The sequence below is a fragment of the Bacillus nitratireducens genome (genome assembly GCF_036320425.1).
Lineage (GTDB): Bacteria > Bacillota > Bacilli > Bacillales > Bacillaceae_G > Bacillus_A > Bacillus_A nitratireducens.
Map to the genome: position 1 here is coordinate 57,672 of NZ_JAUMJO010000005.1, position 115,343 is coordinate 173,014.

At 36.3% G+C, this 115,343-nt stretch carries 108 protein-coding genes, 1 pseudogene and 1 riboswitch (1 of these 110 only partly in view); of the genes and pseudogenes, 74 read left to right on the forward strand and 35 right to left on the reverse strand.

What is annotated here, in order from left to right; translation table 11 throughout:
- The first annotated feature begins 156 nt into the window (after positions 1-156).
- Positions 157-1,227: a nitric oxide synthase oxygenase gene (locus tag Q3V31_RS19180; protein WP_000047631.1), complete on the forward strand. Its 1,071-nt coding sequence runs from the start codon at positions 157-159 to the stop codon at positions 1,225-1,227.
- A 363-nt stretch (positions 1,228-1,590) separates the two neighbouring features.
- Positions 1,591-3,159: a BCCT family transporter gene (locus tag Q3V31_RS19185; RefSeq protein ID WP_001242483.1), complete on the forward strand. Its 1,569-nt coding sequence runs from the start codon at positions 1,591-1,593 to the stop codon at positions 3,157-3,159.
- Between the two features lie 136 nt (positions 3,160-3,295).
- Here Q3V31_RS19185 and Q3V31_RS19190 read toward each other — a convergent pair whose 3' ends face one another.
- On the reverse strand, positions 3,296-4,594 hold the full coding sequence (locus tag Q3V31_RS19190) for an MFS transporter (protein ID WP_090813664.1): 1,299 nt from the start codon (positions 4,592-4,594) through the stop codon (positions 3,296-3,298).
- Positions 4,595-4,922: 328 nt separating this feature from the next.
- Between Q3V31_RS19190 and lytS the strand changes: the two genes are divergently transcribed.
- The 6 genes from lytS (at position 4,923) to msrB (ending at position 11,137) form a co-directional block, all read left to right on the forward strand.
- Positions 4,923-6,692 (forward strand): two-component system sensor histidine kinase LytS, encoded by a 1,770-nt coding sequence (lytS, locus tag Q3V31_RS19195; protein WP_090813665.1) that lies wholly within the window; start codon positions 4,923-4,925, stop codon positions 6,690-6,692.
- Positions 6,670-7,410, forward strand: a complete 741-nt coding sequence (locus tag Q3V31_RS19200; RefSeq protein WP_000921822.1) for a LytR/AlgR family response regulator transcription factor — start codon at positions 6,670-6,672, stop codon at positions 7,408-7,410. Before lytS ends, Q3V31_RS19200 begins: the two co-directional genes overlap by 23 nt.
- A 133-nt stretch (positions 7,411-7,543) precedes the next feature.
- Positions 7,544-7,975: an antiholin-like murein hydrolase modulator LrgA gene (lrgA, locus tag Q3V31_RS19205; RefSeq protein WP_000104908.1), complete on the forward strand. Its 432-nt coding sequence runs from the start codon at positions 7,544-7,546 to the stop codon at positions 7,973-7,975.
- A 34-nt stretch (positions 7,976-8,009) separates the two neighbouring features.
- On the forward strand, positions 8,010-8,702 hold the full coding sequence (gene lrgB, locus Q3V31_RS19210; protein WP_000204777.1) for an antiholin-like protein LrgB: 693 nt from the start codon (positions 8,010-8,012) through the stop codon (positions 8,700-8,702).
- 334 nt (positions 8,703-9,036) lie between these two features.
- Positions 9,037-10,080 (forward strand): AI-2E family transporter, encoded by a 1,044-nt coding sequence (locus Q3V31_RS19215; protein ID WP_001166001.1) that lies wholly within the window; start codon positions 9,037-9,039, stop codon positions 10,078-10,080.
- Between the two features lie 91 nt (positions 10,081-10,171).
- On the forward strand, positions 10,172-11,137 hold the full coding sequence (gene msrB, locus Q3V31_RS19220) for a peptide-methionine (R)-S-oxide reductase MsrB (protein WP_088008290.1): 966 nt from the start codon (positions 10,172-10,174) through the stop codon (positions 11,135-11,137).
- A gap of 25 nt (positions 11,138-11,162) precedes the next feature.
- On the opposite strand, the gene Q3V31_RS19225 is transcribed toward msrB, so the two are convergent.
- Positions 11,163-14,279 carry an efflux RND transporter permease subunit gene (locus tag Q3V31_RS19225; RefSeq protein ID WP_329766200.1) on the reverse strand — a complete coding sequence of 1,039 codons (3,117 nt, stop codon included), beginning with the start codon at positions 14,277-14,279 and terminating at the stop codon, positions 11,163-11,165.
- Positions 14,280-14,576: 297 nt separating this feature from the next.
- On the opposite strand from Q3V31_RS19225, the gene Q3V31_RS19230 reads away from it, so the two are divergent.
- Positions 14,577-15,452 (forward strand): TetR/AcrR family transcriptional regulator, encoded by an 876-nt coding sequence (locus tag Q3V31_RS19230; RefSeq protein ID WP_090813666.1) that lies wholly within the window; start codon positions 14,577-14,579, stop codon positions 15,450-15,452.
- Positions 15,453-15,585: 133 nt separating this feature from the next.
- Here Q3V31_RS19230 and Q3V31_RS19235 read toward each other — a convergent pair whose 3' ends face one another.
- The 3 genes from Q3V31_RS19235 to Q3V31_RS19245 all read right to left on the reverse strand — a co-directional run bounded on the left by Q3V31_RS19235 (position 15,586) and on the right by Q3V31_RS19245 (position 19,914).
- Entirely contained in the window at positions 15,586-17,139 is a 1,554-nt protein-coding gene (locus Q3V31_RS19235; RefSeq protein WP_090813667.1) for an ABC-F family ATP-binding cassette domain-containing protein, read from the reverse strand.
- Between the two features lie 279 nt (positions 17,140-17,418).
- Positions 17,419-18,840 carry an oligosaccharide flippase family protein gene (locus Q3V31_RS19240; RefSeq protein WP_090813668.1) on the reverse strand — a complete coding sequence of 474 codons (1,422 nt, stop codon included), beginning with the start codon at positions 18,838-18,840 and terminating at the stop codon, positions 17,419-17,421.
- 93 nt (positions 18,841-18,933) lie between these two features.
- Positions 18,934-19,914 (reverse strand): glycosyltransferase family 2 protein, encoded by a 981-nt coding sequence (locus Q3V31_RS19245; protein WP_090813669.1) that lies wholly within the window; start codon positions 19,912-19,914, stop codon positions 18,934-18,936.
- A 234-nt stretch (positions 19,915-20,148) separates the two neighbouring features.
- Between Q3V31_RS19245 and Q3V31_RS19250 the strand changes: the two genes are divergently transcribed.
- Positions 20,149-21,420, forward strand: coding sequence for a glycosyltransferase family 39 protein (locus tag Q3V31_RS19250; RefSeq protein ID WP_090813670.1), 1,272 nt, complete (start codon positions 20,149-20,151; stop codon positions 21,418-21,420).
- 92 nt (positions 21,421-21,512) lie between these two features.
- Here Q3V31_RS19250 and Q3V31_RS19255 read toward each other — a convergent pair whose 3' ends face one another.
- From Q3V31_RS19255 to Q3V31_RS19265, 3 genes are all read right to left on the reverse strand, one after another.
- Complete coding sequence (locus Q3V31_RS19255) at positions 21,513-21,875, reverse strand: DUF2304 domain-containing protein (RefSeq protein WP_002089883.1); 363 nt, start codon at positions 21,873-21,875, stop codon at positions 21,513-21,515.
- 6 nt (positions 21,876-21,881) lie between these two features.
- On the reverse strand, positions 21,882-22,610 hold the full coding sequence (locus tag Q3V31_RS19260) for a glycosyltransferase family 2 protein (protein WP_090813671.1): 729 nt from the start codon (positions 22,608-22,610) through the stop codon (positions 21,882-21,884).
- 192 nt (positions 22,611-22,802) lie between these two features.
- Positions 22,803-23,315 carry an acyl-CoA thioesterase gene (locus Q3V31_RS19265; protein ID WP_000412118.1) on the reverse strand — a complete coding sequence of 171 codons (513 nt, stop codon included), beginning with the start codon at positions 23,313-23,315 and terminating at the stop codon, positions 22,803-22,805.
- Positions 23,316-23,679: 364 nt separating this feature from the next.
- Here Q3V31_RS19265 and Q3V31_RS19270 point away from each other — a divergent pair, with 364 nt between their 5' ends.
- Positions 23,680-24,993 carry an ArnT family glycosyltransferase gene (locus Q3V31_RS19270; protein WP_329766208.1) on the forward strand — a complete coding sequence of 438 codons (1,314 nt, stop codon included), beginning with the start codon at positions 23,680-23,682 and terminating at the stop codon, positions 24,991-24,993.
- 213 nt (positions 24,994-25,206) lie between these two features.
- Here the strand turns inward: Q3V31_RS19270 and Q3V31_RS19275 are convergent, their stop codons facing one another.
- Entirely contained in the window at positions 25,207-25,839 is a 633-nt protein-coding gene (locus Q3V31_RS19275) for a trimeric intracellular cation channel family protein (protein ID WP_000924380.1), read from the reverse strand.
- A 495-nt stretch (positions 25,840-26,334) separates the two neighbouring features.
- Here Q3V31_RS19275 and Q3V31_RS19280 point away from each other — a divergent pair, with 495 nt between their 5' ends.
- The 8 genes from Q3V31_RS19280 (at position 26,335) to Q3V31_RS19315 (ending at position 35,663) form a co-directional block, all read left to right on the forward strand.
- On the forward strand, positions 26,335-27,822 hold the full coding sequence (locus tag Q3V31_RS19280) for an O-antigen ligase family protein (RefSeq protein WP_329766211.1): 1,488 nt from the start codon (positions 26,335-26,337) through the stop codon (positions 27,820-27,822).
- 95 nt (positions 27,823-27,917) lie between these two features.
- On the forward strand, positions 27,918-29,027 hold the full coding sequence (locus Q3V31_RS19285; protein ID WP_071734760.1) for a glycosyltransferase family 4 protein: 1,110 nt from the start codon (positions 27,918-27,920) through the stop codon (positions 29,025-29,027).
- 21 nt (positions 29,028-29,048) lie between these two features.
- The gene (locus Q3V31_RS19290) at positions 29,049-29,789 is read left to right on the forward strand and encodes a WecB/TagA/CpsF family glycosyltransferase (RefSeq protein ID WP_000290742.1); all 741 of its coding nucleotides are present in this window, start codon (positions 29,049-29,051) and stop codon (positions 29,787-29,789) included.
- A gap of 154 nt (positions 29,790-29,943) precedes the next feature.
- Positions 29,944-31,143, forward strand: coding sequence for an MFS transporter (locus tag Q3V31_RS19295; RefSeq protein WP_000048800.1), 1,200 nt, complete (start codon positions 29,944-29,946; stop codon positions 31,141-31,143).
- 210 nt (positions 31,144-31,353) lie between these two features.
- Positions 31,354-32,070, forward strand: a complete 717-nt coding sequence (locus Q3V31_RS19300; RefSeq protein ID WP_071744002.1) for a LytR/AlgR family response regulator transcription factor — start codon at positions 31,354-31,356, stop codon at positions 32,068-32,070.
- A gap of 122 nt (positions 32,071-32,192) precedes the next feature.
- The gene (gene cstA, locus Q3V31_RS19305) at positions 32,193-34,268 is read left to right on the forward strand and encodes a carbon starvation protein CstA (protein WP_329766213.1); all 2,076 of its coding nucleotides are present in this window, start codon (positions 32,193-32,195) and stop codon (positions 34,266-34,268) included.
- Positions 34,261-34,464 (forward strand): YbdD/YjiX family protein, encoded by a 204-nt coding sequence (locus tag Q3V31_RS19310; RefSeq protein WP_000920270.1) that lies wholly within the window; start codon positions 34,261-34,263, stop codon positions 34,462-34,464. The genes cstA and Q3V31_RS19310 overlap by 8 nt, the downstream gene beginning before the upstream one ends.
- Positions 34,465-34,607: 143 nt before the next feature.
- Entirely contained in the window at positions 34,608-35,663 is a 1,056-nt protein-coding gene (locus Q3V31_RS19315; RefSeq protein ID WP_329766215.1) for a diguanylate cyclase, read from the forward strand.
- 97 nt (positions 35,664-35,760) lie between these two features.
- Here Q3V31_RS19315 and pdxK read toward each other — a convergent pair whose 3' ends face one another.
- Positions 35,761-36,585, reverse strand: coding sequence for a pyridoxine/pyridoxal/pyridoxamine kinase (gene pdxK / locus Q3V31_RS19320; RefSeq protein WP_000174236.1), 825 nt, complete (start codon positions 36,583-36,585; stop codon positions 35,761-35,763).
- 134 nt (positions 36,586-36,719) lie between these two features.
- Here pdxK and Q3V31_RS19325 point away from each other — a divergent pair, with 134 nt between their 5' ends.
- From Q3V31_RS19325 to Q3V31_RS19335, 3 genes are all read left to right on the forward strand, one after another.
- Positions 36,720-38,291: a GAF domain-containing sensor histidine kinase gene (locus Q3V31_RS19325; RefSeq protein ID WP_329766218.1), complete on the forward strand. Its 1,572-nt coding sequence runs from the start codon at positions 36,720-36,722 to the stop codon at positions 38,289-38,291.
- A 21-nt stretch (positions 38,292-38,312) separates the two neighbouring features.
- A complete protein-coding gene (locus Q3V31_RS19330; RefSeq protein ID WP_329766220.1) occupies positions 38,313-38,960 on the forward strand; it encodes a response regulator transcription factor in 648 nt (215 codons plus the stop codon).
- Between the two features lie 193 nt (positions 38,961-39,153).
- Positions 39,154-39,780 (forward strand): FMN-dependent NADH-azoreductase, encoded by a 627-nt coding sequence (locus Q3V31_RS19335; RefSeq protein WP_000246731.1) that lies wholly within the window; start codon positions 39,154-39,156, stop codon positions 39,778-39,780.
- A 57-nt stretch (positions 39,781-39,837) separates the two neighbouring features.
- Here the strand turns inward: Q3V31_RS19335 and Q3V31_RS19340 are convergent, their stop codons facing one another.
- Positions 39,838-40,509, reverse strand: coding sequence for a transcriptional regulator YeiL (locus Q3V31_RS19340; protein WP_000703330.1), 672 nt, complete (start codon positions 40,507-40,509; stop codon positions 39,838-39,840).
- Between the two features lie 107 nt (positions 40,510-40,616).
- On the opposite strand from Q3V31_RS19340, the gene Q3V31_RS19345 reads away from it, so the two are divergent.
- Complete coding sequence (locus Q3V31_RS19345; RefSeq protein ID WP_098271149.1) at positions 40,617-41,312, forward strand: YjjG family noncanonical pyrimidine nucleotidase; 696 nt, start codon at positions 40,617-40,619, stop codon at positions 41,310-41,312.
- Positions 41,313-41,352: 40 nt separating this feature from the next.
- Here the strand turns inward: Q3V31_RS19345 and Q3V31_RS19350 are convergent, their stop codons facing one another.
- Complete coding sequence (locus tag Q3V31_RS19350; protein ID WP_098403667.1) at positions 41,353-42,585, reverse strand: chloride channel protein; 1,233 nt, start codon at positions 42,583-42,585, stop codon at positions 41,353-41,355.
- Positions 42,586-42,904: 319 nt separating this feature from the next.
- Positions 42,905-43,009, forward strand: a riboswitch (SAM riboswitch).
- 92 nt (positions 43,010-43,101) lie between these two features.
- Between Q3V31_RS19350 and Q3V31_RS19355 the strand changes: the two genes are divergently transcribed.
- The 3 genes from Q3V31_RS19355 (at position 43,102) to Q3V31_RS19365 (ending at position 46,724) form a co-directional block, all read left to right on the forward strand.
- On the forward strand, positions 43,102-44,400 hold the full coding sequence (locus Q3V31_RS19355; RefSeq protein WP_000504775.1) for a bifunctional O-acetylhomoserine aminocarboxypropyltransferase/cysteine synthase: 1,299 nt from the start codon (positions 43,102-43,104) through the stop codon (positions 44,398-44,400).
- Positions 44,384-45,289 (forward strand): homoserine O-acetyltransferase MetA, encoded by a 906-nt coding sequence (gene metA / locus Q3V31_RS19360; RefSeq protein WP_098403668.1) that lies wholly within the window; start codon positions 44,384-44,386, stop codon positions 45,287-45,289. The genes Q3V31_RS19355 and metA overlap by 17 nt, the downstream gene beginning before the upstream one ends.
- Positions 45,290-45,428: 139 nt before the next feature.
- Positions 45,429-46,724, forward strand: a complete 1,296-nt coding sequence (locus Q3V31_RS19365; RefSeq protein ID WP_016131004.1) for a homoserine dehydrogenase — start codon at positions 45,429-45,431, stop codon at positions 46,722-46,724.
- Positions 46,725-46,753: 29 nt separating this feature from the next.
- On the opposite strand, the gene Q3V31_RS19370 is transcribed toward Q3V31_RS19365, so the two are convergent.
- Positions 46,754-47,380: a YczE/YyaS/YitT family protein gene (locus Q3V31_RS19370; RefSeq protein ID WP_016131003.1), complete on the reverse strand. Its 627-nt coding sequence runs from the start codon at positions 47,378-47,380 to the stop codon at positions 46,754-46,756.
- A 97-nt stretch (positions 47,381-47,477) separates the two neighbouring features.
- On the opposite strand from Q3V31_RS19370, the gene Q3V31_RS19375 reads away from it, so the two are divergent.
- From Q3V31_RS19375 to Q3V31_RS19395, 5 genes are read left to right on the forward strand one after another with little or no spacing between them, the layout of a single operon-like run.
- On the forward strand, positions 47,478-48,455 hold the full coding sequence (locus Q3V31_RS19375) for a LacI family DNA-binding transcriptional regulator (protein WP_097881752.1): 978 nt from the start codon (positions 47,478-47,480) through the stop codon (positions 48,453-48,455).
- 10 nt (positions 48,456-48,465) lie between these two features.
- Entirely contained in the window at positions 48,466-49,347 is an 882-nt protein-coding gene (locus Q3V31_RS19380; RefSeq protein WP_016131001.1) for an SGNH/GDSL hydrolase family protein, read from the forward strand.
- Positions 49,344-50,261 carry an ABC transporter ATP-binding protein gene (locus Q3V31_RS19385; RefSeq protein ID WP_097881754.1) on the forward strand — a complete coding sequence of 306 codons (918 nt, stop codon included), beginning with the start codon at positions 49,344-49,346 and terminating at the stop codon, positions 50,259-50,261. Before Q3V31_RS19380 ends, Q3V31_RS19385 begins: the two co-directional genes overlap by 4 nt.
- Positions 50,254-51,246 (forward strand): ABC transporter permease subunit, encoded by a 993-nt coding sequence (locus Q3V31_RS19390; protein WP_001206485.1) that lies wholly within the window; start codon positions 50,254-50,256, stop codon positions 51,244-51,246. The genes Q3V31_RS19385 and Q3V31_RS19390 overlap by 8 nt, the downstream gene beginning before the upstream one ends.
- 19 nt (positions 51,247-51,265) lie before the next feature.
- Positions 51,266-51,943 (forward strand): uracil-DNA glycosylase, encoded by a 678-nt coding sequence (locus tag Q3V31_RS19395; protein WP_016130999.1) that lies wholly within the window; start codon positions 51,266-51,268, stop codon positions 51,941-51,943.
- Between the two features lie 38 nt (positions 51,944-51,981).
- Here the strand turns inward: Q3V31_RS19395 and Q3V31_RS19400 are convergent, their stop codons facing one another.
- The 3 genes from Q3V31_RS19400 to Q3V31_RS19410 form a co-directional block, all read right to left on the reverse strand.
- A complete protein-coding gene (locus tag Q3V31_RS19400) occupies positions 51,982-52,275 on the reverse strand; it encodes a DUF3817 domain-containing protein (RefSeq protein WP_000953396.1) in 294 nt (97 codons plus the stop codon).
- A gap of 211 nt (positions 52,276-52,486) precedes the next feature.
- Complete coding sequence (locus tag Q3V31_RS19405; RefSeq protein ID WP_329766318.1) at positions 52,487-53,308, reverse strand: Cof-type HAD-IIB family hydrolase; 822 nt, start codon at positions 53,306-53,308, stop codon at positions 52,487-52,489.
- Positions 53,309-53,515: 207 nt separating this feature from the next.
- Complete coding sequence (locus tag Q3V31_RS19410) at positions 53,516-54,799, reverse strand: purine/pyrimidine permease (protein ID WP_016130997.1); 1,284 nt, start codon at positions 54,797-54,799, stop codon at positions 53,516-53,518.
- A gap of 95 nt (positions 54,800-54,894) precedes the next feature.
- Here Q3V31_RS19410 and Q3V31_RS19415 point away from each other — a divergent pair, with 95 nt between their 5' ends.
- From Q3V31_RS19415 to Q3V31_RS19425, 3 genes are all read left to right on the forward strand, one after another.
- On the forward strand, positions 54,895-55,884 hold the full coding sequence (locus Q3V31_RS19415) for a potassium channel family protein (protein WP_016130996.1): 990 nt from the start codon (positions 54,895-54,897) through the stop codon (positions 55,882-55,884).
- A gap of 6 nt (positions 55,885-55,890) precedes the next feature.
- On the forward strand, positions 55,891-56,178 hold the full coding sequence (locus Q3V31_RS19420; RefSeq protein WP_001198367.1) for a YwdI family protein: 288 nt from the start codon (positions 55,891-55,893) through the stop codon (positions 56,176-56,178).
- A 63-nt stretch (positions 56,179-56,241) separates the two neighbouring features.
- Positions 56,242-56,610, forward strand: coding sequence for a DUF423 domain-containing protein (locus tag Q3V31_RS19425; protein ID WP_000688314.1), 369 nt, complete (start codon positions 56,242-56,244; stop codon positions 56,608-56,610).
- 31 nt (positions 56,611-56,641) lie between these two features.
- Here Q3V31_RS19425 and gerQ read toward each other — a convergent pair whose 3' ends face one another.
- From gerQ to hemQ, 4 genes are all read right to left on the reverse strand, one after another.
- On the reverse strand, positions 56,642-57,070 hold the full coding sequence (gene gerQ, locus Q3V31_RS19430; RefSeq protein WP_000068640.1) for a spore coat protein GerQ: 429 nt from the start codon (positions 57,068-57,070) through the stop codon (positions 56,642-56,644).
- A gap of 27 nt (positions 57,071-57,097) precedes the next feature.
- Positions 57,098-57,520, reverse strand: a complete 423-nt coding sequence (gene cwlJ, locus Q3V31_RS19435; RefSeq protein ID WP_000538152.1) for a cell wall hydrolase CwlJ — start codon at positions 57,518-57,520, stop codon at positions 57,098-57,100.
- 188 nt (positions 57,521-57,708) lie between these two features.
- The gene (locus Q3V31_RS19440; protein WP_329766323.1) at positions 57,709-58,971 is read right to left on the reverse strand and encodes a serine hydrolase; all 1,263 of its coding nucleotides are present in this window, start codon (positions 58,969-58,971) and stop codon (positions 57,709-57,711) included.
- A gap of 195 nt (positions 58,972-59,166) precedes the next feature.
- On the reverse strand, positions 59,167-59,910 hold the full coding sequence (gene hemQ, locus Q3V31_RS19445) for a hydrogen peroxide-dependent heme synthase (protein ID WP_001287592.1): 744 nt from the start codon (positions 59,908-59,910) through the stop codon (positions 59,167-59,169).
- A gap of 278 nt (positions 59,911-60,188) precedes the next feature.
- On the opposite strand from hemQ, the gene pta reads away from it, so the two are divergent.
- Positions 60,189-61,160 carry a phosphate acetyltransferase gene (gene pta, locus Q3V31_RS19450; protein WP_000067219.1) on the forward strand — a complete coding sequence of 324 codons (972 nt, stop codon included), beginning with the start codon at positions 60,189-60,191 and terminating at the stop codon, positions 61,158-61,160.
- A 48-nt stretch (positions 61,161-61,208) separates the two neighbouring features.
- On the opposite strand, the gene lipL is transcribed toward pta, so the two are convergent.
- On the reverse strand, positions 61,209-62,054 hold the full coding sequence (gene lipL, locus Q3V31_RS19455; RefSeq protein WP_000099309.1) for an octanoyl-[GcvH]:protein N-octanoyltransferase: 846 nt from the start codon (positions 62,052-62,054) through the stop codon (positions 61,209-61,211).
- Positions 62,055-62,168: 114 nt separating this feature from the next.
- Positions 62,169-62,861 carry an RsfA family transcriptional regulator gene (locus Q3V31_RS19460; protein ID WP_016130993.1) on the reverse strand — a complete coding sequence of 231 codons (693 nt, stop codon included), beginning with the start codon at positions 62,859-62,861 and terminating at the stop codon, positions 62,169-62,171.
- Between the two features lie 287 nt (positions 62,862-63,148).
- Here Q3V31_RS19460 and Q3V31_RS19465 point away from each other — a divergent pair, with 287 nt between their 5' ends.
- From Q3V31_RS19465 to Q3V31_RS19490, 6 genes are all read left to right on the forward strand, one after another.
- Positions 63,149-63,373 (forward strand): YuzB family protein, encoded by a 225-nt coding sequence (locus Q3V31_RS19465; protein WP_000526075.1) that lies wholly within the window; start codon positions 63,149-63,151, stop codon positions 63,371-63,373.
- A gap of 236 nt (positions 63,374-63,609) precedes the next feature.
- Complete coding sequence (locus tag Q3V31_RS19470) at positions 63,610-64,665, forward strand: FecCD family ABC transporter permease (RefSeq protein ID WP_000388282.1); 1,056 nt, start codon at positions 63,610-63,612, stop codon at positions 64,663-64,665.
- Complete coding sequence (locus Q3V31_RS19475) at positions 64,662-65,678, forward strand: FecCD family ABC transporter permease (protein ID WP_001260763.1); 1,017 nt, start codon at positions 64,662-64,664, stop codon at positions 65,676-65,678. Before Q3V31_RS19470 ends, Q3V31_RS19475 begins: the two co-directional genes overlap by 4 nt.
- Before the next feature lie 15 nt (positions 65,679-65,693).
- Positions 65,694-66,506, forward strand: coding sequence for an ABC transporter ATP-binding protein (locus Q3V31_RS19480; RefSeq protein ID WP_000212073.1), 813 nt, complete (start codon positions 65,694-65,696; stop codon positions 66,504-66,506).
- Positions 66,507-66,697: 191 nt separating this feature from the next.
- The gene (locus tag Q3V31_RS19485; protein WP_016130992.1) at positions 66,698-67,636 is read left to right on the forward strand and encodes an ABC transporter substrate-binding protein; all 939 of its coding nucleotides are present in this window, start codon (positions 66,698-66,700) and stop codon (positions 67,634-67,636) included.
- A 145-nt stretch (positions 67,637-67,781) separates the two neighbouring features.
- Positions 67,782-69,086, forward strand: coding sequence for an HD domain-containing protein (locus tag Q3V31_RS19490; protein WP_000262736.1), 1,305 nt, complete (start codon positions 67,782-67,784; stop codon positions 69,084-69,086).
- Between the two features lie 39 nt (positions 69,087-69,125).
- Here Q3V31_RS19490 and Q3V31_RS19495 read toward each other — a convergent pair whose 3' ends face one another.
- The gene (locus Q3V31_RS19495; RefSeq protein WP_001147171.1) at positions 69,126-69,311 is read right to left on the reverse strand and encodes a 2-hydroxymuconate tautomerase; all 186 of its coding nucleotides are present in this window, start codon (positions 69,309-69,311) and stop codon (positions 69,126-69,128) included.
- Between the two features lie 112 nt (positions 69,312-69,423).
- On the opposite strand from Q3V31_RS19495, the gene Q3V31_RS19500 reads away from it, so the two are divergent.
- Both Q3V31_RS19500 and Q3V31_RS19505 read left to right on the forward strand, forming a co-directional pair.
- Positions 69,424-70,098 carry a site-2 protease family protein gene (locus Q3V31_RS19500; RefSeq protein ID WP_000372467.1) on the forward strand — a complete coding sequence of 225 codons (675 nt, stop codon included), beginning with the start codon at positions 69,424-69,426 and terminating at the stop codon, positions 70,096-70,098.
- 25 nt (positions 70,099-70,123) lie between these two features.
- A complete protein-coding gene (locus Q3V31_RS19505; protein WP_000136685.1) occupies positions 70,124-70,633 on the forward strand; it encodes a YwhD family protein in 510 nt (169 codons plus the stop codon).
- A gap of 34 nt (positions 70,634-70,667) precedes the next feature.
- On the opposite strand, the gene Q3V31_RS19510 is transcribed toward Q3V31_RS19505, so the two are convergent.
- Positions 70,668-72,719: a transglycosylase domain-containing protein gene (locus Q3V31_RS19510; protein ID WP_016130991.1), complete on the reverse strand. Its 2,052-nt coding sequence runs from the start codon at positions 72,717-72,719 to the stop codon at positions 70,668-70,670.
- A 100-nt stretch (positions 72,720-72,819) separates the two neighbouring features.
- Entirely contained in the window at positions 72,820-73,545 is a 726-nt protein-coding gene (locus Q3V31_RS19515) for a glycerophosphodiester phosphodiesterase (protein ID WP_001039757.1), read from the reverse strand.
- Positions 73,546-73,702: 157 nt separating this feature from the next.
- On the opposite strand from Q3V31_RS19515, the gene Q3V31_RS19520 reads away from it, so the two are divergent.
- The 5 genes from Q3V31_RS19520 to Q3V31_RS19540 all read left to right on the forward strand — a co-directional run bounded on the left by Q3V31_RS19520 (position 73,703) and on the right by Q3V31_RS19540 (position 77,519).
- Positions 73,703-74,110: a MerR family transcriptional regulator gene (locus tag Q3V31_RS19520; protein ID WP_016130989.1), complete on the forward strand. Its 408-nt coding sequence runs from the start codon at positions 73,703-73,705 to the stop codon at positions 74,108-74,110.
- 5 nt (positions 74,111-74,115) lie between these two features.
- Entirely contained in the window at positions 74,116-75,279 is a 1,164-nt protein-coding gene (locus tag Q3V31_RS19525; protein WP_097881765.1) for an MFS transporter, read from the forward strand.
- A gap of 186 nt (positions 75,280-75,465) precedes the next feature.
- On the forward strand, positions 75,466-76,293 hold the full coding sequence (speE, locus tag Q3V31_RS19530) for a polyamine aminopropyltransferase (protein WP_000424696.1): 828 nt from the start codon (positions 75,466-75,468) through the stop codon (positions 76,291-76,293).
- 219 nt (positions 76,294-76,512) lie between these two features.
- Positions 76,513-77,385, forward strand: a complete 873-nt coding sequence (speB, locus tag Q3V31_RS19535) for an agmatinase (protein WP_001209821.1) — start codon at positions 76,513-76,515, stop codon at positions 77,383-77,385.
- 2 nt (positions 77,386-77,387) lie between these two features.
- Positions 77,388-77,519, forward strand: a complete 132-nt coding sequence (locus tag Q3V31_RS19540) for a hypothetical protein (protein ID WP_329766429.1) — start codon at positions 77,388-77,390, stop codon at positions 77,517-77,519.
- Between the two features lie 135 nt (positions 77,520-77,654).
- Here the strand turns inward: Q3V31_RS19540 and Q3V31_RS19545 are convergent, their stop codons facing one another.
- On the reverse strand, positions 77,655-78,692 hold the full coding sequence (locus Q3V31_RS19545) for a PTS sugar transporter subunit IIC (protein ID WP_016130987.1): 1,038 nt from the start codon (positions 78,690-78,692) through the stop codon (positions 77,655-77,657).
- 234 nt (positions 78,693-78,926) lie between these two features.
- Between Q3V31_RS19545 and Q3V31_RS19550 the strand changes: the two genes are divergently transcribed.
- Positions 78,927-79,289 (forward strand): YxeA family protein, encoded by a 363-nt coding sequence (locus Q3V31_RS19550; RefSeq protein WP_002130097.1) that lies wholly within the window; start codon positions 78,927-78,929, stop codon positions 79,287-79,289.
- A 25-nt stretch (positions 79,290-79,314) separates the two neighbouring features.
- Here the strand turns inward: Q3V31_RS19550 and Q3V31_RS19555 are convergent, their stop codons facing one another.
- On the reverse strand, positions 79,315-80,355 hold the full coding sequence (locus Q3V31_RS19555; RefSeq protein WP_142309779.1) for a S66 family peptidase: 1,041 nt from the start codon (positions 80,353-80,355) through the stop codon (positions 79,315-79,317).
- A 148-nt stretch (positions 80,356-80,503) separates the two neighbouring features.
- Between Q3V31_RS19555 and Q3V31_RS19560 the strand changes: the two genes are divergently transcribed.
- From Q3V31_RS19560 to Q3V31_RS19570, 3 genes and pseudogenes are all read left to right on the forward strand, one after another.
- The gene (locus Q3V31_RS19560; RefSeq protein ID WP_000744340.1) at positions 80,504-80,941 is read left to right on the forward strand and encodes a YwiB family protein; all 438 of its coding nucleotides are present in this window, start codon (positions 80,504-80,506) and stop codon (positions 80,939-80,941) included.
- On the forward strand, positions 80,941-82,611 hold the full coding sequence (gene argS, locus Q3V31_RS19565; RefSeq protein ID WP_016130985.1) for an arginine--tRNA ligase: 1,671 nt from the start codon (positions 80,941-80,943) through the stop codon (positions 82,609-82,611). Before Q3V31_RS19560 ends, argS begins: the two co-directional genes overlap by 1 nt.
- 103 nt (positions 82,612-82,714) lie before the next feature.
- Positions 82,715-82,966 (forward strand): annotated as a pseudogene (locus tag Q3V31_RS19570) (anti-sigma factor); the annotation flags it as partial.
- 42 nt (positions 82,967-83,008) lie between these two features.
- Here the strand turns inward: Q3V31_RS19570 and Q3V31_RS19575 are convergent.
- Together Q3V31_RS19575 and map are read right to left on the reverse strand one after the other, a co-directional pair.
- The gene (locus tag Q3V31_RS19575) at positions 83,009-84,409 is read right to left on the reverse strand and encodes a M28 family metallopeptidase (protein ID WP_329766435.1); all 1,401 of its coding nucleotides are present in this window, start codon (positions 84,407-84,409) and stop codon (positions 83,009-83,011) included.
- A 527-nt stretch (positions 84,410-84,936) separates the two neighbouring features.
- Complete coding sequence (gene map, locus Q3V31_RS19580) at positions 84,937-85,731, reverse strand: type I methionyl aminopeptidase (protein WP_329766436.1); 795 nt, start codon at positions 85,729-85,731, stop codon at positions 84,937-84,939.
- A gap of 157 nt (positions 85,732-85,888) precedes the next feature.
- Between map and Q3V31_RS19585 the strand changes: the two genes are divergently transcribed.
- From Q3V31_RS19585 to Q3V31_RS19600, 4 genes are read left to right on the forward strand one after another with little or no spacing between them, the layout of a single operon-like run.
- Positions 85,889-86,791, forward strand: coding sequence for an ABC transporter ATP-binding protein (locus Q3V31_RS19585; RefSeq protein WP_329766437.1), 903 nt, complete (start codon positions 85,889-85,891; stop codon positions 86,789-86,791).
- Positions 86,788-87,522: an ABC transporter permease gene (locus tag Q3V31_RS19590; RefSeq protein ID WP_001202437.1), complete on the forward strand. Its 735-nt coding sequence runs from the start codon at positions 86,788-86,790 to the stop codon at positions 87,520-87,522. Before Q3V31_RS19585 ends, Q3V31_RS19590 begins: the two co-directional genes overlap by 4 nt.
- A complete protein-coding gene (locus Q3V31_RS19595) occupies positions 87,523-88,653 on the forward strand; it encodes a sensor histidine kinase (protein WP_329766439.1) in 1,131 nt (376 codons plus the stop codon).
- Positions 88,650-89,252: a response regulator transcription factor gene (locus tag Q3V31_RS19600; protein WP_329766441.1), complete on the forward strand. Its 603-nt coding sequence runs from the start codon at positions 88,650-88,652 to the stop codon at positions 89,250-89,252. Before Q3V31_RS19595 ends, Q3V31_RS19600 begins: the two co-directional genes overlap by 4 nt.
- Before the next feature lie 12 nt (positions 89,253-89,264).
- Here the strand turns inward: Q3V31_RS19600 and Q3V31_RS19605 are convergent, their stop codons facing one another.
- Positions 89,265-89,588, reverse strand: coding sequence for a hypothetical protein (locus Q3V31_RS19605; protein ID WP_016130977.1), 324 nt, complete (start codon positions 89,586-89,588; stop codon positions 89,265-89,267).
- A gap of 103 nt (positions 89,589-89,691) precedes the next feature.
- The gene (locus Q3V31_RS19610) at positions 89,692-89,829 is read right to left on the reverse strand and encodes a bacillolysin (RefSeq protein ID WP_071744074.1); all 138 of its coding nucleotides are present in this window, start codon (positions 89,827-89,829) and stop codon (positions 89,692-89,694) included.
- A gap of 169 nt (positions 89,830-89,998) precedes the next feature.
- On the opposite strand from Q3V31_RS19610, the gene Q3V31_RS19615 reads away from it, so the two are divergent.
- Positions 89,999-90,862 (forward strand): helix-turn-helix domain-containing protein, encoded by an 864-nt coding sequence (locus tag Q3V31_RS19615; protein WP_000542918.1) that lies wholly within the window; start codon positions 89,999-90,001, stop codon positions 90,860-90,862.
- A gap of 147 nt (positions 90,863-91,009) precedes the next feature.
- Positions 91,010-91,156 (forward strand): quorum-sensing peptide PapR, encoded by a 147-nt coding sequence (gene papR, locus Q3V31_RS19620; RefSeq protein ID WP_000734740.1) that lies wholly within the window; start codon positions 91,010-91,012, stop codon positions 91,154-91,156.
- Between the two features lie 17 nt (positions 91,157-91,173).
- Here papR and Q3V31_RS19625 read toward each other — a convergent pair whose 3' ends face one another.
- From Q3V31_RS19625 to cls, 3 genes are all read right to left on the reverse strand, one after another.
- Positions 91,174-93,852 (reverse strand): DUF4084 domain-containing protein, encoded by a 2,679-nt coding sequence (locus Q3V31_RS19625; RefSeq protein ID WP_329766451.1) that lies wholly within the window; start codon positions 93,850-93,852, stop codon positions 91,174-91,176.
- Between the two features lie 128 nt (positions 93,853-93,980).
- Positions 93,981-94,934 (reverse strand): UV DNA damage repair endonuclease UvsE, encoded by a 954-nt coding sequence (gene uvsE, locus Q3V31_RS19630; protein WP_000586779.1) that lies wholly within the window; start codon positions 94,932-94,934, stop codon positions 93,981-93,983.
- Between the two features lie 32 nt (positions 94,935-94,966).
- Positions 94,967-96,160, reverse strand: a complete 1,194-nt coding sequence (cls, locus tag Q3V31_RS19635) for a cardiolipin synthase (RefSeq protein ID WP_071734734.1) — start codon at positions 96,158-96,160, stop codon at positions 94,967-94,969.
- Positions 96,161-96,467: 307 nt separating this feature from the next.
- Here cls and Q3V31_RS19640 point away from each other — a divergent pair, with 307 nt between their 5' ends.
- The 8 genes from Q3V31_RS19640 (at position 96,468) to pyrG (ending at position 106,400) form a co-directional block, all read left to right on the forward strand.
- Positions 96,468-98,579, forward strand: coding sequence for a (Fe-S)-binding protein (locus tag Q3V31_RS19640; RefSeq protein ID WP_098216109.1), 2,112 nt, complete (start codon positions 96,468-96,470; stop codon positions 98,577-98,579).
- A gap of 9 nt (positions 98,580-98,588) precedes the next feature.
- The gene (locus Q3V31_RS19645; RefSeq protein WP_329767186.1) at positions 98,589-99,872 is read left to right on the forward strand and encodes an acetyl-CoA C-acetyltransferase; all 1,284 of its coding nucleotides are present in this window, start codon (positions 98,589-98,591) and stop codon (positions 99,870-99,872) included.
- Between the two features lie 55 nt (positions 99,873-99,927).
- Positions 99,928-100,779, forward strand: coding sequence for a 3-hydroxybutyryl-CoA dehydrogenase (locus Q3V31_RS19650; protein ID WP_002094337.1), 852 nt, complete (start codon positions 99,928-99,930; stop codon positions 100,777-100,779).
- 72 nt (positions 100,780-100,851) lie between these two features.
- Entirely contained in the window at positions 100,852-101,982 is a 1,131-nt protein-coding gene (locus tag Q3V31_RS19655) for an acyl-CoA dehydrogenase (RefSeq protein ID WP_329766456.1), read from the forward strand.
- A gap of 21 nt (positions 101,983-102,003) precedes the next feature.
- Complete coding sequence (acdA, locus tag Q3V31_RS19660; RefSeq protein WP_329766457.1) at positions 102,004-103,143, forward strand: acyl-CoA dehydrogenase AcdA; 1,140 nt, start codon at positions 102,004-102,006, stop codon at positions 103,141-103,143.
- 65 nt (positions 103,144-103,208) lie between these two features.
- Positions 103,209-103,838: a TetR/AcrR family transcriptional regulator gene (locus tag Q3V31_RS19665; RefSeq protein ID WP_000238596.1), complete on the forward strand. Its 630-nt coding sequence runs from the start codon at positions 103,209-103,211 to the stop codon at positions 103,836-103,838.
- A gap of 154 nt (positions 103,839-103,992) precedes the next feature.
- A complete protein-coding gene (gene rpoE, locus Q3V31_RS19670) occupies positions 103,993-104,535 on the forward strand; it encodes a DNA-directed RNA polymerase subunit delta (RefSeq protein ID WP_098452276.1) in 543 nt (180 codons plus the stop codon).
- Between the two features lie 257 nt (positions 104,536-104,792).
- On the forward strand, positions 104,793-106,400 hold the full coding sequence (pyrG, locus tag Q3V31_RS19675) for a CTP synthase (RefSeq protein WP_000170445.1): 1,608 nt from the start codon (positions 104,793-104,795) through the stop codon (positions 106,398-106,400).
- Positions 106,401-106,434: 34 nt separating this feature from the next.
- On the opposite strand, the gene Q3V31_RS19680 is transcribed toward pyrG, so the two are convergent.
- Positions 106,435-106,956 (reverse strand): DUF2529 domain-containing protein, encoded by a 522-nt coding sequence (locus Q3V31_RS19680; protein ID WP_329766460.1) that lies wholly within the window; start codon positions 106,954-106,956, stop codon positions 106,435-106,437.
- Between the two features lie 200 nt (positions 106,957-107,156).
- Here Q3V31_RS19680 and spo0F point away from each other — a divergent pair, with 200 nt between their 5' ends.
- The 8 genes from spo0F to prfA all read left to right on the forward strand — a co-directional run.
- Positions 107,157-107,525 carry a sporulation initiation phosphotransferase Spo0F gene (gene spo0F, locus Q3V31_RS19685; protein WP_000398592.1) on the forward strand — a complete coding sequence of 123 codons (369 nt, stop codon included), beginning with the start codon at positions 107,157-107,159 and terminating at the stop codon, positions 107,523-107,525.
- Between the two features lie 211 nt (positions 107,526-107,736).
- The gene (locus Q3V31_RS19690; protein WP_001131858.1) at positions 107,737-108,594 is read left to right on the forward strand and encodes a class II fructose-bisphosphate aldolase; all 858 of its coding nucleotides are present in this window, start codon (positions 107,737-107,739) and stop codon (positions 108,592-108,594) included.
- A gap of 349 nt (positions 108,595-108,943) precedes the next feature.
- Positions 108,944-110,233: a UDP-N-acetylglucosamine 1-carboxyvinyltransferase gene (gene murA, locus Q3V31_RS19695; RefSeq protein ID WP_090813709.1), complete on the forward strand. Its 1,290-nt coding sequence runs from the start codon at positions 108,944-108,946 to the stop codon at positions 110,231-110,233.
- 121 nt (positions 110,234-110,354) lie between these two features.
- Positions 110,355-111,320, forward strand: a complete 966-nt coding sequence (gene glpX / locus Q3V31_RS19700; RefSeq protein ID WP_000442343.1) for a class II fructose-bisphosphatase — start codon at positions 110,355-110,357, stop codon at positions 111,318-111,320.
- Positions 111,321-111,785: 465 nt separating this feature from the next.
- The gene (rho, locus tag Q3V31_RS19705) at positions 111,786-113,057 is read left to right on the forward strand and encodes a transcription termination factor Rho (protein WP_002123767.1); all 1,272 of its coding nucleotides are present in this window, start codon (positions 111,786-111,788) and stop codon (positions 113,055-113,057) included.
- A gap of 426 nt (positions 113,058-113,483) precedes the next feature.
- A complete protein-coding gene (locus Q3V31_RS19710; protein WP_000643447.1) occupies positions 113,484-113,729 on the forward strand; it encodes a type B 50S ribosomal protein L31 in 246 nt (81 codons plus the stop codon).
- A gap of 110 nt (positions 113,730-113,839) precedes the next feature.
- Positions 113,840-114,424: a thymidine kinase gene (locus tag Q3V31_RS19715; protein ID WP_329766478.1), complete on the forward strand. Its 585-nt coding sequence runs from the start codon at positions 113,840-113,842 to the stop codon at positions 114,422-114,424.
- 315 nt (positions 114,425-114,739) lie between these two features.
- Positions 114,740-115,343: the 5' portion of a peptide chain release factor 1 gene (prfA, locus tag Q3V31_RS19720; protein WP_002094338.1), read on the forward strand. The gene runs 464 nt beyond the window's last position; the window shows 604 of its 1,068 coding nt (coding positions 1-604); its start codon is at positions 114,740-114,742; the stop codon falls past the right edge of the window.

The window sequence follows — 115,343 nt, forward strand, 5'->3', positions numbered from 1 at the left end:
AATACACTTGTTTTTTTCGGAAGTCAACAATAATTCTAGAAATCTTCTGATAAATATTACGATAAAAGTAACACTTCGACTTTCGTTTGTGACTCTTATTCTTTTTGCTTATACTGTAAAGTAGTAACGTTTTGTTGAAATAGAAGGAGATTGTTTATGAGTAAAACGAAACAATTAATAGAGGAAGCGAGTAACTTTATTACTATTTGCTATAAGGAACTTAATAAAGAGCAATTAATAAAAGAGCGTATGGAAGAAATTTTAATAGAGATAGAAAAGACGGGTACATATGAGCATACATTTGAAGAGCTTGTTCATGGATCACGGATGGCATGGCGTAATAGTAATAGATGCATTGGGAGATTGTTTTGGAGTAAGATGCACATATTAGATGCGCGTGAAGTAAATGATGAAGAAGGTGTATATAATGCATTAATTCATCATATTAAATACGCGACGAATGATGGGAAAGTTAAACCGACAATTACGATTTTTAAGCAATATCAAGGTGAAGAGAATAATATACGACTTTATAATCATCAATTAATTCGATATGCAGGATACAAAACGGAAATGGGAGTAATCGGTGACTCCCACTCTGTCGCATTTACTGATTTATGCCAAGGTCTTGGGTGGCAAGGAGAAGGCACAAACTTTGATGTATTACCGCTTGTATTTTCTGTTGATGGAAAAGAACCTGTATATAAAGAAATTCCTAAAAAAGAAGTGAAAGAGGTACCAATTGAACATCCAGAATACCCAATTTCATCACTAGAAGTAAAATGGTATGGGGTACCAATGATTTCAGATATGCGTTTAGAGATTGGCGGTATTTCCTATACGGCAGCTCCGTTCAATGGATGGTATATGGGAACGGAGATTGGGGCTCGTAACTTAGCGGATCATGATCGTTATAATTTACTTCCGGCTGTTGCGGAGATGATGGAGTTAGATACATCGAGAAACGGTACGTTATGGAAAGATAAGGCGTTAATTGAATTAAACGTGGCTGTTTTACATTCCTTTAAAAAACAAGGAGTTAGTATTGTGGATCACCATACAGCTGCACAACAGTTTCAACAATTTGAGAAGCAAGAAGTAGCTTGTGGACGGGTTGTAACAGGGAATTGGGTGTGGCTCATTCCACCGTTGTCGCCAGCTACCACTCATATTTATCATAAACCGTATCCGAATGAAATTTTGAAGCCGAATTTCTTCCATAAATGATATTTAGTATAGGGTTTTTTTCTGCAAAATATAATTTTTTTTAATTACTGTTACGTAGCAAATGGAAGCCTTTACTCTCGGTTATTTTTGGAAGGGGATTTTTGAACCAAGGAGTTCCTTATGTTATAATCAAATTTCTGTTTCGAAGACCTTATGGAAATATAAGGTCTTTTGTTTTGCTTTTTTATGTGATAGGAATAGAAATTTTCTTTTAAATAAAGGATTTAGCATATTTTTAGGGACAACATAAGTGTGTAGAAAATCGATGAATTATTATGCTTATATAATCATTGTGTTTTGGGTGTAAACAATAAAACATAATAAAGTTGTTTTTTTAGATTGCTGAGGAAGGAGGAAGTGTAAATGAGAATGAAGAGTCGAAAAACGGATTGGCCTGTATTTCTTATTAGTGGTGGCTCACTTTTATTATTTGTAATTGCAGTTATTTTAAATAAAAGTTACGTAGAGGGAGTCATTAATAGCAGTTTTGCAGCTTCAATTAAATATTTTGGTGCCTTTTGGCAAGTTTTATTAATTGGTACATTTGTTGTGGCTATGTGTATGGCGTTTTCGAAATATGGGAGAGTTAAACTTGGGGGATTAGACAAACCTGAGATTAGTACGACAAAATGGCTCGCTATTATTATGTCTACATTACTTGCCGGAGGTGGTGTTTTTTGGGCAGCCGCAGAGCCAATGTACCACTTGATGACGGTACCACCAATACATGAAGGGATATCTGCTGGAACGCAAGAAGCAGTCATGCCTGCTTTAGCACAAAGTTATATGCATTGGGGTTTCCTGGCGTGGACGATTTTAGGTACAATTAGTGCGGTAGTTATGATGTATGGGCATTATCATAAAGGGATGCCATTAAAACCTCGAACGCTTTTATATCCTATTTTTGGAGAGAAATTGCGAAAGAGTTGGCTTGGAACAATGATCGATGTGTTTGCAATTATTGCGGTAGCTGCAGGGACAATTGGTCCAATCGGATTTTTAGGACTACAAGCAAGCTATGGGTTACAAGCATTGTTTAACATTCCTGATGTGTTTACTACTCAATTAGCCATTATTGTTTGTGTAGTAGCTGTTTCTACTATATCTGCGGTAACGGGAATTGATAAAGGGATTCAAATTATAAGTAATTTAAATGTTAGGTTAGCAGTTTTATTAATGGTATTCGTATTACTGTTTGGACCAGGTGGATTTATTATTGATTCATTTGTTTCTTCGTTTGGATTTTATATAAATGAATTTATTCCAATGAGCACATATCGTGGTGATACAGGTTGGTTAGGGTCGTGGACAATCTTTTTCTGGGGATGGTTTATTGGATATGGACCGATGATGGCAATTTTAGTGAGCCGTATTTCAAGAGGAAGAACAATCCGAGAAATCATCGTTGCAATTGGAATTATTGCACCTATTATTACAACGTTTTGGTTTACTATACTAGGGGGATCAGGTGTGTTTTATGAGTTAATGAATCCTGGTTCTATCTCGAACGCATTAAGTGAATCTGGTATGCCAGCGGCTATGATTGCAATTACACAACAATTGCCGCTCTCTAATATTATCGGACCAGCATTTCTTTTATTAACAATTTTATTTGTAGTGACAACAGGAGATTCAATGGCCTATTCAATTTCAATGGCAGTGACTGGAGATGGAGATCCTAGAATTAGTTTGCGAGTTTTTTGGTCGCTTATTATGGGCGCAGTTGCAGCGATTCTTTTATACATGGGTGAGGGAAGTATTAACGCCTTACAATCCTTCATTGTAGTGACAGCTGTTCCGGTATCACTTCTATTATTCCCAATGCTATGGTTAGCGCCTAAAGTTGCAGGGGAATTAGCGTTAAAACAAGGTATTGTAAAAGAAGAAGATAAAACCTCCTTCTTGTTCCAAAAAGCTAGTAAATCAAAATAAATAATAAACAAATTGTATGTTTTATTTTATATAAAAAGGGGAAGCATTTCATTTGAGATGCTTCCTCTTTTCTATTTATCCAACTACTTTTCCTGAAGGGAATAGTACTCGAACAAACATTTCGTATAGTTTTAATCTATTCTAATACTTTATCTTTCGTCTCTGGGACACATAGTAGCATTGTAACTAAACCGATTGGATAGATAATGAAGATGAGAGATAATGCTCCCATTAAGTTACCACCTGTAGCAAGTAAGCCGATAATAACAGGTCCAAATCCAGCTAAACCTCGTCCTGTGCCGAAAATAAAGTTTTCGGCTGTCGAGCGAGCTTCAGCAGGATAGTTTTCCGCTAAAACTGCTCCGAATCCTCCCATCATGCCATTGGCAAAGAATCCAAGCAATGCACTTCCCCATAATAATAATGTTGAGTCTGTGAATAAGAAGAAGTAAATGAGACAGTATATAGTACCACCGACATAATAGATTGTAAAAGTTTTACGGCGACCAATTTTATCGGCTAGAATACCAAAAGTTGCAATTCCAATTAGCATGCCGATTGTAGAGATGAACATCCAACCGCTCGCTTTTGCTAATGTGTAGTTATATTTATTCGCTAAAATAGTTGGCATCCATGTGAAAATTCCATAATATCCGAAGTTCTGGATGAATGACATAATAATAAGACCAATTGTTGTTATCGTTACTTTTTTATTGGCAAATAACTTTCGAAGTGGGAACTTTTTCATTTGCTTTAGTTGTTCTGCCTCAGTAGTTGTTAAATTATCTTCAGCTTCTTTTTGTAACAATTCTTTTTTGTATCGTTGTTTTTGTTCCCATATTTTCGGTTCACTTAAACTTTTGCGGACGTAAACAGCTAGTAGAGCGGGAATGAGTCCAAATAAGAAAACCGCTCTCCATCCGAAATGCGGGACGATAAATGCCGGAAGGAGTGAAGCGACTAGTACGCCAAATTGCCATCCAAGTGCAACAACGGATGTCGCCTTAGCACGCATTTCTTTAGACCATGTTTCAGTTACGATGGCCATCCCAATCCCGAATTCACCACCAACTCCCATTCCAACTAAAAAGCGAAGAATTAATAATTGCCAATAATCTGTTGCGAAATAAATAAGTGCTGTTGCTAGTGAGAATAGTAAAATTGTGAAGGCCATCGTACGGATACGCCCAAATAAATCAGCAATAAACCCAAATAAATAAGACCCGATTAGCATTCCTATTGTGGTAGCTAATGTTAAGTTTCCGCCTTCAACAGGGCTTAAATGAAATTCTTTTAAAATGTAGACGAGTACGAAAGATAAGAGCAACATGTCTAAACCTTCTGCTGCATATCCTAGCGCAGAACCAAACAATGTTTTATATCTTTTCTCTTTCGTCTCCTCTGTTGATGATTGTACATTAGTAGTGACGTTCATCATTACTCCTCCTTATTTTCTTCTACAGTCGCTATGGAAGAATAACAAAAGGCCTTCTCACCTGATATGATGAGAAGGCCAAAAAAGCATACGTATCCCTAAAAAAGATCATACGTATAGTATATTCCGACTTCCTTCTCAACCTCACGGGGTTGGGTTAAAGGACTGTATTATATTACTTTATTTTTAGCACTCTTCTGTTAGATTGTCAAATAAAGAGGGGGTAGTTATGTGTAAAATATTTCAAAAGTTATTTCATTCTTCTTGACGCCTACTTCATTATTTTCCCATAATAAAACTAACTCATATAAAAAGGAATGAATCACAGATGCTAAATTTAGTACTTATGATGATTGAACGTGTCGGACTTATTGTTATTTTAGGATTTTTACTTTCTCATATTAAAACGTTCAGGCGCCTTCTTCATAGACAAGATGGGTATGTAGATAAGCTTAAGCTTATTTGTATTTTTTCGGTGTTTACAATTGTTAGCAATTACACGGGAATTGAAATTGCAGGGAATACAATTATGAATGAAAATTGGCTACAAGGTGTTTCGTCATCTAGTACAATTGCGAACACACGTATTATGGGTGTTGGAATTAGTGGATTACTTGGTGGTCCTATCGTCGGAATTGGAGTAGGATCGATTGCTGGTATTCACCGTTATATGCTTGGCGGGACGACAGCGCTAAGTTGTGCAATTTCGTCAATTTTAGCAGGTGTTATAACGGGTTATATTGGATACATTTTTAAAAAATATAATCGTACAATTACACCTAAATTTTCAGCGATTTTAAGTGTTTTTATCGTTTCTTTAGAAATGGTTATGATTCTATTAATTGTAGAGGATGGAATTAGTATTGTGAAAACAATTGCGATACCGATGATCCTTGTGAATAGTTTCGGGAGTTTCATTTTACTTTCTATGATACAAGCCATTTTACGTCAGGAAGAGAATGCAAAAGCTCTGCAAACACATAAAGTATTACGAATTGCCGATAAGACATTACCATATTTTCGCCAAGGCTTAACAGAAGAATCGTGTAAGCATGTGGCACAAATTATTCACCGCTTTACAGGAACAGATGCGGTATCCTTAACAGATACGGAGAAAATATTAGCTCATGTTGGATTAGCATCAGATCACCATATTCCTTCACATAGTTTAATAACTGGTTTATCGAAAGAAGTGTTGAACACAGGAAAAATAATGAAAGCGAAATCGCGTGAGGTTATTAATTGCCAACATGAAGGCTGCCCTTTGCAAGCGGCAGTTGTTATTCCATTAACTTCACATGGGAATACGATAGGAACATTAAAGCTTTATTTTAAAAACTCTAATCAATTAAGTCGTGTTGAAGAAGAGCTAGCGGAAGGGCTGGCGAAAATCTTCTCTACACAGCTTGAGTTAGGTGAAGCTGAGTTACAAAGTAAGTTATTGCAAGATGCTGAGATAAAAGCGCTGCAAGCACAAATCAATCCGCATTTTTTATTTAATGCAATTAATACAGTATCAGCTCTATGCCGAACGGATGTAGAGAAAGCGAGAAAATTATTATTGCAGCTTAGCGTTTATTTTCGCTGTAATTTGCAAGGGGCACGCCAATTACTTATTCCAGTAGAACAAGAATTGAATCATGTACATGCATATTTATCGTTAGAACAAGCGAGATTTCCGAACAAGTATGAAGTGAAGATGTACATTGAAGAAGCACTAAAGGTAACTTTAGTTCCACCATTTGTGCTTCAGCTATTAGTTGAAAATGCACTACGCCATGCTTTTCCGAAAAAGCAGCCAGTGTGCCAGGTTGAGGTACATGTGTTTGAAAAGGAGGGGATGGTTCACTTTGAAGTGAAGGATAATGGACAAGGGATTGAGAGTGAACGTCTAGAGAAATTAGGAAAAATGGTAGTTCCATCAAAGAAAGGGACTGGAACAGCTTTATACAATATTAATGAGCGACTTATCGGGTTATTTGGGAAAGAGACAATGCTTCAAATTGAAAGTGAATTAGAGCAAGGAACAAAGATCCTCTTTGTAATCCCGAAAAAAGTAGGGGAGGAACAACGGAGTGTTAAAAGTATTAGTAGTTGATGATGAAATGTTAGCGCGCGATGAATTGAAATATTTATTAGAGCAAACGAAAGAAGTAGAGATAATAGGTGAGGCGGATTGTGTAGAGGATGCATTAGAAGAATTAATGAAAAACAAACCAGATATTGTTTTTCTAGATATTCAATTATCTGATGATAACGGATTTGAAATCGCAAATATATTAAAGAAGATGAAAAATCCCCCTGCAATTGTATTTGCTACTGCCTATGATCAATATGCGTTGCAAGCATTTGAAGTAGATGCGTTAGACTACATTTTAAAGCCATTTGATGAAGAACGCATCGTACAGACATTAAAGAAATATAAAAAACAAAAGCAAATAAAATTAGAAACAAAGCAAGATGTAAAGAGTGTAGATGTAACGACCGAGATGCATAAATTAGCATTACCAATTGAGGAATCAATTGTACTTATTAATATTGAAGATATTGTTTATGTAGGGCTTGTAGATGGGAAAGTAGCTGTAAAAACAATGAAAGAAACATATGTAACACATGATACACTTGTGATTTTGGAAAAGAAATTACCGCAAACCATTTTTATGCGTGTTCACCGTAGTTTTATTACTAATATTAATCATATTTCTGAGATACAGCCGTGGTTTAATTCCACTTATAACTTAATTATGAAAGAGGGGTCTAAAGTCCCAGTTAGTCGTACATATGCAAAAGAACTCAAAAAGCTGCTTCGTATTTAAGAAGCAGCTTTTTGTATTTCATCTGCCTATATTTGTAACTAATTTTGTATATTTGACGTTCTGTTGTGTAAACGCTTACAGTTTTGTTTGTATCTTATACAATAAAGGTACCAAATCGAAAGAGGTGGCCAAAATGAGTACGAAAAAAGTATATAGTTTCTTATCACAAGCATTCATATTTTCAGCTATTATGTTAGTTTCTAATATTATTGCAACACATTTACCAATTCCGATGCCTTCATCGGTAATCGGATTAGTCATTTTATTTAGCCTATTATGTTTAAAAGTTATTAAATTGGAACAAGTTGAATCACTTGGAACAGCTTTAACAGGTATTATCGGATTCCTTTTCGTTCCATCAGGTATTTCGGTTATTAATTCTCTCGGTGTAATGGGACAATATTTTGTACAAATTTTAACTGTAATTGTTGTTGCAACAATTATTTTACTCGCTGTAACAGGTTTATTTGCACAATTTATTTTAGGAAAAGACGACAAAGAAATAGAAGATACGAAAGAATTGAAAGTAGTAAATAAAGGACGCAAGCACGGAAAAGTTGCGTAACCAATTTAGTATATATTGTTAGGAGGGAATGAACATGACAAGCACAATGACTCCATATTTCGGAATCGTCGTTTCATTAATAGCATACGGAATCGGAACATTATTATTTAAGCATTCAAAAGGATTCTTCTTATTCACACCATTATTCGTAGCGATGGTATTAGGGATTGTCTTTCTAAAAGTAGGTAACTTTACTTTTGAAGAATATAATACTGGCGGAAAAATGATTAGCTTCTTCTTAGAACCAGCAACAATCGCGTTTGCAATTCCATTATATAAACAAGTTGATAAGTTAAAAAAATATTGGTGGCAAATTTTATCGGCTATCGTGGTTGGATCTATTTGTTCAGTTGTTGTCGTGTTCATTGTCGCAAAAGCAATTGGTTTAGATACAGCTGTTATGAACTCAATGTTACCGCAGGCAGCAACAACAGCAATTGCATTACCAATATCTGAAAGTATAGGTGGTATTCCAGCAATTACATCATTTGCAGTTATTTTTAACGCAGTTATTGTATATGCATTAGGAGCTTTATTCTTAAAAACGTTTAGAGTTAAACATCCGATTGCTAAAGGTTTAGCGCTTGGAACAGCAGGGCATGCGTTAGGGGTTGCAGTAGGTATCGAAATGGGTGAAGTAGAAGCAGCTATGGCAAGTATCGCCGTGACAGTAGTTGGTGTCGTAACAGTAGTTGTCATTCCGATGTTTATGCCATTCATTGGGTAATATAACTTACTTAAAAAATTATAAAAGCAAGCTATTTGTAGGACAGATTTCTACTGATAGCTTGCTTTTTATGTTACAGTAGTGGTAAGACCTATTGAAGAATAAAAGTTTCTTTAAATCTTCATTAATACTGTGCATAATGCGTTTTGAAATAGGTCATTGTATTGTAAAATAAGAAGTAACATAATATATAGCACAATTAACGGGTGGTTAGGCTGGAAGATAAATTGCTCGCAATGGCTTTAATATTAAAGGATAATTATAAGTAGAGAATAGAGAGAGATCTACTTGTTAACGTTTTACTTTATAGGACAGGAGAGAGTACTCGTCGATTATGCAAATAAAAAACCTGTTTCAAAGCAAAGGATTTCAGAGATTAATCGTATTAGTATTACTTGCTCTCATATTGTATGGGATGCAAAGTATGTTAAATTTAATTTTAATTACGTTTATGTTGACGTATTTAATGGATCGATTCCAAAAGTTTATTTCTCGTAAATTAGATCATTTCATGCCAATTAATCGGAAAATTATTATAGCGCTTTTATATGTAATGTTAGTGGCGGGAATTGCCATTACGCTATTTAAATATTTACCGGTATTAACAATACAAATTTCACAATTGATTTATCAATTTAATGTATTTTTAAGAAATCCACCTGATAGTGAATTAATTAAGTATGCAGTTAATGCTGTTAATCATATGGAGCTTTCTAAATATGTGGGGCAAGGCGTAGACATTTTGTATAAATCTATTACGAATGTTGGGAAATTTGGCCTTCAAGTTTTACTTTCTGTAATTTTAAGCTTATTTTTCTTACTTGAAAAAGCACGTATCGTTGCTTTTACTTCGAAATTTAAAGAAAGTCGACTTGCAATTTTTTATAACGAAATAGAGTATTTCGGAAAGAAATTTGCACGTTCATTCGGAAAAGTAATCGAAGCACAATTTTTAATCGCAATTGTTAACTGTGTTTTATCTGTTATCGCATTATGGATATTAGGATTCCCGCAATTACTAGGTTTAGCGTTAATGATTTTCTTGCTCGGTTTAATTCCAGTAGCTGGGGTTATTATTTCGTTATTCCCGCTTTGTATGATTGCTTACAATATCGGCGGTATTATGTACGTTGTTTATATCTTAGTTATCGTAACAGTGATTCACGCGCTTGAAAGTTACGTGTTAAATCCGAAGTTTATGTCACAAAAAACAAATTTACCGATTTTCTATACATTTATGATATTAATCTTCTCAGAACACTTCTTAGGTGTATGGGGATTAATTATCGGTATTCCAATCTTCATTTTCTTATTAGATGTCTTGGATGTGACAAGTGATGAAATGGAGAAGGACGTTGAAAAAAATAAAGTGAAGTAAAGAAAAAGCATCGATATTCGATGCTTTTTCTTTTATAACATCATGTTCCTTATGCCATACTGTAAGAAGAACATAGAATAGGGGTGAAAGAATGGCTGTAAATGAAAAGGTAGAGTTAGCTACATTTGCTGGAGGGTGCTTCTGGTGTATGGTTTCGCCATTTGAAGAAATGGAAGGGATTATAAAGGTTGTTTCTGGCTATACAGGTGGTCATAAAGAGGATCCAACGTATAAAGAAGTATGTTCGGAAACGACAGGACATTATGAGGCAGTACAAATTGCATTTGACGCAAATAAACTGCCGTATGAAGAGTTATTAAATATATATTGGAGACAAATTGATCCGACTGATATCGGTGGACAATTTCACGATCGTGGACAGTCTTACGAAACGGTGATTTTTTATCATAATGAAGAACAACATAAAAAAGCAGAGATTTCAAAAGAAGAGCTTGCAAAGAGTGGACGCTTTTCAAAGCCGATTGCGACAAAAATATTACCGGCTACTACGTTTTATCCGGCGGAGGAATATCACCAAGGATATCATAAGAAAAACACATTCCGTTATGAGTTATACCGTAAAGGATCGGGACGAGATGCTTTTATTAAACAACATTGGCCAAAAAATAATGCTCATTTAAAAGAAAAACTAAATGAGATGCAATTTTATGTAACACAGGAAAATGGAACTGAGCCACCCTTTCAAAATGAATATTGGAATCATAAAGAAGAAGGACTTTATGTAGATATCGTCTCAGGTGAACCGCTATTTACTTCTTTAGATAAATTTGATAGTGGATGTGGATGGCCTAGTTTTACAAAGCCAGTTATGTCAGCTAGTGTGAAAGAAAAAATGGATGTTAGTCATAATATGACGCGTACGGAAGTGAGAAGTAAAGAAGGAGATTCACATCTTGGGCATGTATTTCCAGACGGTCCAGGATCAAATGGTCTTCGATACTGTATTAATTCAGCGGCGCTACGCTTTATTCAAAAAGAAGAGTTAGAAAAAGAAGGATATGGTGATTTTCTAATCCTTTTCGGAAATAAAAAATAACCTCGCAGTTAGCGAGGTTATTTTTTTATTTTACTTTTTTCTTTTTAAATTTGCCTAGTGCTTCATAAACGATTGGAACAATAAGAAGTGTTAATAACGTTGAACTTGTTAATCCACCAATTACTGTTACACCAAGTCCTTTAGAAATTAAGCCGCTACCTTCAAATCCTAATGCAAGCGGGATAAGAGCCCCGATTGTTGCAATTGCAGTCATTAAAATAGGGCGAAGGCGTGTAGCACCCGCTTCTAATAAAGCTTCACGCGTTGATAGACCTTCATTTTCCTTATGAATAACGCGGTCGATAAGTACGATTGCGTTCGTTACAACGATACCAATTAGCATAAGAGCCCCAATCATCGCGGATACACTTAACGTTTCGCCAGAGATCAATAAGGCAACGAGTGCACCAATGATTGTGAATGGTAGCGAGAATAAAATTGCGAATGGTGCAAGGGCACCGCCAAATGTAACGACAAGAACGAAGTATACAATGGCAATCGCAGCTAACATCGCTAAGCCAAGTTGCTTGAATGATTCTTCAATATCTTTTGAAACGCCGCCCATAGAAACATCTACGCCAGAAGGAAGATCCATTTTATCTACTTCTTTTTGAACAGAGGCAGATGCTTTTGAAACGTCATCAGATGTTAATTTCGCACTTACTTCTGCATAAACACGACCGTCGCGGTGTTTTACTGTATTCGAAGTTTCCCCTTCTTTTACAGTCATCACATCTTTCACAGCCACTTCATTACCAAGTGGTGTTGTAAGTTTTCGGTTTGTTAAGTCATCGATTGTTTCATAATTTTGTTTTTCAGCTTCTACATATACATTGACATCTTTACCGTCTTTTTTAATTGTTGTCAGAACAGGGCGATCATGTTGATTAGAAAGTCCCATTCCAATTTGCGCAGCCGTTAGACCCATTTTACTTAGTTTTTCCTGGTCTGCGACTAAAGTGTATTCTGCATATGTTTTTGCAATACTAGAGTCTACATCTTTTAAGTCTTTATTTTTCTTCATGATATTTTGAATATCTTTTACGACAGGTTTAATGTCTTCCGAGTTATCTCCGTAAACGTATAGTTTAATTTCATTACTACCGCCACTCGCTCCGAAATCTTGGTTTTTCCATTCACCTTTTCCAGACATCTTTTGTAAATCTTTTACGACTTGTTCTTTCTCTTTTTCGAAGTTTTTCGTGTCGTTATCATATTGCACGAAGAACATTGCTTGATTTGATTGACCAGGACTCATTGGGTTTTCGCCACCTAATGAGAACTGAATTGTTTTCACGTCTTTATTATCTTGGAAGTGCTTCTCAGCTTTCGTTGCAATTTTTTCAACGTCTTCTAACGTTTGCCCTGGTTCAGGATTGTACGTTGTAATGATCATTTTTTCTTCTTCAGATGGTAAGAAACTTACACCGATAATCGGCACAAGTGCAAGGCTACCTACTAATAGAAGGACAGCAATACTTGATGTGATGATTTTATGATTTAAAGCCCATTCAAGTATACGTTTATAACCGTTTGCTAATTTACTTGGTTTTTCTTTGTGATGTACTTCTTTTTCCCTCATGCTCTCTTTTTTAAATAAAGAGTGAGCTAGCATCGGTACGATTGTAACTGCTACTAGTAACGATGCTAATAATGCGAAGACGATAGTTAAGGCGAATGGTAAGAACATTTCACCAATCATACCTTTTACTAGTCCAAGCGGTAAGAATACAGCAATTGTTACAATGGTAGAAGACATAATTGGGATAAACATTTCTTTCGTAGCTTCACGAATTAAATCTTTCCCGCGCAGTTTCTCTTCTGATAACGACATACGTCGGTAAATATTTTCAATAACAACAATGGAATCATCGACGACGCGTCCGATAGCGACTGTCATTGCTCCGAGTGTCATAATGTTAAGCGTAATATCCATTTGTTTTATGACTAATACAGCAATCAATAAAGAAAGTGGGATGGAAACGACAGAGATTAATGTTGTTCGGATATTTCGTAAGAACAGCATAATAATAACAATCGCAAAGATAGCACCAAAAATGGCTTTGCTCAGCATTGTTTCTACTGATTTCTCAATCGGTGCACCTTGGTCGAATGTTGAAATAATCTCTAAGTCTTTATATTTTTTCTCAAGGTCTGTTACTTTATCTTTCACTGCATTTACAACATCAACTGTATTCGCGTCAGCAGCTTTCACAATTTGAATTCCAATGGCTTCTTTTCCATTTGTTCGAGAAATAGATTCTGCTTTTCCGACTTCTTTAATGTCAGCAATTTCGTCTAATGTAACTGTCGGAATCCCGTTCATAGCGGCTGGATTCATTTGCGGCGTTTGTGCACCGGCTCCAGCATTTTGATTACCTTGAGCGCTAGGTGCTGACGGTACAGCTGGGATTTTTAGCTCTTTTAATGCTTTAATTGTTGTAATATTTCCATCTACAATAACTGATTTTTCCGTGTCTTTAAATGTATATAAGCCAAGTGGTAACGATACATCCGATCCTTTAATCACATTTTTTACAGTATCTTCACTTAAACCTAATTCTTTCATCTTATCTTTCTTGAAAACAAGTTGTACTTCATCTACTTGTTGACCTGAAATTTGAACAGATGCAACACCATCAAGTCCTTTTAATCCTGGAACAACATTTTTTTCTACATTTTCTGTTAACGTAGCTAAAGATTCATTTTTACTTGCTACACTTAACGAAATAACAGGAAAAGCATTAAAGTTTACTCGTGAAACTTTCGGATCTTTTACGCCTTCAGGAAGTTTCACATTCGCGAGAGATTCTTTAATTTCTGTTTCGGCCTTTTCCATATTTTTATCAAAATCATACTCTACTTGAATAGAAGATGCGTTTTGAAAAGATGATGAACTAACAACGTTTACACCGCTTAAATTTTGCAGTTGCTCTTCCATCGGTTTTGAAACTTTGTCAGCTACTTCTTCTGGTGTAGCACCAGGATAAACCGTAGTTACTGTTACAACAGGTGTTGTAATATCAGGAATTGTTTCCAGCTTCATATTGAGTCCAGAATAAATCCCAGCAATCGTAACAATAATGGTTAGTAGCCAAACCGCGAACTTGTTTTTTAACGAAAAATTGATGATTTTGTTCATGTTTGCGCTCCCTTTTTATTGTATTGACCAACTGGTCAGTCTAATACATAATATAACTGACTGATTGGTCAGTCGTCAATGAAAAGAGATGGTATAATAAAATCAAACTGTAAGTAGTCGGTTGCCTATTCTTTCTGATCATTGGCTTTTACCAACCAGGTTTTACAGATGGAAAGGCTTCTATATAAATCATTTACTCCATTAAATTTTAGATGAGAAGTTTTATTTTCAGTTAATGTGGAATAAAATCAAGTTTGAATTTACATAAGATGCGAGATTAAATTTAGGAGAGAAAATATGAAAGAAAAAGAGCGCTTAATTATAGAGATGGCTATGAAGTTATTTGCGACTAAGGGTGTAAGTGCAACATCAGTACAAGAAATTGTAACCGCATGTGGTATATCAAAAGGAGCTTTTTATTTATATTTCAAGTCAAAAGATGAGCTATTATTGGCCACACTTCGATATTATTATGACAAAATCCAAAAGAAAATGCTGGATATTGAAAAAGAATCTTTATTACCACGTGAAAAATTTGAAAAACAATTATATTGTCAGTTTACTGATGTGCAAAAACATAAAGAATTTATTATTATGCATGCAAGAGAAAATGCAATTCCGTTTAATAAAGAAGTAGAAGAGTTCATGATGAGAATGAAGTTAGAGTCCCATGCATTTTATCGGAATAGCCTACTGTCTATTTATGGAGAAAAGGTTCTTCCATACTTGTTAGATTTAGTAATTATGGTGGAAGGGATATGCCGTGGATATTTAGAATTGATTATTTTAAATGCACCGGAAATTGATTTATCCTATGTTTCGACCTTTATTTTACAGAGGATAGATAATTTAGTAGAGGGGCTTCTAGAATCTTCGGAGGAACCTGTTTTAAATGAAGAAAAGATTGGGGAGCTTTTTTGTAGCTCAGAGCTTATTAAAGAACAGGTGAAAGAGCACTTTTTAAATGAAATTATTATATTAAAACGAGCATTAGCAGACCAACTGGAAAATGATGAGGTTTTAGTCACTTTAGATGTTTTAGAATCAGAAATGAGAGTTCAAAATCCTAGGATTCCAGTGATTCGAGGGATGTTAGCGAATTTGGAAGCATATAATGATTTGAAGGATTTTAGAGTAAGGTTAGCTCGATATTATAATATCGAGTTGAAATAATGAAATGTTAGTTGAATCTTTTCCTCGTACTGGCCTGAAGCTAGTGAAAGTTCCATTATTATAAAAAAATCCGTTCCTAAGTACTTTCTAGGAACGGATTTTATTTTACAATTATAATGAAATAATTTAAGGCTTAATTATTTTGTTCTGCCCACTCTTCAACATTCCAAGTTTTTGTGATCCAGCCTTCATAAAATTCTGGTTCGTGACATACAAGAAGGATTGTCCCTTTATATGCTTTCAGAGCTTTTTGAAGTTCTTCCTTTGCTGTAACATCAAGATGGTTTGTTGGCTCATCGAATAGGATCCAGTTACTTTCTTCACCCATTAGCTTACATAAACGAACTTTTGCTTGTTCGCCACCACTTAATTGATTTAACGGGCGAGAGATATGCTCATTTTTTAATCCGCATTTCGCTAACATTGCACGAATTTGATGTTGGTCCATGCTAGGGAATGTGTTCCAAACATCATCAATTGGTGTTATATTATCAGCTTTAACTTCTTGCTCGAAGTATGCAGGCTCTAAGAAGTCACCAAGGCTCGTTTTACCGCTTAAAGGTTTAATTTTTCCTAAAATTGTTTTTAGTAATGTTGATTTACCAACACCATTACATCCAACGATGGCAATTTTTTCACCGCGTTCAATTGTCATTGTTAGTTTTGGTAGTAATGGGTGTGTATATCCGATTTCTACATTTTCACCTTCAAAGACGAAACGGCTACTTGCACGACATTCTTTAAATGAGAATTCTGGCTTAATTGCTGTTTCAGGACGATCGATAAGCTCCATGCGATCAAGCTGTTTTTGACGACTCTTTGCACGACCTGTAGTTGAATAACGAGCTTTGTTCTTTGCGATGAAGTCCTCTTGCTTTTTAATAAACTCGCGCTGTTTTTCATAAGCGTTTATATGTTGATTTTTATTGATTTCTGCTAGTTCTAGGAATTTTTCGTATGTCGCAGTATAGCGCGTCATTTTTGTAAATTCTAGATGGAAAATAACATCAACGCATTTATTCATAAATTCCGTATCATGAGAAATTAATAAGAATGCATGTGGATATTCTTTTAAATAATTCGTTAACCAATGAATATGTTCAACGTCTAAATAGTTAGTAGGCTCATCGAGTAATAACACTTCTGGTTGCTCAAGTAATAGTTTTGCAAGTAATACTTTTGTACGTTGCCCACCACTTAGTGCTGAAACATCACGATCTAAACCGATTGCATCAATTCCAAGACCTCTTGCTGCTTCTTCAATTTTCATATCTAGTAAATAGAAACCACCTGCTTCGAGAGCATCTTGTATTTCCGCCATCTCCTCAAGAAGTGCCTCTAATTCTTCTGGTGTTGCAGTTCCCATTTTTTCTGCAACTTCATTTAAAGCTTTTTCTTTTTCAAATAAAGGTAAAAACGCGTCAGCTAAAACATCACGAATTGTGCGACCGGGTGTTAAAATTGTATGCTGGTCTAAGTAACTGTAATTTGTACCAGGCGTCCATTCTACACGGCCTTCATCATGGATAAGTTGACCAGTAATAATATTCATAAATGTTGATTTACCAACACCGTTTGCACCGACTAATCCAACATGTTCTCCTGCTAGTAAACGCATGGATACATCTTTAAATAATGTGCGATCACCAAATGTGTGTCCTAATTTTTCGACTGTTAATAAGCTCATAGTGTCCCCCGTCCATTTCAAAATAGTGTCTTGAATCATGATACTAAATTCTTGAGTATAATGCTATCCTTTCAAAATGTATATTTTTTCAAGATTAACATTGCATTGTTTCTGGGAAAATATAGAGTGTAATTGAAAGGTGTTTAATTATATTGTGAGATATGAAAAATATCGTCGAGAAGAGCTGGTGCTATGAAGGATCAAAAGAAACTATTTTATATGTCGAGGGTAATAAAAAAGCCAAGTTCTTTTTCATAAAGATGAAAAAGAACTTGGCTTTTATGCTATTTTCTTACCTAGCTTTTTATTTATAAATCCTAAAATCAATCCGCGTATTTGAGGGTCAATGGCAAGACCGATAATACCGTACAATATACCAGTAAGTGTTAAAGCTATTAGTGGCGGTAAGTTAATTAATGCTGTGCGGTATATTGCGTAACTGATTATAAACGCTAGTGCATTGAATATTATTCCTTTGAATAGTAATGAAAAACCTTTACGAACGAATAAAGTAAATCCGATTAATAATGTAATCTCGGTAATGATCGCAGCTGCCGCAGCGCCCATCATTCCAAATTGGCTGCCTAATGCGATGTAACTTATGATAGCGACAGCTAATCCAATTCCCATCGTTGTCGCACGCTTCCACTGTTGACCAATAGTTGTTAAATTATCAGCAAGTGGATAGTTGATAGATTGTAAAATAACCATAAAGGCTAAGATTGCAAGAGCATCACCAGCTGGTGCATATTCTTCGCCTAATAAAGTAACAATCCAAAAGCTTGGATCAGCGATAAATGGGATAGAAATTCCCATTCCTAAGAAAGACATAAGCTTTAATTCAAACAGAGATAGTTTTCTATGTTCATCAATATTCTTTTCATTTCCAAAAGCAAATAACTTTGGATAAAAGGCTGCTGCAATTACACCTGGTATTTGATAAAGTACAGCGGGTATTTTCGATGCAGCGCCAAAGAATCCAACTTGCTCATACGTTGAAACTTTTTCTAATATAATAGGCCCTAACTGTGGTAAGAGCATAATGATAATGCCATTGATTGTGAAAATCAGCAATTGATTTAAAATACCTTTGTCCCAGCCTTTATGAACTGTTGTATGGCGGAGTACCATTATAAAGGCGATGACTCCTGTTACAAGACTAGATATTCCGTACATGGCAGCGACCATCATAAGTGACCATTTAAATGACATTCCTAGTAGAAGTGCAGCTGCGGCTGTGACACCTTGTATTACAGAAATAATCGCTGTAAATTGCATACGCTCTGTTACTTGGAAATAAGCCATCCCAACACCTTGTAAAGTGGCTCCAAACATGGTTGGTAGTACGACCCAATATACCATAGCACGTAAGTAAGCATCAGTGTAGAAGAACTGAGCGAAAATAGCGAAGAGCACAGAAATTACGATAGCTAATACTAAACGAATACGTAAATAACTACTTATTAATACGCTAATGTTAGCGTCGCTTCTCGTTCCTTCACGCATAAACGTATGTGTTAAACCTGCATCTGTAAAATAACAAATAACAGCGGAAACTGCTAATGCAGTTGTAAACATCCCATACTCACCTGGTGAAACATATCTTGCAAAGAAAATCGTCGCAATAGCAAGTACAAATCGAACAGTAATATTTCCTACAAAGAGGTAGGAGGCGTTTTTAAGGATTTTATTTGTTTTCATGGAAAAAGACCTTTCTATTCTTCAGGACGCGCTTCGTCCTATTTGTAAATTTGATTTGTTTACGGAAAGAATGTTTAGAAGCGTATTTTTTATTTAAGAAAACATAAACTTGATTCGTACAAACCAAAGCATCGCGTATAACTTCTTGCTTCGCTTTCCATTTTTTGAATAAATTTTGCGACAATATTTATTTATATCGCTTTTGATTAGTTGGACTTGTGATTTATCTAATTTAGAGCTGCCCTTAATGTATATACAAGCGTTATTAATGACTGTATATGGGAATAGGTAGGTTTCAAGAATTTCAAGAAGATCTGTAGAATCATTCACGATTAAGTCTCTTGATTTATTGTGAACCCAATCCTTCATTCGATTAAATACTTCTAATTCTTTTGCTGTTTTTAATTCATAATCTTTATACTTTGAAGAAAGATTTCCTTCTGATAAGATTCGATAATACGTTAAATATTCATCTACATAACATACATTTGTTACACTCATTAATTTAAATAGAAATTCTAAATCTTCTCCCCAGCTACATCCCGGTGTGAAACGAATGTTATGATCCATCACGATAGATCTTTTGAAAATCCAAGTACTCGTTTGAGCAACAACTTGATGCGTTAAGAAAGCTTTCGTCATATCACCTTTAATAAAGTTTGTTGTGTGCTCAACTTTTTCACCAGTTTCTTCATAAAAGTTCATATAACCACAATAACAAGCATTCATGTTGTTTTTATGCATGCTTTCAACTTGTTTTTCGATTTTTGTTGGATGCCATAAATCATCGCTATCAAGAAAAGCAACATATTCTCCGCTAGCATTTTCAATTCCAGTATTACGAGCAACAGAAACACCTTGATTTTCTTGAGGGATGTATTTTATTTGTCCTGGATATTTTTTCTCAAGATTTTTTACGATAGAAGCTGATTGGTCTTTACTTCCATCATCTACAATGACAATTTCAATATGTTTATATGTTTGATCTAGTATCGATTGCATCGTCTCTTCAATATATTTCTCTGCATTGTATAAAGGAATAACAACTGAGACGAGTTGGTTTTGTTCCATCATAGAATTTTAACTCCTCAAATTTTTATTATATAAATCTTTTTGTAAAAAGAAGGTTATAAGAACATCTGTATAAGTTTACCGCATATAAAGTTTGTAAATCAACTTTATGTATATAATAATTATCATTGAAAATATAGAAGTCAGATACTAAAATTGGTTATAATGGAAAGATGTATATGTATATTTTTATCTGAGGAGATAAAAATATTGTAGATAAAAGGGAGGAACTTTAGCATGTTACGCAAGTATATTCGAAGACCGGAGTTAATTATATTGGGTATTATTTTAGTTATCGGCCTAATATTCCGATTCATGACCTTAATAACATATGGCAGTGATTTAACAATGGCTAATGATGATTTAATGTATCAAAAAAATGCTGTCAATTTCTTAGAAACGGGTATGTTAACGTATCATGATCCAACAAAACCAACCGTCCATATTATGCCAGGACAAGTGCTTTTATTAGCGAGCATATTCTTTATATTTGGACACGGAAGCTTAGGAGTTTTATGTGCGAAATTAGTTATGATAACTTTTGGTATTTTAAGTATTTATATGACGTATAAGATTGGTACATATATCTTAAATCCAGCTGTAGGATTAATTGCAGCGTTGTTATTAGCACTATACCCTCCTGAGGTGGTAGTAGAGAATTTGACTTTGACAGAGAGTCCGTATTTATTTCTCTCATTAGGGCTGTTATATTGGAGTTTAAAATTAGCAGATACACATTCAATGAAAGATTTTTATATTGTTTTATTATTCTACTTTGTAGCACTATATTTCAGGGTACAAATCGCGTTATATCCGATTCTGTTATTTGTATATCTTGTAGCAAAACGTTATCCAGCGCGTCTAATGATAAAGCAAGCTCTAATTAGTGTACTGGTACTATGTGTTGTACTTGGTCCTTGGTGGGCGCGTAATTATATTCAATTCCATAAATTTATTCCACTTACAGCAGGTTCAGGGAATCCGTTATTACTTGGCACATATCAAGGTGAAGGTTATCCACCTGGAAAAGGTATGGAAGAGATTGATGCGGACATCCGCGCAGAATATCCGAATATAGAAGCGCATGAATTAATGGCGAAGCAACAAGAAGTAGCGATGGACCGTATTAAGGAATGGTGGCATACAGATAAGAGGTCAATGCTAAAAAGTTATTTAATTTTAAAACCACAAATTTTCTGGGAAAAAGCATATTATTATCCAGGCACCCCGATTAGTATTTTTGATATATCTGGAGAAGATATGAAGAAAATTTATGAACCAATTAAAATAGGTTTCATAATTTGCTCCATCTTAGCATTTGTATTTTGTTGGAGAAGATGGAGGGAGTATTCATTCTTATGGATAAATGTTTTATTCCAAACATACTTTAATAGCTTATACTTTGCGTATGATCGTTATGCACTTCCATTAATGCCAATGTTATTTATAATGATAGGCGTAGGGATTGTCGCAACTGTCATGAGAGTTAGCAGACCATTTCTAAAGTAGGTAAATGATTTCATTAAAACTATCAAAAAATTATATTTAAATGGTATATAAAAATGACCTACTTTCTAAAATAGAAAGTAGGTCATTTTTAATTATGCATCGTGTAAAGAATCATTTTGTTCTTTATTATTTAATTTTTGTTTTAGCAGCGCATAATCTTGTGTCAATGTTACAAGTTGGTGATGCTGTTTAGAAACCTTACGAGTTAAATCAAAAATTAAAATAAAGCAGAATAAAAGTCCGAACAGGAATAAAACAGATGGTGGGTATTCTACGTGTAATAGTTTCCCAATCCAATTTATAATCTTATCTGTAGAGCTTAAAATCGCCATTGCGATACAAACAAAAATCCAAAGGATAGAATATTTTGTTTCTAAAGTTCCTTTACGTATCGAGTTAATAATCAGGAAAAATAATAATAGGATAAAGATAAATGAAAAGGTAATTATAGGCATGGATTATCAACCTTTCACAATTTTTTGCATCAATATAGCTAAACTTACTTTAATCATGTAATATGCAGATTTCAATGGTGTAATAGACGATTGTCCACCTTGTCTTTCTTGCATATTAACTGATATTTCATTAATGCGAAGATTTTTCTTTTTTAAGTGGATAAGTACTTCTGGTTCTGGATAATCTTTTGGATAATTGTGTGCGAAAATCTGAATTACTTCGCGATTAATAGCACGGTATCCAGATGTTGGATCCATAAATGTTTGTTTCGTTAGTAATTTTAATAAGGCGGTAAAGTAAAATATTCCAATTCGTCTTGAAAGACTTCCCTTGTATGCAGTTTTTTTCGTAAATCGAGACCCTAGCACCATATCGCATTGATTTTCAGCAATAGGTTGGATGATTTTGTATAAATCATCTGGGTTATGTTGTCCATCGGCATCAAATTGAATAGCGATATCATAGTTATTCTCATAAGCATACTTGTATCCAGTCTGTACAGCTGACCCAATTCCTAAATTATAAGGTAGATTTACAAGATGGACCGGGAATGCCGTAACAATTTCAGATGTTTTATCCATTGAACCATCGTTAATCACACAAATATCTAACCCTACAAAGTGTTCTTTTAGTTCTAAAAGTCTTGTTAATGTATCTGCAATCGCTTCTTCTTCGTTATAAGCGGGAATAATAATCAAAGTTTTAGGTATTACAATTGGTATCTCAACAGACATATTGCACCGTCCTTTATATATTAATAGGCAGTATCATTTTTAGTAAGCCTTATATACTATAACACTAATAGTCTTGCAAAATAAAGGACAAGTTAGTAGCCCATTGTCAATAAGGATTATGTGTATCTTAACTCAAGATAAATTTAAAAAAACAGGCAAACATATGGGTATGTTTACCTGTGCTAAGTGAAATTACATATTCCAAGGCTTACTTAAAGTTAACACTTCAGCCATTTCTTTACTTTTCAAACGTCCCTTTTTTCTATTTTCTGCACGCTCTGAACCAGTTGTATGTAGCCAATGTTCTTCTTCTGTTTCAGGAATTACTTGTGGTACAGATGAAGGTTTTCCGTCTTTTAATGCGACAAATGTAATGAAACAAGTTGCGGCCATTCTACGCTCGCCTGCTAGTAGATCCTCTGCAATTACTTTTACGAAAACTTCCATTGAAGACTTTCCTGTATAACATACGAATGCTTCATAACAAACAGAATCTGCTTGGTGAATTGGAGTTAAAAAATCAACGGAATCGATAGATGCTGTTACGCAATGTTTGCGGCTATGTCTCGCAGCTGCAATTGAAGCGATACTATCAATTTCTGCTAATAATTTTCCCCCGAAAAGTGTTTGGTGATTATTTAAATCGTTAGGAAAAACACGTGTTGTTTTAATGGCTTTTGATTCTCGCATGAATTTCTTTTCCATATATTCATCCCCTATTTTCTGTTTTCAATCAGAGTGACATGTGTAAGTGGAGTACTCATATTAGATATTTAATGAAGTAAAGTGTTCCAAGAGGATTATCCGGCGAATAGCAGGCTAATAGTCAGTGGAAGATGAACAAAACCCCTGCGGATTAAAGTTTCACTTTATTGAAATTTCTGTATTTGTATTCATGTAACTGAAAGAAAATTTATCGTATATAAAATGTAGTGTAAAAGAGGATTCGCTTACATTGCAAGTGAAAAAATAATGACTGTGTATTTGTCATAGAAATGCCCTATTAACCTTGTGCCTATTCATGATAGAATCGTTTTGTTATAAATGGAAGTAGAGGTGCAATGGACATATGAATCATATACAAACAAATTTTTCGTCTTTCTTTAGTAAAATAATGATTGGTACGATACTCGCATTTTTTGTTTATAGTTGTTGGTCGGCTTTTGAAAAAAGTAAGCAATTTTTTGGAGGAAGTACAACAAATATTACAATCGTATTAGTGATTTTTATTATTCTTATTTTGTTAATAGCATCGATTTTGCAATATCGTTTTACAGATAAACAATTTCTTATCTTTCTTATAAGCATATCTATAGTTGTAAGACTTATCACAGTTCTATTTGTAGATGGCCCAATAATAGGTGATATGAAAGCTATGTATGAGTCTGCAAAGCAGATTGCAATTGGTAATAATATAGAGAATGTAGCGCAGTTACCTTTTATTATTTATGAATCGATCATCATTCGTATATTTGGTGATACGGTATTCGCTTTACAACTATTTAATATTTTATTTTGTACAGGAACTGCATTTTTCATTTATCGCATTGCGTCACTGGTCTTTGGAGAAGAGTGTGGTCGTATTGCATCAATGTTTTATGCTTTATATATTCCAAATATATTTATGAGTTCTGTATTAACGGCGGAATCACTCGCAATATTTTTATTTTATTGTGCTTGTTACATACTTTTATATAAAGGATTGGATCATCCTTATATGTGGGTAATTTCAGCCGTTTTATTTGCGCTTAGCAATATGATTTTCCCAATGGGTTTATTTGTACCTATTTTTATAGCTGTATATGTGCTGTTAACTGAATTATTCCAATCAGCAACGAAGCAAAAATTATTATTAAAAATGATAGGAATACTTATTCTATTTTATAGTACTCATTTTGGTGTGAGCTATGGTATCAAGATGATGGGAATGTCACAGTATACGATTTCTAATGAGACTTATGTTCAATCTGTTTTAATTGGAAAAAGTCAAAATGAAGAAAAAACATCCAAAAATCAAAGTGTAAAAGAGCACATTGATCAAGAGTTGAAAGAAATGGAAGTAGAAAGATTTAAACTGTTAAAACCAGTTATTAGCCAGTTTTCAGATGAGGGAATAAATTCTATTCTTTTTAAATGTGAAAAGCTTATATATATAGTGGTGACATTGTTTATGGCCATAGCTTTATTACATTTTCTAATTAAGAAACAGCAAAATGAAGGATATATGTTGTTTGTATTATTAATTACCGGATATGTATCGTTAAGGCTCTTTCAAGTAGATATGGCATACTATAATATTATTATGCCAGCTTTGTTTATTTTACAAAGCTTTGGTGTTTATATGAGTTATTTTTATTGCCAAAAAATATTTTTCAGAAAATAAAAGAATCCATTTCGGATTCTTTTTTTGTATCGATTCGCCTTATCGGTTTAGTTCTAGTTGTCAATTATCTGCTGTTAAGGCCATATTCGAGGAATCATCTTGAATACTCTTCATTACTTGTGGGATAGTTTCTAATTCATTTTCAATTTTATATAATTACTTTATAGTATGTAGAATTGTATATAAATTAAGAGAATTCTATGTGGAATTCTCTTAATGGCCCTTATTAATTTTTGCATGTGTTTTAAAGAAAACTGGGAAATGTACGTTATATATTACGGTGACTACACGAATAACGAATGTTATTAATAAACAAACATAGAAAGCTAAGACGTGTGCCCCCATTGCATGTGTAATTAGGAAACTAACTGCTCCTAAAATAGAAGCAATTGCATATATCTCTTTTCGGAATACATACGGGATATCTTGAGCGCAAATGTCGCGTAAAATGCCGCCCCCAATACCTGTAATAACCCCCATTGAAACGACTAAAAATGAGGCGTCAACGTGATGTGACATTGCTGCATTTGCACCAATAGCTGTAAATACACCTAAACCAACAGCATCAGAAAGCATAATAACAACTTGAAGTTTATTGATGCGCTCAAAAAACATACATGTGAATAATGCTGATAGTACACTTACAAAAAAGTAAATGGGTTTTACAAATGCGACAGGAGGCAGGTTACCAATCATAATATCACGAATAATACCGCCGCCGAGCGCAGTAGCTACAGCTAAACAAAGGACACCAAATAAATCTAGATCTTTTTTCAAACCAACTAATGTACCAGAAATGGCAGCGGCGATAATGCCAAGAAACGTAAATATATCGATTAATAACATGGCTTTAATTCCTTCCCCTTAAAGATGTTCCAGAGAAAAAATATACACTAAAGTTTTGGAAATAACAATTACTTTTCGCTACATGTAGAAAAATGGATGAAATAGCTAAAGAAAGCGTTTGAAAATGCTTGATAAGTAGCGATAAAGTAAAGTGAAAAAGTGTGGGAAGATTCATTGCATCGTTTTTTGATGTAGCTTAGTTAGAGGGATGGTACAATAGGAGAAGTCCGCTTTGTACATTTATATAAAATGATAAAAAAATATTTCTGTGCGGCCGGAAATAAGTGCATATGTGTTAGATAGCTTTTATAGGGATAGGGAAGGATAGCTAAAGGACAATGTTTTCGGTTACTAATAATGCTAGATTTGACTAGTTTCGGCATAAAAAATAGTTCTCAATTTAAATATGAGTTATGTTATAATTGCTAGGTATGTTTAAACAGTAGAAAACGATGATTAAAAGATAATGTGAAGATTTTGTATGGAGGTCTTGGAATGTTAGCAAATCAAGCTAGGGTCAGATTTGAGCATTTTTTGCTCTTTTTTATTATTTTACAGCCTGTTTTAGATTTATTAACGTCTCTTAGCATTGAGTTATTAAAAGTAAATGCGACAGTTGGAATTATGGTAAGATTCCTCATTATGGCAATAGGTGGTATTTATATTTTAATTCAGGCAAAAGAAAGAGAAAATAGGAAGTTTTTGATTTATCTTGTATTACTAGGAGCTATATTAGGAATAGGATTTATTAATAACAAGTTAATCAAGAGTCCTATTGTAATCGCAGAAGAAGTTAAATTCATTGGAAAAGCATTGTATATATATATTATGCTTGGTTCATACATTTTAGCTTTAAAGTCACTGAAGAAGACAGTAAATATTAGCGATAAAGTTAGAAATAACATTGTGTATTCCACATTAATTATTAATGCTATTATGGTTATTTCTATTACAACTTCTACAGACTTTGGAAGTTATGAGTGGATGAAGGTTGGTTCCCGAGGATGGTTCTATGCAGGTAATGAACTAGGGTCAATCTTAGCTATTATTTTCCCTATTGTGGTATTATACTCTATTCAAAAAACAAAAAGCGTGAAGCACGTTTTATATTGGATTCCATCGCTTCTAATGATTTATTCTTTAATTCAAGTTGGTACGAAAGTAGGAATGGGCTCAATTGGTGCTACATTAACGGCAGCAATCGGGATTATTGTACTACAATTATTATTTGATAGAAAAAATCCGAACAAAAAATCTCTTGCACTTAATGCATTAATTGCGATTGTCCTATTAGCTGGTGTAGTTGGAACATTTAAAAAGACGCCATTAGCACAAAATATGGGCATTCATAATAACTATTTAGCAGAACAAAATGTAGCACATCAAGGTCAAAAAGAACAAGAAATTAAAGATAAACTGAAAAAAGAACAAGAAATTAAAGAAAAAGAAATTAAAGAAAAAGAAGAAAAACAACATAAAGTTGAAAAGCCGGAAGAAAAGGCAAGGATAGAAGCGGAAGTTAAGAAAGAGCTTGAGAAAGAGCAAAAGAAAGAAAATCAAGAAAATCTTATTTTTAGCGGACGTCAAGTATATGAAGAAAGACATAAGCAGTTCTTTAAAGAAGCGCCAATGTCACAAAAACTATTCGGAATGGGTTACGCAGGTAACTTTAAGTATAATGAACAAAAGCAACCAGATCCGAAGTTAATTGAAATGGACTTCCATGATTGGTTTTATGATTTCGGAATTATTGGTTTTGCGTTAATGATGATTCCATTTATTTATTACGGCTTAAGAATCTTGATAGCATTTGTTACAAGATTTAAGGAAATATTCAATGTGAAATATGGAATGATTTCAGCAAGCTTAGTATTAGCACTAGGTATTGGGTACATTGCAGGACATATTTTGACAGCACCAGGAGTAGGGATTTACTTTGTAGTGGTGTTAGCTTGTCTAATTGTAGATTTAGAAATTGAATGATAAAAATAAAAGCTAACTTTTGTTAGCTTTTATTTTTTAGTACAGTAAAATAAAGATAGATGGAAATGTAGCGAGGATTTAAAGGAGGAAAAAATATGAGGATATTGCATATGAATGCAGGAGCAGAAGATGGTGGAGGAAAAACACATATTATTTCACTGCTCGATCAGTTTCCGGATGGTGAAGTAGAATTAGCAGTATTTGAAGATGGAATTGTTGCGAAAGAAGCAAGAGAGCTAGGGATAAAAGTTCATGTGTTTTCACAAAAATCTCGCTATGATTTATCCATTTTAAAAAACATAAGTGAATTCATTAATAAAGAAAAATTTGATGTAGTTCATACACACGGTCCTAGGGCAAATTTCTTTGTTTCTTTAATGAAAAAGAAATTCGCGGCAAAATGGGTAACGACAATTCATAGTGATCCATTTCAAGACTTTACTAAACAAGGCATAAAAGGTTGGATTTTTACTAAGTTAAATTTAAAAGCTTTAAAAAATATAGATTTATTTTTTGTTGTAACGAATAGGTTGAAAAAAAGCCTAGCGGCATTAGGGATTTCAAATGAAAAGATGCATGTTATTTATAACGGTATTGAATATGATCAGGAAAAAGCAGCTGGCTATAATAAAAAGGAAATGTTTAATATTGATGAAGATGTGTTTACGGCAATCCAAGTAGCACGTCTGCATCCTGTTAAAGGACATGAAGTTTTATTCGATGCGTTACAACAAACAAAATTGGAGAAGATTAAAGTATTATTAGTTGGTGACGGGCCGTTAGAAAGAGAGTTAAAGGCGTTAGCTACTGAAAAAGGAATTAATGATAAGGTTGAATTTTTAGGGCACCGTCAAGATGTGAAACAATTATTTGCTTCATCACATGTAAATTTATTAACTTCCCATAGCGAAGGATTTCCATTAGTTTTATTAGAAGCAGCAAATCAACGTGTACCATCAATTGTGACTAGAGCGGGAGAAATCGAGCCGTTAATCGCAGATGAAACTTACGGGTGGATTGTGCCAACTGGTGATGGAAAAGCGTTAGCATCGGCATTAGAAGAAGCGTATGATAAGTGGAAAACTGGAGAGTTAGCAGCGATGGGTAAACATATTTATGAGCATGCTACTATGAACTTCTCACTTCAAAAATTATATGAAGATACGAAAGAAACATATAAGCAATTAATAGCGAAAAACCTTTAATGATAGAGAGGATAGTTAAATATGGCAGTACAAACGGTTGATATTCTAGGTGTTCCTTTTTCTACAATGACAATGGATGAAACAATCCAATATTTAAAGAAACAACTAGAATTGGAGCAAACTCATACTTTTCAGGTAGTAACAGCGAATCCTGAAATTGTTATGTGCGCAAAAAAGGATGAAAAATTCCATAAAACATTATTAAATACAGATTTAATTACACCTGATGGTATCGGGGTTGTTAAAGCGAGTGGTATGCTTGGTACACCGTTAAAAGAGCGTGTGGCAGGTTTTGACTTAATGTGTAATTTACTTGCAAAGTTATCGGAAGATAATAGACCAGTATCTGTTTTCTTATTAGGTGCAAAACCACATGTTGTACAAGCTGCAGCTAATCATTTAACGAAGACATATTCGGCTGTATCTATTGTGGGTACACAAGATGGGTATTTTAAACAAGAAGAAGAAGAGAATATTGTTTCTCGTATTCAAGAAGCAAAACCAGATCTATTACTTGTTGCGCTGGGCTTCCCAAGACAAGAAAACTTTATCCAAAACAATAAGCATCGTTTAGAAACGAAAATGGCTGTTGGAGTAGGCGGTAGTTTAGATGTGTGGGCTGGAGAGGTAAAACGTGCGCCAAAATGGATCCAAGCTATTCACTTAGAGTGGTTTTACAGATTATGTAGTAATCCAACACGCTGGCGTCGTCAGTTAGTACTAGCTGAGTTTTTAAAAGAAGTAATGCGTTCAAAAAAGTAGCGGAACATCGCTACTTTTTTTATTTGTTTATTTTTGATAAACATTTTACTTTGGGGGAATGATGAAGGAGAATTTTTTACACGAAAGTATTTTACTTATACAATACACACATGTAAAATTATGTGTAAAGACAGCTGTGTAAGGAGGACTTCTTGTGAGCAAGGTAAAAGAAATTTCGAAGCGAAAGCTACTTGGTATAGCGGGGCTTGGATGGCTATTTGACGCAATGGATGTTGGAATGCTTTCATTTGTAATAGTGGCGTTGCAAAAAGATTGGGGATTAAGTACTCAAGAGATGGGTTGGATAGGTAGTATTAACTCAATTGGTATGGCTGTAGGAGCGCTTGTCTTTGGGGTACTATCAGATAAAATAGGACGGAAATCGGTCTTCATTATTACATTATTACTATTTTCTATTGGTAGTGGCTTAACAGCCTTAACGACGACACTTACAATGTTCCTCGTGTTACGCTTTTTAATTGGTATGGGACTCGGCGGAGAACTCCCAGTTGCATCTACCCTCGTATCAGAGAGTGTTGAAGCGCACGAACGTGGGAAAATAGTTGTACTATTAGAAAGCTTTTGGGCTGGTGGCTGGTTAATTGCAGCTCTTATCTCGTACTTTGTGATTCCTAAATACGGTTGGGAAGTTGCGATGGTATTAAGTGCCGTTCCGGCTTTATATGCTTTATATTTAAGATGGAATTTACCCGATTCCCCAAGGTTTCAAAAGGTTGAAAAAAGGCCATCTGTTATTGAGAATATAAAATCGGTTTGGTCTGGGAAGTATCGTAAAGCAACAATTATGTTATGGATTTTATGGTTTTGTGTGGTCTTTTCCTATTATGGAATGTTCCTTTGGTTACCTAGTGTAATGGTACTGAAAGGTTTTAGTTTAATAAAAAGTTTCCAGTACGTACTTATTATGACATTAGCTCAATTACCAGGATATTTTACAGCAGCATGGTTTATTGAACGTCTTGGTCGTAAATTTGTATTGGTTACGTATTTAATTGGTACAGCATGTAGTGCTTATGTGTTCGGAATCGCGGATTCATTAACAGCATTAATAGTTGCGGGTATGTTATTATCCTTCTTTAACTTAGGTGCTTGGGGTGCATTATACGCTTACACACCTGAACAGTATCCAACAGTTATTCGCGGTACAGGTGCAGGAATGGCAGCGGCATTTGGACGTATTGGTGGTATTCTTGGACCACTATTAGTAGGATATTTAGTTGCTTCACAAGCTTCGCTATCGCTAATATTTACGATTTTCTGTGTATCAATTTTAATTGGGGCACTTGCTGTGATTATACTTGGGAAAGAAACAAAGCAGCAGGAATTGGTATAAAGTGAAACTTTAATTAGTGGAGGTTTTGTCCATTCCCTGTTGATTATTAGCACGCACCAATCGAGGTAAAAGAAAAGGGGAGACCAAAGTGGTTTCCTTTTTTCTGTTTTTTTAGATAAATAATGGTATAGTAAGAAAAAGGGATTGTTTCTTACTAAAGCGAATGTATACAACAAGACATATGGACAAAGGAATTAGGTGGTTGGATAAATGAAAATTTTACTTATCATGGAAGAGACAGAAGAGCGAAGAAAATTAGTTGAGTACTTTACTGAGAACATTCGGAATGTAGAATGTTTTGAAGCGAGAACCGGAACAGAATCTTTGCTAATAATGAAAAAACATACACCTGATTTTGTTTTTTTAAATTCGCAATTAGTAGACGGCACTGGTTTTGAATATTCGAGCTTGTTACGAGAAGTGAATTGTTATACAAAATTTATTTTTATTGGTGAGGATATAGAAGAGACAATTACAGCTTTTCGTTTCCAAGCATTTTATTATTTATTGCAACCATTTCGTGAAGAAGATTTACAATTCATTTTATATAAAATGGGGAAAGAAAAAAGTGAGAAAGCAAAGAGTCATTTGCGTAAACTGCCGATAGAAGGCCATGAGGGAATTAGATATATTTTTCCAGAGGATATTATATATGTAAGTAAAAATAAGGAAAATAAAACAGTTTCAATTTATACAACGAATAATCATCATATTTCAACATACACACTTCAGGAATTAGAAAATAAGCTTAATGCATATGATTTTTTACGTGTACATAAAAGTTATTTAATTAATATGTTATATGTACAAGAACTTAAACCTTATTATAATGGCACGTATAATTTGTATTTAGACGGGTACGATGAGCAACCGATTCCAGTAAGTCGTAATTATGTAAAACGACTTCGAAATAAAATTGAACTATGACAAGTAATGAGAGAATTTTAACATGATAAACTAGAAATCCTTCATGATAAGGAGGATTTAACTTAAATATTCAGAAAATTTAGTACAATCTCCACTAAGAAGTAGTAATGGGGGGATTGTATGTGAAAACGTTGAAGTCAATTTTACTTTGGGGAGTTATTGCAGCACTAGGAGCATTTGCTTTTGGTGTAATAGCCTTATCTCAAGGCGAAACAATTAATGCTGTATGGCTATTAGTTGCTGCTGTATCAGTGTATGCGATTGCTTATCGCTTTTATAGTAGATTTATAGCGAGGAAAGTTTTTGGACTAGATAATAATAGGCAAACACCTGCTCATACATTAAATGATGGGAAGGATTATGTTCCGACAAATAAATGGGTTTTATTCGGTCATCACTTTGCAGCGATTGCAGGGGCAGGTCCTTTAGTAGGTCCAATTTTGGCGGCGCAGATGGGTTATTTACCCGGGACAATTTGGATTATTGTTGGAGTAGTTATTGCTGGAGCTGTACAAGATTTTGTAATTTTATTTGCTTCAATGAGACGTAACGGTAAATCATTAGGAGAAATGATTAAAGATGAGATTGGTCCTGTTACAGGATTAATTGCGATGATTGGTATTTTAGGTATTATGATAATTTTATTAGCGGTATTAGCTTTAGTAGTCGTGAAGGCGCTCGTTGGAAGCCCGTGGGGAATGTTTACAATCGCAGCAACGATTCCAATTGCTATTTTAATGGGAGTTTATATGCGTTACATTAGGCCAGGACGTGTAGGAGAAGGATCAGTAATTGGTATTATTCTACTAGTTTTATCTCTTGTTGGAGGACAATATGTAGCAGAAAATCCGACGCTTGCAAGTATGTTTACTTTTAGTGGTGAGACAATTGCTATTATGCTTATCGTATATGGATTTATTGCATCAGCATTACCAGTTTGGATGCTTCTTGCACCACGAGATTATTTAAGTACATTTTTAAAAATAGGAACGATACTTGGATTAGCAATTGGCATTTTAGTTGTAGCTCCAGATTTAAAGATGCCGGCAGTATCTCAATTTATTGATGGGACAGGTCCTGTTTTCTCTGGAAATTTATTTCCGTTCTTATTTATTACAATAGCTTGCGGTGCTGTGTCTGGATTCCACGCTCTCGTTTCATCAGGTACGACACCGAAAATGATTGAGCAAGAAGGCCATGCAAGGCCAATTGGTTATGGAGCGATGTTGATGGAGTCGTTTGTAGCGGCGATGGCTATGATTGCAGCTTGTGTATTAACACCAGGAACTTATTTTGCAATTAATAGCCCAGCAGCACTAATTGGAACTGATGTATCACAAGCAGCTCAAGTTATTTCCTCATGGGGATTTGCTATTACACCGAATGAATTAAAAGAACTTGCTGTTAATGTCGGAGAACAGACCATTTTATCACGTACAGGTGGCGCACCAACATTAGCAATTGGTATGGCGTATATATTTTCACAAGTAATGGGCGGAACGGCGATGATGGCATTTTGGTACCATTTTGCGATTCTTTTTGAAGCACTATTTATTTTAACGACGATTGATGCTGGAACACGTGTAGGGCGATTTATGATTCAAGACATTTTAGGTCATGTATATAAGCCACTTGCGAAAACAGATTCTACATTAGCAAATGTGATAGCTACAACACTATGTGTAATAGGGTGGGGGTACTTTTTATATCAAGGGGTGGTAGATCCTCTTGGCGGAATTAATACGCTATGGCCACTTTTTGGTATTGCAAACCAAATGCTAGCGGGGATTGCATTATTACTTGGAACGACAATTTTGTTCAAAATGGGGAAAAAAGCATATGTTTGGGTGACACTTATTCCAACTGTTGGATTGCTTATTGTAACAATGACAGCTGGTTATCAAAAGCTATTTCATGAAAATCCTAAAATAGGATTTCTATCCCACGCAAAGGTGTTTCAGGGAGCGTTAGATGAGGGGAAAGTGTTAGCGCCAGCTAAAAATGTCGCTCAGATGAAGCAAATTATTTTCAATGATTATATTGATGCAGCACTTTGTGGGATTTTTATGATAGTTGTAATAGCTGTATTAATTTCTGCACTTCGAATTTGGATCCAAGTATTAAGAAATAAGCCGATGCCGCTAAAAGAGGCGCCATATATTCCTAGAGATGAAAGTGAGTCGAGGAACTATGCTTAAAAGTTTACGGGACGTATGGGGAAAGAGAAAGCAATTTATTAGTTTACTTGTTGGAGTTCCAAGTTATGAAACGTATGTAAATCATATGAAAGCGCATCATCCAGAAGAGAAAATTCTATGTCAAAAGCAATTTTTTGCTGAGGCACAAGAGGCTAGATTTAATGCAAAAGGCGGAAAGATATCACGATGTTGCTAATGGAGGGGACGAAATTTCGTCTCCTTTTTTATTTTGCTGTTCCACGTGGAACAGTAAAAAAATATTGGGAATTATAGGGATTCCGTAATACAATAGCATATAGAAAGGGATAGATGGAAAAGAAAAAGTAGGGAGATCATTTTATGTTCAGAGATTTATTTGTAAATATGACAATCATTCTTTCCTTTATCTTTGTGGGTGCTCAGCTTGTAAGAGATAGGCCATTAAAAGAAGGATTCTCTTTTTGGCAGAAATGTTTGGTCGGTATTTTAACTGGAATATTGAGTATATTGTTGATGCACTTTGGTGTACATATTGAAGATATTATGTTGGATTTACGTTATTTAGCTGTTGTTTTGGCAATTATGATTGGTGGCCCAATAGCTAGTAGTATAACAGTTATAATCATTTTAATAACCCGGGTATTTTTTACTGAGTATTCTTTAGCCTCCGAATTGGCTTGCTATACTATCGTGGCAACGGGGATGGGCATTACCCTTATTTGGCGAATGAAAATTTCTATATTTGCAAAATGGATAGGGTTTAATGTGTACAGTCTGTCTATTTTAATACTGCCACTTTATATTTTATTTAAGGATATGTATGTAGTTTCATTATATTTAGTTTGTTATATTGTAGCGGCATACGTCACATTTGTAAGTGCAAGTTACGTATTGCAATCAAATGAATTATTTCAAACGATGAAGCATTATGCAACGATAGATGCATTAACGAATCTGGGGAATGTAAGGCAATTTGATTTAGAGATGAATCGTCATATTGATAACAAGTATATGAAAAATGATTCGCTCTGTTTAGTACTTATCGATATTGATCACTTTAAGTATGTAAATGATACATACGGTCATCCTGCTGGGGATGAAGTGTTAAAACAAGTAGGGCGTATTTTGTTAGAGAATGGACCATTCTCTAATTTGGTTTTTCGAAAGGGTGGCGAAGAATTTGCCTTATTGATACCGAAAAAGGGATTAGCATTTGGAACTCGTATAGGGGAACAAATTCGACTAGCTGTTGAAAAGCATTCATTCCAACTGAAAAACGGAACAAAAATTAAAATTACAGTTTCTGTTGGGATTTCAGAGTATAAAAAATCACCTGAGCAATTTATTCAAGCAGCGGATGATGCATTATATTATTCAAAAAGAAATGGTAGAAACCAAGTTAGTTCAGCATCATAGGAATTCGAGGAGTACTTTAAAACATTTTTGCAAAAAATACTAAAACCGACAGAACAATGAATGCTCTGTCGGTTTTAGTATTTTTTTTAGTTTATTATTAGACAAGCTCTTTCTGTGCAACGAATTTGCGGTATGCACCGTGATGTGTTGGTCCTACATATTCATTAATTTTGAATGAATGACGAATTGCAGCTGTGATGAATTCTTTTGCAGTTTTTACCGCTTCTTTTACAGTTTTTCCTTTTGCAAGTTCTGCTGTAATTGCAGCAGAATATGTACAACCTGCACCGTGTGTATTTGTCGTATCAATCTTTTCTGATTCTAGAAGATCGAATGTTTCACCGTCATATAATACATCAATAGCAGTTTCTGTACCTAGTTTGCTACCACCTTTAATTAGTACGTATTTAGCACCTAAAGCATGGATTTTCTTTGCAGCTTCTTTCATGTCCTCAAGAGAATTAATTTTCACACCACTTAATTGATACGCTTCAAATAAGTTTGGCGTTACAACTAATGCCTTTGGAACAAGAACGTCACGTAAGCAGTCGTTTGTTTCAGGGTGTAATGCTTCATCGGCCCCTTTACATACCATAACAGGATCAACTACTACATTTTTGAAATTGTGCTTTTCAATTGTTTCTGCAACCATTTCGATAATTTCTACTGATCCAAGCATACCTGTTTTTAAAGCATCTACGCCAACACCTTCAATAGTTGTTTCTAATTGTGGTTTTAATGTAGAAGCCGCAATTGGGAATACGTTATGTGCCCAACCGTTATGTGGATCCATCGTTACGATTGTCGTAAGAGATGTCATTCCGTATACACCAAGTTCTTGGAATGTTTTTAAATCTGCTTGTATACCAGCACCGCCACTTGTGTCAGAACCAGCGATAGTAAGTGCCTTATTTAATGTCATTATGAAAGCCCCCTCAAGTGATATAATGAAAACTATGTTTTCACCATTATATCAATGTTACGAATAAGTACAAAGTGAAAAGTAGATGATTTACTTTAGGGGAGATTTAAAATCTTGTATGTAGGAGATTAAGTATGTTTCGAGATAATCGTACAAATGAATTAGTTATATTAAAAGAAATTGCAGAAACGCTAAATACATCAAATGATACATATCATGTATTGCAAGCAGTGCTAGAAAAATTACTTAGTGTAACAGGTTTAACGACAGGATGGATTTTTCTTGCGGATGAAAATGGGAGATATACGAAATTAATCGATTACCAGTTACCAGAGGCACTTACATATGAAAACAAACGCCCGATGTGTGAAGGGGAATGTTGGTGTTTACGTGGCTTTGTGGATGGAAAGTTAGAGCGAGCTGTTAATATTATTGAATGTAAAAGAATTAATAATGCAATTGAATATAATTGGGGAGATACAGAAGGAATTCTTCATCATGCTACGGTTCCTTTAAAGGCTGGAGGAGAAAAATTTGGTTTGTTAAATGTGGCAAGCCCAGGTAAAACACATTTTTCAGAAGAAGAATTAGTATTGCTTCAATCAGTTGCTTTCCAAATTGGAACGGCTTTAAAACGAGCAAAGTTATATGAAAATGAAAAGCGAAGAGCGCATTATTATGTGAAATTAGAACGGTTCATTCAAGTTTTAAGAACGATTCATCAATTTAATATATTGCCTGAAAAAGTTGTAAATCAATTAGGTGAAGTGTTTCAGTGGAATCAAGTCGCATTCTTTATTAGGGAAGAGAAAGAATTAGCCTTGCGGGCATCTTATTGCCAGGAAGAATTACAAGAGGATATAAAAGAAGCAGCGAAAGAAGCACTAGAAAAAGGTGAACCTATTTTATTAAACCATCAAATCAGTCATAAGATAGCCTCTAATAGGACGGTTATTGCCTCACCAATACAGATTCAAAGTCACATATTTGGTGTTTTATGTGTTAGTTCAAATAATGGTGAATTTGATGTGAATACGACAGATGTACTTCAAGCAATAACAAATCATATTTCTTTCGTGATAGAAAATTTAAGGTTAAATGAGCAACGCCGCGAACTTGTACGAATGGAAGAAAGAAACCGGTTAGCAAGAGATTTACATGATTCTGTTTCACAAAAGTTGTTTTCATTAACGTTTATGACGAAAGGTGCTGAAGCTGTCTTAAAGGGTCAAAATGAAAAGGCAGATCAGTCTTTGTATGAGATGCGTGAATTAGCACAAGGTGCCTTAAAAGAAATGAGGACGTTAATTTGGCAACTACGTCCAGCGGGATTAGAGAAAGGACTATTACCAGCTTTAAAACAATATGGTGAAAGTTTGGGATTGAAAATTCGGGAACAAGTTACAGGTGTTCGTGATTTACCTCGCGTAGTAGAAGAAGCGTTCTGGAGAATTGGACAAGAAGCTTTAAATAACGTAAGTAAGCATGCAAATGTCAGGGAAGCGACGATTTATTTCAAAGTGACGGAGAAGAATGTATCATTAGAAATAGTCGATCAAGGAAACGGCTTTGTAGAAAAGGATATAAAAGAGAAGAAATCACTCGGTATGACTACGATGCGCGAAAGAGTAGAATTAGTTGGTGGGACGATTAAAATTACAAGCAGCGAGAAACGAACGAGTGTAAAAGTAAATGTACCATTATGATGTGAAAAATGAGGGAAGTTTGTGAAAATAAAAGTATTGTTAGTTGATGATCATACAGTCGTTTTAAAAGGATTAGCGTTTTTTCTAAGTACACAGGAAGATTTTGAATTAGTTGGGGAAGCCAATAATGGAAAAGAGGCGTTAGTGAAAGTAGGCGAAACGAGTCCAGATGTCGTATTAATGGATTTATATATGCCTGAGATGGATGGAATTGAGGCAACAGCCTGCATTAAAAAAGAATACCCAAATGTGAAAGTAATTGTCTTAACTAGTTTTTCTGATCAGGCTCATGTATTGCCAGCATTGAAAGCTGGAGCAAGTGGTTATATTTTAAAAGATGTAGAACCAGATCAACTTGTTGAAGCTATTCGAAGCGCGTATAAGGGGAATATTCAATTACATCCCGATGTAGCAAATGCTCTTCTCTCTCAAACATTACCGGAGGAAGAGAAAGAAGAAGAGCTTTCCATTCAAGTGGATGTGCTAACTGCAAGAGAAAATGAAGTATTGCAGCTATTAGCGAAAGGGATGAGTAATAAAGAAATCGCCGCTGTTTTAGTTATTACAGAAAAAACGGTTAAAGCTCATGTGAGTAGTATTTTGAGTAAGTTACATTTATCCGATCGCACACAAGCAGCATTATATGCAGTAAAAAACGGAATTGTATAAGACAAAAGTCGTAAGACCTAGTTCGCCTTTAGAAGGTGGACTTTTTTTATGAAAAAATACGTCTATGTGAGGACGAAATTGTCTTGATATAAAGATAAAATGTATTTGTAAGCAACAACAATTACAAGGGAGTAATCCTTTTTCGTAAGTAATATATAACAACATAAGAGTGAGTAGTAGGAGGAAAAGAATCATGGCAACAGTTTTATTTGTAAAAGCAAACAACCGCCCAGCGGAACAAGCAGTAAGTGTGAAATTATACGAGGCATTTTTAGCAAATTATAAAGAAGCACATCCAAATGATACAGTAGTAGAACTTGATTTATATAAAGAAGAATTACCATATGTAGGCGTAGATATGATTAATGGTACATTCAAAGCAAGCAGAGGATTTGATTTAACAGAAGAAGAAGCAAAAGTAGTAGCAGTTGCTGATAAGTATTTAAATCAATTCTTAGAAGCTGATAAAGTTGTTTTCGGTTTCCCATTATGGAACTTAACGATTCCAGCCGTATTACACACGTATATTGATTATTTAAACCGTGCTGGTAAAACGTTTAAATATACACCAGAAGGTCCAGTCGGACTTATTGGAGATAAGAAAATTGCGTTATTAAATGCACGCGGCGGCGTATATTCTGAAGGACCAGCAGCTGAAGTAGAAATGGCTGTTAAATATGTAGCAAGCATGATGGGCTTCTTCGGTGCAACAAACATGGAAACGGTAGTTATCGAGGGACATAACCAATTCCCAGATAAAGCTGAAGAAATCATTACTGCAGGTCTTGAAGAAGCAGCTAAAGTAGCAAGCAAATTTTAATTAAAATTATAATCGCCACTCAAAAAACAGCATTAACTTTTATGTTAATGCTGTTTTTTATACTTTCAGCTCGTCAGCAAGTTTTTCTAATTGATTTCGATCTTGTATATAATATGTTCGGCCTTCTTTCTTTAAATAGTTTTGCTGGCAAAACTGGTTTAATACATATAAAAGATGGCGGTAACTGACGTTTAAGTATTCTGAGGCCTCAGTATGTTTTTCGGTATAGCAATTATTTTGTTCCGTTAATAGAATAAACGCAGCTAATCGGTTTTCAAACGAATAACTATAGTTTTTGGCGTAATTTTCTGTTCGGGTAATTGTTTTTTCTCCAATAAATTTGCATAGTTTCTGTAAAAAGGTAGCATCTTGCAATAAAAGATGCTGACAATCTTTAAGAGGAAGCGCTAAGCAAATACAATCTTCAATCACCTCAACCGCTTTTGTAACAGATTCTACGCCAATTAATCCTAATTCTCCAATGAATGAAGGTGCTTGAATAAAATTAATTAAAGAGACTTTCCCATTTTTATGGCTCATATATATTTTTGCTTTCCCGGAAATTAAGTAATAGAGATAGGGGAGGTCGATTCCCTCCTTACATATCATCTCTTTCTTTTGAAAAGAATGTAGTTCTACATATGGTAAGACATGAAAGGAAAAAAGAGTATGGAATTGATGAATTTGCATGTATTGATAAATTTCTTTCTCATTTTTACTAATTTTCATATTTTCACCCCTGTTTGTAGTATGAGATATCTCCTATTATTTTTACAAGGAAGAATGATACGATTTATGTAAATTTGTTTTTGTAGAAAAGAGAGTGTGAGGGGTTTATGAAAAAATATAAAACATTGCTATTTGATGTAGATGATACATTGTTAGATTTTCAGAAGGCGGAGAAAGTGGCGTTACGTATGCTCTTTGAAGAGAAAGGGATTCCTTTAACTAGCGAGGTGGAAGCGCAGTATAAAAAAATTAATAAAAGCCTTTGGGATGCTTTTGAAGAAGGTGAAATAAACCGTGATGAAGTCGTAAATACACGATTTTCGATTTTGTTTAAAGAGTACGGGGAAGAGGTAGATGGGATATTATTCGAAAATAATTATCGTAGCTACTTAGAAGAAGGAGACCAACTCATGCAAGGTGCATTTGAATTTATAAATCAAATTCAAAGTGAGTATGATTTATATGTAGTGACAAACGGTATTTTTAAGACGCAAGATAAACGTTTACGTAATGCAGGATTACATTCATTGTTTAAAGATATTTTTGTTTCTGAAGATACGGGATTCCAAAAGCCGATGAAAGAGTATTTTGATTATGTTTTTGAAAGGATTCCTAATTTTTCTTTTGAAGAAGGGCTCATTATTGGGGATTCGTTAAGTGCTGATATTAAAGGTGGATATGTAGCGGGAATTGATACTTGTTGGTTTAATCCAGAAAAGAAACCAAATAATAGCGAGATTGTGCCAACATATGAAGTGCATAGTTTTGAAGAGTTATACGCGCTATTAAAACAGCATGTGTAATAAAAATAGGCAGTGGAACTTTTGTCCCTACTGCCTATTTTTATTCGTTTGTAGCTGCGTTGTTTTTAGGAAGTGGAAATGCATTACCAATCGCTGCCGCCCCGAGCATTGGTAATAGTAAATTGAGCGGGAAAAACATAAGTAATAGCAAGGTTATAGCTATTGGCTTTCGTAACGCATAGCTTGAAATTGCTGTTGTTACGATGGCCACAGATGCGATTGGGTCTATAGGAAGAATAGAAGCTATAGCGTATCCGATACTTGATCCAGCAAATATAATAGGGAAAATATGTCCGCCGCGCCAACCCGTATTTAAACAAACGGCAGTAATACATAATTTTAAAACCCCGGAAAGAAGTAGTACCCAGAAGGATAAATGGCTCCATTCAACAACTAAATCTTTTAATTGATGTTCCCCTGAAAATAACGTGTACGGGAGAAAAGTTCCTGTAATCCCCAATAAAATACCGCCTATAATTCCAAGTGATACCTTGTATTCCTTGAAGGGATGGATTAATTTCTCTAATGTGAATTCTAATTTGAAATAAAAGAAACCAACTATAGCACCGATGCTAGCAAGTGGTAGAAAGGCGATCCATTCATTAAGAGAAAGGGAACCTTCTCCGAAATCAACAATAAAGGATCCACGATTATCGAGTTTACTAAGCAATAAATAAACGGAAAAACCGGCAAAAGTGGTAGCTAAATATACAATTGCTTTTTTTCCTTTAGAAAATTCGTTAATTTGTTCACCCTCATTTTCATTCGGGGCTAAGTAACCGAATAATGGTGCATTAAAAATTACACTTAAAGTAGCGCCAATTCCAACCTCTGTTAGTTCATTCATTCCCTTTAAAGCAAATTTAAAGCGATCTCCTACCCATGTACAAAGTCCACCGATAATTCCAACAAGTGCTGCTTCTGGGCCTAAACTAGCTCCAAATATTAAAACGATAATCGCAGTTAAAGTAGCTTTATGTACAAAACTGTATTCAATTCTACCTGTTTTTTTATATTCAGCCATCACTTCGGGCATAAGACGTGGATATGTACCAAAGTATTTTTGTGTTAAACCAACGAGGATACCACCGATAATTGTTACACAAATGGTGTAATAAGGGGGAGAGGAGAAAATAGTAGGTAAGTATCCCCAAATAAAGTGAATTCCGATATTTATTGTAACTAAAAATAACCAGACTGTAGCTCCTACTATAGAGCCTAAAAGAATGCCATATAGGATGAGTATATAGTGCATGTCCTTTTTATTTGTCATGTTATACCTCCGTTATGTAAGTTTTAATGTAGAAAGGATTAAATATGCTAGTGTGAAATGAATTGAATATATATAGTATCTTTTTGAGAGGTTGACTTATTCAATATATTGAATAAGCGTGAGAATCTTGAACCTATACGTTTAAACTACTTATTTAATTCTATATATTGATCGAGGTTTTTAAAAGGTCTTTTTTAAATGAATATGGAATATATTTCTTTTGTTGTTTATATTAAAGTTTTCGCATTTAATTTAGAACATTCAGAAAAACTGATTGACATCAGGAAATTATTGCTATAAAATCAACGGTAATTGCATAGTCTTATCAAGAAAAGGTGGAGGGACAGGCCCGATGAAACCTTGGCAACAGCCGTATAACGGAATTGTGCCAAATCCTGCAGGTAATAATCCTGAGAGATAAGAAAGAGCCTTTAGAGCGTGTTTTCAAACTGCTCCTTTCTTGTTTTCAGGAAAGGGGCAGTTTTTTATTTTGTATAAAAGAAAGGAGAATGAGAGATGGGAGAATCATGGGGAAAAGGAACAATTTGTGTGCAAGGTGGCTATACGCCAAAAAATGGTGAGCCGCGTGTTTTGCCACTTTATCAAAGTACAACGTATAAATACGATACTTCGGATGATTTAGCGGCACTATTTAATTTAGAGGCAGAAGGATATATATATACGCGTATTGGAAATCCTACCTTAGCTGCATTTGAGCAAAAATTATCAGATTTAGAAGGCGGTGTAGGGGCTGTTGCGACAGCTTCTGGGCAGGCGGCCATTATGCTAGCAGTTTTAAATATTTGTAGTAGTGGAGATCACCTTCTTTGTTCTTCAACAGTTTACGGGGGAACATTTAATTTATTTGGAGTAAGTTTACGTAAGCTTGGCATTGATGTTACGTTCTTTAATCCCAATTTAACAGCAGATGAAATTGCGGCACTTGCTAACGATAAGACAAAACTCGTTTATGCAGAATCGCTAGGAAATCCAGCAATGAACGTTTTGAATTTCAAAGAACTTTCAGCGGCAGCAAAAGAATTAGAAGTACCTTTTATCGTTGACAATACATTAGCGACGCCTTATTTATGCCAGGCGTTTGAACATGGGGCAAACATTATCGTTCATTCAACGACGAAATATATCGATGGTCATGCAAGCTCTTTAGGCGGCATTGTTATTGACGGAGGAAACTTTGATTGGACAAATGGAAAATATCCTGAGCTTGTTGAACCTGATCCGAGTTATCACGGTGTGAGTTATGTTCAAAATTTTGGAGCAGCAGCTTATATTGTGAAAGCACGCGTTCAGTTATTAAGAGACTATGGAAACTGTATGAGCCCATTCAATGCATATATTAGCAATATTGGCCTGGAAACATTGCATTTACGAATGGAGCGTCATAGTGAAAATGCTCTCGCAGTTGCCAAGTGGCTTGCTAATCATGATCGTATTGAGTGGGTGAATTATCCGGGATTAGATAGTAATGAAAATTACTCGTTAGCACAAAAGTATTTGAAAAAAGGTGCTAGTGGAGTTTTAACTTTCGGTATTAAAGGCGGATTAGAAGCAGCAAAAGAATTTATCGCAAATGTAAAACTGGCAACTCTTGTAACGCATGTAGCTGATGCAAGAACGTGCGTCATACATCCTGCTAGTACGACGCACAGACAGTTAAGCGCAGAAAATCAGCGTTTAGCTGGCGTTACATCGGATTTAATCCGTTTATCGGTCGGTATAGAAGATGTTTCTGATATTATTGCAGATTTAGAAGTGGCGCTAGTCGGAGGCAAACAACATGCCGATCATAATTGATAAAGATTTACCAGCTCGCAAAGTATTGCAGAAGGAAAATATTTTTGTAATGACGAAGGAGCGAGCAGTAACACAAGATATACGTGCTTTGAAAATTGCCATATTAAATTTAATGCCTACAAAGCAAGAAACAGAGGCGCAATTACTGCGTCTAATTGGAAATACACCGCTGCAATTAGATGTTCATTTACTTCATATGGAATCGCATCTGTCTCGTAATGTAGCGCAGGACCATTTAACGAGCTTCTATAAAACATTCCGTGATATTGAGAATGAAAAATTTGATGGACTCATTATTACAGGAGCCCCAGTTGAAACTCTTTCTTTTGAAGAAGTAGATTATTGGGAAGAGCTTAGACGTATTATGGAGTACTCAAAAACGAATGTAACATCTACGCTTCATATTTGCTGGGGGGCACAAGCGGGTTTGTATTATCACTATGGTGTGCCGAAGTATCCTCTTGCGGAAAAAATGTTTGGTGTATTTGAACATGAGGTTCGTGAGCAACATGTGAAATTGTTACAAGGGTTTGATGAAGTATTTTTTGCTCCGCATTCTCGTCATACAGAAGTACGAGAGAGCGATATTGAAACCGTAAAAGAATTAACGTTATTAGCCAATTCTGAAGAAGCGGGTGTTCATCTTGTTATTGGGCAAGAGGGACGGCAAGTTTTCGCACTCGGACATAGTGAATATAGTTGTGATACGTTAAAGCAAGAATACGAACGTGACCGTCAAAAAGGATTAAATATTGATGTGCCAAGAAATTACTTTAAACATAATAATCCAGATGAGAAGCCGCTTGTTAGGTGGAGAAGTCATGGGAATTTATTATTCTCTAATTGGTTGAATTATTACGTGTATCAAGAAACCCCTTATGTCTTGTAAAGAAAGATTGTGTAACACGTGGTAGCGTTTTCCTTGTAAAGAATAACCTTTATTTTTCCGAATGTTCTAAATTCATTGTTTTTCAGATTTTTCGTCTATATAATTCATCTAAACACAATTTTGAGGGGTGGACAGTATTATGAAAGAAATTCAAGTGGGGTTATTAGGTCTTGGGACAGTTGGTAGCGGTGTAGTTCGTATTATTACAGATCATCAAGAACGACTTATACACCAAGTTGGTTGTTCAGTGAAAGTAACGAAAGTGTTAGTGCAAAACATTGAGAAGGAGAGGGAGGTCGAGGTATCTTCTACTCTATTAACACAAGATGTGAATGAAATTTTAGATAATCCTAATATTGATGTTGTCATCGAAGTAATGGGCGGCATTGATGATGCAAAAACATATATTTTACAAGCTTTACAAAGTGGGAAGCACGTTGTGACTGCAAATAAGGATTTAATGGCGTTACACGGAGCGGAATTATTAGCGGTAGCAAAGGATAATAAGGCGGATCTGTTTTATGAAGCAAGTGTAGCCGGAGGAATTCCGATTTTACGAAGCATCGTAGAAGGACTTTCTTCAGATCTTATTACGAAAGTAATGGGAATTGTAAATGGAACGACAAATTTTATTTTGACGAAAATGTCAGACGAAGGGAGAGCATATAACGACGTGTTAAAAGAAGCTCAGCAGCTTGGATTTGCAGAAGCAGATCCAACATCAGACGTAGAAGGTTTAGATGCAGCAAGGAAAATGACGATTTTGGCTACTCTCGGTTTCTCTACAAATGTAGAGCTTGGAGATGTGAAGGTAAAAGGAATTACTTCTATTACAGCAGAAGATATTGAATATAGTAAGAGCTTAGGCTATACAATTAAATTAATTGGTCTTGCAAAGCGAGATGGTGAAAAATTAGAGGTTACAGTTGAACCAACTTTACTTCCAAATGCACATCCTCTTGCGGCAGTACAAAATGAATATAACGCTGTGTATGTGTATGGTGAAGCGGTAGGAGAAACGATGTTTTATGGACCGGGAGCAGGAAGCTTACCGACAGCGACAGCTGTTGTTTCAGATCTAGTTGCTGTAATGCAAAATATTAGGTTAGGTGTAAACGGAAATAGTGCGGTATCTCCTCAGTATAAAAAAGTATTAAAAGAGCCAGATGAAATTGTTGTGAAAAAGTTTTTAAGACTGCATGTGAAAGATGAAATTGGTGTGTTCGCAAAAATCACGTCATTGTTCTCAGAGCGCGGTGTTAGCTTTGAAAAGATTATTCAAATGCCGCTTGAAGAGAAAGGGAAAGCAGAAATCGTAATTGTAACGCATCGTGCTTCTCTTGCAGATTACGATTACATTCTACATACATTGCAATCGTATGAAGAAATAGATTGTTTGAAAGCAAACTATCGGATTGAAGGAGATGCTAAGTAGTATCTCTTCTAATAAAATGAAAAAACCTATTAAGCGGCTTGCTTAATAGGTTTTTTTCTATTTAAAATTTGCGTACCAACTTGAATAAATGCTTGAATAATCCAACCTGTTGTAAAGGATAAGATAATTGTTCCAAAATAGATTGGCCCATCTAATAAGAAGCTTAATGTTAAAAATAAAAAAGCTAATGAAATTTCTGTTCTTCTAAATGTCCACTTCTTTTTCTCAGCAACAGTTAAAACGAAAGCCTCTTGAGGTGCTGCGCAAAGGTTTGTAGAGACATAAAGGCCGATTCCGGCTCCGATGAATAGATTTCCGCAAATAAGTGTTATATATTTTGGAAGAGAGCGGATAATGTCCATAATGGTCGTAATAGAACCAACCCAATCAACAAAAAGAGAAATAAGAATCATTGTGACAATTGTGCCGATTGTAATTTGTTTTTTGTCCCAAAAGAGTACGATAAGGGTAAAAATAAAGTTAATCATGAAAATCCAAAAACCAATACTTATGCCGAAATTTTGATATAGTGCAATAAAGAAGGAATCATAAGGGCTAAGTCCAAAGGAAGTAATTGTCGTCATCATATTAATACCGATGGCGAGAATGAGTAAACCGCCAATGAAAAATATATATTCTAATTTGAATCGAAGCATAATTGTATATCCTTTCAAAATGTATTTGCTAGGAAAGGATATATTGTGAAAAGCTTACCAGGTCAAGGGAGAATTTTTGTGAGAAGAGGAAAATGAGATGACGAATATAAGAAAAATTGCTGAACTCGCTGGGGTATCTGTTTCAACAGTTTCACGTGTACTTAATAATCATCCGTACGTAAATGAACAGAAACGAAAAGAAATTTTAGCAATTATAGAAGAATTAAATTATACGCAAAATGTAAATGCAATTCATTTAGTGAAAGGAAAAACAAATGTAATCGGTGTTTTATTGCCGCATGTAAATGATCAATATTATAGCGCTATTATTGAGGGAATATCAAAGGAAACGGCACAGGAAAATTATAATATGATGCTTTGTCAGACGAATTATAGTGAGGAAAGAGAATTAGAAATTCTGAATATGTTAAAAATGAAAAAGCTTGATGGGGTTATTATATGTTCCAGGGCAAATAGTAAGGAGAAGCTTGAAGAATATACAAAATTTGGTCCAATTGTTATGTGTGAAGAAATTGATTCAAAATACATTTCAAGTGTACATATTGATTACTATAAAGTTTTTTCGCGCGGTATGAAAAGCTTAATAGATACCGGCCATACACGCATTGGATATTGCATTGGAAGAAGTAATAGCATTAATAGTCAAAGAAGAAAACAGGCGTATGAGGATTCGCTTCAACAGATTGCCGTAAAACCGTTAGAAGCCTGGAAGTTTAAAGGCTGTTTTACAGTGGAAGATGGACGTAATGTAGTCAGGGAATGGGCTCGTATGTCTGTAAAACCGACGGCGTTTCTTGTATCCTGTAACCATATTGCTGCGGGAATGGTAACAGAAGCGAAAAAACAAGGAATTCGAATGCCAGAAGATATTACGATTATCGGATGTGATGATCAAGAAGTGGCAGATATATTAGGTATAACAACGATTTCGCATCCTAGTAAAAATGTTGGGATAAAAGCGTTTGAATTATTATATAAAAAGATTAATGAAGAGAAATTAGATGTGAAGCATATAGAGTTATTACCAGAGTTAGTGGATAGAGAAACAACTTAATGGAGAAGGTGTGAAAATCGCTTTTCAAAATTGCGTTTGGTATAATTATGGACAATCTATGAGGGCTAAAAGGGGTTTTGATATGAGATCAAAAGTAGTAAAAGTAATTCTACTCATTACAATTGCATCTTTCTGTTTATTTGCATATGGCTTTGTTTCAGGTGTAAATGATGTATTAAATCCGAAAGCTTCAAATTTAATAAAAAAGACTGATGTAGTGGCAAAAGAGAAAAAGAAAACGGGAACATTACAAATAGTTAGTTTAGGTGATTCATTAACACGTGGTGTTGGTGATAAAGAAGGAATTGGCTATATTGGGCGTATGAAAGAGGATTTACAAAAAGATTATAAGCAAAAGATTGCATTAACAAACTTAGCTGTTAGTGGTGCAAAAATGCCTGACTTATTAAAACAAATTGAGAGTAGTGGCGCTCAATATTCAATTAAGCAAGCAGATGTAATCGTTTTAACAATTGGAGGAAATGATTTATTTCCTGGCTGGGAATCGCTTGGAAAGATAGATTTAGAAACATACCGTCCTGATACAGCGACGTTCCAAAATGAAGCGAAGAAAATAATAGAAGAAATTCGTAAGTTAAATACAGATAGCCCTATTTTTTGGCTTGGTTTATACAATCCTTTTGAAGATGTAGAAGATTTAAAAGGTTCTTCAAACATCGTTGTAGATTGGAATGCATCTTTAGAGAAATTAGCGCTAAATGCTAAAAATGTATATATTACACCGACATTTGATCTATTCCAAAATCGTGGGAAAGAATTATTATACTCCGATCATTTTCATCCGAATGAAGTAGGGTATACATATATGGCAGACCGATTAGTTCAAAATGTTGCGAGTAAATTAAAACTAGAACAAGGAGGGATAAAATGACGACGATACTTTCCGTACGAGACGTGAAGAAGGTAATTGGAAAGAAGACAATTGTAGAGAATATTTCCTTCGATGTAAAACAAGGGGAAGTGTTTGGCTTCCTAGGGCCGAATGGTGCCGGAAAAACGACTACAATTCGAATGTTAGTTGGATTGATTAAAGAAACAGAAGGTACGATTTCTATCGGTGGTTATTCGATTAAGGAAAATTTCAGAGAAGCGATGCGTCAAATAGGGAGTATCGTTGAAAACCCAGAACTGTATACATATTTAACTGGATGGGAAAATTTAAAACAATTTGCCCGTATGCTAGGTGATATATCAGATGAACGTATTCTTGAAATTGCTCAGATGGTTCATTTGGACGAAAGAATTCACGACAAGGTAAAGACATACTCACTCGGTATGAAGCAGCGCCTTGGAATTGCCCAGGCACTTCTTGGAAATCCCAAATTGCTCATATTAGATGAGCCAACAAATGGTTTAGACCCAGCTGGAATTAGAGAACTTAGGGAATTTATACATAAGCTTGTGAAAGAAGAAAATATGAGTGTGTTTATTTCAAGTCACTTGCTAAGTGAAGTACAAATGATATGCGATCGTGTAGCTATTATTCATAAAGGAAAAATGATAACAGTTGCACCGATTGAAGAGTTAATTAAAACAGCAAGTGATCGTGTAGAATGGATTGTTACACCGATCTCTAAGGCGAAAAATATGCTTGAAGATGCTGAGGAAGTAAGGGAAGTAAGTATAGAAGGTGATCGATTACTATGCCGCATGGATATTGCATCTATAAGTAGTTGGAATAAACTCTTTGTAGAAAATGGGATAGATGTACATAGCGTTAAGGAACTGGTATTTACGCTAGAAGATTTATTTATTGAACTCACAAGGGGTGAGCAGCATGCGTGAATTTGCGAATTTAGTTTTAAATGAATCGGAGAAAATTTATCGTAAGAAACGTATTTTTGTTGTCATGCTTATTTTAGCAATTTTGATCCCACTTTTCGTGTATGCTCAGTATCGTGAAATAGAAACGACGCAAAAAAGACTCGGTACAACGGATTGGAAAGTTTCATTACAACAACAAATTGTTGATTCACAGAACCGTTTGAATAACTCTAGGTTGCCAGAAGAATGGCGTGATTGGCTAAAGGTAAGAGTGGAGCAACAACAATATTATTTAGATCATGATATTAACCCGATGGCGCCGGGCGCACCGACTTTTGTAAGAGCATTTATTGAGCAAGGAATTACATTATTTATTCCGCTTCTTGTAATGATTGTCGCTATTGATATTGTTTCAGGAGAACGAAGTGATGGGACGATGAAGATGTTACTTACACGGCCGATTCGGCGCTGGAAAATACTTCTTAGCAAGTACGTGACGATGTTATTTTTCATTTCACTCATACTGCTTCTTGTAGGTTTGTTTGCTTACGTATTATCTGGGCTTGTATTTGGATACTCTGGATGGAACTTGCCTGTTTTAACAGGATTCGTCATTGATAAGGAGACATTAAATACGAATTTTGTACATCTTATTCCGCAGTGGCAATACATCTTAATGGCGTATGGATTAGCTTGGTTTGTTGCTATCGTTGTCGGAACTATATCATTTATGGTCTCTGTTTTAATTCGTAATACACCAGCCGGTATGGGCGTTATGCTAGCCGCATTAATTGCAGGAGGCATTTTAAGCTCATTCGCAACATCTTGGGAAGGTGCGAAATATATTTTTAGTGTGAACTTAACGTTAACGGATTATTTATCAGGAAAATTACCTGCATTACAAGGTTTATCGATGGGATTTTCTTTAATGAATTTAACTGTTTGGGCAGTTGTTTCCCTTATTATTTCGTTTGTAGTATTTACAAGGCAGGATATGGTGAATTAATTGGACAGGAAGTGAAAGTATGGAAAACATTTTGCAGAATGATTGGGGACCATTACTGGGGCCAGAATTTGAGAAAGAATACTATCAAAATTTAGCTAACTTTTTAAAAGAAGAGTATGAGGAGCATGTGATTTATCCAAAGGTAGAAGCTATTTTTAACGCTCTTCAGTATACAAGCTATGAAAATACAAAGGTGGTCATTTTAGGACAGGATCCATATCATGGGCCGAATCAAGCGCATGGTTTAAGCTTTTCTGTACAACCTGGTATTAAAACACCACCGTCATTGTTAAATATGTATAAAGAACTTCGAGATGAATATGGTTATGAAATTCCGAATAACGGTTATTTAGTAAAGTGGGCGGAGCAAGGAGTTTTATTATTAAATACTGTGTTAACGGTTCGTCAAGGTGAGGCGAATTCTCATAAGGGAAAAGGATGGGAGCATTTCACAGATCGCGTAATCGAGTTATTAAATGATCGTGAAAAACCAGTTATCTTCATATTGTGGGGACGTCATGCACAGGCGAAGAAGAAGTTAATCACGAATACAAATCATCATATTATTGAGTCTGTACACCCAAGTCCATTATCGGCAAGACGAGGTTTCTTTGGTAGTAAACCGTACTCTAAAGTAAATACGATTTTAGCTAGTATGGGCGAAAGAGAAATTGATTGGGAAATTCCAAATTTATAAATAGAAAAGGTAGTTAACAGTCGTTAACTACCTTTTTATTATTGTTGTTCGTTCTTTAGTTTTGCATCTAGTACAAAAGTACCGAATGGGATAACTGATGAAACGAATGCCCCAAGTGCCCATAAAATTGATTTACGGTGTACGATTGTTACTTGAATTACTGCAAAGATGAATAGAATAAATAAAACGCCATGAGCCATGCCTGTAATTTTAACAGCTGTTGCAAATCCTGCGAAATATTTCAATGGCATTGCTACAAATAATAGTAGTAGGAAAGAAATCCCCTCAACGAGTCCAATTGCTCTTAATCGTCCGATTGGTGTAGATAACATGTAAAGTAGCCTCCTTTAACGTATGCTTGTTTATAGTAAATTTGTATTCTTTTTCAAAATAAAATAGTCTATTTTGTTTCATTATATACAAAAAGAAAGTTTACACTACGAGAATAGTGCAAAGTTCAAAATATAGTCACAAAAGCATGAGAATTTAAATAAAAACCTATTTGAAGTGTTTGACTTCAAATAGGTTTTATGAGTGAAAATATTAAACAAGTGCTTCCGTTTTTAAAACGAATTTCTCTACAACTTTTGCAACGCCATCATTCATATTTGTATCTGTTACATAGTTTGCAATTTTTTTAATATCATCTGGTGCGTTGCCCATTGCAACACCAAGACCGGAAAATTCAATCATTGCCTGATCGTTATAGCTATCGCCCATTGCGATAACTTCTTCGCGTTTAATACCAAGTTTTTGGATTAGTTGGTTTAGGCTTGTTCCTTTTGTAACACCATATTCAGTAAATTCTAAGAAGAATGGTTTTGAACGCATAACGCTTAATTGGCCTTCTAGTTGTTTTTGTAGTTTCTTTTCTACTTCAACAAGGCGTTCAGCTTCTTTGTTCATTAATACTTTTACTACAGGCTCTTTAACAGCAGCTTTAAAGTCATCTACTACAACAATTGGCATACCAGTAATATCGCCCTCAATTTCAGTATAAGGATTATTTTCTTCTGTTACGATATCATCGCCAATATAAGTATGAATCCATACGTCTTCAGTTTTACTAATTTCAAATAGGTTGTGAACGATTTCAGGAGATAGCGTACTACTAAAGATTTCTTCGTTTGTTTTACAGTTAATAATTTTTGCGCCATTAAAAGATAGAATGAAACTACCGTATTCTTCTAAACGAAGTTCTTTAGCTACATTGCGCATACCAAACGTTGGACGTCCAGAAGCCAGTACAACTTTAACCCCTTGCTCTTGTGCTGTCATTAAAGCCTCTTTCGTGCGAGGTGAAATAGTATGGTCATCACGTAATAAAGTATCATCTAAATCTAAAACAATCATTTTATAAGTCATATAGGAAATTCCTCTCTTTGTTGGAATAGAAATAAATTTTTATGAAGATATTGGGGAATATATATAGTAAGACATCGAACCTCTTTTCATGAAAATCAGAAAGGTTCTGCATTGTTAGTATAAATTATCATGAGCGTGTTGCCCATGATAATTTATCATTATCGTAACAACTCTAAAGGTAGAGTGCAATAATGGAAGTTTTCCAATTTACGATAGTTGCTTTTCGTTCGAACGAGAAAATAGTATTTCCAGCAAAATAGCCATTACGGATCCGAGAACGAGACCGTTACTTAAGAATGATGCTAAAAATGGTGGCAGCGTAGAAAATGCTTCTGCCGGAATGAACATAACTCCAACACCTGTAAAGATTGAAAGACCTGCTACTTTAAATAAACGTTCTTTATTTTGTACAGTGTCATATTCGCGAAAAGCGAGACCAATCATGCTTGCAAATACAGGGTAAATCGCAGCATACCCAACTGCAACGGGGATTGCTGCAAAGAATGAAGTAATCTTTGGGAATATACTAACAAGAATGATAAAGCTTGACCCTAACATAAATGGGAGGCGTTTATAAATATTTGTCGTTGCGATAAATCCTGCTGATCCAGAAATGGCAACAGGACCAATGGCTGAAAATAGGCCGCCTAGTAATTGATTTATTCCTGTTATAATGCCAGCTTGTTTGAAGCGATCTGGAGCGGCATCTTCTTCATACTTAGAAACAACCTTTTGTACAACGCGAATACTTGCTAACATATTTGTTAGAAGTAGTAGTGTGACGAAAACTACTGTAATTGCCATGTTCCATTCAATGCGAGGCATTCCGAAAACAAATAGAGATGGAAGACGAATTATATCTGTCACAGGTGTTACTGGATTAGATAATCCGAAGCATGCGAATAATATCCAGCCGAAGACGATACTGAAAAGAACGGAATATTGTCCAATAATAGGTAGCTTCATAATGAAAAAAGATAGTAAAATAACAACGAGTGAAAGAATAAATACGTTGGTCTGTACTTCTGTGTGTTGTCCATCAAGACCAAACATGCCTTTTAAGAAGGAGCCACTAAGTTGTGCGACGAGAAGGAATAAATATGTTCCAATTACTGTCGGTGTAAAGTAACGAACTAGTTTATCAATAAGTCCAAAAACACTAAGAATAATACAAATGATTCCACTTAATAGGAAAGCGTACTGGAGGACCTTAAGCGTTTCATTGCTTGATCCAAATAATACGACGCCTAAACTTGCATAAAGGGAGAAAATTCCCCACCAAAGGCCTGCAGGACCTTCTTGAATAGGAAGTTTATGCCCAAATATAGCTTGCAAGAGACCAGCAAATCCGAGAACAAATAATGTTCTTTGTACAAACGCGATGGCTTCAGCGCCATCAAGACCGTAACTAGTCGCGACACTAATTGGTACAATAAGACTTCCAGCTAAAATAAATAGTGCCCATTGCAAGGCAGAAAGAAATATCTTCATTATATCGACCTCTTTCATAGATTCCGTTTCTAGTATATACGTATTTCATTTCCTCTGGCAAAGATTGTAGATAGAGAAAAGAGTTGAAACATAATATGAGTGCACGTAAGCAATTATGGATAGCAGTTGTATGTATGACTTTTGTTGTAATTCTAGGAACGCTAGGATTTATGACAATTGAAGAGATTAGTTTATTTCAAGCATTTTGGATGACGATGATTACTGTGTTAACTGTTGGATATGGAGATGCGGTTCCTGTAACGCAGGCGGGAAAAGTTTTTGCTCTTCTTATTATACCTATTGGCGTCGGTATCGTTACGTATGCAATTGGGGTAGTAGCAGCTATGATTATTGAAGGGAATTTATTTCATGCAGTGCGGAGGAAGAAGATGGATAAACAAATAGCACAGTTAGAAAATCATATTATAGTGTGTGGATGTGGTAGAGTAGGGCTTCAAGTTGTATATGAATTGCAGGAAAAGAAAATTCGATTTGTAGTTGTGGATAAAGATGAAAGTATATTGGAGCAGGAAAAACTTTTATATGTACACGGGGATGCAACGGAAGATCAAGTATTACATAACGCTGGAATTTCGAAGGCAGCGGGTCTAGTTGCTATCGTAGCAAACGATGCTGAAAATGTATTTATTACATTAACAGCAAGAGGACTGAACGATGCAATTAAAATTGTAGCGAGAGCTGAAAAGCCAGAAACAGAAGAGAAATTACGACGCGCTGGTGCAAATAAGGTTATTAATCCATCTAGTATGGCAGGAATTCATATCGCAAAAGGTATTGCGAATCCGCTAACAGTTCATTATATTGATACAGTGTTATATGGAGTAGAACAGTCATTTGTCATTGAAGAAATTTTAGTTGGCAAAGATTCTATATTAATTGGTAAATCGTTATTAGAGAGCGATGTGAGAAATCAGTTTGATGTAACATTGGCTATTTTAAGGGATGGGAATATTATCCACAATCCAACAGGGCAGGAAAACTTGCAAGAACATGATATGATAATAGTATTTGGTTCAGTGGAGAAACTGGGGCAATTTGAGAAAGAACTACAAAGTAAGAGGTGACAAGGAATGCAAGTATCTAGCGATAAGGTTTTAAATAAAATGGCGAGTGAAATTGCAAAGGCAAAAAGTAGTGAAGGACAAAAATCAAAAGAGCATTTATTAGTTGTGCGTGCATTATGTGATTTATTATTAGATGAACAAGTTGAGCCTTCTACGTATAGAGAACCACAAGTTCAATCACAAATAATCGGATCTCAGCCTATAACAACAGTTCAACCGGTTATGCCAGTTTCTGGAGAGCCTGTGTATATAAAAGAAGAAGGTGCAAATGGTAATTCTTTATTTGATTTTTAAGGGTTAAATCGTTTGGATTATATGTGAAAATTGCTTATGATAAAAATAAAAAGGGGAATTAAGATGAAAATTTTCTTTTTACTAGGTTGTATTGCAGCGGGATTATCTGTTGCATTAGGGGCTTTTGGAGCACATGGTTTAGAAAATAAAATTTCTGCAAAAATGTTAGAAGTGTGGAAGACGGGCGTTACATATCAAATGTTTCATGCAGGTGGCTTATTTGTAGTCGCTCTATTAATGGACAAAATGCAATCATCACTTTTAAGCGCTGCGGGTTGGCTTATGGTAGCTGGGATTATTATGTTCTCAGGCAGTCTTTATGCATTAAGTACAACAGGTATTAAATTCTTTGGCCCAATTACACCTCTCGGTGGTGTAGCGTTTATTGTGGCGTGGATTTTAGTCGGAACTGCAGTTGTAAAAGGGTTATAAAAAACAAAAGCTGGCATTTGCCAGCTTTTTTTTATGGTCTTGGAGCATAAGTTGCTTGTTGGCCAGGTAAATACGTAATTTCTCCTGGGAATTCTACATAATCTAAGTAGATCATTAGTAGCAAATAGCGCTTTCCAGATTTCGGTTCACTAATTACGATATGATCACGGCCAGCTGCCTCGATGATCCCTGTATAAGATTGTGTACCAAGCGAACTACCACGTTCATAGGTCATTACAACTGTAGCCTGCTTACCTTTGTTTAAACGAAGGATGTTTTCAATATACGATTGCTCTAGTGGTAACATACCTTGAGAAACTGCCAATTGAGCCTGAGCAGCTTGTTGTTGCATCGCTTGCTGTTGTTGCTGTTGCTGCGCGGTCATTTGTTGCGGTTGTACATAAGTTCCAGATGGTTGATAAAAACCCGTTCCATAGTATGGATTTTGTTGCTGTGCCATTCAAAAATCCCTCCTCATTTTCATTCCTTAATATACGCTTGGACAATCCTCACCGGATGGTTGGAAGAAGCAGTGCTTTTTAAACCGTCCAGAGTTTTGCTGGTCATACCAAGTTGGTGGGCAAGGACCTTCAGGTCTGAAAAACCATAAAGCGAAATTTGCAGGCCAAAAACGTTGTCCTTGAATGGTCCGTCTTGCTAAGGCAATGTCTTGTTCGCGTGCTCGTTGATAAAAATACCCTTTTTGAGTAGCTTCAAAACCACCAGGATTTTGATAAACCATCTGACGTAAGTTCCGTACTTTTTTAAAATCTAAACAATTTCCTCGGACACGATTTACACCGACATTTCCAACCATTAGCATGCCTTGTTGGCCTTCTCCTTCAGCTTCAGCACGCATGAGTCTAGCTAATAACTTTACATCTTCTTCTGTATGTGCGATAACACCCATTATGTGTCACCTCTCTTTTTGGAATACCCTTTGGAAAGAGGTTTTTTCTAGATGAAGTGTGGAACAATTACTAGTTCATACGTATGAGAAAAAGGACTCGGATATGACAACCAAACGAAGTTTTACATTGAGAGAGGAAAATAAAAAAGCTAGCGTGTGCTAGCTTTTTATCATTAAAATATTTTGGATCATAAGTTTGAGAAGAAATCACCAACGGAACGCATTGTTAATACGAACCAATGTGCTTTTTCTACTTCTTCTGTCGTTTTTGCAGCAACTTTCATACTTTTATTTCCATCTAAAAATCCGTATTTATCAGTTGGTTCTAAAACGATGGAACCGACCTTTGCATCTTTCTTAATAGGAGCAACTAAATGTCCATCTTCAGCGAGTGACTTATCCGCTTCAGTAGAAATTTTGTAAGGTGCTTTGCTACCTTTTGCAGTAACTACTGTCACTTCTTTTTCTGGTACAGCTATTACGTAGTCTTCTTTTCCTTTTACTACAGAAATTTTGTTGTTTTTATCTACTTTTAATTTCTGTTTTTCGAAGTTATTAAATCCGTATTCAATTAATGCGCGAGATTCTGTGAAACGTTCGTCCATTGATTTCGTTTTAATAATAACTGAAATAAGGCGTAAATCACCGCGTTTTGCTGTAATAGTGAATCCATATCCAGCGGTATCAGAACTTCCTGTTTTTAAACCATCTGCTCCTTCATAGGAGAAAGCAGCACCTGGTAACATCCAGTTCCAATTTTCCATACGAATTGGTTTCGGATGATTATCTGGGAAGTTTCTAAATCTTTGTTTTGTATCCTCTAGCATTTCTGGATACTTTGTAATAATTGTTTTTGAAAGAATACCCATATCGCGAGCTGACATAGAGTTTTCTCCATTCGGATCAGTTCCTTCAGGATGTTTCCCTTTTAAATCAGCGTTATTCAACCCAGTAGCGTTTACAAATTTATATTTCTTTAACCCTAGTTTTTTCGCATGTTCATTTGCAATATTTAAGAAGTTCTTTTCACTGCCTGCAAGTAATTCTGCTAAAGCAATACTAGATCCATTCGCAGAGAAGATAACGATAGAATGATATAATTCTCTTACAGTATATTGGCGTCCCTTTTCGAAGGGTACGTTAGAGAATTCATTATTACGTGAAACTTCATAAGCGTAATCTGAAATGTTTACTTTCGTATCCCAAGTGATTTTTCCTTCTTTAATTGCTTCTAATACGGCATAAACAACAATTAATTTTGACATACTAGCGATAGCTAGTAATTCATCTGGATTTTGTTCATGCAGTATTTTTCCTGTATCTGCATCAAATAGAAGTGCAGCAGCTGCCTCTATATGTATTTTTTCTCCCGCATGGGATGTTGTTACTCCTAAGGAGGAAATTAACAATAGAAACAATAGTAAAATAGACAAGATTTTCTTCATATACATTATCACCTTCGCATCGTTATTAGCATATAGCTCGTACCAGCTTAGCATAAATTTGGATGTGAAAAGGTTACAATATTACAAGAAATTTGAAAAGAATTTGTCGATTTTTGTTCAAATTTGCAGAGAAAAGAAGTTTTTTGAGAAGAAATATAGAGGATAATAAAAAAAGGAACGAAATTCGTTCCTTTTTCATTATTATATGTGTAAAAATTTCTCTACTTTTTCGTCTGGTAAAATGTTCCCAACGAAGAATGTACCGAATTCACCGTAACGAGCACTTACTTCATCGAAGCGCATTTCATATATAAGCTTCTTAAATTGAAGAACATCGTCAGCGAATAATGTTACGCCCCACTCGAAATCGTCGAATCCGACTGATCCTGAAATTACTTGGCGTACTTTCCCTGCGTATTGGCGACCGATTTTACTGTGACTGTACATCATTTTTTTACGTTCTTCCATAGGAAGCATGTACCAGTTGTCATCACCTTGGCGACGCTTGTCCATTGGGTAGAAGCAAATATGATTTGCTTTTGGTAACTCAGGATATAAGCGAGCTAAGATTTGTGGGTTTTGGTATGGATCTTCATCAGCTGGAAGGTAGTTGCTTAGTTCAACAACAGATACGTAAGAATATGCAGGAACTAAATATTCAGCTAATGTTGTTTTATTTAATTCTGTTTCGATTTCATTTAACTCTTCCATTGTTGGACGTAAGATCATAAGCATAATATCTGCTTTTTGACCAACAACTGTATACATTGCATGACTGCCTTTTTTCGCAGTAGCTACTTCGTTCCATTTTTCAACGACATTTAAAAATTCAGACACTGCTTGTCCGCGTTCGTCACTAGATAATGTTTTCCATGCTGCCCAATCAATAGAACGTAAATCATGTAAACAATACCAGCCATCTAACGTTGTTGTTGCTTCACTCATTCTATTCACCTCAGTTAATGATATTTTACACGTTAACTATAGCATATATAGGGTTAAAAACATCTACATAAAGTTTCGGCGCATAAAATTGTCACATTTATATTTATTGGAAAACGGGAGAAAATAAGGCTTAAGTAGGCTTTATTTCTATGCTGAATTTTATGAAAATATAATCATTTTAATTTTATCTATTTTTTGGGAGCTATAAGTTTAAAATATAGAGGAAAAGCAGTATTCTTAAAGATAGAGTTTTTTAACATATGTAGGAGGGTTTATTCGTGAGCAACTTATTTACAACAGTAAAAGAAAAAGTTCAAGGAAAAGGCATTTCTATCGTACTTCCTGAAGGAACTGATGAAAGAATTTTAGGCGCTGCAGAGCGTTTAGCAAAAGAAGAGTTAGTAAAACCAATTTTAGTTGGTAATAAAGAAGAAATTAGCGCAAAAGCTGCTAGCATGAACTTAACATTAGCAGGCGTTGATATTTATGACCCAGCTACATACGAAGAAATGGATGCAATGGTAGCATCTTTCGTTGAACGCCGTAAAGGTAAAGCAACAGAAGAAGATGCTCGCAAAATCCTTAAAGACGAAAACTACTTCGGTACAATGCTTGTATACATGGGCAAAGCACAAGGTTTAGTAAGTGGTGCAGCTCACTCTACAGCTGATACAGTTCGTCCAGCACTTCAAATTATTAAAACAAAACCAGGCGTTACAAAAACTTCAGGCGTATTCATCATGGTACGTGAAGAAGAGAAGTATGTATTCGCTGATTGCGCAATTAACATTGCACCAAACAGCCAAGATTTAGCTGAAATTGGTATCGAAAGTGCGAAAACTGCTGAACTATTCGGCATTGACCCACGCGTTGCTATGTTAAGCTTCTCTACAAAAGGTTCTGCGAAATCTCCAGAAACAGAAAAAGTTGTAGAAGCAACTCGCATTGCGAAAGAAATGGCTCCTGAATTAACTTTAGATGGAGAATTCCAATTCGATGCTGCATTCGTACCATCTGTAGCTGAGAAGAAAGCTCCAGGTTCTACAATTAAAGGTGATGCTAACGTATTCGTATTCCCAAGCCTAGAAGCTGGTAATATCGGCTACAAAATCGCTCAACGCTTAGGTAACTTCGAAGCAGTAGGACCAATCTTACAAGGTTTAAACATGCCTGTAAATGACCTATCTCGTGGATGTAACGAAGAAGAAGTGTACAAGTTAGCTTTAATTACAGCAGCTCAAGCACTTTAATTCTATAACGAATTGAAATAAAGACCGTCGCTATAATAGCGACGGTCTTTATTTTTCTAAGCCAAGTGCTTTATTGTTACGATCAATAATACGTTGTAAATTCGTCTCATATAAAGGTATTTCATCTATTGTTAATTGAGATGGTGTTAGCTTTGGAGCGAATTGTTGCAATGTTTTTAAAAGGCGCATCATTAAATCTTGTACTGTAATTGTTTCGCCAAGTAATTCAGAGAGTGAGGCCATCGTACTCGGTACAATTTCAGGGTACGTAAATCGCGTTTCTTCTCCTTGAATTGCTACGTTGTAGAAATCACGAACGAGTGCGGCACGCTCAGAACCGCTTCCTGTCGCACATAAGTAAATTTGTACAGCAACGCCTCCGCGAATACGACGCTGAGAAATACCAGCAAATTTTTGATCGCGAATGCTCAAATCATAGCTACCAGGACAATAAGAACCAACAATCTCTTTTGCCTCGATAGTAACGTCGTAATCTTTTAACATTTCCTTAATTAAATGCCACATCGTATCGTATCCAAGATCAATATCGATACCTTTTTCTGTTTCTTGGAATAAAAGTGATACGTTTAAAACACCTTCATCAAGTACGACCGCAAGTCCACCGGAATTACGAACGATAACATTGAAGTTGTTTTCTTTTAAAAAGGAAATACCTTCTTCTAAATGTGGTAGGCGCGAATCTTGAATGCCAAGAACAATTGTATTGTGATGAACCCAAGAACGCATTGTTGCAGCTGATTTACCATTTCCGATACTTGTGCATAATGTGTCATCCATTGCGAATGACTGAAGTGCATGGAATGTTGGTCCTAAACTAGACTGATCTACAATACGCCACTCTGGCTGAGATAAAATTGAACGGGAACTGCTCATATAACTAACCCCTTATTTATAAAATGACAACCTCTATTATAGCAAAAAATGAAGAAAGGGGTTTTCTCGGATATAAAGTGAAAGAATAAAAAGGATGCATGCAATGCATCCTTTTTATTCTGCAATTTTTTCTAAGTTACCGTTTCGATCCATGCGGAAAGATGTTTGTGAGCGTTCCTCATCATCCATTACTGCTAATTTACGAGCACGGTTCATAATATTCATAAGTGTTTCGTAATCCTCTTGTACAGTATGAGATTGTTGTTCTAATTTTTCTAGTTTCTTTTCTAGTTCTTCATTTCGGAGTATTTGCGCTTTAATTTCTTGTTTCAATCTCGTATTCTCGTTTTCAAGAGCTGTTACCTTTATATTTGAAGATCGAACTGTTTGTAAAAAGTAAATAACATCTTGCATTGTTATTGAACTTTTTGAAGCGGGAACAGTCGGTTCTTGATATGGACTAGCTTCTTTATATTGGACAGCTGTTTCGTGTGGCACTAGTTCCTCGTAATCAGTTATTGATCCTGAGGCTGTTGGTGTATAAAGTAAACGTTTTTTCGCTTGTTCACCGCTCGCAGCACGCATTTTATCTTTACGATGTTTTTTTGCTAGTTGAAGAGCCTGCTCATAACTATAACGAACGACAGCGTTCCAGCGGAAACCACAAGCAGCGGATGTGCGGTTTAACTGATCTCCTACTTCTTCAAATGCATTTAATTGAGTACTTCCTTCTCGAACATGGCGAAGCACCGTTTCAGCAAGTAATAAATCGTCCTCGTCTGTCCAAGCATCTTGTCTTACTTTCATAGATTCAACTCCCTTTCTTTTTATGAACTTCCTATTTTTATAATGGGCAAAAAAATGAGCTTTTATACAAAGCTTTTAAAAATATAGTAGATTTCAATGAAGAGAAAAAATGTGGCTATGAATGATGAAAGCTTTTGAAGGAGAAAATATACAAAATAGGTAGCCTTATATAGGAATAGAGCTATGCCCGGAGACTTGCAACAAGCTTCAAAGAGCGGTAAAATACCATTTAGTGTTTATTTTTAAATGTACTTGTGAAAAGTTTAAAATAGAGGAAGTGTTATATAATGGGAAACGAATTTCGTGTGTGTGATGATTGTCAGGCAACGAACGTTAAAACGTTGATTCCGAAGTTAAAAAAAGTAGATTCATGTGCAACGATTGAGGTTGCATGTCAGTCTTACTGTGGCCCTGGTCGTAAAAAATCATTCGCGTTTGTAAATAATCGTCCAGTTGCGGCTCCAACAGAAGACGAATTAATTGTAAAAATTGAAGCAAAGTTAAATAAGTAAGAAAAAGAAGAGTGAACAGATTACTCTTCTTTTTTTATGTCCATAAGATAGCGTTTTGTATGAATTCGTATTTCAAAATAATGGTTGACAGTCTTTTGACGTGGTAGGTAGAATAGAAAGTGTCTGATTCTGAGAATCATTATCAGGAAAATATCAATTCATCTAATTTTTTTATTACTATTTGAGAATAAATTTCATTTTATTAAATATATGTTGTTGGTTAGGATGGTTGAGGGATGGAAGCGAGCGCAAGGAGTATAGAACAGCAAGATGTGAATGTTAAAGAGATTAAGAGCAGACCGCTCGTTGCCTCTATTATTTTAATAGCAGGCACAATTTTGTTAGCTTTAAGCATGGCAGTTTCTATTTCGTTTGGTGCTGCAGATATTAGTTTAAAGACTGTTTGGCAAGCTGTATTTCAGTTTGATGGGTCTATAACGCATCATAACGTAATTCAAGAACTTCGCATGCCTAGAGCAATAGGGGGCGTAGTTGCAGGTGCCTTTTTAGCAGTATCAGGAGCAATTATGCAAGGGATGACACGGAATCCGCTTGCATCACCATCGTTAATGGGGATTACAGATGGTGCTGTATTCGGGATTGCAATTATGTATGCATTCTTCCCTAATTCACCTTATTTAATGTTTGTTATTGCATCTTTTATTGGAGCTGCGTTTGGAGCGAGCATTGTATATGGTATTGGGTCTTCTTCACCAGGTGGATTAACGCCTGTGAAATTAGCTTTAGCTGGAGCTGCAATTAGTGCTTTATTAGGGGCAATTTCATCCGGAATTGCATTGTATTTCAATCTTGCCCAAGAGGTGAGTATGTGGAATGCAGGCGGCGTTGCTGGAGTGAAATGGCAAAGTATTAATATGTTAGTACCGATTGGTCTTGTTTGTCTCATTATAGCAATTATGATGTCGAGATATATTACCATTTTAAGCTTTGGTGAAGAAATTGCGATTGGGCTAGGTCAAAATACTACATTAATTAAATTCATTGGAACAGTACTTGTTCTTGTATTAACGGGTTCTGCGGTTTCTATGGCAGGATCAGTTGGATTTGTTGGTCTTGTAATTCCACATATGACTCGTTTCCTTGTAGGCTCAGATTATAGATGGGTTATTCCATGTTCTGCGGTCTTAGGTGGATTGTTAATTGAATGTGCAGATATGTTATCTCGCGTTATTAATCCACCATTTGAAACACCAATTGGAGCAATTACAGCGCTAATTGGTGTTCCATTCTTCCTCTACTTAGCACGTAACGAAGGGAGAGGAAAAATGTGAGGACGAGCGTCTTAACAAAAAAGAACGTTTCTATTTTAACGATTTTAGTAGGATTAATCGTTGCTGTATTTTTAGTAAGCTTAAATACAGGAACATTTAAAATACCTCCAATGGATGTATTAAAGTCATTGGTTGGATTAGGTGCAGAAGATCAATCTGTTATTTTATTTGAATTTCGTATGCCACGTATGGTTATTGCTATATTAGTTGGTTCTGCATTAGCTATGTCAGGAGCAATTTTGCAAGGGTTATCACGAAACCCACTGGCTGATCCAGGTATTATCGGCATTAACGCTGGAGCGGGATTAACAGTTGTTGTATTCGTCTACTTTTTCTTTGGAAAAGTTGGAACAGGTACACTTTTATCTGTATTTATCCTTCCATTCTTCGCGCTAGTTGGTGCGATATTGGCAGCGGTTATAATTTATTTACTAGCATGGAAAGACGGCGTTTCATCAACTCGATTAATTCTTGTTGGTATCGCTGTTGCAGCCGGATTTGGTGCTGTTAGTTTAATTTTTTCTATGAAGATGACATCTAACGACTTCCGTTTTGCAACGATTTGGTTGGCAGGAAGTTTATGGGGAACAGATTGGAAGTTTGTACTAAGTGTACTCCCATGGATGGTTATTTTCTTACCACTTGCCATTAGTAAAGCACACATATTAAATGTAATGAATTTAGGCGACTCTACAGCAGTTGGCCTTGGTGTAAACGTAGAAAAGGAAAGACGTAAATTATTATTTATTGCAGTTTGTTTAGCTGGTGCATCTGTTGCTGTTGCGGGCGGCATTGGTTTTATCGGTTTAATGGCTCCTCATTTAGCGAGACGCCTCGTTGGTGGTAAACATCAAATTATGTTACCAACGGCTGCATTAATAGGAACGTTCTTACTTTTATTTGCAGATGTAATTTCAAGAAGTGTGTTACCAACTTCAGAAATACCGGTCGGTCTTGTTATTTCTGTAATTGGCGCACCATATTTCATATATTTACTTATGAGGACAAAATAAAGGGAGGCTTTTTGTATGGCAACTTTAGCAGTTGATGCGGTATCTGTTGGCTATAATGAAGGGTTAATTATAGATGGATTAACAGTTGAAATTCCGGAAGGGCAAATTACAACGATTATTGGACCAAATGGTTGTGGGAAATCCACATTATTAAAAACGGCTTCTCGTATTTTGAAAGCAAAACGAGGTACTGTTTATCTTGATGGAAAAGCAATTGAGAAACAGCCAACGAAAGAAATCGCAAAGAAAATGGCGATTTTACCACAAACTGCAGAAGTGCCAACAGGCCTTACTGTATTTGAACTTGTTTCATATGGACGTTTTCCTCACCAAAAAGGATTTGGAACATTGAAAGAAGAGGATTATCGCTATATTCATTGGGCACTTGAAGTGACGGGGATGACAGAATTCGCAAATCGTCCAGCAGAAGCTTTATCAGGTGGGCAGCGTCAACGTGTATGGATTGCGATGGCTCTTGCACAAGGAACAGATTTACTTGTGTTAGATGAACCAACAACATACTTAGATATGGCTCATCAACTTGAGGTATTAAACTTACTGAAGAAGTTAAACAAAGAAGAAGGCAGAACGATTGTTATGGTTATTCACGATTTAAATCATGCTTCTCGTTTTTCTGATCATATGATTGCATTAAAAGCAGGTAAGTTAATGAAACAAGGAACGCCAGATGAAGTTATGACGAGTGAAACACTTCGTAACGTATTTGAGATTGAAGCACAAATCGTTCCATGTCCAGTAAACTGTAAACCGATTTGTTTAACATACGATTTAGCGATGATTAATAATCAATTGCGTAAAAAAGCATAAGTAGAACCCCCCCTCGTAAAGAGGGGGACTTCTAATGGACGTTGAGCTTCTTACTTACAAATGGGAAGTTGAACGCCCGTTAGAATGGGTCATTAACAACGGTTAATAAATATATATTAATTAATTGTTATTTCCGTTTCTTATAGTTCATTGTAACTTATAAGATAAATACAGCCAGAAGGAGTGGGAACATGAAGAATTTTAAAATGGCACTATTAGCAATGGTACTAGTTGTTACTTCTGTACTATTTGCAGCTTGCTCTAACAAAGAAGAAGAAAAGAAAGCAGATGCGAAGACTGAAGAGCGCACTGTACAACACGCAAAAGGGGAAATTAAAATCCCTGCAAATCCAAAGAAAATTGCTGACCTTAGTGGTTCAACAGAAGAATTATTAATTTTCGGTATGAAACCGATTATTACTGCAAATACAACACAAGAAAAAATTGATGGACATATTGCAAAGAAATTAGAAGGTGTGAAGCCAGTAGGTTCTGCTTGGGGCGATAAAATTAACATTGAAGCAGTAGCTGCCGCAAAACCAGATTTAATTATTGTAAACAATCGTCAAGAAAAGATTTATGATCAATTATCTAAAATTGCACCAACAGTTATGTTAAAAACTCCATTAGACCAATGGCGTCCAAAATTCGAAGAAGTAGGTCAAATCTTCGGTAAAGAGAAAGAAACAAAAGAATGGTTCAAACAGTATGATGAAAAAGCAAGTAAATTACATGACAAAATCATCGCTAAAACGGGTGATGCAACATTCATGAAAATGGCTGCATATCCAAACGCATTCCGCGTATACGGTGACTACGGTTACGGTAGCGTAATCTTTAATGACTTAAAGTTACCAGCAGTTAAAGGTACACCAACTGATAAACCGCTAGTACAAGTACAAAAAGAAGCTTTAATCGATTACAATCCAGATTACTTATTCGTATTTACAACTGGTGACGGTTCTCAGCGTCTAAAAGAATTCCAAGAAGAATCAATTTGGAAAAACATGAACGCTGTTAAAAACAATCACGTATTCACAATTAGCAATGAAGACCTAAACAAAGGATACTTCCCACTAGGTAAAGAAATGATCTTAGACGAAGTTGCTGAGTTTGTTTTAGGAAAATAATATATAAAGAAAAATCACTTTTACGTCGGTAAAAGTGATTTTTCTTTATATAACAGGAATTAATATAGTCTTTCATTTCTTTCTGTTTCTTATTTCGTTTATAATATAAAGTAAGAATGTAGTAAAGGAAGGAGGATGTCGGAAGGTGGTATATTTAAACGACAAACTCAGCGAAACAAAAGTGTTTAAAGACCCAGTACATAAATATGTGCACGTGCGTGATCGCGTTATTTGGGATTTAATCGGAACGAAAGAATTTCAACGCTTGCGCCGTATTAAGCAGCTTGGAACGACATTTTTTACATTTCACGGTGCAGAGCATAGTCGCTTTACTCATTCGTTAGGTGTATATGAAATTATTCGTCGTATGATTGATGATGTGTTTGATGGCAGACCGAACTGGAATGCTGAAGATAGATTATTATGTTTATGTGCGGCATTACTTCATGATGTCGGTCACGGCCCATTTTCTCACTCGTTTGAAAAAGTATTTTCGTTAGATCATGAGAAATTTACGCAAAAGATTATCGTTGGTGATACGGAAATTAATCGTGTGTTAAGCCGTGTTGATAAGGATTTTCCGCAAAAGGTAGCAGATGTCATTGCGAAAACATCTACTAATAAATTAGCGATTAGTATGATTTCAAGCCAAATTGATGCTGATCGTATGGATTATTTATTAAGAGATGCATATTTTACTGGTGTAAAGTATGGGAATTTTGACATGGAGCGCATACTGCGTGTCATGCGCCCATACGGTAATCAAGTTGTCATTAAAAATAGTGGTATGCATGCTGTAGAGCATTATATTATGAGCCGTTATCAAATGTATTGGCAAGTATATTTCCATCCGGTAACACGTAGTGCAGAAGTTATTTTAACGAAGATTTTACACCGAGCTAAATCACTGCATGAGAAGTATTATGCGTTTAAAAATCATCCTGTTCATTTCTATTCTTTATTTGAAGAAGAAGTAACAGTAGAGGATTATTTAAAGCTAGACGAGAACGTAATGTATTATTACTTCCAAGTGTGGCAAGACGAAGAAGATCAAATTTTAAGTGATTTATGCCGCCGCTTTATGAACAGAAATCTATTTAAATATGTAGAGTTTACTGATAAGCACGGTTTAGATAATTGGATGGAATTAAGTAGCTTATTTAAAAAGATTGGACTCGATCCAGAGTATTATTTAGTTGTTGATTCAACATCAGACTTACCGTATGACTTTTATCGTGCAGGAGAAGAAGAAGAACGTCTACCAATCTTACTTCTTATGCCGAATGGGGAACTTAGAGAGCTTTCGCGTGAATCGGATATTGTTGAGGCGATTACAGGCAAGAAGCGAACGGATCAAAAACTATTCTATCCGCATGATTTAATCTATGAAGATGGAAGAAGAGGAAAATATAAAGAGAGAATTATCGAGTTGTTAGAGGGAAAGAAATAAGAAGCAGCTAAGAGCTGCTTCTTATGAAAAAACTTGAGATTATTTGTCGCTTAAGCGTTTTCCGCCAACTGCATAATGGTTTTTAGACATTTCTTCGATGAAAACAACGATGTTTTCTTCAGGAGCACCAGTTGTTTCGCTTACTGCTGCTGTTACTTTCTCAGCAAGAGCTTTCTTTTGTTCTTCTGTGCGTCCTTCTAGCATTTTCACTGTTACGTATGGCATGTACAATCGCTCCTTTTATGTAAGTTACACTCTTATTATAGCGGATTATGGGGAAGAACAATCGAAAAAACAAATAATTTCTTTTTTGGACATATTGAAGAGGAGATGAATCATGGATCAGTTATTTAGATACCCGTTGCAACAAATTCCATTGGTAGCAATGGCGATTATTATTGCGCTATCTGTGCATGAATTTGCACATGCGTATGTTGCATATAAATTTGGAGACGATACAGCGAAAAAGCAAGGACGTTTAACGTTATCACCGATGGCTCATTTAGACCCTATCGGGATGATTGCTGTATTAATTCTTGGATTCGGTTGGGCAAGACCGGTGCCTGTTAACCCGTATAACTTTAAAAAACCGCGTCTTGCGGGAATATTAGTTTCTATTGCGGGACCGATAAGTAATCTTATCTTAAGTGCAATTGGTTTAATTATTTGGTATAGCTTAATAACGTTTGGTGTGTTAGATGCGATTCCACCTGCAGTAGCAGATACGCTGGGTCAATTCTTCCAGATTTTTATTATGCTTAATATTGTTTTACTTGTATTTAACTTATTACCAATCCCACCACTTGATGGTTATCGCGTTGTGGAAGATTTAGCACCAGCAAATATTCGTGCGAAAATGACACAGTATGAAAAGTATGGAGCAATTGCGTTATTAATTCTTGTTATTACACCGCTTAGTAATTACACAATTCAGCCTATTTTCAATGTTGTTATCCCATATGTATTAGTATTTTTACAAAGTATCATTGCGCCTATTTTCGGGCTTTTATAATCATTAAGCGAGGAGGAATTTACATATGACAGAGAAAAAGAAAAAAATTGGTTTTAATATCGTGAAGAATGACTCAACAGATGGCCATGGTGGTTTTGGTGTTGGGGCATTAAGCTTAGAAAATATTTCTCCTGTATTTGTTGATGTGTTAGAGAAAACTGCGTTCGTTGATATCGGTGCGATGCATGCGCGTAGTACAGTAGAAAAAGGTATTAAATTTTTAACAAATAAAGATGAAGTTCCAAACGGAAAACCATTTTGGCTTGTTTGGGTAACAATTGAAAGAACACCAAATGGTGCTTATTACGCAGGTGTAACTGCTTGTGAAATGACAGTTGACCGTGAAATTCGCCGCGGATATAAATCACTTCCGGAGCATGTAAACAAAATGGATAAATCATTAAAGCGCCACATCATGATTGATCATATGGATGAATCATCTAAGAAAGTACTTGGTACATTCTTAAAAGAGCATAATGAAGCAATTTGGAACGAGTCTAGTGAAGAATTGCGTCATGCATTATTAGGTGAATAAAAATAGCTGACGGATTTCCGTCAGCTATTTTTTTTTACCACGGGAGATATTTTTTCCACCAACCCGTCTTTTTCTTCTCTTCACTAACCTTTTCGAACTCTTCTTTATCATCAACGTGATCCATACAATACTCTGTTGGCTCTGTGCCCTTTGCGAAATACATTTTCACAGAAATGGGACAATTTTTTGTAGCGATCTTACCGTTTTCAGGGTTAACATCGACTGCAACAACATCTGTTGGTTGTTTGAACTCTTTTTTAGGCCGTCCATCCAATCCTTTTTCCATTGTATCGGTCCATATTTTTTTCGCGTATCCTTGTTCTGCTACATTTGAAATGGATTTAGGTTGATCGTATCCAATCCAAACCCCTGTTACAAGTTGCGGAGTAAATCCAATCATCCAACTATCTGTTTCAGTAGAACCAGATTTTCCGGCATACGTTCTTGATAGTTTGGATAACATCGATTGTCCGGTCACAGCGGCATAACTACTTAGTTTTTTATTAAACATACCTGTCATCATTTCTTCCATTACAAACGTTTTGCTCTTATCAAGAACTTGCTTACTCTCCAAATGAGCATCGTATAACATATTTCCTTCATGGTCCATAATGCGGCGAATAAACATCGGTTTTACGTCTTTTCCGCCGTTTGCGAACATGCTATAAGCATTTACCATTTCAATTGGTTTTACAGGTGATGTGCCGAGAGCAAGAGACGGAACATCTTTTAATGCGGTAGTAATACCGAATTGCTTCGCTGTTTTTGTAAGAATGTCTTCGCCTAAAAATAAATTGGTCTTCACGGCATATACGTTATCTGAGACCGCAAGAGCCTGCGCCATTGTTACAAAATCGTCTGCATAATAGTCTTTATAGTTTTTCGGTTTATACTTTGAAACCCCGTCACCTAAAGTGAACACAGTATATTCGCTTTTTAAGCGCGTAGCAGGGGTAAATCCTCGTTCTAATGCCGCATAATATAGGAATGGCTTAAACGTAGAGCCAGGCTGGCGAGCGGCTTGTGTAGCTCTGTTAAATTGACTTGTATTATAATCAGTTCCACCAACAAGGGCAGCTACTTCACCCGTTTTTGGATTCATGGAGACGAGAGCAGTTTGTATGTTTGTTGTGTCAGGTATGTAATCTTTTACAGCTTGCTCTGCAACCGATTGTAATTTAGGGTCTAGCGTTGTATAAATACGCAAGCCACCCTTTTGTAAGGCTTGCTCATCTAATCCGATATCACGAAGAAGAGAAGCTTGTACAGCATCTTGGAAATAAGGTGCAATCTCTGCGACTTTTTTCGTATCTAATGAGGCGAAGGTCAGTGCTTCTTTTTTTGCTGAAGTTGCTTGTTGCTTCGTAATATAACCTTGTTCTACCATTTCATCTAATATGAGAGATTGACGTCCTTTAGCGCGATCCTCTTTTAAAAAGGGAGAGTAGACACTAGGTCCTTTCGGGATACCTGCGAGCATACTAGCTTCCGCTAATGTTAATTCTTTTGCTGTTTTATCGAAATATAGACGAGATGCAGCTTCGATTCCGTAAGCACCATGCCCGTAATAAATTGTATTTAAATATCCTTCTAAAATATGATTTTTATTATAGTTCACTTCAAGGCGGATTGTGTACATTGCTTCTAATAGTTTACGTTTCCACGTTTTATCATGATCCAAGTATAGGTTACGAGCATACTGTTGTGTAATCGTACTAGCACCTTGGACTTTTGCCATCGCTTTTAAGTCGGCAACAATGGCACCAGCAATACGCTTCATATCAAAGCCATGATGTTTGTAGAATCTTTGATCTTCGATAGATAGTGTCGCCTTTTTTACATAAGGAGAAATTTCATTGAGAGATACATTGTAGCGTTTTTGCATTTCGTTACTTTGTCCGATAACAGTGTCATCATTAGCGTAAAAGACACTCGTCTGGGGGACAGCAACAGGAGGAGGTCCCATAATTTTTGCAACTATAATAATAACAAAAAAGGAAAAAACGAAAAAAAGAACAGAAGAAAACATTACGGTGAAGAAAAGACGTTTATATTTTTTAAGTTTCGGATTCATAGTTTGATCCATCTTTTTTCAGCCCCTCATTCATACAAACATTATTGTATTAGTATTGAGGGTTTTCGGTTATTTTAAACAATGAAATTTCGAAAACAAAAAGCTCCTTTAATTAAGAAAGGAGCTCAAAGGCACGTGCTGGCCAATCAGTAATAATGACGTCTACACCGTAATCAATCATAGTTTGTAAATCTTTATCTTCATTAATTGTGTAAGGGCGGAAAACATACCCTTGTTTTTGTGCAAATTGAACAAATTCTTTTGTTAGTAATTGAAAGTTTGGGTGTAAACCAGTTGCTTCTCTATTTTTTGCCTCAGCAATTGGATCTGCAAGTGGTGTATCATATAAAATTGCTCTTGGAATTTCTGGAGCAATTTCTGCTAACAACGAAACGGAATCATGGTTAAATGATGAAAATACAATTTGATTGGATAGATGATATTCACGAACAAGGGCAACGACCTTTTCTTCAATATTTGGATAGTGAATAACATCTGTTTTTAATTCAATGTTAAGTTGTAAATTTGTTGTAGATAACCAAATGAATACTTCGCGTAACGTTGGAATTTTTGCTTCGTGGAAAGAAGGATCCTTATGGCTGCCAGCGTCTAAAGCTTGTAATTCTGCTACCGTTTTTTCAGAAACAAGACCTATGCCATTTGTTGTGCGATCTACTGTTTCATCGTGAATCACGACAAGTTCACCATCTTTTGATAGGTGGACATCAAGTTCAATCCCGTGAGCACCAATGCGTTCTGCTTCTTGGAAGGCAATCATCGTATTTTCTGGATGTGTTCCTTTGACCCCGCGGTGGGCGAAAATAAGTGGTTTATTCATACGGAAATCTCCTTATCATTTCTTTTCTTTTCTTTCATTATGAAACTGCTTTTGGAAAAATACAATTGAATAGGATAAACATTTACAAAAGTCTAACAGTTGCACAAAAGTTAACGTTAACGTAAAATGTAATAACCGAGTGAAGGGAGGAATAAACATGTATAAAATTGATGAAGTCACAAAGCAAGTTGGTTTAACAAAACGTACACTTCGTTATTATGAGGAAATTGGTTTAATTCATCCCCCAGAACGTAGTGAAGGGAACATTCGCCTGTATACAGATGAAGATATTGCAAGGATTAAAGGGATTGTAGAAGCAAAAGAAGTGCTAGGAATTACGCTTCAAGAAATGCAACATTTCTTATCGTTAAAAGAAAGAATGGAACAAAGAAGAAATAGCGAGAATCCTCGTGATCGCGAAGTGATTCAAGAAATTAAAGAGATGCTTGAAAAACAAGTGCAAACGCTAGACGAAAAAATGGAGCAAATGCAGCGTGTAAAGGCTGAACTCGAAGATAGCTTACATCGGGCAGTGACATTTTTAGAGAGTACAAAAGGAGAATGATCAAAATGGAGAGCAAACAAAAATTAGGGAGATTGATTACAGTGGTGGCTACCTTCCTTGCCTTTTCGGGTATAGGGGTAGTCGACCCAATCTTACCAAGTATTGCTGAACAAATTGGTGCATCGCATTGGCAAGTAGAGATGCTATTTACAGCATATATTTTAACTATGGCAATTATGATGTTACCAGCTGGAATATTTGCATCAAGATTTGGTGATAAACGAATGATGACGATTGGTCTTGCGATTGTGACTGTATTTGCGTTTATATGCGGTATATCGCAAACGATTGCTCAATTATCTCTTTTCCGCGCTGGGTGGGGATTAGGAAATGCGATGTTCTTTGCAACGGCGATGACATTATTAATTGTATTAAGTAAAGAAGTTCATGAAGCAGTAGGATTATATGAAGCAGCTATCGGTTTAGGGATGGCAGGTGGACCTTTATTAGGCGGGATATTAGGTGGACATTCTTGGCGTTACCCATTTTTTGCGACGAGTATTTTAATTTTCTTAGCATTTATTTTAGTTTTCTTTTTTGTAAAAGAACCGGAGCGAAAAGTGAAGCGTAAAGCGGCGGGCGTAGGAGAATTACTTAACCTGGTGAAGTATAAACCGTTTATGCAAGGTGCTATTTCGGGAATGTTATACTACTACGGATTTTTTGTCGTGTTAGCATATTCACCACTGATTATGCATTTATCTGCTATTCAATTGGGATTTGTATTTTGTGGATGGGGATTAGCATTAGCTTACGGATCAGCAATTTTAGCGCATAAGCTAGAAGGTAAATATGAACCAAAAACATTGTTAAAAGGTAGTTTACTCGTATTTGCGATTTTCTTAATTGCACTATTCTTCGTTAAAATCATGTGGTTACAAATCGTGTTAATCGTTCTATCAGGATTAGCATCAGGATTAAATAACGCGTTATTTACAAGTTATGTAATGGATATTTCACCTTATGAAAGATCTGTTACATCAGGTGTTTATAACTTCGTTCGTTGGTTAGGGGGCGCAATTGCTCCAATTTTATCAGGAATCATCGGCCATACAGTTTCACCACAAAGTCCGTTTTTAGTCGGTGGAATTGTTGTGTTAGTCGGTTGCGTAATGATTTTAATTCCAATCCGTAAACCGGCAGAAGTAGAGACAAAAGCCCTTTCTTAAGAAAGGGTTTTCTTTCCTATTACAGGGCAATCCCTTTTCACATATATGTTAGAACCCTCTGACTAAAATATATTTTCGGTATTTTTGTACTTTTAACTATACTTTTTGGATGTTTTGTTTTATTTTTGTTAGGGGACATTAATGATGTCCCTATTATAAATTTGCATTGAAAGGCGTGATTGTACGATGGAACTATGGTTCACTGAAAAACAAACAAAACATTTTGGGATTACGGCGCGTATTAACCGCACATTACATACGGAGCAAACAGAATTCCAAAAACTTGATATGGTTGAAACGGAAGAGTTCGGAAACATGCTTATTTTAGATGGCATGGTTATGACAACAGAAAAGGACGAGTTCGTTTATCATGAAATGGTAGCGCACGTACCTTTATTTACACATCCAAACCCTGAAAACGTATTAGTAGTAGGCGGTGGTGATGGTGGTGTTATTCGTGAAGTGTTAAAACACCCAAGCGTAAAGAAAGCAACTCTTGTTGAAATCGATGGAAAAGTAATTGAGTACTCTAAACAATACTTACCATCAATTGCAGGCGCATTAGACAATGAGCGTGTAGAAGTAAAAGTAGGAGACGGTTTCCTACACATCGCAGAAAGCGAAAATGAATATGACGTAATTATGGTAGATTCTACTGAGCCAGTAGGCCCAGCAGTAAACCTATTTACAAAAGGCTTCTACGCTGGAATTTCTAAAGCGTTAAAAGAAGATGGTATTTTCGTTGCTCAAACGGACAACCCTTGGTTTACACCAGAACTAATTACAACTGTGTTTAAAGACGTAAAAGAGATTTTCCCAATTACTCGTTTATACACAGCGAACATTCCAACTTACCCAAGTGGACTTTGGACATTCACAATTGGATCTAAAAAACATGATCCACTAGAAGTAAGTGAAGAGCGTTTCCACGAAATCGAAACGAAATACTACACAAAAGAATTACACAATGCAGCATTCGCATTACCGAAATTTGTTGGCGATTTAATTAAGTAAGAAATCGAGTTTGAACAAATAAAGTGTAAGTAGCTCGTTTAAGGTGTTTGTCCAAAAGACTTGAGCATGCTAGCTACTTACACTTCTGTAAAGAAAATCGTCTTCTTATCGTTAAAAAAGAAGACCCCGGTAAATCGAGAAAGAGGAGCAATGCGCTCCAAATTTGAGAAATAGTGAAAGGTTGGGATACCTTAAGTTCCACATAAGGAGGAAAAGAATATGCGTTTTGATGAAGCTTATTCAGGTAAAGTATTTATTAAAAGTCATCCAAGTTTTGAAGAGTCAGAGGCAGTTATTTACGGGATGCCTATGGATTGGACAGTAAGTTTCCGTCCAGGATCTCGCTTTGGCCCTGCACGTATTCGTGAAGTATCAATCGGTCTTGAAGAATATAGTCCGTATTTAGATCGTGAACTAGAAGAGGTAAAATATTTTGATGCGGGTGATATCCCATTACCATTCGGAAATGCACAACGCAGCTTAGACATGATTGAAGAGTATGTATCAAAACTTTTAGATGCCGGTAAGTTTCCACTAGGTCTCGGCGGTGAGCACTTAGTGTCTTGGCCAATTTTTAAGGCAATGGCAAAAAAATATCCGGATTTAGCAATCATCCATATGGATGCCCATACTGACTTACGTGAGTCATATGAGGGAGAGCCTTTATCCCACTCTACACCAATTCGTAAAGTGTGCGATTTAATTGGTCCGGAAAACGTATATTCTTTCGGTATTCGTTCTGGAATGAAGGAAGAATTCGAATGGGCAAAAGAAGTAGGTATGAACTTATACAAATTTGACGTATTAGAACCGTTAAAAGAAGTATTACCGAAACTTGCAGGACGCCCAGTCTATGTCACAATTGACATTGACGTATTAGACCCAGCTCACGCTCCTGGAACAGGAACGTTAGAGGCTGGAGGTATCACATCTAAAGAACTATTAGATTCCATCGTAGCAATTGCAAATTCAAATATAAATGTAGTTGGAGCAGATTTAGTAGAAGTAGCTCCAGTCTACGACCATAGTGATCAAACACCAGTTGCAGCAAGCAAATTCGTGCGGGAAATGCTGCTCGGCTGGGTGAAGTAAAAGTGGAAACGGCTCGCTCAGAATGTGAGGGGGATGGAGCTTCAGACGTAGAGGCGCTTTTTGCCTCGAAGGAAGAAGCGAAGCCACCGATCATTCTAGCCGTTGTAGCTGGATTAAAAGTAAAGACCTCCTAAGTCTAGGAGGCTTTTACTTTTGTCGTTATGTGCTGGTAAGTCGATATTCTTTGTCGAATCGCCGATAAAATTTTATTTACCAACATGCGACATTAAAAAGAGCTATTCTCAAACGATGAGAATAGCTCTTTTTTCTTATGCAACTTTCTCGTCCGAAGCAATTCCGCGAATTTCATCAGCAGAACGGATTGGATATTTACGGAATACAATTGATCCAATGTATCCAACAATAGTGGTAACGATTCCACATAATACGGCAGCAATCGTTACTTTTATTACATCATTAAATCCGAACAAGACGAGAAGTCCTGGAATTGGTGATGCTGTTCCTGGTGCATTATTAACGAGCTGGAATAGCGAAGTAATAATACCGGCCAGCGCACCGCCAACAAAGTTGGTCATATAGATAGGGATTGGGTTTGCTGAGACAACATCGGCTTGTGTTAACGGCTCGATTGCTACAGCGATTGTATCTTTCTTTGAACAAATTTTTAGTCGTTTAAAGAAAATAAAGTTCATTGGTGCAGAAGCCGCAACGGCAAGACTACCAATTGCCATTGGTAAACCTGTTAATCCAAGCATTGCAGTTAGTGCCATAGAACTTAATGGAGAGGTAGAAATAACAGTTATTAATCCACCAAGCATAATACCCATAATGATAGGACTTTCTGTAGTTGCAACTGAAATCATAGAACCGATTTTACCAAGTGTTGCGTTAACGAGTGGATCCATAAGCATGGCCATTCCGCGTGAAATTGGTGCAGCGATAAATAGGATTGCTAAAAACTCTACACCAGCTGGTAATTTCTTTTCGAGAAACTTCACGACAAAGGCACAAACGTATCCAGCGAAAAATCCTGGTAAAATACCGAATCCGCTAGTAGCGATACCGATTAAAACAGCGTATACGGGTGAGACACCGATTGCTAATGCGACTAAAATTGCCGCTGCGACACCGCTCATACTACCAGAAGCTTCTCCTACTGATTGTAAAAAGTCATTATGAAACATTTCTCCACCAATATAACGGTGAAATGCTTCAATAAGAAAACTTGCGATTGCTGCATTAGCTAAAGCGCCCATTGCTTTCATTCCGTAAGGCGCACGGTAACTGAAAAGTGTAAATAGACAAAGTACAACAAGTAATAGTGCTAAACCTTGCAAGATAGCCATTTGAAAACTGTCTCCTTTGATTTTTGTAATAAAAATTTGTATCATTCAATAATAATATAAAAGTTTGTTAAACGGAAAAATTTTTTATTGGGAAATTGCTGTAAGGTGAAAAACTCTTACAATAATGTAAGGAAAGTGTAAGGCATTTCGATAGAGTATAGTATGCGTTTTTTCGTATAATACAGGTATAGACATACGGTTAGTGAGAAAGCAGTGCAAACAGGAGGAGCATTTATGAAATTGGTAATTAAGGTTTTAGCTGTGTTCGCCATTATTTTAGGTGGAACAGCATATTATTTAAACACGAAAACAGAAGGTGTGCATGCTTTTGTAGACAACTTCTTTTCAAATAAAGAAATACAAGATTATTATGCTGTTATAGATAAAAGTGAGAAAAAAGACGATGAATATTTGTATACATTTAAAGGGTATACAGAAGATGGAAAGCTACAAGTTATTAAAAGAATGGTGAACCGTGAATTGCATACGGGTGCTTTTATAAAAATTTATGCAAAAGGTATGCAGGGAAAAGGATGGGCTGAAATCTCGAAAGAATCAATCCCGCAAAAAGCGTTGCAAAAAATAGAAAAACCATAAAAGGAGCGAATCGTTCGCTCCTTTTTTAGTGCGTTAAAATGGTGATAGTTGAATTCCCTTTATTAGAAATGATTTTTGCACGTCCGCCAATTGGGAAAGTAAAGATTGGAGTTGTATGTCCGAAATTTGAATTCGCAATAATAGGGATATGTGCAAGTTCAGGCTTTGAAGCAATCATTTCTTGAATGTCCTCTATCATACATTCTGCTCCTTTTTGCATTCTTCCTATAACGATGCCTTTTACGTATTCAAAATCAGTTTGCTGCATAAGAGAATGTAAATATCGATCGAAAGTTTTAAGTGTAGTTTTTCCCGTTAAACTATCTTCTTCAAGAAATAAAACTTTATTTCTTAAGCTTGGCATATATGGTGTACCTTGTAGTAAATTCAAAGTGCTCATATTTCCGCCGATAATATCCCCTGTAGCTTCTCCTTCTTGAATCGAAACATATCCTTCATTTTTAATAAATTCTCGATTTTCTTGGTCCATATACCAAGAATCATCGCTCCATGTTTCAGCCGGTAATATTTCAATAGGTTCATGAGAAGTTAAGCACTTTAAAAAGTAATCGGTCGTATAATCGACCCCTTTTTCCATTCCGAATGAAGAGAAGTGAGGACCTGAATATGTAACTAAGCCTGCTTTTGTGTAAAGTGCGTTATTTAAAGCGGTAATATCAGAATAGCCACAGAAAAACTTCGGATTTTCTCGAATTAAATCGTAATCGAGATGTTTTAATAAACCGTTAGAGTTGTATCCTCCAAGTGTCGTCAAAATTGCTTTTACATTAGGGTCTTTAAATGCCTCGTGGACGTCTTGAACGCGTGAATAAATAGAAGAGGAAGCAAATCGATCTATCTCATCAGCATATGTTGAGAATGTAACTTGAAAGCCCATGTCGGTTAATCTTTTTACAGCAAGCTTTCTGTTTTCGGTGGAGACAATACTTAAACTACAAGATGGTGAAATAACTCTAATTTCATCACCTTTTTTCAATTTTGTTGGTAGCACCAAATTCACCCCTTGAAATGAAAGAATATTTAGATTTAAAAAACATTTTATCATATGAAATAAAGTGAAGGTGAATTATTTTTTGAAAAGGAGTTTTCCTGATTTTTCAGCAGACAGACAGCGTCTTTTTTTGATATGATAGGAAAAGTGATTTATTATAAGTAGTATTTAATATCTATAACATTTGAAGGGTGTGCAAGACGTGAAGAAACAACTTGCAGGCTTGCCGGTACACGTTCATTTCGTAACAGAAATCCGTGAAGGGGCGAGGAAGGAAACCGTTGCTTTTGAAGCAAATGGTCAATACTATGTAAAAGGTCAAGGTACATATATAACATTCCAGGAGCCGAACGAACAAGGCGAAGTGAAAACAATTATTAAAATTCAAGATGAACAAGTTCTCATTATGCGTTCAGGTGCTATTTCTATGCGTCAGACGCATGTGAAAGGTGAATGGACAACTGGTACGTATACGAGTGAACTTGGTACGTTTGCGTTGCAAACGAAAACTGATAACGTTCTTTTTAAATGGTCGGATGAAAAGAAAAAAGGACAACTCTTCTTAACGTACGCATTGCTTCTAAGTGAACAAGAAGCTGGCAGATATACAATTACAATTAATTTGAAGGAGGCAAAATAATGAATTCTTTAGAACAAGTAAAAGGATTGATTAAAGAAGAAATTCAGGCTGCTGTATTAAAGGCAGAACTAGCGACAGAAGAACAAATTCCAAACGTTGTATTAGAATCTCCAAAAGATAAAACAAATGGTGACTTCTCTACAAATATGGCAATGCAACTTGCACGCGTTGCGAAAAAAGCACCTCGTATGATTGCAGAAGAATTAGTTGCAAACTTCGATAAAGCAAAAGCTTCTATTGAAAAAATTGAAATCGCAGGTCCTGGTTTCATTAACTTCTACATGGATAATAGCTACTTAACAGACTTAATCCCAACAATTGTTAACGCTGGCGAAGCTTACGGTGAAACGAATACTGGTAAAGGTGAAAAAGTACAAATTGAGTTCGTATCTGCGAACCCAACAGGTGACCTTCACTTAGGACATGCACGTGGTGCGGCAGTAGGTGACACTTTATGTAACGTATTAGCAAAAGCAGGGTACGATGTATCTCGTGAGTACTACATTAATGACGCTGGTAACCAAATTCATAACTTAGCCCTTTCTGTTGAAGCTCGTTACATGCAAGCTTTAGGTCTAGAGAAAGAAATGCCAGAAGACGGATACCATGGTGCGGACATCATTGGAATCGGTAAGCTTTTAGCTGAAGAATTTGGTAATCGTTATGCAAAAGCTGATGCAGAAGAAAGCTATGAGTTCTATCGTTCATACGGTTTAAAATATGAGTTAGCAAAACTTCAAAAAGACTTAGAAAGCTTCCGTGTTAAGTTCGATGTATGGTTCTCAGAAACATCATTATACAAAAACGGAAAAATCGATGCTGCACTTGCAGTATTAAAAGAGCGTGATGAGATCTTTGAAGAAGGCGGAGCAACTTGGTTCCGTTCAATGACTTACGGTGACGACAAAAACCGTGTGTTAATTAAAAATGACGGTTCTTACACATACTTAACGCCAGATATCGCTTACCATCGTGATAAATTAGAGCGTGGTTTCGATAAGCTAATCAACATTTGGGGTGCTGACCACCACGGTTACATTCCTCGTATGAAAGCTGCAATTCAAGCGCTAGGTTACGATAAAGAAACACTTGAAGTAGAAATCATCCAAATGGTACAACTGTACCAAAATGGTGAAAAAATGAAGATGAGTAAGCGTACAGGTAAAGCAGTTACACTTCGTGAGCTTATGGAAGAAGTAGGCGTGGACGCAATGCGTTACTTCTTCGCAATGCGTAGTGGTGATTCTCATTTAGACTTCGATATGGACTTAGCTGTATCAAAATCTAATGAAAACCCAGTATACTATGCACAATATGCTCATGCTCGCGTATGCAGTATCCTTCGTCAAGGTGAAGAGTTAGGATTAGCTACAGGCGGAGACGTGAATTACAAACTTGTTACTTCTGAGAAAGAAGTAGAGTTACTGAAAAAACTTGGTGAATTCCCAGCTGTAGTTGCGGATGCAGCGCAAAAACGTCTGCCACACCGCATTACAAGCTATGCATTTGAATTAGCAGCAGCATTACACAGCTTCTACAATGCAGAAAAAGTATTAAACCAAGATAACTTAGAATTAAGTAAAGCTCGTTACGAATTAATGAAAGCAGTACGCACTACACTTCAAAATGCATTAGCAATCGTAGGAGTATCTGCACCAGAAAAAATGTAATAAAGAAGAGCAGAAGCGGATCGTTTAGAAAAGTAGAAGCTTATAAAAAGGCAATCACAATAACATGTGGTTGCCTGTTTTGATTGAATGTATTAGAAAATGAAAGGATATCGCTTTGCAGTATGATAAAGATACGACAGTAACGTTTTCATATGAAACAGATGCGAAACGTGGCAACTTATGTTTTAGCTTGTATGAGGAACAAGGTGAAAAAATAAAGGAATTAAAAGAAGTATGTGAGTTTAAAAAAGGTGTTTTTACAGCCACTTTAAAAGAAAATAAAAAATATACATTTAATATAAGTGGTTTGAAAGTGAAAGATGGTTTTGTAAAAGTAGATTGGAAAGAAGAATAAAATGTAAAGAAGCCACCAAGTAATTGGTGGCTTTGATTTGTATTAAGCAGCTTTTTGACCTGTTTGAGTAACAGGTTTTTGAAGGGTGTTATAAACACCAGCTCCGATAACTTCTAATGCCATTTTCATACGTTCGGGTGAAATGTTCTCAAATACATTATCTTGAGGCGTGTGATATACCTTTTCGATATGATAGATTAATGGATTCCAACTATCGACACCCATCCAAATAAATAGTGCAGAAGGAATACCCACTTCAGCAAATGGTACGTGATCACTAGAGCCGAATTTTCCTTGAAGAACGAGATCACTATTTAATTGTTTACCTGCTTGTAAGGCAGCATCTGTTACAAGGTTCGTTGATCCATCAGGAGTCATTGCATATAAATTCTTTGCTTTATCATAATTTGTTGCAACCATGTCTGCGTTAAAGACACCTAAAATTCGATCGCGTTCTTTTTGGGACAGACTATTAACATAATAATCAGAGCCAAGTAAGCCAGTTTCTTCAGAACCAAAAGCAATAAAACGAATTTCTTTATCAGTTTCTACATTTTGAAAAGCACGAGCTAATTCTAATACTAATCCTGTACCAGAAGCATTATCATTTGCTCCAGGTGCTCCAACGACACTATCATAGTGTGAACTTACAACAACAGCTTTTTCATTACCTGTGCTATTTTTTGGTTTCTTTTTAGCGATGACATTTAGGGATGTTAAATTAGATTCATGTCTCGCTTTTAGGGAAAGCATTGTTGTCTCTTTTTTAGCAATTTCTTCTTTAAACGCATTTCCTTGAGCATAAGCAAGACCAAAGACGGGGATAGACTGCTTTTTAGTTAAGCGAGGATTGAAGGTTTGTCCGTAGTTTCCACGACCTCCAATTAAGCTGTATAAAAGCACACCTTTTGCCCCTTTACTAACAGCATTTTCAACTTGTTTATTATAATCTGCTACTGTTGCACCTCTTTCGAATAAAACAATTTTCCCGTTTACCTCATTTGGAATATCGTCCATCTTTGTACCACCTTGAACAAAGATAAGCGGAGCTGTAACAGCTTCTGTAGAAATCAGTGCATTTGGAGCAGCACCAGCTTGCCAATTACGCTTTGTGGATAATGGTGATTCGATAAATCCAACGTATTGATCCGGCACTTGAAAGGGCTGATATTCTACCTCATATCCCATTGATTTAAGCTTCATACCAACATAGCGAGAAGCCCATTCTTCTGATTTTGTACCACCTGGTCGGGGACCGATTGTTTCGGATAAGAAACGGATATGCTCGATGGCGCGGCTTGCATCAACTTGTTTTGTAATAGATGGAGTTTGTGTAATTTCTGACGTGGAATCAGCTTTTGCTTGTCCGATTGGAGCTAAGCTAACGGCGAGTGATACAGCAAGCAAGGAGCTTACTATTTTTTGTTTCAGTGATTTTCTCATTTTTTCCTCTCCCATTCTTCTATTCTCTCTGACTGACAAAAGAAGACGGATAACGACTATATTTTACCTTTATATGTATGAATTTTCAATAAATGTATGTTGAGAAATAAAAAACGCTATATGCACATTTGCATATTTTCAGCGGATATATGTATGCTATCATTTTAAATGAAGGATCGCTTTCAGTTTTGAAGGCACCTACATTGCATGAATCTAGTGTACCCAAACTTTAGATTATGTGGGGAAAAGAGATCTGTTATAGGGTTTCTTTTCTTTTGTTTGAATCATGTGATGATAACTATGTTTCCGCATTTCATAATTATCGTCAGTGATATATGTAAGGCATCCATATGAAAATACGAGGCTGTTCAAAGGTTTTCCGTACTTTTGGACAGCCTCACCCCGTTAAAAAGGTGATACTTTGATGTATCACCTTTTTATTTTTATAAGCTTTCTGCTTATGGGGATATTACATAATTAAAAACAGCCGCTTTGGTAGAAGGAATCTACAAAACGGCTATTTTTTATTATATTTCTGTTAAAATAATCGGTTCACCGCGTGTTACAACAACTGTATGTTCACATTGTGCAACAAGGCTTTTGTCAGGTGTAACGAATGTCCAACCATCGTCACCGCGCTCAATAATATGATCAGCTTTCATAGAAATGAATGGTTCTACAGCGATAACAAGACCATCCTTTAGAAGCGCATTATCCATTGGATCAAAATAGCTTAAAATGTGGTTGGGTGCTTCATGTAAGCTAAGACCAATACCGTGACCAGTTAAGTTTTGAATCACATTGTATCCATTTTTATGTGCAAAGTTTGAAACAGCACGACCAATTTGATTTTGTTTTGATCCAGCTTTTACTTTTTTCATTGCTTCCCAAAATGCATCTACTGCAGCTTGGCATAGCTTTTCTTTTTCTTCATCTTCTCCAAGAACAAATGAGATACCTGTATCTGCATAATAGCCGTCAAGTGCTGCCGATACGTCTACGTTTACTAAATCGCCTTCTTTTAATATACGATCGCCTGGAATACCGTGAGCAACTTCTTCGTTTACACTAATGCAAGTTACACCTGGGAATTTATATTCTTTTTCAGGCGCTGAAATAGCACCGTTCTCGTCTAATACTTTTTTACCAATTAAATCAAGCTCTTTCGTTGTCATACCTGGCTTCGCTTGTTTTTTCATTTCTTCGCGTGCAAGTGCAACGATGCGGCCGATTTTTCGTAAACCTTCTAAATCTTGTTCATTACGAATAATCATGAAAACCACTGTCCTTCCTCGAATATATGTCTTATCCGATTGTATCATGTTTGTTTTTGTACTGCTACTCGCGTGCGGTATGCGGGTTGATTCCTCTCATAGAGAATACATGACAATTGTCATATGGATGTCATGACGCATCATACTGTTTCCTAACTTTTCCAGAGCATACAATGTAAATATAAGAAACGGCGGGGGTGGAGAGATGGAAAAGATTATTGAAGTAAATGGTGTTTCTAAAACATTTAAACATAAAAAAGCAGTAAATAACGTTTCATTTCATGTGAATAAAGGGCAAATAGTAGCATTACTTGGCCCGAATGGTGCGGGGAAAACAACGACAATTTCAATGATGCTCGGGTTAAAAGATCCAACAGAAGGGAATATCTCTATATTTGGAAAGAGTCCGAAGCATAGAGATGTTCGCAATAGCCTCGGTGCGATGCTGCAAGAAGTAAGTGTGATTGATAGCATCACGGTAGAAGAGGCAATCGAGTTATTCCGTAGTTATTATACGAATCCTGTGGAGAAAGAAACATTACTGCAGTTGTCAAACTTAGAATCAGAACGAAAGCAAAGATGTGAGAAATTATCGGGCGGTCAAAAAAGAAGGTTAAATTTTGCACTGGCACTTGCAGGGAACCCAGACTTGTTATTTTTAGATGAACCAACTGTAGGGATGGACATTACATCTCGAAAAACGTTTTGGGAAACGATTCAAAAATTAGCAAGTGAAGGGAAAACGATTATTTTAACAACACATTATTTAGAAGAAGCGGATGCGTTAGCAGATCGAATTTTATTATTTGCGAACGGAAAGATTATCGCAGATGGCACACCGGATGAGATGAAAGCGACGATTTCTCGAAAAACAATCTCGTTTTATTCGAAAGAGAAAATTCCTAAGAGTTTACTAAAGGAATTACCGCATGTAACAGAAGTACAGTCAAATGAAGGGCGCTTCACTTTAACGACGGAAGATACAGATGCCACTTTACAAGCAATTTATCAGAGGAATCTACCTGTAACAGACGTTTCAGTTGAACGTGGGAGCCTCGATGAAGCATTTGAACAGTTTGTTGCAAATCAGAAGGAGGGAATCGCATGAGAGCATTATGGATGCAATGTAAAATAGAGGTTTTACGTACGTTCCGCAATAAATTATTCATCTTTTTCTCATTATTAATGCCAGTTATGTTTTATTACATCTTTACAAATGTTATTCAAGTCCCGCAAAACGGAGATGCATGGAAAGCACATTATTTAATTTCAATGGCGACGTTCAGTATTGTAGGGACTGCTCTTTTTAGTTTCGGTGTGAGACTTTCTCAGGAAAAAGGGCAAGGATGGACACATTTGTTAAAAATTACACCGCTTCCAGAGGGCGCATATTTAGCAGCTAAAATTATTGCTCAAACAGTAGTGAATGCTTTTTCAATTTTAGTTATTTTTATGGCAGGAATATTAATTAATAATGTTGAGTTAACGATAGGCCAATGGATTGGTGCAGGATTATGGTTATTACTAGGCGTGACACCATTTTTAGCCCTTGGAACAGTAATAGGTTCAATTAAGAAGGCGGATGCAGCTGCTGGCTTAGCGAATATTTTAAATATGAGTCTAGCTGTAATCGGTGGATTATGGATGCCAATTGAAGTATTCCCGAAAATTTTAAGATCTATCGGTGAATGGACACCAACATATCATTTCGGAAGTGGTGCATGGGATATTGTAGCTGGAAAGTCGATTGGTTGGGAAAATATCGCGGTACTAGGAGGTTATTTCCTTATATTTGTTGTAGTATCAATATATATAAGAAAAAGACAGGAAGCGGTATAAATGATAGAGAGTAAAAGGTTTGAAGTTTTTCCGAAACAGATGGGTTTCTTCCCGTATATGTGGCTAGTGTATTTATTATTTCCAATCTATAATTTAACGCAAGTATCAGGATGGAAGCTTGTAATAGGGATCGGTATGTTGATAGTCTTCACCGTCACATACCGCCAACTATATTTTGTTAACAAAACGTTCATTTTGTGGGCGTGTATCCAAATGGTGCTCACATTTTTATTTGCTTTATTTTATAATCCCTTTATGATATTGTTCGGATATTTTACGGCGAGTGCGATGGGGTTTGCGCCAAGTAAGAAGGCATTTCGTGTGTTGTTATGTTTATTAGTTGTAATGCTTGGAGCTTTTATATTTGTAAATGTTAATCAACTAACAATCCCGAGTTTAGTGAATATCATTCCGATGTTTATTTTAATGCTTCTTACGCCATTTGGAATGCGTAATTTTAATCAGAAAAAGATGTTGAAAAATCAACTAAACGAAGCAAACGAACAAATTAAAGACTTAGTAAAACGCGAGGAACGGCAGCGAATCGCAAGAGATCTTCATGATACGTTAGGGCATACGTTATCTCTTATTACTTTAAAAAGTCAGCTTGTGGAGAAATTGATTGTGAAGAATCCAGAACGCGCAAGTATAGAGGCGAAGGAGATTACACAAACATCTCGTACTGCTTTAAAACAACTGCGCGAGTTAATTTCTGATATGCGTATGATTACAGTGGAAGAAGAACTTGAGCAAATAAAAGCAATTTTACAAGCGGCTAATATTGAATTAGAAGTAAAACAAGCAGCTAATTCTAGTGCGTTATCACCAATTGAACAAAATATTTTAGGAATGTGTTTACGTGAGGCAGTTACGAATATCGTAAAGCATAGTAAGGCGACGGAGTGCATTGTATCTGTATTAGAATCGCAAGGTGAACTGATTTTGAAAGTAGAGGATAATGGCGTAGGTTTGGAAAATCAAAATCATGATGGAAACGGTATTCGCGGTATGAAGGAGCGGATCGCCCTTATTGATGGGTTTGTTGAACTAAATACGATAAATCCAGGGACACTATTAATAGTAAAAGTACCAGTTGTTATTAGAACAGGAAAAGATGAGGTGAGGGCATGATTCGAATTATTATTGCAGAAGATCAACGAATGCTTCGTGGTGCATTAGGAGCCCTACTTGATCTAGAAGATGATATTGAAGTAGTTGGGCAGGCTGCGAATGGGGAAGAGGCGTTAAAATTAATCGAATCGCTAAAGCCTGATATAAGTATTATGGATATTGAAATGCCGATTCAAAGTGGTTTAGATGTTGCTGAAGCGCTGAAGAAGGAAAAGTCACTTTGTAAAGTAATGATTTTAACAACATTTGCACGACCAGGTTATTTTGAACGGGCAATGAAAACTGGTGTTCACGGGTATTTATTAAAGGATAGCCCAAGCGAGGACTTGGCTTCAGCAATTCGAAATGTCATGAAAGGGAAGCGAGAAATTTCGCAGGAGCTAATGTTTGGCTTATGGCAGGAACAAAATCCGTTATCAGATCGTGAAAAAGAAGTGCTGGTACTTGCGAAAGAAGGAAAGACAACCAATGAAATTGCTAAGATGCTCTATCTTTCGCCTGGTACAGTGCGTAATTATATTTCGGAAGTATTAGCGAAACTGGAAGCGAAAAATAGAATTGAGGCAATTACAATTGCAGAAGAAAAGGGATGGATATGAAAGGAAGTTTACCTACGAGTGGTAAACTTCTTTTTTCTTATAAACAAGTATTTCAATAGAGAGTTTCGTCGCAGTCGCATCGCTCAGAATTTGAAGTATATCGCGTAATTTAGATTTTACTTCATTTTTCGACAAGAAGTTTGTTATAGTAAGATTAGGTTGTTGGTCTAAATTTTGGACAACTTTACCACTAACAGTTGTAATTACTCCATTTTTATCTACTTTTACAATAAGATCTTGGCCATATACTTTATAATTTTCGTAAGTTTGTGCAAGGCGAACTTCGGTTTGATTTTCTTTTGTTTCTTTATTTGTAGGTTGGGAATCTACATTCATTTCAGTTGTCACTCACTCTTGTTGAGCTTTAGCCTCATTTATCTCACCCTTTAAATACTTTTTCGCCATATATTTTTGTATCATTTTGAGGTTGTGTTAATTTTTAAATCGTTAAACTAGGCTGAGCAATTTCAACGTTTACTTCATTTCTATCTAGTTCTTGGGTGTGAATAGCTTCTGCTGATAAAGGATAAAGAAGACCGAATGTAACGAAAGCACGGGCAAATTTTCTATAATTCACCTATAAAATTACTAGTCTTATTATATTATGTGAGATGGATTGTATGAAAAATTTGCCGAATTTTATATATATTATGCATTATTTCATATCAAAAATTGTCGAATTCACATTATTGTAGTGGTATGACAACTCAAAAAATTAGATTGTTATAATGGGATGGTGAGTAAGTATGCACGCAGAAAAACTAGGAAGTGAAATTAAGAAAATTAGGGTGATGAGAGGATTAACACAAAAGCAGTTATCCGAGAACATATGTCATCAATCGGAAGTGAGTCGAATTGAATCGGGCGCGGTATACCCAAGTATGGATATATTGCAAGGTATTGCAGCGAAATTACAAGTTCCTATTATTCACTTTTATGAGGTACTTATTTATTCTGATATTGAAAGAAAAAAGTTATTTAAAGATAGAATTCAAATGTTGAGTAAGAAGAAACAATATGCTGAAATTTATAGCATTGTTTCAAATGAATTAAAAAAAGAAAAGTTTCATCCAGAATTTAATCAGTTTCTTCTTTGGTACTATTACTTATCTGCATATGTTTTACAGAAAATTAATTTTGAATATTGCATTTTAGAGTTAAAAAAAATTGTACATCAATCATACGGAGGGATAGATGTATTTCAAAATTTATATATTGAAAATTCTATTGCAAGTATTTGTGCAGAAAATAATCAATTAGATAGGGCAATAACTTCATTTCAAGCTATTTTAGAACGGTTAGAATCGCTACATAATAATGAGGCATTCACAGTTAAAGTTCGATACAATTATGCAAAAGCTTTATATTTGAGTGATCAGTTTGAAGAGGCATTGTATCAAGTAAATGAAGCGATTGAAGCTTCTCGGTATATGGGAAGTATGGAATTAATCGGTCAATTGTATTATCAAAAGGGCGAGTGTCTTGAGAAATTAGAGTATTCATCAGATGATATTAAAGAAGTGTATAAAAAAGCGTCTTTCTTCTTTGATTTATTAGATTTACATTCTTACAAAGAGACGTTATTAAAAAAAAAGAAGTATTTAAATTAAAATGATTTGGAATATGTATAGTGGTATATTTCGTAAGTTACATCTACAAAAAGTAATGGAATATCCAAAAAATGGGTATGCATAATTGCATAAGTTATGGATAAATTTTCATGATATATTAAAAGAAAACGATGTGGGTGATGGAATATGAAAAAACTACTTATTGGTAGTCTATTAACGTTAGCAATGGCATGGGGTATTTCATTAACAGATACAGCTTTAGAGAAAAGCCAAGTAATTTCTCATAATGATCAAGAGGTACAATTAGCTTCAGATTTGCCATTTGAACATTAAAAAAACAACCGTCTTACTTAGACGGTTGTTTTTTCGTGGAGTAACATCCAAACATCTTTACTAGAAACAGGCTTGCTAAAGAGGAATCCTTGAATATGGTCACAGTTTTGTTCGTGTAAAAACTTCCATTGTTCTTCTGTTTCTACACCTTCCGCAATAACCTCTAAATTTAATTCTTTCGATAGCTTAATAATGGAAGCGATAATCGCTTCTTCTAAAGGGCTATTTGTAATTCCACAAATAAACTCTCGGGCAATTTTTAATGTATTGATTGGATATTTCGTTAAATAAGCTAAAGAACTGTAACCAGTTCCAAAGTCATCGATTGAAATTTGAATACCGAGATTTTGAAGTTGCTCTAGTTTTGCAACTACAGATTGATTTTGATTAATGGCAATACTTTCTGTAATTTCAATATCCAGTGCTTCCGGTTTTAGTTCTGTTTCTTCTAAAACCTTTGAAATAGTTGGGATTAAATCTGCATGGTTAAATTGAACAACAGATAAATTTACACCAACCTTTAAGTGAGAAAATCCTTGGTTATGCCACTTTTTTGCTTCTAAGCAGGCGGTACGTAAAATCCAATTACCAAGTTCAATAATAAATCCTGTTTCCTCTGCTAGAGGAATAAATTGGGCAGGTGATACAATTCCGAGTTTTGGATGTTTCCAGCGAATTAATGCCTCAAAACCGATAATTTGTTTTGTTTTTGTATTTACTTGTGGTTGATACTCAAGGAAAAATTCATTTTGTTGCAAAGCCTTTGAAAGTTCACCTTCTAGGAAGTGTAGTTCATTTTGCGCAACACTCATTTCTTTTGAGAAGAAAATGAATCTATTTTTCCCATTAGCTTTTGCCCGGTACATAGCCATATCTGCATTTTTCATTAATTCGGTTACATCGGTTCCGTATTCCGGAAACATTGCAATTCCAATACTCGGTGTAACAGAAAGTTCTTCATCCTTAATGAAGTAAGGCTTATTTAAGATGGTTAAAATTTGTTCGGCTATAAAAGCAGCACTTTTTTCAGAGTACATATCGGGTAATAGGATCGTAAATTCATCTCCGCCTTGGCGGGCAACGATATCTTTTGAACGCAAACATCCACGTAATCTTTTTGCTACTTCAATTAATAATAAATCTCCGACATCATGACCGAGTCGATCGTTAATTTTTTTAAATCGATCTAAGTCGAGGAACATGACGGCAACGTCATTAGTGTTGTTTTGCGCTGTATTTAAAATCGTTTTTAAATCTTTTTCGAATTTTCGTCGATTCGGTAGTCCTGTAAGTGCATCATGGAAAGCCAAATGCTCTACTTGTTTTTGTTTTTCATATAAAGTTGTAATATCACGTGCTATACCAAACATCCCAACAACTTCTTTATTTATAAAAATAGGGATGAATGTAATGTGAAGATAATAATAATAGCCTTCTTTTTCTTTTGTTCGAATTTCTAGAGTTTGTGGCCTACCTTCTTTTGTACTTTGTAAAGATTTCTTCAATAATTCATGATCTTGTGGATCGATGAAGTGTAGAAGAGAATAGCTTGTTACTTCACAGTAATAGGCTGTAAATAAACTTTCACAAGCCTTATTAGATTGTTGAAAAATCCCGTTCATATTTAAAGAAAAAACAGCATCAGGATGATCTTCGAATAAAGACTTATAACGCTGTTCACTTTTTGATAGGGCAGATGCACCTTCTTCGACCTTTCCTTCTAGTTGTGTAGTCAACTGTTCGTACGTATCGATTAATACTTGATTATCTTTCCACATGTAAAGTTGTCGTAGGAATAATAAGATTAGTGATAATACTAGACCGATTAGCATGAACTTATCGTCCCAAGGCTGAATGACAATAAAGGAAAAAGTAATGATTATACTAAAATAAGGTAATATAAAGCGTACATAATCGAATCGATAATACTTCATTTTCGTTTCATGTTGCATTGGTTTATCCAAAATGTACAGTATGGACGATAAACCGATTAGTAAAATCGAAGCAGTGTGTATTAAATAAGAGACTTCAGAAGAAGTTTCCATTCCTTTGTTTAATTGGAACAGATGTATATATCCGTACACACGTATGATAGTAAAGCCGATAATTAATGAGATTCTACTAGAAGAATATTGTTCTCTCCTATATAGGCTAATAACGGCGTAAATTACTAATGATTGTGCGATAAAATACCCAATCAAAAGCCACGTGTCCGTCGTCAACATACGAAAGCTAGAAATATCTAAAATAAAGGTTAGGGTAAAATAAATATTCATAATAACAATGAAGATGCTATCGAATGAAAATTGAGCAAGACCTCTAATGGAGTAATGTTTTATAAACTTTATAGCAAAGCCAGAAAAAAGCAAAATATATTGTATGATGAAAAAAGGTAGTGCTTTATATGAGAATATGACTTGATCATAAATAGAAAGTGACTGAAGAAATAAAGTTATTTCCATAATTAGTCCACATATGCAAGTGCATAGTAGTAAAACCCAAAATAGTTTGTCACTGCTTTTCATCTTCTTAATTGCTTTATATAAGCAATAGCAAGAAAAGAGTGCCGCAAAGCAAAATAAGAAAAGAATTCCAATTTCTTTTATATTTAAATTCCTAGGGATAAGAAATATCCAAAGAGAAAATATAATTATATACATCATGACAAAGTGTACATATTTTTTTTGATTAATCATATTATGACTCCGTTTCAATAAAGTTGAATCACAGGTGGAAAATGCTAATTCCAATCATAGCATATAAAATAGGGTGTTTTTTACTATAAAAATTACTTTTTTTGAAAAAAATAGCGCAACATTACAATTTACCATTGCAATGTTGCGCTATTTATTCTTTTTATTCCTCTTATAGAGGATAGTTCACATATTAATTGTAGCATTGCTAAATCTTTCTGTTTACTTTCAATCATAATATCGAAATTATGATCAATTTTTTTTGTAATGTGTAAAAAAGGTTTAATAAAGTCTAAATCAATATAACCTGCGTGGGCCCTAAATTCTTTTTCTGATTTAGGAGAAGAAATATGAACTTTAGGAGGGACATTTGTATGTGACCAAGTTTTAAATATCATAGGAAGTAATTCTTCTAGCGGTTCATTACAAAGGTTCGCTATGTGATGATGATAATCGAACACGAAAGGGATTTTTTCTTTTTGGCAAATAGCCAAAGTTTCAGAAGTTGTATACGTTTTATCATCATTTTCAAGAGTCATTTGTTTTTTTATATGGTAAGGAAGTTTCTGTATGTTTTCATGAAAACGTTCGATTGCTTTCTCCTTATTTCCATACGCGCCACCTACATGGATATTAATGTAGGAAGAATCTGCAATTCCCATAGCATGTAACACGTTATAATGATAGGTCATATCTGTAATTGCATTAGTTGTAATATGTGGTTTGTCGCTTGTAAATAGTGTGAATTGATTTGGGTGAAAACTTACGCGTAAATTGTGTTCTTGAATTAATGCTCCTATCTTACGCCATAGTGGAGCGAATAGTTGAATGTAATCAAATTCAACTTCAGGGTGTGTTGCAAGCGGAACGATAGAAGACGATAAACGATATAATGGAATTTCGTGTGCAATATTGTAATGAAGGATGCGTATTGTATGTTCTAGATTTTGTAGTGTGACATTATATAATTTATCTTCACGCTCTTGTTTTTTTAGTTTTTTCCAGCTTGTAAATGTCATTGTTTTGGCAGGCGAACAGTCCCAGAGTGCCATTGCATGCGAGACATATCCAAACCGTATAATCATAAAGGATACACCTCTTTTATTCATCGACTTTCCTATAAGAAGAACGCAAGTATCGTTCCTATCCATTCTTTGCCCCTATCAATAAGGGAAAGCGGGTTGACATCGTCAAAGGAAAGTAATGACGTATTTTTTAGATCTTCATGGAATTTATTTTTAACTTCTTGTATGAAATGTTTATCGTATAAAAGGCAGTTGATTTCATGATTAATATATAAACTTCTCATATCAAAATTAGCAGTTCCGATATCACAAATATGATCGTCTACTATAATGATTTTTGCGTGAAAAAACCCTTGCTGAAAAGCGTAAATATTACAACCAGCCTGTATTAACTTTCGGCAATATGGGAATTTTGCTTCTCGAACGAGGGCGTGATCAGCCTTTTGTGGAACGAGAATAGTTATTTGAACCCCACGTTTTTGTGCGTTTAATAATGCGTTCATAATTTTTTTTCCAGGAATGAAATAGGGTGTACCGATAAAGATTTCTTTTTTCGCGCTTTCGATTAATTGTAAAAATGTATTTTGTAAATAGGCACCATCAGTAGGGATAAAACGATGTAGAACGGTCCCTGGTTGTTGCTTAGGAAAATAAAGAGATGAATCTAATAAATTTTGGCCTGTGTCGTCGAGCCAATCATGTAAAAATTGTTTTTGTAAATCTTGTATCCCTTCTCCTGTAAGACGTAAATGATAATCTCGCCATAATCCTAACTTTTGATTATGTCCTAAATATTCCTCGCCAATATTAAATCCACCAATATAGCCAATTTCCCCGTCAATAACTGTAATTTTTCTATGATTTCTTTGATTTGCAGAAAAGAAAGGAAAAGGAAATTTTACTTTGTGACAAAATGAAAAAGAGACACCATGCTTTTGTAGCGAGTAAATCGCTTCTTTTGATAAATAATGACTGCCAAACCGGTCGAGTAAAAGTCTTACTTCAATCCCTTCTTGTGCTTTATCGATAAGTAACTTTAAAAACTTACGACTTATCTCATCGTTTTTTACAATGAAAAATAAAACGTGTACATGGTGTTTCGCCTGTTTTATATCAGTAAAAAGGGCGTCATACAAATCTTTTCCGTATGTATAAAGGTGAAAATCACTTTGACGTAAAGGGAAAGAACGAGAACGTACACGCTTTAAATGAACAATTCTCCCATAAGAAAGATCGATTGTAATCCAGAGAGCGCTACCTATTAACAAGAGAGATAAGAAGAACATAAGTAAATTCCCTCCTTCACGGTCTTTTCACCATCAGTTTTTTATAAATCCGAATTTCACTTTACCCCGATTGGTGTGGGCTAATAGTCAGTAGGGAATAAAAAGCTCCCTACCGATTAAAGTTTCACTTTATAGTTTCACCCAAATAAACAGCTTTATTAAAAAATGTGTTGTTGTATAACAAAAAACTGTTGACTGAATGCTCACTCATTATATAATGGAAATAGGGGATACAATTCAGAAAATTATATATTTTCGAAGATTCTAAAAAAGAACGAGGGCTTACAAAGAGAGGGGTAGCATAAAAATGAATAGCTTACTAATCATTAATTGGCTGGCTGCCATTGCTGTTATTGCTTATGCGGGATATTTGTTTGTATATCTTATACGAACGAGGATGGCCTACATACAATTAGGAAAAAAGATTGAATTTGACCGTCGTTTTAAAGAGCGTTGGGATCTTCTTAAGGTCAATGTTTTCGGTCAGAAAAAGCTGCTGAAAGATAAAAAGAGCGGCATCATTCACGTTATGTTCTTTTACGGATTTATTCTTGTCCAATTTGGAGCAATTGACTTCGTTTGGAAAGGGCTCGCACCAGGATCACATCTTCCACTTGGACCACTATATCCTGCATTTACATTCTTCCAGGAAATTGTCACACTTGTTATTTTAATCGCAGTCTTTTGGGCTTTTCATAGACGCTATGTTGAAAAGCTTGTTCGTTTAAAACGTAATTTCAAATCAGGTCTTGTTCTTATCTTTATTGGTGGCTTAATGATCTCTGTGCTACTCGGTAACGGGATGGGAATTATATGGCACGGCGAGGAGCTTTCATGGAGTGAACCAATTGCTTCTGCAATCGCTTACGTTTTCTCAGGTATAAATGAAACCGTAGCCATTTCATTGTTCTATTTCTCTTGGTGGGTGCATCTATTAATTTTGTTAACGTTTTTAGTTTATGTACCACAATCAAAACATGCGCATTTAATTGCTGGACCAGTTAACGTATTTTTTGGTCGTCTTTCAAATCCAGGAAAACTTGAAAAAATAGATTTTGAAGATGAAACGCAAGAAACATTCGGTGTTGGTAAAATTGAAGACTTTAGACAAAATCAACTTATCGACTTATATTCTTGTGTCGAATGTGGTCGTTGTACAAATATGTGTCCAGCAACAGGAACAGGGAAAATGTTATCACCGATGGATTTAATTTTAAAACTTCGTGATCATTTAACTGATAAAGGAGCAGCGGTAACATCAAAAGCACCGTGGGTTCCAGTTGTTGCTTTTAATAATACACAAGGAAATCAGTTAGCGATGATGGCAGCTGGAAAAGGACAACAAGAATCAGCAGCTACAGCGTTGGCTTACGATCCGAGCTTAATCGGAGATGTTATTACAGAAGAAGAGATTTGGGCATGTACAACGTGCCGTAACTGTGAAGATCAGTGTCCAGTTATGAATGAACATGTTGATAAAATTATTGATTTACGCCGCTATCTCGTTTTAACAGAAGGGAAAATGGATGCAGAGGCGCAGCGTGCAATGACAAACATTGAGCGTCAAGGTAATCCGTGGGGACTGAACCGTAAAGAGCGTGAAACATGGCGTCAAGGTGATGATGAAGTAACAGTTCCAACTGTAAAAGAGAAATCAAAAGCTGGCGAAGAGTTTGAATACTTATTCTGGGTTGGATCAATGGGTTCGTATGACAACCGCAGTCAGAAGATTGCGATATCATTTGCGAAGCTAATGAACGAAGCAGGCATTTCATTCGCAATTCTTGGTAATAAGGAAAAGAACTCTGGTGATACACCGCGCCGCCTCGGAAACGAATTCGTATTCCAAGAGATGGCAACGAAAAACATTGAAGAATTTGAAAAAGCAGGAGTGAAGAAAATCGTTACGATTGACCCTCATGCTTATAACATTTTTAAAAATGAGTACCCGGACTTTGGCTTACAAGCAGAGGTCTATCATCATACAGAATTACTAGCCCAGTGGGTGAAGGAAGGACGTTTAAAACCTGTCCATTCTATTGAAGAAACAGTTACGTACCATGATTCCTGTTACTTAGGAAGATACAACGAAGTATATGAGGCACCGCGCGATATTCTAAAAGCAATTCCAGGTGTAAACCTTGTAGAAATGGCGCGTAACCGTGAAACGGGAATGTGCTGTGGTGCAGGTGGCGGCTTAATGTGGATGGAAGAAACGGCTGGTTCTCGTATTAACGTTGCTCGTACAGAACAAGCGTTGGCTGTACAACCGTCAATTATCGGCACAGGATGCCCATATTGCTTAACGATGATTAGTGACGGTACGAAAGCGAAAGAAGTTGAAGAAACAGTTCAAACTCTGGACGTAACAGAGATTTTAGAACGATCAGTTATCGGACAGAAGAAAGAAGCAATCTAGTTTGTGGGAATGCATACAACTTTAGAAAGAGGTGCAATTATTGCACCTCTTCTCAACGTAGGAATACCGAGCGAGCGCTCGGCGTTAAAAAAAGAAGTGGGGGAAAGAAACATGAGTAAAACAGTTATTTTAAGTGCTGCAAGAACACCGGTTGGAAAATTTGGAGGAACTTTAAAAGACGTGAAAGCAACAGAACTTGGAGGAATCGCAATTAAGGCAGCGCTGGAAAGGGCGAATGTTTCCGCGAATGATGTTGAAGAAGTTATATTTGGAACGGTTATCCAAGGAGGACAAGGACAAATTCCATCACGCCAAGCAGCAAGAGCCGCTGGCATTCCTTGGGAAGTGCAGACGGAAACAGTAAATAAAGTTTGTGCATCAGGGCTTCGCGCAGTTACTTTAGCGGATCAAATTATTCGTACTGGTGACCAATCACTGATTGTAGCTGGTGGAATGGAATCGATGAGTAACAGTCCTTACATTTTACGAGGAGCAAGATGGGGATACAGAATGGGTAACAACGAAGTTATCGATTTAAACGTTGCAGACGGTTTAACATGCGCATTTTCAGGTATACACATGGGTGTTTATGGTGGAGAAGTTGCAAAAGAAGACGGGATCTCTCGCGAAGCACAAGATGAATGGGCATATCGTAGCCATCAACGTGCGGTTTCAGCGCATAGAGAAGGACGTTTTGAAGAGGAAATCGTGCCAGTAACGATTCCGCAAAGAAAAGGCGATCCTATTGTCGTTGCAAAAGATGAGGCGCCACGCGCGGATACAACGATTGAAAAATTAGCGAAATTAAAACCTGTATTTGATAAGACGTCGGCAGTGACAGCGGGTAATGCTCCTGGACTAAATGATGGCGGTGCTGCGCTCGTATTAATGAGTGAAGACAGAGCGAAGCAAGAAGGAAGAAAGCCATTAGCGACAATTTTGGCACATACAGCAATTGCAGTGGAGTCTAAAGATTTCCCAAGAACGCCAGGTTATGCAATTAATGAATTGCTGAAAAAGACAGGTAAGACAATTGAAGATATCGATTTATTCGAGATTAATGAAGCATTTGCAGCGGTAGCAATTGCAAGTACAGAGATTGCAGGAATTGACCCAGACAAATTGAATGTAAATGGCGGTGCAGTGGCAATGGGACATCCGATTGGAGCAAGTGGCGCGCGTATTATCGTTACACTTATCCACGCACTGAAGCAGCGCGGCGGCGGAATTGGAATTGCTTCTATTTGTAGTGGTGGCGGTCAAGGTGACGCAATTATGATTGAAGTTCGTTAATTTACGTGTAGAGGATTTTGGTTTATTAACAACTTATATTAAGGGGGAAGAAAGAATGGGTGTACAAAAAATAGTTGTAATTGGTGCAGGACAAATGGGTTCAGGTATCGCACAAGTGTGTGCAATGGCAGGATATGATGTGAAAGTACAAGATTTAAAGCAAGAGCAATTAGATAGAGGGCTAGCTGTTATTACGAAAAATTTAGCTCGTCAAGTAGAAAAAGGTCGTATGAAGGAAGAAGAGAAAGAAGCGACTTTAAATCGTCTTACATGGACACTCGATTTAAATAGTGTAAAAGAAGCGGATCTTGTTATTGAAGCTGCTGTTGAGAAAATGGATATTAAAAAGAAAATTTTTGCGAATCTAGATGAAATCGCTCCAGAACACGCAATTTTAGCAACGAATACGTCATCGTTACCAATTACGGAAATTGCAGCGGTAACGAAACGTCCTGAGAAAGTAATCGGCATGCACTTTATGAATCCAGTTCCAGTTATGAAACTCGTTGAAATTATTCGTGGTTTGGCTACAGATGATGCAGTGTACGAAACGATTGAGGATATTACGAAAAAAATCGGGAAAGTGCCAGTTGAAGTAAATGATTTCCCAGGGTTTGTATCGAACCGTATTTTATTACCAATGATTAACGAAGCAATCTATACGTTATATGAAGGTGTAGCAACGAAAGAAGCGATTGATGAAGTAATGAAGCTCGGTATGAACCATCCGATGGGGCCACTTACATTAGCTGATTTTATCGGTTTAGATACGTGTTTATACATTATGGAAGTGTTGCATGAAGGATTAGGAGATAGTAAATATCGCCCATGTCCATTATTACGTAAGTATGTGAATGCAGGATGGTTAGGACGTAAAACGGGTCGTGGTTTCTACGTTTACGAATAAAGTCCTCCCTTTATTAAAGTAGTGGTCTTACCAGATTGTTAAAAAGATATATAGCAAACGGAGGCGAAGTACATGAATTTTCACTTTACTGAAGAGCAACAAATGATGAGGAAAATGGTTCGAGATTTTGCACAGAAAGAAATAGCTCCCTTTGTTCCTAGTATGGAACAAGGGGTGTTCCCGAAAGAGATTTTGCAAAAGATGGGTGAGCTTGGACTAATGGGTATTCCAGCGCCTGCAAAATATGGCGGGGCAGAAATGGATTTTATTTCTTACATTCTAGCAATTGAGGAAATTTCAAAGGTAAGTGCAACGGTTGGTGTAATTTTAGCTGTACATACGTCAGTTGGAATGAATCCGATTTTATACTTCGGAACAGAAGAACAGAAGCAGAAATATGTTTCTAAATTGGCGACTGGTGAGTATTTAGGCGCATTTGCTTTAACAGAACCAAATGCAGGATCAGATGCAGGTAGTTTGAAATCAAGAGCTGTAAAGAAAGACGATCATTACATTATTAATGGGTCGAAAGTATTTATTACGAATGGCGGCGAAGCAAGTACATACATTGTATTCGCTTCTACAAATCCAGAGGCGGGGAAAAGTGGTATTTCGGCATTTATTGTAGAGAAAGATACACCAGGCTTAATCATCGGAAAAGATGAGCATAAGATGGGGCTTCTTGGTTCTCGTACAGTACAACTTACGTTTGAAGATATGAAAGTGCCGGCCGAGAATTTACTTGGTGAAGAAGGACAAGGATTTAAGGCGGCAATGGCGAATTTAGATGTTGGACGAATTGGGATCGGAGCGCAGGCATTAGGAATCGCGGAAGCGGCACTTGCATGTGCGATTGATTATGCGAAAGAGCGCGAGCAATTCGGCAAGCCAATTGCGGCGCAGCAAGGAATCGGATTCAAACTTGCAGATATGGCGACTAGCGTAGAAGCAGCGCGATTACTTGTATATAGAGCGGCATCGCTAAGAGCGCAAGGATTACCATGCGGCAAGGAAGCTTCTATTGCGAAATTATTTGCTTCTAAGACTGCTGTTGAAGTTGCGATTGAAGCGGTGCAAGTATTTGGCGGTTACGGTTATACGAAAGATTATCCAGTAGAAAGATTTTTCCGTGATGCGAAGATCACGCAAATATATGAAGGAACGAGCGAAATACAAAAGCTTGTAATTAGTCGAGCTTTATAAAAAGACGAGGGGGAGACGGGGATGCATTTTAAATTATCAGAAGAACATGAAATGATAAGAAAAATGGTTCGGGATTTTGCAAGAAATGAAGTAGCACCGACGGCGGCAGAGCGTGATGAGGAAGAGCGATTTGATCGCGCTTTATTTGATCAAATGGCAGAGCTTGGTTTAACCGGCATTCCGTGGCCTGAAGAATACGGCGGAATTGGAAGCGATTACTTAACGTATGTAATTGCCATTGAAGAATTATCCCGCGTATGTGCTTCTACAGGTGTAACATTGTCTGCACATACTTCACTTGCTGGTTGGCCAATTTTTAGATTTGGAACGGAAGAACAAAAACAAAAGTTTTTACGACCGATGGCAGAGGGAACGAAAATTGGCGCATACGGTTTAACGGAGCCAAGTTCTGGTTCAGATGCTGGAGGAATGAGGACAACTGCGAAACGAGATGGAGACCATTACATTTTAAATGGATCGAAAATCTTTATTACAAATGGTGGCATTGCTGATATTTATGTTGTTTTTGCATTAACAGACCCTGAATCGAAGCAGCGCGGCACGAGTGCATTTATTGTGGAGAGCGATACGCCAGGATTTTCAGTTGGGAAGAAAGAGAGCAAGCTAGGGATTCGCTCTTCGCCGACTACTGAAATTATGTTTGAAGACTGCCGTATTCCTGTAGAGAACCTACTCGGGGAAGAGGGCCAAGGATTTAAAGTTGCGATGCAAACGTTAGATGGCGGCCGTAATGGTATTGCCGCGCAAGCAGTCGGTATTGCGCAAGGGGCTTTAGATGCTTCTGTAGAATATGCAAGAGAGCGTCATCAGTTTGGGAAGCCGATTGCGGCGCAACAAGGGATTGGCTTTAAACTTGCAGATATGGCAACGGATGTAGAGGCGGCGCGTCTTTTAACATATCAAGCGGCTTGGCTTGAATCTGAAGGGCTTCCGTACGGGAAAGAGTCAGCGATGTCAAAAGTATTTGCAGGTGATACAGCGATGAAGGTAACGACTGAAGCGGTACAAGTATTTGGTGGTTATGGTTATACGAAAGATTATCCAGTAGAGCGTTACATGCGCGATGCAAAGATTACACAGATATATGAGGGAACGCAAGAGATTCAAAGGCTTGTAATTTCTCGTATGTTAACGAAATAGGAACGAAAGCGTAGGTATTTTCCTACGCTTTTTCCTTCCAAAAATAATAGAGAGAGGTGAAGGGGATGGTTAAACATAATGTACATGCATCAGTGAAAGATGAAAAATTAGTTGCGTTAAGGCGTGAACAAATGATTAAAGGTGCGGTGCAACTGTTTAAGCAAAAAGGGTTCCCACGTACAACAACGAGAGAAATTGCGAAGGCGGCTGGGTTTAGTATTGGAACACTTTATGAGTACATTCGTACAAAAGATGATGTTTTATATTTAGTTTGTGATAGTATATATGAACATGTAAAAGAGCGGTTAGAGGAAGTAGTGTGTACAGAAAAGGGAAGTATAGAAAGTTTAAAGATAGCAATAACGAATTATTTTAAAGTGATGGATGAATTGCAAGAAGAAGTATTAATTATGTATCAAGAGGTACGTTTTTTACCGAAAGAATCACTCCCATATGTATTAGAAAAAGAGTTTCAAATGGTAGGAATGTTCGAGAATATTTTAGAACAGTGTACGGAAAATGGAACATTTGCATTAAATAAAAAAGAAATACAGCTTCTGGCACATAATATTTTCATACAAGGACAAATGTGGGGATTTAGACGTTGGGCCCTGCAAAAATTGTATACGCTTGAAGAATATACAGAAATGCAAATTAGGTATGTATTGCAAGGGGCGCATATGCTTCCGAAATAAGGAATGGACAAATTATAATTTTATTACCATATTAAAGTTTCCCGTTTTTTTTGTAGCATATTTGTGCGACTTTTGTTTATAATGAATAGTATGGATTTTTTTAAGCAGACCGTTATATATAAGGTTATATTTGAAGAAAGGAAGTGCCGCATAAGTGAATTTTAAGCAATATTCACCAGAAGAGCTAAAAGAATGTTCAATGATTGAAGTTGTACATAGCGTTTTAGGGGATAAAAGACAAGCAACGACATTCAACGAGTTGGTTCAAGAAATCGCTCAAGTGCTGGGACTATCTCAAGAGCAAGTTAATGCGAAACTCGCACAATTTTATACAGATTTAAACATCGATGGACGTTTCATTAATTTAGGAGAAAATCGTTGGGGGCTACGCAGCTGGTACCCATATGAGCAAATTGATGAAGAAATCTTACCTCAGCCAAAACCGAAGAAGAAACGTAAAGTTGAAGAGGACGGTTTTGACGACTACATCGAAGAAGATGAAGACGAATTCGGCGATGCAGAAGGAAATGCAGACGAAGATGACGATGTAGAAGATTTGGACAAGGTTCTTGAAGAAGAAGACGCAGATGACGAAGATGATGATCTTGATGATTTAGAAGAAGATGATGAAGACTTCGCAGAAGAAGAACTTGAGTACGATGAAGCTGAAGCTGAAGAAGAAGAGGAAGAGCTGTAGTTCTTGACTTTTCATTATCGTCCATGTAGAATCATTTTTGGGCTCTTTAAAACAGGACGATAATACTTTTAAAGTGTAAATATAAAAGAAAATTGCTCCCTACTTATTACTTTATGTGATGAGGGGAGCAATTTTCTTTTTTGTTTTTTGTTTAGAAAATAAAAAGAGTCTAACAATAAGATGGATACAGTGTTATCTACATACGTTGCGCTTTGCAACGGTGATTATATAACAGCAAAATAGGAGGGAGCTTTTTCATGACTAAGTATATTTTTGTAACAGGCGGTGTAGTATCGTCTTTAGGAAAAGGTATTACAGCAGCATCTCTTGGACGACTTTTAAAAAATCGTGGTTTAAACGTAACTATTCAAAAGTTTGATCCATACATTAACGTAGACCCAGGGACTATGAGCCCATACCAACACGGTGAGGTATTCGTAACAGATGATGGTGCAGAAACTGACTTAGACCTTGGTCACTATGAGCGTTTCATCGACATCAACTTAAACAAATACAGCAACGTAACAACAGGTAAAATTTACTCTTCAGTTCTTCAAAAAGAGCGTCGTGGTGAATACCTAGGAGGAACAGTTCAAGTTATTCCTCACATTACTAACGAAATTAAAGAGCGTGTATACCGTTCTGGTCGCGAAACAAACGCGGACGTTGTTATTACAGAAATTGGTGGAACTGTTGGTGATATTGAGTCTCTACCATTCTTAGAAGCAATTCGTCAAATTAAGAGCGACATCGGTCGTGACAATGTAATGTACATTCACTGTACGTTAATCCCGTACTTAAAAGCTGCGGGTGAAATGAAAACAAAACCAACGCAACATAGCGTTAAAGAGCTTCGTAGCTTAGGTATTCAACCAAATATTATCGTTGTTCGTACAGAACTACCTGTTTCTCAGGACATGAAAGATAAGCTTGCATTATTCTGTGACATCGATACAAAAGCAGTTATCGAAGCACGCGATGCAGATACTTTATATGCGGTTCCATTATCTCTTCAAGAGCAAAACATGGATCAAATCGTTTGCGATCACTTGAAATTAGACAATCCAGCTGCAGATATGACAGAGTGGACTGCGCTAGTTAATAAAGTACGTAACCTTTCTAAGAAAACAAAAATCGCTCTTGTTGGTAAATACGTAGAACTTCAAGATGCATACATTTCTGTTGTAGAAGCACTTCGTCATGCAGGTTATTCATTCGACACAGATGTAGAAGTAAAATGGGTAAATGCTGAGCACGTAACAGCAGAGAACGTGAAAGAATTAGTTGGCGATACAGATGGTATCCTTGTACCAGGTGGCTTTGGCGATCGTGGTGTAGAAGGTAAAATTGTTGCAATTCAATATGCTCGTGAAAACAAAGTTCCATTCTTAGGAATTTGCCTAGGTATGCAACTTGCATCAATCGAATTCGCACGTAACGTATTAGGATTAGAAGGAGCTAACTCTTCTGAAATTAATCCTGACACACCTTATGCAATCATCGACTTATTACCAGAACAAAAAGATGTAGAAGACTTAGGTGGTACACTTCGTCTTGGTCTATACCCATGTAAGCTTGCTGAAGAAACAAATGCTTACAATGCTTACAATGAGCCGGTTGTATATGAGCGTCATCGTCATCGTTATGAGTTCAACAATCAATTCCGTCCGGATATGGAAAAAGCAGGATTTGTATTCTCTGGTACAAGCCCAGACGGTCGTCTAGTTGAAATCATTGAATTAAAAGACCACCCTTGGTTCGTGGCAGCACAGTTCCATCCAGAACTTGTATCTCGTCCAAACCGTCCACAACCATTGTTCCATGACTTCGTAAGTGCTTCTATTACGAATAAAGAGAGCAAGTAATAAAAAAAGCGCCTGAAATAGGGCGCTTTTTTTATTATTCGTTTAACATTTCATCAATTGTAAATTTAATTCCGTGATAAGCAAATAAAGCTACAATTAAACTTGGGAAACCATAGCGGTTACCTTCATCATCTGGAATAAGGCCTTTTAACAGCTTTGTATCGATATGTACATCTGTATATTGTTCTAGTGATTCTGTACCTTCTTGAATAGCAGAGATGCCGACAATCGAGTGTCCATCTGCTTGAAGTTTTTTTGCCATTGCTACAACTTCTTCATCTGTTGAAAAACGGCTAATAAGAAGTACACGATCTGCAGAAGTTACTTCTACTTCTGTACCATTTTCAAATAATCGTTTTGCTTGCTTCATTGGTTCAGCACCAAATAGTGCTTCAGCAACAACGCCCTCCATTTCATTTGTACCATGTAAATAAATGAAACCATCGCCAACTAGTGCTTGAGCAAGTAGACGAGCGCTATCTTCTATATTCATTTCCTCTTTTTGAGAAACTCTGGAGAAATAACCACTTAATTGAGTTGAAAAAATTTTTAACATAATGTTACTCCCTTCGTACGTGTTTGCCGGCTTTCATTATAATTTATTTTTTTAGAAAGGTGAAATCGTAGGTAGCATAACAAAATAGGAAACGGTAAAATAAGAAAGAATAGGAAGGAATTTGCCAAAGAATAGCGAAAATAAATCGATAAGATATAAGAAGCTGTAAATCTTGTATTTACACAGAAAGGTTGGGAGTTATGGAAGGGAAAATTTTAATCGTTGATGATCAATATGGCATTCGTGTGTTATTACATGAAGTGTTCCAAAAAGAAGGTTATCAGACGTTCCAAGCAGCGAATGGATTTCAAGCTTTAGATATCGTGAAAAAAGATAATCCAGATTTAGTAGTGTTAGATATGAAAATCCCAGGTATGGATGGTATAGAGATTTTAAAACATGTAAAAGAAATTGATGAGAGTATTAAAGTGATTTTAATGACTGCTTATGGAGAATTGGATATGATTCAAGAAGCGAAAGATTTAGGAGCTTTAATGCACTTTGCTAAACCGTTTGATATTGATGAGATTCGTCAAGCAGTGAGAGATCAGCTTGCTGTAGAGGCGTAAAAAATGAATTTTTTATAAAAAATATGGAAAAAAGCGTTTACATGGACTATTGAGCAGGTGAATACAGTTGAGTTTTTGAGTACAAGTTGTTATCCTATTGAGTGTAGAAAAAAGTCCGGTATGTAAATATACATAATTTACCTTATCCTGGTCATACTACCAGCGATAAGAATTTATCGGATACAAAAAACGTTTTTTAGGAGGATTCACCATGCCTTTAGTTTCTATGAAAGAAATGCTAAACACAGCACTAGAAGGAAAATACGCAGTTGGTCAATTCAACATGAACAACTTAGAGTGGACTCAAGCTATCTTAGCTGCTGCGGAAGAAGAAAAATCTCCTGTAATCCTAGGTGTATCTGAGGGTGCAGCTCGTCATATGACTGGTTTCAAAACAGTTGTAGCTATGGTTAAAGCTTTAATCGAAGAAATGAACATCACTGTTCCTGTAGCGATTCACCTTGACCATGGTTCAAGCTTCGAAAAATGTAAAGAAGCAATCGATGCAGGTTTCACATCTGTAATGATCGACGCTTCTCACCACCCATTCGAAGAAAACGTTGAAACTACTAAAAAAGTGGTAGAATACGCACACGCTCGTAACGTATCTGTTGAGGCTGAGCTTGGAACAGTTGGCGGACAAGAAGACGATATCATCGCTGAAGGCGTAATTTACGCTGATCCAGCAGAGTGTAAGCACCTTGTTGAAGCAACAGGTATCGATTGCCTAGCTCCAGCTTTAGGTTCTGTACACGGTCCTTACAAAGGTGAGCCTAACTTAGGATTCGCTGAAATGGAACAAGTTCGTGACTTCACTGGCGTACCTTTAGTATTACACGGTGGTACTGGTATCCCAACTGCTGATATCGTAAAAGCTATTTCTTTAGGTACTTCAAAAATTAACGTAAACACTGAGAACCAAATTGAGTTTACAAAAGCTGTTCGTGAAGCATTAAGCAAAGACCAAGAAGTTTACGATCCTCGTAAATATATTGGACCTGGCCGCGACGCTATCAAAGCAACTGTTGCTGGTAAAATGCGTGAGTTCGGTTCTAACGGTAAAGCGTAAGAATAAAATTCCGTTTTGGAAACCGTCTAGTCTTTTAGACGGTTTCCTTTCGTTGTATAATGAAAGCGTGAACAAGTCTAAAGATTTTATAAAGTGAATTTTTAGTTTGCTAATATAGAAAATAATGTGCATAGTCCTATTAATAAATGTGATAAGTATCTGAATTGAGAAATTTGATTCGATGAATAGTTAATCTTCATCTATTTGTATAGCGGGGGAGCTACAGGTGATGGTTTTCTACTTATTGAGTTTTAGGGTGGAAAGAGTGATTGAGATTCTTAAGGGGAACCTTCTACTTCTTTTTATAAAGCAGTAGAAGATAAATACATTCACGAGAAGGGAGCTCAATATGGAAAAGTTGCTAATTGAAGGCGGAAGAGCTTTAAATGGAACAATTCGTGTGAGTGGTGCAAAGAATAGTGCTGTTGCATTAATTCCAGCGACAATTTTAGCAGATACTCCAGTAACTATCGGTGGCGTTCCTAATATTTCGGACGTGAAAATGTTAGGAGACTTACTAGAGGAAATTGGAGGGAAAGTAACTTATGGGCAGGAAGAAGAGATGGTAGTCGATCCTTCTAACATGGTTGCGATGCCTTTACCAAATGGAAAAGTGAAAAAATTGCGCGCCTCTTATTATTTAATGGGTGCAATGCTTGGCCGTTTTAAAAAAGCTGTTATTGGGCTTCCAGGTGGATGTCATTTAGGGCCACGACCGATTGATCAGCATATTAAAGGGTTTGAAGCACTAGGTGCACATGTTACAAATGAACAAGGTGCTATTTATTTAAGAGCAGATGAGCTACGTGGGGCACGTATTTATTTAGATGTTGTTAGTGTAGGAGCTACAATCAATATTATGCTAGCGGCTGTACGAGCGAAAGGTAGAACTGTTATTGAAAATGCAGCGAAAGAACCAGAGATTATTGATGTAGCCACATTATTAACAAGTATGGGAGCGCGCATTAAAGGTGCTGGTACAGATGTAATCCGAATTGATGGTGTGGACTCCCTGCATGGTTGTCACCATACTATCATTCCAGATCGTATTGAAGCTGGTACGTATATGATTTTAGGAGCTGCATCAGGAGGAGAAGTAACAGTTGATAATGTTATTCCTCAGCATTTAGAGTCAGTAACTGCGAAGCTAAGAGAAGCTGGTGTCCAAGTTGAAACGAACGATGACCAAATTACAGTGAACGGTAATAGAAGGTTAAAAGTAGTTGATATAAAAACGCTTGTATATCCGGGTTTCCCAACAGATTTACAACAGCCGTTTACGACGCTTTTAACAAAGGCGCACGGGACGGGAGTTGTCACGGATACAATTTACGGAGCACGTTTCAAACATATTGATGAATTGCGTCGTATGAATGCGCAAATTAAAGTAGAAGGTCGTTCGGCAATTGTAACTGGTCCTGTTTTATTGCAAGGTGCAAAAGTGAAGGCGAGTGACTTACGAGCTGGGGCTTCCCTTGTTATTGCAGGGTTAATGGCGGATGGAATTACAGAAGTAACCGGACTTGAGCATATTGATCGAGGCTATGAAAATATAGTAGACAAGCTTAGAGGGCTTGGTGCAAACATTTGGCGAGAACAAATGACAAAGCAAGAGATTGAAGAAATGAAGAACGCTTAAAGTGATGATACTTCCGCAAGTGGGGGAGCGAAGAATCACCACTTGCGGAAGTACACTTTATGGAAAAACACGGTTCACAAAATACGGCAGAAATATAAAGACTTAAAGGAGAGGGATTATCGTGGAAAGAAGTTTATCTATGGAGTTAGTACGTGTAACAGAGGCTGCAGCATTATCATCAGCGCGTTGGATGGGGCGCGGGAAAAAAGATGAGGCAGACGGTGCAGCAACATCAGCTATGCGTGATGTATTTGATACAGTTCCGATGAAAGGTACAGTTGTAATTGGCGAAGGTGAAATGGATGAAGCACCAATGCTGTATATCGGAGAGAAATTAGGTACAGGATATGGCCCACGCGTAGACGTTGCAGTTGATCCTTTAGAGGGGACGAACATCGTAGCAGCTGGCGGATGGAATGCACTTGCTGTTATTGCAATTGCAGATCATGGTAATTTGTTACATGCTCCTGACATGTACATGGATAAAATTGCGGTTGGCCCAGAAGCAGTTGGGGCAGTTGATATTAACGCACCTATTATCGATAACCTACGTGCCGTTGCGAAAGCGAAGAATAAAGATATTGAAGATGTTGTAGCGACAGTTTTAAATCGTCCACGTCATCAAGCGATTATCGAAGAAATTCGTAAGGCCGGTGCTCGTATTAAGTTAATTAACGATGGAGATGTAGCTGGAGCAATCAATACAGCATTTGACCGTACAGGTGTAGATATTTTATTCGGTTCTGGTGGGGCTCCTGAAGGTGTACTAGCTGCGGTTGCGCTAAAATGCTTAGGTGGAGAAATTCAAGGAAAGCTCTTACCACAAGACGAAGCTGAATTAGCACGTTGTAAAAAAATGGGCATTGAAGATATAAATCGCATCCTTCGTATGGAAGACTTAGTAAAAGGTGACGATGCAATCTTTGCTGCAACAGGTGTAACAGACGGAGAACTATTACGCGGCGTTCAATTTAAAGGTAGTGTAGGAACAACACACTCCCTTGTTATGCGTGCGAAGTCAGGTACAGTACGCTTCGTAGACGGACGTCATAGCTTAAATAAAAAACCGAATTTGGTTATTAAATAAAAAGTGCAAGCGGCTCGTTCAGAATCGCAGGACACTTCCAGCTCTCGACCTTGAAGCGTTTTTTGCTTCGAGTGAGAGAGTGAAATGACCGGAGATTCTAGCCGCTGGAACTGGATTAAATAAAAAGCGTAAGCAGCTCGTTCAGAATGGGAAGGGGAAGAAGTGAAGCCACCGACTATTCTAGCTGCTGAAGCTGGATTAAGTAAAAGCAGAAATGCCTTATTTATTCTGCCTTAAAATCAGGTGAATAGAAAAAAGTAAGAAATATAAAAGGCGAAGACAAATTTTCTTGTCTTCGCTTCTTGTATTTGTGTTTCAACGTATTGATTAAAACTAGATAAAAGGGTTACAATAGTGAATATTATCCTACTTGAACTTATTGCCTTTCATTATTATTTATTTGCCTTCCGTATTTTTTCCCTTTACCCATGTGAAAAGAGAATAAAGTTAAAGTGTGGTGTCTGAATGAATTTGTCAATTGCAGCATTAGAAAACATGAAATTAAAAGAGTTATACGAGCTTGCGAAAGAATTTAAGATTTCGTATTACAGCAAGTTAACGAAAAAAGAGCTGATTTTCGCCATCTTAAAAGCTCGAGCAGAAAAAGAAGGTTTCTTTTTCATGGAAGGCGTATTAGAAATTATTCAATCAGAAGGATTTGGATTCCTACGTCCTATCAACTACTCTCCAAGCTCAGAAGATATTTATATCTCGGCTTCGCAAATTCGTCGTTTCGATTTACGTAATGGAGATAAGGTTTCTGGTAAAGTACGACCTCCGAAAGAAAATGAACGCTATTTTGGATTATTACAAGTTGAAGCTGTAAACGGAGATGATCCAGACTCAGCAAAAGAGCGTGTGCATTTCCCTGCATTAACACCGTTATACCCAGATCGCCAAATGAAATTGGAAACGGAAACGAAAAAGCTACCGACACGCATCATGGATTTAATCGCACCAGTTGGATTTGGACAACGTGGTTTAATTGTCGCGCCTCCAAAGGCTGGTAAAACAAGTCTGTTAAAAGAAATTGCGCATAGTGTTACAACAAATCATCCGGAAGCAGAATTAATTGTACTTTTAATTGATGAGCGTCCAGAGGAAGTAACAGATATTGAACGTTCTGTTAAAGGTGATGTTGTAAGTTCTACTTTTGATGAAGTACCAGAAAATCATATTAAAGTAGCTGAGCTTGTATTAGAGCGTGCAATGCGTCTTGTAGAGCATAAAAAAGACGTTGTCATTTTAATGGATAGTATTACCCGTTTAGCGCGTGCTTACAACCTTGTTATTCCGCCAAGTGGTAGAACTCTATCAGGTGGTATTGATCCAGCTGCTTTTCATAGACCGAAGCGTTTCTTTGGGGCTGCGCGTAATATCGAAGAGGGCGGTAGCTTAACGATTTTAGCAACAGCACTTGTTGATACAGGATCCCGTATGGATGATGTAATTTATGAGGAGTTTAAAGGAACTGGAAACATGGAACTTCACTTAGATCGCTCATTAGCTGAGCGCCGTATCTTCCCAGCGATTGATATTCGTCGCTCCGGTACGCGTAAAGAAGACCTATTAATTCCGAAAGAACATTTAGACAAGCTGTGGGGTATTCGTAAAACAATGCGTGATACGCCAGACTTTGTTGAAGGCTTCTTACGTAAACTTCGTCAAACAAAGACAAATGAAGAGTTTTTACAAAACATTGTTGCAGACTCAAAAAGGTATGTAACAACTAAGTAAAGGGAAAAGATTGGGACTCGCTTATTTCGTAGTAAGCGAGTTTTTTATGTTTTTTAAGGGAATATTAGAGAGAGTAATATATGGGAAAAATTTGTTTTTTGAGATGGAAATCATATTTTGTGTTAGAGTTGGGCGAGTCACCTCCACTTTCAAGGTAATATCCAGCTCCAGCGGCAAGAATGGTCGGTGGCTTCGCATCTTCCTACGAGGCAAAAAGCGCCTCTACGTCAGAAGCTCCATCCTCCTCCCATTCTAAGCGAGCCGCTTGTGCTTTTAATTTTTAAAAAGACAAAAACAGGTAGTTGCAAAATGGAGTTAGCCTTGTTATAATTTCATCATATGTGTTTCATCAATATAGTTGTGTAAGCAGCTGAAGATGAAAAACTCTGTTTCGAAAATGATTCAGGGCGGAAGGAGATGAAAAGAATGAAAGCAGGAATCCATCCAAATTACAATAAAGTTGTATTTATGGACACGAACACAGGCTTCAAATTCTTAAGCGGGTCTACTAAAGGCTCTAGCGAAACTGTTGAGTGGGAAGATGGTAACACTTATCCATTACTAAAAATTGAGATCAGTTCTGATTCTCACCCATTCTACACTGGACGTCAGAAGTTTGCTACTGCAGACGGACGTGTTGACCGCTTCAATAAGAAATACGGCATCAAGTAATAAAGAACATAAAACAGGCAAGTGTATGTATTCGCTTGTCTGTTTTTTTTGCAAAAATATTAAACCTTTACCCTACTTTGGATTAGGAAAGTAGATGAAAGGAGAGCTCAATGTACTTAATGAATCAAAATGGTTGGATTGAAGTGATTTGCGGGAGTATGTTTTCTGGAAAATCAGAAGAGCTCATCCGCCGTATACGCCGTACGCAATTTGCGAAACAAAATGCGATTGTATTTAAACCATGTATTGATAATCGTTATAGTGAAGAAGATGTTGTATCACATAATGGATTAAAGGTTAAAGCAGTTCCTGTTTCAGCTTCAAAAGATATATTTAACCATGTAACAGAAGAAATGGATGTTATTGCAATCGATGAGGTACAATTTTTTGATGGGGACATTGTGGAAGTGGTGCAAGTATTGGCAAATCGTGGCTATCGTGTCATTGTAGCTGGATTAGACCAAGATTTCCGAGGTCTACCATTTGGACAAGTTCCTCAGCTGATGGCGATTGCTGAACATGTAACTAAATTGCAGGCAGTTTGTTCTGCATGTGGGTCTCCTGCAAGTCGTACGCAACGTTTAATCGATGGAGAACCAGCGGTATTTGATGATCCAATTATTTTAGTTGGGGCTTCAGAGTCGTATGAACCACGTTGTCGTCATTGTCATGCAGTACCTACAAAACAAAGATAAATGAAACTCGCTATGTAGAGCGGGTTTTTTTCGAAAATAGATGAAGATTGGTGGCCAGCTCTTCGCACAGCTAAGAACCTTAGCCAGTCAGAGCTGAGAGAGCCGCTTGTGCGTTTAAATATTATCTAGTTCCGGTGGCGAGCTCTTCGTGTCTAAGAACCTCCCGCACTAAAGGTAAAAAGCACCTTTTGCGCGAGAGAACCTTAGCCAGTCAGAGCTGAGAGAGCCGCCTCCACTTTTAAATATAATTTGCGTTTTTTTGATTAAGTACCATATACTATTTGTATTAGATACTAGGATGTAGAGGTGAATGGTGTGTTAGATCGTTTGCAAGCTGTAGAAGATCGTTATGAGAAGTTAAATGAATTGTTAAGTGACCCAGAGGTTATTAGCGATACAAATAAGCTTCGTGAGTATTCAAAAGAACAATCTGATATGCAGGAAACGGTAGAGGTGTACCGTGAGTATAAAGATGTTCGTGAGCAATTACGAGATGCAAAAGCAATGTTAGAAGATAAGTTAGACGCTGAGATGCGTGAAATGGTTAAGGAAGAAGTTTCTGAATTAGAAGGACAAGAGAAAACATTATCAGAACGTCTGAAAATTTTACTTGTTCCAAAAGACCCTAATGATGATAAAAACGTTATCGTTGAGGTTCGTGGTGCTGCTGGTGGTGACGAGGCAGCTTTATTTGCTGGTGATTTATATCGTATGTATAGCCGTTATGCTGAGGTGCAAGGTTGGAAAACTGAAATTATCGAAGCTAGCTATACAGAATTAGGTGGATATAAAGAGATTATCTTTATGATCAACGGTAAAGGTGCTTTCGCGAAACTGAAATTCGAGAATGGTGCTCACCGTGTACAACGTGTTCCTGAAACGGAATCTGGTGGACGTATTCATACATCTACAGCAACGG

Excerpts from the sequence above, each read along its gene's own strand:
- cls (WP_071734734.1), bottom strand. The coding sequence starts at position 96,160 with ATGTTCTTCTTATCTCTCTTGTTAATAGGTAGCGCTCTCTGGATTACA.
- Q3V31_RS19260 (WP_090813671.1), bottom strand. The coding sequence starts at position 22,610 with ATGTCTGTTGAGATACCAATTGTAATACCTAAAACTTTGATTATTATT.
- Q3V31_RS19345 (WP_098271149.1), top strand. The coding sequence starts at position 40,617 with ATGAAAAAATATAAAACATTGCTATTTGATGTAGATGATACATTGTTA.
- Q3V31_RS19645 (WP_329767186.1), top strand. The coding sequence starts at position 98,589 with ATGCATACAACTTTAGAAAGAGGTGCAATTATTGCACCTCTTCTCAAC.
- Q3V31_RS19405 (WP_329766318.1), bottom strand. The coding sequence starts at position 53,308 with ATGACTTATAAAATGATTGTTTTAGATTTAGATGATACTTTATTACGT.
- Q3V31_RS19605 (WP_016130977.1), bottom strand. The coding sequence starts at position 89,588 with ATGAATGTAGATTCCCAACCTACAAATAAAGAAACAAAAGAAAATCAA.
- Q3V31_RS19585 (WP_329766437.1), top strand. The coding sequence starts at position 85,889 with ATGGAAAAGATTATTGAAGTAAATGGTGTTTCTAAAACATTTAAACAT.
- Q3V31_RS19615 (WP_000542918.1), top strand. The coding sequence starts at position 89,999 with ATGCACGCAGAAAAACTAGGAAGTGAAATTAAGAAAATTAGGGTGATG.
- Q3V31_RS19255 (WP_002089883.1), bottom strand. The coding sequence starts at position 21,875 with ATGCCTATAATTACCTTTTCATTTATCTTTATCCTATTATTATTTTTC.
- speB (WP_001209821.1), top strand. The coding sequence starts at position 76,513 with ATGCGTTTTGATGAAGCTTATTCAGGTAAAGTATTTATTAAAAGTCAT.
- uvsE (WP_000586779.1), bottom strand. The coding sequence starts at position 94,934 with ATGATTATACGGTTTGGATATGTCTCGCATGCAATGGCACTCTGGGAC.
- Q3V31_RS19365 (WP_016131004.1), top strand. The coding sequence starts at position 45,429 with ATGAAAGAAATTCAAGTGGGGTTATTAGGTCTTGGGACAGTTGGTAGC.
- cwlJ (WP_000538152.1), bottom strand. The coding sequence starts at position 57,520 with ATGGGTGTTATCGCACATACAGAAGAAGATGTAAAGTTATTAGCTAGA.
- Q3V31_RS19350 (WP_098403667.1), bottom strand. The coding sequence starts at position 42,585 with ATGACAAATAAAAAGGACATGCACTATATACTCATCCTATATGGCATT.
- Q3V31_RS19520 (WP_016130989.1), top strand. The coding sequence starts at position 73,703 with ATGTATAAAATTGATGAAGTCACAAAGCAAGTTGGTTTAACAAAACGT.
- speE (WP_000424696.1), top strand. The coding sequence starts at position 75,466 with ATGGAACTATGGTTCACTGAAAAACAAACAAAACATTTTGGGATTACG.
- map (WP_329766436.1), bottom strand. The coding sequence starts at position 85,731 with ATGATACAATCGGATAAGACATATATTCGAGGAAGGACAGTGGTTTTC.
- Q3V31_RS19315 (WP_329766215.1), top strand. The coding sequence starts at position 34,608 with ATGTTCAGAGATTTATTTGTAAATATGACAATCATTCTTTCCTTTATC.
- metA (WP_098403668.1), top strand. The coding sequence starts at position 44,384 with ATGCCGATCATAATTGATAAAGATTTACCAGCTCGCAAAGTATTGCAG.
- Q3V31_RS19230 (WP_090813666.1), top strand. The coding sequence starts at position 14,577 with ATGAAAGAAAAAGAGCGCTTAATTATAGAGATGGCTATGAAGTTATTT.
- Q3V31_RS19265 (WP_000412118.1), bottom strand. The coding sequence starts at position 23,315 with ATGGAAAAGAAATTCATGCGAGAATCAAAAGCCATTAAAACAACACGT.
- Q3V31_RS19470 (WP_000388282.1), top strand. The coding sequence starts at position 63,610 with ATGGAAGCGAGCGCAAGGAGTATAGAACAGCAAGATGTGAATGTTAAA.
- papR (WP_000734740.1), top strand. The coding sequence starts at position 91,010 with ATGAAAAAACTACTTATTGGTAGTCTATTAACGTTAGCAATGGCATGG.
- murA (WP_090813709.1), top strand. The coding sequence starts at position 108,944 with ATGGAAAAGTTGCTAATTGAAGGCGGAAGAGCTTTAAATGGAACAATT.
- Q3V31_RS19410 (WP_016130997.1), bottom strand. The coding sequence starts at position 54,799 with ATGAAGATATTTCTTTCTGCCTTGCAATGGGCACTATTTATTTTAGCT.
- Q3V31_RS19550 (WP_002130097.1), top strand. The coding sequence starts at position 78,927 with ATGAAATTGGTAATTAAGGTTTTAGCTGTGTTCGCCATTATTTTAGGT.
- Q3V31_RS19340 (WP_000703330.1), bottom strand. The coding sequence starts at position 40,509 with ATGAAAATTAGTAAAAATGAGAAAGAAATTTATCAATACATGCAAATT.
- Q3V31_RS19500 (WP_000372467.1), top strand. The coding sequence starts at position 69,424 with ATGGATCAGTTATTTAGATACCCGTTGCAACAAATTCCATTGGTAGCA.
- Q3V31_RS19240 (WP_090813668.1), bottom strand. The coding sequence starts at position 18,840 with ATGAAAACAAATAAAATCCTTAAAAACGCCTCCTACCTCTTTGTAGGA.
- argS (WP_016130985.1), top strand. The coding sequence starts at position 80,941 with ATGAATTCTTTAGAACAAGTAAAAGGATTGATTAAAGAAGAAATTCAG.
- pdxK (WP_000174236.1), bottom strand. The coding sequence starts at position 36,585 with ATGACATTAAATAAGGCACTTACTATCGCTGGTTCTGACACAAGTGGC.
- Q3V31_RS19590 (WP_001202437.1), top strand. The coding sequence starts at position 86,788 with ATGAGAGCATTATGGATGCAATGTAAAATAGAGGTTTTACGTACGTTC.
- Q3V31_RS19640 (WP_098216109.1), top strand. The coding sequence starts at position 96,468 with ATGAATAGCTTACTAATCATTAATTGGCTGGCTGCCATTGCTGTTATT.
- spo0F (WP_000398592.1), top strand. The coding sequence starts at position 107,157 with ATGGAAGGGAAAATTTTAATCGTTGATGATCAATATGGCATTCGTGTG.
- Q3V31_RS19460 (WP_016130993.1), bottom strand. The coding sequence starts at position 62,861 with ATGAAAGTAAGACAAGATGCTTGGACAGACGAGGACGATTTATTACTT.
- Q3V31_RS19225 (WP_329766200.1), bottom strand. The coding sequence starts at position 14,279 with ATGAACAAAATCATCAATTTTTCGTTAAAAAACAAGTTCGCGGTTTGG.
- Q3V31_RS19425 (WP_000688314.1), top strand. The coding sequence starts at position 56,242 with ATGAAAATTTTCTTTTTACTAGGTTGTATTGCAGCGGGATTATCTGTT.
- Q3V31_RS19525 (WP_097881765.1), top strand. The coding sequence starts at position 74,116 with ATGGAGAGCAAACAAAAATTAGGGAGATTGATTACAGTGGTGGCTACC.
- Q3V31_RS19690 (WP_001131858.1), top strand. The coding sequence starts at position 107,737 with ATGCCTTTAGTTTCTATGAAAGAAATGCTAAACACAGCACTAGAAGGA.
- Q3V31_RS19680 (WP_329766460.1), bottom strand. The coding sequence starts at position 106,956 with ATGTTAAAAATTTTTTCAACTCAATTAAGTGGTTATTTCTCCAGAGTT.
- Q3V31_RS19650 (WP_002094337.1), top strand. The coding sequence starts at position 99,928 with ATGGGTGTACAAAAAATAGTTGTAATTGGTGCAGGACAAATGGGTTCA.
- Q3V31_RS19395 (WP_016130999.1), top strand. The coding sequence starts at position 51,266 with ATGGAAAACATTTTGCAGAATGATTGGGGACCATTACTGGGGCCAGAA.
- Q3V31_RS19190 (WP_090813664.1), bottom strand. The coding sequence starts at position 4,594 with ATGAACGTCACTACTAATGTACAATCATCAACAGAGGAGACGAAAGAG.
- Q3V31_RS19480 (WP_000212073.1), top strand. The coding sequence starts at position 65,694 with ATGGCAACTTTAGCAGTTGATGCGGTATCTGTTGGCTATAATGAAGGG.
- Q3V31_RS19325 (WP_329766218.1), top strand. The coding sequence starts at position 36,720 with ATGTTTCGAGATAATCGTACAAATGAATTAGTTATATTAAAAGAAATT.
- Q3V31_RS19355 (WP_000504775.1), top strand. The coding sequence starts at position 43,102 with ATGGGAGAATCATGGGGAAAAGGAACAATTTGTGTGCAAGGTGGCTAT.
- Q3V31_RS19385 (WP_097881754.1), top strand. The coding sequence starts at position 49,344 with ATGACGACGATACTTTCCGTACGAGACGTGAAGAAGGTAATTGGAAAG.
- rho (WP_002123767.1), top strand. The coding sequence starts at position 111,786 with ATGAATTTGTCAATTGCAGCATTAGAAAACATGAAATTAAAAGAGTTA.
- Q3V31_RS19495 (WP_001147171.1), bottom strand. The coding sequence starts at position 69,311 with ATGCCATACGTAACAGTGAAAATGCTAGAAGGACGCACAGAAGAACAA.
- Q3V31_RS19655 (WP_329766456.1), top strand. The coding sequence starts at position 100,852 with ATGAATTTTCACTTTACTGAAGAGCAACAAATGATGAGGAAAATGGTT.
- Q3V31_RS19555 (WP_142309779.1), bottom strand. The coding sequence starts at position 80,355 with ATGATAAAATGTTTTTTAAATCTAAATATTCTTTCATTTCAAGGGGTG.
- Q3V31_RS19400 (WP_000953396.1), bottom strand. The coding sequence starts at position 52,275 with ATGTTATCTACACCAATCGGACGATTAAGAGCAATTGGACTCGTTGAG.
- Q3V31_RS19390 (WP_001206485.1), top strand. The coding sequence starts at position 50,254 with ATGCGTGAATTTGCGAATTTAGTTTTAAATGAATCGGAGAAAATTTAT.
- lipL (WP_000099309.1), bottom strand. The coding sequence starts at position 62,054 with ATGAGCAGTTCCCGTTCAATTTTATCTCAGCCAGAGTGGCGTATTGTA.
- Q3V31_RS19270 (WP_329766208.1), top strand. The coding sequence starts at position 23,680 with ATGAATCATATACAAACAAATTTTTCGTCTTTCTTTAGTAAAATAATG.
- Q3V31_RS19600 (WP_329766441.1), top strand. The coding sequence starts at position 88,650 with ATGATTCGAATTATTATTGCAGAAGATCAACGAATGCTTCGTGGTGCA.
- Q3V31_RS19625 (WP_329766451.1), bottom strand. The coding sequence starts at position 93,852 with ATGATTAATCAAAAAAAATATGTACACTTTGTCATGATGTATATAATT.
- Q3V31_RS19250 (WP_090813670.1), top strand. The coding sequence starts at position 20,149 with ATGTTACGCAAGTATATTCGAAGACCGGAGTTAATTATATTGGGTATT.
- Q3V31_RS19710 (WP_000643447.1), top strand. The coding sequence starts at position 113,484 with ATGAAAGCAGGAATCCATCCAAATTACAATAAAGTTGTATTTATGGAC.
- pyrG (WP_000170445.1), top strand. The coding sequence starts at position 104,793 with ATGACTAAGTATATTTTTGTAACAGGCGGTGTAGTATCGTCTTTAGGA.
- Q3V31_RS19375 (WP_097881752.1), top strand. The coding sequence starts at position 47,478 with ATGACGAATATAAGAAAAATTGCTGAACTCGCTGGGGTATCTGTTTCA.
- lytS (WP_090813665.1), top strand. The coding sequence starts at position 4,923 with ATGCTAAATTTAGTACTTATGATGATTGAACGTGTCGGACTTATTGTT.
- Q3V31_RS19280 (WP_329766211.1), top strand. The coding sequence starts at position 26,335 with ATGTTAGCAAATCAAGCTAGGGTCAGATTTGAGCATTTTTTGCTCTTT.
- Q3V31_RS19290 (WP_000290742.1), top strand. The coding sequence starts at position 29,049 with ATGGCAGTACAAACGGTTGATATTCTAGGTGTTCCTTTTTCTACAATG.
- Q3V31_RS19510 (WP_016130991.1), bottom strand. The coding sequence starts at position 72,719 with ATGGATCAAACTATGAATCCGAAACTTAAAAAATATAAACGTCTTTTC.
- Q3V31_RS19515 (WP_001039757.1), bottom strand. The coding sequence starts at position 73,545 with ATGAATAAACCACTTATTTTCGCCCACCGCGGGGTCAAAGGAACACAT.
- Q3V31_RS19465 (WP_000526075.1), top strand. The coding sequence starts at position 63,149 with ATGGGAAACGAATTTCGTGTGTGTGATGATTGTCAGGCAACGAACGTT.
- Q3V31_RS19505 (WP_000136685.1), top strand. The coding sequence starts at position 70,124 with ATGACAGAGAAAAAGAAAAAAATTGGTTTTAATATCGTGAAGAATGAC.
- msrB (WP_088008290.1), top strand. The coding sequence starts at position 10,172 with ATGGCTGTAAATGAAAAGGTAGAGTTAGCTACATTTGCTGGAGGGTGC.
- lrgB (WP_000204777.1), top strand. The coding sequence starts at position 8,010 with ATGACAAGCACAATGACTCCATATTTCGGAATCGTCGTTTCATTAATA.
- Q3V31_RS19665 (WP_000238596.1), top strand. The coding sequence starts at position 103,209 with ATGGTTAAACATAATGTACATGCATCAGTGAAAGATGAAAAATTAGTT.
- Q3V31_RS19420 (WP_001198367.1), top strand. The coding sequence starts at position 55,891 with ATGCAAGTATCTAGCGATAAGGTTTTAAATAAAATGGCGAGTGAAATT.
- Q3V31_RS19335 (WP_000246731.1), top strand. The coding sequence starts at position 39,154 with ATGGCAACAGTTTTATTTGTAAAAGCAAACAACCGCCCAGCGGAACAA.
- Q3V31_RS19300 (WP_071744002.1), top strand. The coding sequence starts at position 31,354 with ATGAAAATTTTACTTATCATGGAAGAGACAGAAGAGCGAAGAAAATTA.
- Q3V31_RS19485 (WP_016130992.1), top strand. The coding sequence starts at position 66,698 with ATGAAGAATTTTAAAATGGCACTATTAGCAATGGTACTAGTTGTTACT.
- Q3V31_RS19245 (WP_090813669.1), bottom strand. The coding sequence starts at position 19,914 with ATGATGGAACAAAACCAACTCGTCTCAGTTGTTATTCCTTTATACAAT.
- hemQ (WP_001287592.1), bottom strand. The coding sequence starts at position 59,910 with ATGAGTGAAGCAACAACAACGTTAGATGGCTGGTATTGTTTACATGAT.
- Q3V31_RS19275 (WP_000924380.1), bottom strand. The coding sequence starts at position 25,839 with ATGTTATTAATCGATATATTTACGTTTCTTGGCATTATCGCCGCTGCC.
- Q3V31_RS19545 (WP_016130987.1), bottom strand. The coding sequence starts at position 78,692 with ATGGCTATCTTGCAAGGTTTAGCACTATTACTTGTTGTACTTTGTCTA.
- Q3V31_RS19595 (WP_329766439.1), top strand. The coding sequence starts at position 87,523 with ATGATAGAGAGTAAAAGGTTTGAAGTTTTTCCGAAACAGATGGGTTTC.
- Q3V31_RS19575 (WP_329766435.1), bottom strand. The coding sequence starts at position 84,409 with ATGAGAAAATCACTGAAACAAAAAATAGTAAGCTCCTTGCTTGCTGTA.
- lrgA (WP_000104908.1), top strand. The coding sequence starts at position 7,544 with ATGAGTACGAAAAAAGTATATAGTTTCTTATCACAAGCATTCATATTT.
- acdA (WP_329766457.1), top strand. The coding sequence starts at position 102,004 with ATGCATTTTAAATTATCAGAAGAACATGAAATGATAAGAAAAATGGTT.
- Q3V31_RS19370 (WP_016131003.1), bottom strand. The coding sequence starts at position 47,380 with ATGCTTCGATTCAAATTAGAATATATATTTTTCATTGGCGGTTTACTC.
- Q3V31_RS19440 (WP_329766323.1), bottom strand. The coding sequence starts at position 58,971 with ATGTATATGAAGAAAATCTTGTCTATTTTACTATTGTTTCTATTGTTA.
- Q3V31_RS19415 (WP_016130996.1), top strand. The coding sequence starts at position 54,895 with ATGAGTGCACGTAAGCAATTATGGATAGCAGTTGTATGTATGACTTTT.
- Q3V31_RS19185 (WP_001242483.1), top strand. The coding sequence starts at position 1,591 with ATGAGAATGAAGAGTCGAAAAACGGATTGGCCTGTATTTCTTATTAGT.
- Q3V31_RS19180 (WP_000047631.1), top strand. The coding sequence starts at position 157 with ATGAGTAAAACGAAACAATTAATAGAGGAAGCGAGTAACTTTATTACT.
- Q3V31_RS19310 (WP_000920270.1), top strand. The coding sequence starts at position 34,261 with ATGCTTAAAAGTTTACGGGACGTATGGGGAAAGAGAAAGCAATTTATT.
- Q3V31_RS19285 (WP_071734760.1), top strand. The coding sequence starts at position 27,918 with ATGAGGATATTGCATATGAATGCAGGAGCAGAAGATGGTGGAGGAAAA.
- Q3V31_RS19215 (WP_001166001.1), top strand. The coding sequence starts at position 9,037 with ATGCAAATAAAAAACCTGTTTCAAAGCAAAGGATTTCAGAGATTAATC.
- gerQ (WP_000068640.1), bottom strand. The coding sequence starts at position 57,070 with ATGGCACAGCAACAAAATCCATACTATGGAACGGGTTTTTATCAACCA.
- Q3V31_RS19715 (WP_329766478.1), top strand. The coding sequence starts at position 113,840 with ATGTACTTAATGAATCAAAATGGTTGGATTGAAGTGATTTGCGGGAGT.
- Q3V31_RS19235 (WP_090813667.1), bottom strand. The coding sequence starts at position 17,139 with ATGAGCTTATTAACAGTCGAAAAATTAGGACACACATTTGGTGATCGC.